General features: G+C 39.4%; 74 protein-coding genes and 5 pseudogenes. 44 read left to right on the forward strand and 35 right to left on the reverse strand.

Features of this window, described 5'->3' with window-relative positions:
* Positions 1-313: pseudogene (locus PULV_RS21865) on the forward strand (ISAs1 family transposase); the annotation flags it as partial.
* Here PULV_RS21865 and PULV_RS01235 read toward each other — a convergent pair.
* The 4 genes from PULV_RS01235 to PULV_RS01250 form a co-directional block, all read right to left on the reverse strand.
* A complete protein-coding gene (locus PULV_RS01235) occupies positions 244-438 on the reverse strand; it encodes a hypothetical protein (protein WP_193330666.1) in 195 nt (64 codons plus the stop codon). The pseudogene PULV_RS21865 and the gene PULV_RS01235 sit on opposite strands and share 70 nt — an antisense overlap.
* Positions 439-451: 13 nt before the next feature.
* A complete protein-coding gene (vapC, locus tag PULV_RS01240; protein ID WP_193330667.1) occupies positions 452-853 on the reverse strand; it encodes a type II toxin-antitoxin system tRNA(fMet)-specific endonuclease VapC in 402 nt (133 codons plus the stop codon).
* Positions 853-1,089: a type II toxin-antitoxin system VapB family antitoxin gene (gene vapB, locus PULV_RS01245; RefSeq protein ID WP_193330668.1), complete on the reverse strand. Its 237-nt coding sequence runs from the start codon at positions 1,087-1,089 to the stop codon at positions 853-855. Before vapB (PULV_RS01245) ends, vapC begins: the two co-directional genes overlap by 1 nt.
* 78 nt (positions 1,090-1,167) lie before the next feature.
* On the reverse strand, positions 1,168-1,368 hold the full coding sequence (locus tag PULV_RS01250) for a hypothetical protein (RefSeq protein ID WP_193330669.1): 201 nt from the start codon (positions 1,366-1,368) through the stop codon (positions 1,168-1,170).
* Between the two features lie 242 nt (positions 1,369-1,610).
* Between PULV_RS01250 and PULV_RS01255 the strand changes: the two genes are divergently transcribed.
* The 4 genes from PULV_RS01255 to PULV_RS01270 are packed head-to-tail and all read left to right on the forward strand — an operon-like array spanning position 1,611 to position 8,079.
* Complete coding sequence (locus tag PULV_RS01255) at positions 1,611-5,309, forward strand: ATP-binding protein (protein WP_193330670.1); 3,699 nt, start codon at positions 1,611-1,613, stop codon at positions 5,307-5,309.
* Positions 5,299-5,940 carry a condensin complex protein MksE gene (locus PULV_RS01260; protein ID WP_193330671.1) on the forward strand — a complete coding sequence of 214 codons (642 nt, stop codon included), beginning with the start codon at positions 5,299-5,301 and terminating at the stop codon, positions 5,938-5,940. The genes PULV_RS01255 and PULV_RS01260 overlap by 11 nt, the downstream gene beginning before the upstream one ends.
* A complete protein-coding gene (locus tag PULV_RS01265) occupies positions 5,937-7,238 on the forward strand; it encodes a hypothetical protein (RefSeq protein ID WP_193330672.1) in 1,302 nt (433 codons plus the stop codon). Before PULV_RS01260 ends, PULV_RS01265 begins: the two co-directional genes overlap by 4 nt.
* Positions 7,225-8,079, forward strand: coding sequence for a DUF7281 domain-containing protein (locus PULV_RS01270; RefSeq protein WP_193330673.1), 855 nt, complete (start codon positions 7,225-7,227; stop codon positions 8,077-8,079). Before PULV_RS01265 ends, PULV_RS01270 begins: the two co-directional genes overlap by 14 nt.
* Positions 8,080-8,184: 105 nt before the next feature.
* On the opposite strand, the gene PULV_RS01275 is transcribed toward PULV_RS01270, so the two are convergent.
* Positions 8,185-9,318: a DNA primase gene (locus PULV_RS01275; RefSeq protein ID WP_193330674.1), complete on the reverse strand. Its 1,134-nt coding sequence runs from the start codon at positions 9,316-9,318 to the stop codon at positions 8,185-8,187.
* Positions 9,319-10,226: 908 nt separating this feature from the next.
* Here PULV_RS01275 and PULV_RS01280 point away from each other — a divergent pair.
* Positions 10,227-11,374 (forward strand): IS3 family transposase gene (locus tag PULV_RS01280; protein ID WP_193330675.1). Its coding sequence is split into 2 segments (ribosomal slippage): positions 10,227-10,461 and positions 10,461-11,374, totalling 1,149 coding nucleotides; the frame shifts between segments, so codons are not numbered across the junction.
* Between the two features lie 74 nt (positions 11,375-11,448).
* Here PULV_RS01280 and PULV_RS22165 read toward each other — a convergent pair.
* Positions 11,449-11,659, reverse strand: a pseudogene (locus PULV_RS22165) (IS982 family transposase); the annotation flags it as partial.
* An 82-nt stretch (positions 11,660-11,741) separates the two neighbouring features.
* On the opposite strand from PULV_RS22165, the pseudogene PULV_RS01285 reads away from it, so the two are divergent.
* The 4 genes and pseudogenes from PULV_RS01285 to PULV_RS01300 all read left to right on the forward strand — a co-directional run.
* Positions 11,742-12,053 (forward strand): annotated as a pseudogene (locus tag PULV_RS01285) (IS66 family transposase); the annotation flags it as partial.
* Between the two features lie 156 nt (positions 12,054-12,209).
* Positions 12,210-12,899: a hypothetical protein gene (locus PULV_RS01290; RefSeq protein WP_193330676.1), complete on the forward strand. Its 690-nt coding sequence runs from the start codon at positions 12,210-12,212 to the stop codon at positions 12,897-12,899.
* A 211-nt stretch (positions 12,900-13,110) separates the two neighbouring features.
* Positions 13,111-13,551 (forward strand): hypothetical protein, encoded by a 441-nt coding sequence (locus PULV_RS01295; RefSeq protein ID WP_193330677.1) that lies wholly within the window; start codon positions 13,111-13,113, stop codon positions 13,549-13,551.
* A 61-nt stretch (positions 13,552-13,612) separates the two neighbouring features.
* The gene (locus PULV_RS01300) at positions 13,613-14,452 is read left to right on the forward strand and encodes a hypothetical protein (protein ID WP_193330678.1); all 840 of its coding nucleotides are present in this window, start codon (positions 13,613-13,615) and stop codon (positions 14,450-14,452) included.
* Between the two features lie 71 nt (positions 14,453-14,523).
* Here the strand turns inward: PULV_RS01300 and PULV_RS01305 are convergent, their stop codons facing one another.
* On the reverse strand, positions 14,524-15,870 hold the full coding sequence (locus PULV_RS01305) for a trypsin-like serine protease (RefSeq protein WP_193330679.1): 1,347 nt from the start codon (positions 15,868-15,870) through the stop codon (positions 14,524-14,526).
* Positions 15,871-16,115: 245 nt separating this feature from the next.
* Between PULV_RS01305 and PULV_RS01310 the strand changes: the two genes are divergently transcribed.
* The 9 genes from PULV_RS01310 (at position 16,116) to PULV_RS01350 (ending at position 20,198) form a co-directional block, all read left to right on the forward strand.
* Positions 16,116-16,457: a hypothetical protein gene (locus PULV_RS01310; RefSeq protein WP_193330680.1), complete on the forward strand. Its 342-nt coding sequence runs from the start codon at positions 16,116-16,118 to the stop codon at positions 16,455-16,457.
* Positions 16,458-16,484: 27 nt separating this feature from the next.
* Positions 16,485-17,417, forward strand: coding sequence for a site-specific tyrosine recombinase XerC (gene xerC / locus PULV_RS01315; RefSeq protein WP_193330681.1), 933 nt, complete (start codon positions 16,485-16,487; stop codon positions 17,415-17,417).
* A 166-nt stretch (positions 17,418-17,583) separates the two neighbouring features.
* Entirely contained in the window at positions 17,584-17,901 is a 318-nt protein-coding gene (locus tag PULV_RS01320; RefSeq protein WP_193330682.1) for a type II toxin-antitoxin system RelE/ParE family toxin, read from the forward strand.
* Positions 17,898-18,188, forward strand: coding sequence for a NadS family protein (gene nadS, locus PULV_RS01325; RefSeq protein ID WP_193330683.1), 291 nt, complete (start codon positions 17,898-17,900; stop codon positions 18,186-18,188). The genes PULV_RS01320 and nadS overlap by 4 nt, the downstream gene beginning before the upstream one ends.
* 320 nt (positions 18,189-18,508) lie before the next feature.
* Positions 18,509-18,739: a type II toxin-antitoxin system VapB family antitoxin gene (gene vapB / locus PULV_RS01330; RefSeq protein ID WP_193330684.1), complete on the forward strand. Its 231-nt coding sequence runs from the start codon at positions 18,509-18,511 to the stop codon at positions 18,737-18,739.
* Positions 18,736-19,155 (forward strand): type II toxin-antitoxin system VapC family toxin, encoded by a 420-nt coding sequence (locus PULV_RS01335; protein ID WP_227009329.1) that lies wholly within the window; start codon positions 18,736-18,738, stop codon positions 19,153-19,155. Before vapB (PULV_RS01330) ends, PULV_RS01335 begins: the two co-directional genes overlap by 4 nt.
* A gap of 15 nt (positions 19,156-19,170) precedes the next feature.
* A complete protein-coding gene (locus PULV_RS01340; protein WP_193330685.1) occupies positions 19,171-19,551 on the forward strand; it encodes a hypothetical protein in 381 nt (126 codons plus the stop codon).
* Between the two features lie 33 nt (positions 19,552-19,584).
* The gene (locus tag PULV_RS01345; protein WP_193330686.1) at positions 19,585-19,980 is read left to right on the forward strand and encodes a hypothetical protein; all 396 of its coding nucleotides are present in this window, start codon (positions 19,585-19,587) and stop codon (positions 19,978-19,980) included.
* Positions 19,981-19,991: 11 nt separating this feature from the next.
* Positions 19,992-20,198 (forward strand): hypothetical protein, encoded by a 207-nt coding sequence (locus PULV_RS01350; protein WP_193330687.1) that lies wholly within the window; start codon positions 19,992-19,994, stop codon positions 20,196-20,198.
* Between the two features lie 151 nt (positions 20,199-20,349).
* Here PULV_RS01350 and PULV_RS01355 read toward each other — a convergent pair whose 3' ends face one another.
* Together PULV_RS01355 and PULV_RS01360 are read right to left on the reverse strand one after the other, a co-directional pair.
* Positions 20,350-20,991: an RES family NAD+ phosphorylase gene (locus PULV_RS01355; RefSeq protein WP_227009330.1), complete on the reverse strand. Its 642-nt coding sequence runs from the start codon at positions 20,989-20,991 to the stop codon at positions 20,350-20,352.
* Positions 20,992-21,008: 17 nt separating this feature from the next.
* Positions 21,009-21,410: an MbcA/ParS/Xre antitoxin family protein gene (locus PULV_RS01360; RefSeq protein ID WP_193330689.1), complete on the reverse strand. Its 402-nt coding sequence runs from the start codon at positions 21,408-21,410 to the stop codon at positions 21,009-21,011.
* Between the two features lie 268 nt (positions 21,411-21,678).
* Here PULV_RS01360 and PULV_RS01365 point away from each other — a divergent pair, with 268 nt between their 5' ends.
* The 3 genes from PULV_RS01365 (at position 21,679) to PULV_RS01375 (ending at position 27,398) form a co-directional block, all read left to right on the forward strand.
* Entirely contained in the window at positions 21,679-24,513 is a 2,835-nt protein-coding gene (locus tag PULV_RS01365) for a hypothetical protein (protein ID WP_193330690.1), read from the forward strand.
* A 136-nt stretch (positions 24,514-24,649) separates the two neighbouring features.
* The gene (locus tag PULV_RS01370) at positions 24,650-25,765 is read left to right on the forward strand and encodes a hypothetical protein (RefSeq protein ID WP_193330691.1); all 1,116 of its coding nucleotides are present in this window, start codon (positions 24,650-24,652) and stop codon (positions 25,763-25,765) included.
* Between the two features lie 640 nt (positions 25,766-26,405).
* Positions 26,406-27,398 (forward strand): tyrosine-type recombinase/integrase, encoded by a 993-nt coding sequence (locus PULV_RS01375; protein WP_193330692.1) that lies wholly within the window; start codon positions 26,406-26,408, stop codon positions 27,396-27,398.
* A gap of 152 nt (positions 27,399-27,550) precedes the next feature.
* Here the strand turns inward: PULV_RS01375 and PULV_RS01380 are convergent, their stop codons facing one another.
* Positions 27,551-28,201: a hypothetical protein gene (locus tag PULV_RS01380; RefSeq protein ID WP_193330693.1), complete on the reverse strand. Its 651-nt coding sequence runs from the start codon at positions 28,199-28,201 to the stop codon at positions 27,551-27,553.
* Between the two features lie 85 nt (positions 28,202-28,286).
* Entirely contained in the window at positions 28,287-28,739 is a 453-nt protein-coding gene (locus PULV_RS01385; protein WP_193330694.1) for a hypothetical protein, read from the reverse strand.
* 253 nt (positions 28,740-28,992) lie between these two features.
* Here PULV_RS01385 and PULV_RS01390 point away from each other — a divergent pair, with 253 nt between their 5' ends.
* The 3 genes from PULV_RS01390 to PULV_RS01400 all read left to right on the forward strand — a co-directional run bounded on the left by PULV_RS01390 (position 28,993) and on the right by PULV_RS01400 (position 30,808).
* Positions 28,993-29,463: a hypothetical protein gene (locus PULV_RS01390; RefSeq protein ID WP_193330695.1), complete on the forward strand. Its 471-nt coding sequence runs from the start codon at positions 28,993-28,995 to the stop codon at positions 29,461-29,463.
* Between the two features lie 115 nt (positions 29,464-29,578).
* Positions 29,579-29,977, forward strand: coding sequence for a hypothetical protein (locus PULV_RS01395; RefSeq protein WP_193330696.1), 399 nt, complete (start codon positions 29,579-29,581; stop codon positions 29,975-29,977).
* 36 nt (positions 29,978-30,013) lie between these two features.
* Positions 30,014-30,808, forward strand: coding sequence for an endonuclease (locus PULV_RS01400; RefSeq protein ID WP_193330697.1), 795 nt, complete (start codon positions 30,014-30,016; stop codon positions 30,806-30,808).
* 124 nt (positions 30,809-30,932) lie between these two features.
* Here PULV_RS01400 and PULV_RS01405 read toward each other — a convergent pair whose 3' ends face one another.
* The 3 genes from PULV_RS01405 to PULV_RS01415 form a co-directional block, all read right to left on the reverse strand.
* Positions 30,933-31,517: a hypothetical protein gene (locus tag PULV_RS01405; RefSeq protein WP_193330698.1), complete on the reverse strand. Its 585-nt coding sequence runs from the start codon at positions 31,515-31,517 to the stop codon at positions 30,933-30,935.
* Positions 31,518-31,589: 72 nt separating this feature from the next.
* On the reverse strand, positions 31,590-32,135 hold the full coding sequence (locus PULV_RS01410) for a hypothetical protein (RefSeq protein WP_193330699.1): 546 nt from the start codon (positions 32,133-32,135) through the stop codon (positions 31,590-31,592).
* 493 nt (positions 32,136-32,628) lie between these two features.
* On the reverse strand, positions 32,629-33,024 hold the full coding sequence (locus PULV_RS01415) for a Tn3 family transposase (protein ID WP_319608755.1): 396 nt from the start codon (positions 33,022-33,024) through the stop codon (positions 32,629-32,631).
* Positions 33,025-33,325: 301 nt separating this feature from the next.
* Between PULV_RS01415 and PULV_RS01420 the strand changes: the two genes are divergently transcribed.
* The 5 genes from PULV_RS01420 to PULV_RS01440 all read left to right on the forward strand — a co-directional run bounded on the left by PULV_RS01420 (position 33,326) and on the right by PULV_RS01440 (position 39,729).
* Positions 33,326-35,065 (forward strand): hypothetical protein, encoded by a 1,740-nt coding sequence (locus PULV_RS01420; RefSeq protein WP_193330701.1) that lies wholly within the window; start codon positions 33,326-33,328, stop codon positions 35,063-35,065.
* A 156-nt stretch (positions 35,066-35,221) separates the two neighbouring features.
* Positions 35,222-36,433 carry an OmpH family outer membrane protein gene (locus PULV_RS01425; RefSeq protein ID WP_193330702.1) on the forward strand — a complete coding sequence of 404 codons (1,212 nt, stop codon included), beginning with the start codon at positions 35,222-35,224 and terminating at the stop codon, positions 36,431-36,433.
* Positions 36,434-36,551: 118 nt separating this feature from the next.
* Positions 36,552-38,318: a phospholipase D-like domain-containing protein gene (locus PULV_RS01430; protein WP_193330703.1), complete on the forward strand. Its 1,767-nt coding sequence runs from the start codon at positions 36,552-36,554 to the stop codon at positions 38,316-38,318.
* Positions 38,319-38,352: 34 nt separating this feature from the next.
* Positions 38,353-39,177: a helix-turn-helix transcriptional regulator gene (locus tag PULV_RS01435; protein WP_193330704.1), complete on the forward strand. Its 825-nt coding sequence runs from the start codon at positions 38,353-38,355 to the stop codon at positions 39,175-39,177.
* A 282-nt stretch (positions 39,178-39,459) separates the two neighbouring features.
* Positions 39,460-39,729: a hypothetical protein gene (locus tag PULV_RS01440; RefSeq protein WP_193330705.1), complete on the forward strand. Its 270-nt coding sequence runs from the start codon at positions 39,460-39,462 to the stop codon at positions 39,727-39,729.
* A gap of 29 nt (positions 39,730-39,758) precedes the next feature.
* Here PULV_RS01440 and PULV_RS01445 read toward each other — a convergent pair whose 3' ends face one another.
* Genes PULV_RS01445 through PULV_RS01455 form a run of 3 tightly spaced genes read right to left on the reverse strand, consistent with a single transcriptional unit; the run spans position 39,759 to position 41,749 of the window.
* Positions 39,759-40,313, reverse strand: coding sequence for a restriction endonuclease (locus tag PULV_RS01445; RefSeq protein WP_193330706.1), 555 nt, complete (start codon positions 40,311-40,313; stop codon positions 39,759-39,761).
* Positions 40,314-40,317: 4 nt separating this feature from the next.
* Positions 40,318-40,830, reverse strand: coding sequence for a hypothetical protein (locus PULV_RS01450; protein WP_193330707.1), 513 nt, complete (start codon positions 40,828-40,830; stop codon positions 40,318-40,320).
* Entirely contained in the window at positions 40,820-41,749 is a 930-nt protein-coding gene (locus PULV_RS01455) for a DNA replication terminus site-binding protein (RefSeq protein ID WP_193330708.1), read from the reverse strand. The genes PULV_RS01450 and PULV_RS01455 overlap by 11 nt, the downstream gene beginning before the upstream one ends.
* Before the next feature lie 63 nt (positions 41,750-41,812).
* Between PULV_RS01455 and PULV_RS01460 the strand changes: the two genes are divergently transcribed.
* From PULV_RS01460 to PULV_RS01490, 7 genes are all read left to right on the forward strand, one after another.
* Entirely contained in the window at positions 41,813-42,481 is a 669-nt protein-coding gene (locus PULV_RS01460; protein WP_193330709.1) for a hypothetical protein, read from the forward strand.
* A gap of 242 nt (positions 42,482-42,723) precedes the next feature.
* Positions 42,724-43,284, forward strand: a complete 561-nt coding sequence (locus PULV_RS01465; RefSeq protein ID WP_193330710.1) for a hypothetical protein — start codon at positions 42,724-42,726, stop codon at positions 43,282-43,284.
* The gene (locus tag PULV_RS01470) at positions 43,277-43,876 is read left to right on the forward strand and encodes a hypothetical protein (protein WP_193330711.1); all 600 of its coding nucleotides are present in this window, start codon (positions 43,277-43,279) and stop codon (positions 43,874-43,876) included. Before PULV_RS01465 ends, PULV_RS01470 begins: the two co-directional genes overlap by 8 nt.
* Entirely contained in the window at positions 43,876-45,366 is a 1,491-nt protein-coding gene (locus PULV_RS01475; protein WP_193330712.1) for a helicase HerA domain-containing protein, read from the forward strand. Before PULV_RS01470 ends, PULV_RS01475 begins: the two co-directional genes overlap by 1 nt.
* A gap of 1,073 nt (positions 45,367-46,439) precedes the next feature.
* On the forward strand, positions 46,440-47,075 hold the full coding sequence (locus PULV_RS01480) for a hypothetical protein (protein ID WP_193330713.1): 636 nt from the start codon (positions 46,440-46,442) through the stop codon (positions 47,073-47,075).
* A protein-coding gene (locus PULV_RS01485) for an IS3 family transposase (RefSeq protein WP_193330714.1) occupies positions 47,041-48,188 on the forward strand; the annotation gives its coding sequence in 2 pieces (ribosomal slippage) (positions 47,041-47,275 and positions 47,275-48,188; 1,149 coding nt in all). The genes PULV_RS01480 and PULV_RS01485 overlap by 35 nt, the downstream gene beginning before the upstream one ends.
* Before the next feature lie 48 nt (positions 48,189-48,236).
* Complete coding sequence (locus PULV_RS01490) at positions 48,237-53,819, forward strand: ATP-binding protein (RefSeq protein WP_227009331.1); 5,583 nt, start codon at positions 48,237-48,239, stop codon at positions 53,817-53,819.
* Positions 53,820-54,243: 424 nt separating this feature from the next.
* Here PULV_RS01490 and PULV_RS01495 read toward each other — a convergent pair whose 3' ends face one another.
* The 5 genes from PULV_RS01495 to PULV_RS01515 all read right to left on the reverse strand — a co-directional run bounded on the left by PULV_RS01495 (position 54,244) and on the right by PULV_RS01515 (position 62,604).
* Positions 54,244-55,518, reverse strand: coding sequence for a tyrosine-type recombinase/integrase (locus PULV_RS01495; protein WP_193330715.1), 1,275 nt, complete (start codon positions 55,516-55,518; stop codon positions 54,244-54,246).
* A gap of 157 nt (positions 55,519-55,675) precedes the next feature.
* Positions 55,676-56,362 carry an RES family NAD+ phosphorylase gene (locus tag PULV_RS01500; protein ID WP_227009332.1) on the reverse strand — a complete coding sequence of 229 codons (687 nt, stop codon included), beginning with the start codon at positions 56,360-56,362 and terminating at the stop codon, positions 55,676-55,678.
* The gene (locus PULV_RS01505) at positions 56,343-56,732 is read right to left on the reverse strand and encodes an MbcA/ParS/Xre antitoxin family protein (RefSeq protein WP_193330716.1); all 390 of its coding nucleotides are present in this window, start codon (positions 56,730-56,732) and stop codon (positions 56,343-56,345) included. Before PULV_RS01505 ends, PULV_RS01500 begins: the two co-directional genes overlap by 20 nt.
* Positions 56,733-57,018: 286 nt before the next feature.
* A complete protein-coding gene (locus tag PULV_RS01510; protein WP_193330717.1) occupies positions 57,019-61,281 on the reverse strand; it encodes an NACHT domain-containing protein in 4,263 nt (1,420 codons plus the stop codon).
* A gap of 175 nt (positions 61,282-61,456) precedes the next feature.
* A protein-coding gene (locus tag PULV_RS01515; protein WP_193330718.1) for an IS3 family transposase occupies positions 61,457-62,604 on the reverse strand; the annotation gives its coding sequence in 2 pieces (ribosomal slippage) (positions 61,457-62,370 and positions 62,370-62,604; 1,149 coding nt in all).
* A gap of 321 nt (positions 62,605-62,925) precedes the next feature.
* Between PULV_RS01515 and PULV_RS01520 the strand changes: the two genes are divergently transcribed.
* From PULV_RS01520 to PULV_RS01540, 5 genes and pseudogenes are all read left to right on the forward strand, one after another.
* A complete protein-coding gene (locus tag PULV_RS01520; RefSeq protein WP_193330719.1) occupies positions 62,926-64,989 on the forward strand; it encodes a prolyl oligopeptidase family serine peptidase in 2,064 nt (687 codons plus the stop codon).
* Positions 64,989-65,486: a hypothetical protein gene (locus PULV_RS01525; protein ID WP_193330720.1), complete on the forward strand. Its 498-nt coding sequence runs from the start codon at positions 64,989-64,991 to the stop codon at positions 65,484-65,486. The genes PULV_RS01520 and PULV_RS01525 overlap by 1 nt, the downstream gene beginning before the upstream one ends.
* 146 nt (positions 65,487-65,632) lie before the next feature.
* The gene (locus PULV_RS01530) at positions 65,633-66,151 is read left to right on the forward strand and encodes a 2OG-Fe(II) oxygenase family protein (RefSeq protein ID WP_193330721.1); all 519 of its coding nucleotides are present in this window, start codon (positions 65,633-65,635) and stop codon (positions 66,149-66,151) included.
* A gap of 15 nt (positions 66,152-66,166) precedes the next feature.
* Positions 66,167-66,505 (forward strand): hypothetical protein, encoded by a 339-nt coding sequence (locus PULV_RS01535; protein WP_193330722.1) that lies wholly within the window; start codon positions 66,167-66,169, stop codon positions 66,503-66,505.
* Positions 66,506-66,934: 429 nt separating this feature from the next.
* A pseudogene (locus PULV_RS01540) lies at positions 66,935-67,231 on the forward strand (transposase); the annotation flags it as partial.
* Between the two features lie 366 nt (positions 67,232-67,597).
* Here PULV_RS01540 and PULV_RS01545 read toward each other — a convergent pair.
* Entirely contained in the window at positions 67,598-67,870 is a 273-nt protein-coding gene (locus tag PULV_RS01545) for a helix-turn-helix domain-containing protein (protein ID WP_193330723.1), read from the reverse strand.
* A gap of 134 nt (positions 67,871-68,004) precedes the next feature.
* Here PULV_RS01545 and PULV_RS01550 point away from each other — a divergent pair, with 134 nt between their 5' ends.
* Positions 68,005-68,658: a hypothetical protein gene (locus PULV_RS01550; RefSeq protein WP_193330724.1), complete on the forward strand. Its 654-nt coding sequence runs from the start codon at positions 68,005-68,007 to the stop codon at positions 68,656-68,658.
* 1,698 nt (positions 68,659-70,356) lie between these two features.
* A protein-coding gene (locus tag PULV_RS01555) for an IS3 family transposase (RefSeq protein WP_193330725.1) occupies positions 70,357-71,504 on the forward strand; the annotation gives its coding sequence in 2 pieces (ribosomal slippage) (positions 70,357-70,591 and positions 70,591-71,504; 1,149 coding nt in all).
* A gap of 418 nt (positions 71,505-71,922) precedes the next feature.
* Here the strand turns inward: PULV_RS01555 and PULV_RS01560 are convergent.
* The 12 genes and pseudogenes from PULV_RS01560 to PULV_RS01615 form a co-directional block, all read right to left on the reverse strand.
* Positions 71,923-72,156, reverse strand: a pseudogene (locus tag PULV_RS01560) (DDE-type integrase/transposase/recombinase); the annotation flags it as partial.
* 19 nt (positions 72,157-72,175) lie between these two features.
* On the reverse strand, positions 72,176-73,036 hold the full coding sequence (locus PULV_RS01565) for an IS982 family transposase (RefSeq protein WP_193330726.1): 861 nt from the start codon (positions 73,034-73,036) through the stop codon (positions 72,176-72,178).
* A gap of 407 nt (positions 73,037-73,443) precedes the next feature.
* Positions 73,444-74,718: an amino acid kinase family protein gene (locus PULV_RS01570; protein ID WP_193330727.1), complete on the reverse strand. Its 1,275-nt coding sequence runs from the start codon at positions 74,716-74,718 to the stop codon at positions 73,444-73,446.
* Positions 74,719-74,751: 33 nt separating this feature from the next.
* Complete coding sequence (locus PULV_RS01575; protein ID WP_193330728.1) at positions 74,752-76,980, reverse strand: DUF5916 domain-containing protein; 2,229 nt, start codon at positions 76,978-76,980, stop codon at positions 74,752-74,754.
* The gene (dapE, locus tag PULV_RS01580) at positions 76,964-78,202 is read right to left on the reverse strand and encodes a succinyl-diaminopimelate desuccinylase (protein WP_193330729.1); all 1,239 of its coding nucleotides are present in this window, start codon (positions 78,200-78,202) and stop codon (positions 76,964-76,966) included. The genes PULV_RS01575 and dapE overlap by 17 nt, the downstream gene beginning before the upstream one ends.
* Positions 78,203-78,252: 50 nt before the next feature.
* The gene (locus PULV_RS01585; RefSeq protein WP_193330730.1) at positions 78,253-79,209 is read right to left on the reverse strand and encodes a class I SAM-dependent methyltransferase; all 957 of its coding nucleotides are present in this window, start codon (positions 79,207-79,209) and stop codon (positions 78,253-78,255) included.
* Between the two features lie 26 nt (positions 79,210-79,235).
* A complete protein-coding gene (locus tag PULV_RS01590; protein ID WP_227009333.1) occupies positions 79,236-80,069 on the reverse strand; it encodes a cupin-like domain-containing protein in 834 nt (277 codons plus the stop codon).
* A gap of 109 nt (positions 80,070-80,178) precedes the next feature.
* The gene (locus PULV_RS01595; protein WP_193330731.1) at positions 80,179-82,617 is read right to left on the reverse strand and encodes an acylase; all 2,439 of its coding nucleotides are present in this window, start codon (positions 82,615-82,617) and stop codon (positions 80,179-80,181) included.
* A 10-nt stretch (positions 82,618-82,627) separates the two neighbouring features.
* On the reverse strand, positions 82,628-83,602 hold the full coding sequence (locus PULV_RS01600; protein WP_227009334.1) for a TauD/TfdA family dioxygenase: 975 nt from the start codon (positions 83,600-83,602) through the stop codon (positions 82,628-82,630).
* A 39-nt stretch (positions 83,603-83,641) separates the two neighbouring features.
* Positions 83,642-84,385, reverse strand: coding sequence for an aspartyl/asparaginyl beta-hydroxylase domain-containing protein (locus PULV_RS01605; protein WP_193330732.1), 744 nt, complete (start codon positions 84,383-84,385; stop codon positions 83,642-83,644).
* A gap of 2 nt (positions 84,386-84,387) precedes the next feature.
* The gene (locus PULV_RS01610) at positions 84,388-86,070 is read right to left on the reverse strand and encodes a cyclic peptide export ABC transporter (protein WP_193330733.1); all 1,683 of its coding nucleotides are present in this window, start codon (positions 86,068-86,070) and stop codon (positions 84,388-84,390) included.
* Positions 86,071-86,117: 47 nt separating this feature from the next.
* A partial coding sequence (locus tag PULV_RS01615) for a non-ribosomal peptide synthetase (RefSeq protein ID WP_227009335.1) occupies positions 86,118-88,987 on the reverse strand: 2,870 nt, incomplete at its 5' end.

The raw sequence follows: 88,987 nt of genomic DNA on the forward strand, positions 1-88,987 counted from the left end.
AAACGGTTATTGAGGTCGCAAAAGGCCGTAAAGTAGGTGACAAAATGAGTTATACTTCTCATTTTTATGTCAGTTCATTGGCGGTGAAACCAGAGTTAGTGGCGAAAGCAATACGCGAACATTGGCACATAGAGAATAGACTTCACTGGGTTTTAGATGTTGAAATTAAAGATATCCGACCCTGACGGGGCGGCCCACATCGCCTTATTCAACAGAGTGTGCCTAAACATAAGGTAAAAAAGACTATTTGGCGGCAAAACGAAGAGGGGCAGCTTGGAATGGTGATTTTAGGACGGAATTATTATTTGGTTGATTAGTAAGCAAAGTAGAATCCCAATCTTCGTTATCAATCGCTATTGCTTTTGCATTTTGAATATCTGTGTACTCCATGTTCATTACATGACGTTCATAATTTTCATTAGCTTTAAACTGTGGCATTTCAATTTTCCCTTTAAACTATCCAGTTGTCTGTGCGTAACGCATCGACACGATTAAATTCTTTTAAGTTATTAGTAACTAGCACCAAACCCTCACTACGAGCATGAGCCGCTATGTGTAAATCGTTAACACCGATAACTTGACCTTTTTTTTCTAAATCAGAGCGAATAGAACCATAATGCCCTGCGGCTTTGTCGCCATAACCTAACACTTCAAGACGAGAGCAAAAGTCTTCTACTGTGCGAAGGTTACGTTCAACAAATTCACTTTTTTCAGCCCCATGAATTAGTTCAGCCAATGTAATAGAGGAAATGGCCAATCTGCCTGAATGTTCATTAAATTTACCTAAGACTTCCATAGGTTTGCGCTTAATGACATAAATACAGATATTGGTATCTAACATGTATTTCAACATTAAAACGATTCTCTTTCTTGTTGTTCTTGTGAAGCTCGTTCAGTCATAAAATCTTCTGACACACCTTCTGAGGACATAAAGAAGCTATCCCACACATTATCGACAGGAGACAATATGCGTTCGTTACCTACTACTCTAACGACAACCTTTTTAACATTTTCAGGAAAGCGTGTTTCCGCTGGGAGCCTGACCGCTTGAGTTCTGTTGTTTACAAAAACAGTGCCTTGTTGTTGCATAGATACCTCCAACATTTAACTATATACAAATAGTATATAGCAATGCGCGTATATAGCGATGCTATATAGATATTATGTTCAGCTATCAATACCGTCACTTAATGAATCTTTCTCACAGACACTGTTATCGACAGGAATATCTTTTAAAACTCCTTTTGCAGCGCCAAACTCTTTTCCAACAGGTCGCATCCGATCCCATTCTTTGAGTTCATCAGGCATAGGCTTGCCTTCATCGCATTGTGATAACAATTCATCGAGGTTTGGTGGTTCTTTTTCCATTTCAGTTTCCTTAAATATTTGCATAAAAATTTTCCGCTGTTTCTATGATTGAGCTGTCATGCCTTATTACTTTGGAGCGTAAACTATTTGTTGATAAGTCCGTTAGCTTTTGAAGCGACTGAATCAAAAGGCTACCAGTAGATCTTTTATTACTGTCCTACAGCAGTTTCAATTAGTCGATCTCTTTTAAAAGTATATGTATGATTTCACCGCTCGCTAAATCAAAAAGAAGGAAGTGCGAAATGGAATATGGATTATCAAGAATTATCTTGATTGACTCTTACTTGCCCGGTCGAATTTATGAAGTCGACGTGGCTGGCCACACAAATATTTTAGGCGAGAATAATGTTGGTAAAACATCGCTGATAAAATTAGCAGTCCTATTTTATGGGGAACGCCCCACACGGATAGGCATAAAGCAGAATGAAGCGCTTGGTCTTGATGGTTTTTCAGAGTATTACCTTCCTCATCATGCAAGTTATGTCATTTTCGAATACCTGGTTGCCGGTGAACCTCGCATGTTAGTGTTGACTGGGTATGCTGATAGAAAAGAAGCCTATCGACGCACCTTTGTTCGAGCAGGGTTTAATATTGAAGACTTTTGGTTACCTGATTCCGATATTCCGCTAGCTTCCGACGTCTGGTTGAAAAGAACCCTCACGCAAACGATTCACAAACAATGCAGTAGTTTTGAAGATCAAACTCGCACTCTGCTAGAAGGAAGAGATCCGCATTTCTCCATGGTACCTTCTCGGGTTGATTTGACGCGAATGAAAAGTCTTATGACGAGTATGTTATCGCGTAATGCAGGGCACACTGAACTAACAAAAATAATCGAAGAGTGGGTCAAAAGTGATTTAGGTTCAGAGTGTGCCAAGAACATAGGTGGGATGGCCATTCCACGAAAAGAGCTGGAAAGGTGGGTAAGTCGTTACCATAATAATCAAAAAATAGAGTTAAATTTAGATCGCTTCACATTATTAGCTGATACGTTGACAGAGTATGAATTAAGTACTGCTGAAGCTGGTGGTTTATTCACGCTTGCAAGGCGTTCGCATCAAGCTATAGGCGAGAAAATCATTAATGAGGAGCGTGTTTTCAAGGAGAGAATTGAGCAGGCGCAAGGGGCTTTTCTTGCTAAGAAGATACAATGTGATCAGGTTAGCAAGGAATCGAAGGTTTTAGGTTCTCGTCTCCAATCATTGCAAACAAATGAAGCAGCCTTAACACGAGAAAAAGAGGTATATCGTAAAAATGTACCGAGCAATTTAGCTTTTCTTGAAACACAGAATCAAACAGATACCTTGCGTATTACTCAGCTAAAAAGTGAGTTGTCGGACATAACGTCTGGTCAAAGCGAGATTAATCAGTGGCGCACAGCTCAAATTAGCGAAGCAAAGACGTTCGCAAATGAAGCTATCAGTAAAGCAGAAACAGCCAAGGCAAAGGTTGATTCAGATTATCATTCCTCACTAAGTAATCGAAATTCGATTATCGATGATACCTACGAGAAAACCGTTGATGAAGTGGATGAACAGCTGGTGGATCTCCATAGTCAGCGTGAAAATCTAATATTGACGCGAGCAGATTATCAAGGTCAGTTGAAGAGTCCTTCACTCACCAGTGATGAGTTATCATCACGTGAGCGACTTGAAACGCAATTAAGTAAAGCAGATTTAGAGCGCTCGCATGCACTTAAGCAGTTAGAGCAAATCAAGTCAGAACTTACATCCTTAAAGCGTGAACGCGACAAAGCTAATGAAGAATTTAAAGATGCGCACCGTGAACACGCAGAGAAGGAGGCGCTCTTTGATAATTATCAATCCATCTTAAGCCCCCCTTCATCAAGTTTTTTGGGGTTTTTAAAGAGCGAAGTACCAGATTGGCAAAATACCCATGGCCGGGCACTAAGTGCTGAGATGCTTCAAGCAAAAGGATTGCGTCCATCATTAGTGGGTCACTCTCAAAGTAGTATTTTTGGAATAGAAGTTGATTTATCCCAATTACCTGATGGAGAGCTCGATTATACAAACGAATCTGAGTTATTGGATCGTGTTGCTGTGCTTGGCACAGAAACTGACGTTCTACAAAGGGAGGTTGAGAAGAGGGACCAAGTATTTACACGCATTAACAAACGTATTGATGACACACAAAAGACTCTGTCTGTGCAATCATCTCAATTAAAAAATACTATTAATCAGTATGAGCAACTTAGTGCGGAATTAGCTGTTGAGAAAGACAGGTTAAAAGTATTGCTGCGAGAAAAGAGCGCGACATTAATTGCTAATGTAGAGCAGATAGATGTTCAGCTCGCTGTCGTAGATTCGCAAATAACCTCTCTAAAAGAGCAAAAGAAACAGGCTGTAAAAACAAAGCAAACACAAAAAGAACTTGTTCGCCAAGAACTACAAAGTAATCGAGAGACTTCGATTTCACAGTGCGACCAGCAAAAAGATAGAGCCAGTTTCGAGCTGGTGGAGCGGGAAGCTGAGATTGAATCAGAATATACTAAGCGCCTTTCTGAAAAGGGGGTGGATTCGCAATACTTATTCAAGCTTCAAAAGCAACTTAAAGAATTAACCGATCGCAATATTCAGTACCAAAAGTATGCAAGCAGTAAAGAGGCGTATGAATCATTTATAGCTGATGAATTTGATATAAAGATGCCGCCACTCTTAGAAGAGTTATCGATGGTCAAAGAAGAGTTTAACGCCATAAATAAATCAGTGGGCGAGCTCAATAGTGAATTGAATCAGTTGGACGAATCCAAACGTGAAGCAACTCACTCGCACGAACAGGCCATTCGAAGCATGAATCGGGCTAAGGAGCGGTTAGAAGATAAGATTTTAATGCATTCACGATTTGAGTTTTCTGGGGCGCACTTGGCAGATGAAACGCTTACTGTCGAACAGATTTGCGAACGCTTTGAAAGCCATACGAGAAAAATAACGACTGCTTCGCGTTTGATTGGTGAATTAAATGACGAATTAAGGTCTTTATTCGCAATTGCGGGTACCGGCTCTTTTGAGCACTTGTCATCAAACCCTGGTAATAGCGACGATGTTATTCAGCAGGCGCGACGAATCAATAGTTATATTCAGGATGGTTATCATAAAATAGAGTACTCCTCATTTATTCAGTCCACCCTTAATTTTGAACGCGTTTCATTATATGTGACTTATCTAGAGCAGTTTAAGAGAAAGATAACGCGCTATAATAATGAGCTTAATAAGTATATGGCTCGTGCAGCCGCGTTTAATAACATTAGCCAACTGGAAGTGGATATTGTTTTCTTGTTCTCTAACCGGCACGACTGGCAGCTTGTAAGTGACATAGCAAGACAGTACGAATACTGGAAGTCAGAGAGAAGTCATGGTCAGTTGGATTCTTCTCGGGTAGATTTACCGCACAGGGCGCTGGTGGATGCAATTCAGACCTACTTGGACATCCCAAATATAGATAGTATGGATATAGGGGAGTTATACCGTTACATCGATTTTTCGATTCGATTCATTGATAACGGTAAGTCTAAATATGCCCGCTCATTTAATGAAATTCTCTCGGATAAAGGGAATGCCTCATCCAATGGAACAAGTTACCTCATCCTTATTACGATCTTTGTTGGTATTTTAAATATGATGCGTAAAGGGCATGCCATTCATTTTACGTGGGCCTTGGATGAACTCGCAGATATTAGTCCCAATAACATTACACAGTTATTAAGCATGCTTGAAGAAAATGACATTAATTTGATTTCAGCATGTACGGTCATCAGTGAGGCAGTGTATTTGAGCTTTGCTAAAACCTACTCGATTGAAGTTGATTTTGATACCGGGCAAAAGGTTCTTACCGATGAAGTCGCTTCGGACCCAATACTAGATTTAATTTCTGGTTTAGAAGATAAGGACAATCACCCAATGGAGCGTGCGCATGCTGAATGATATCGCAATGAGGTTACTTCAAAATCAGTTCATATGTAAGTTTACTCAGGCAGATTTATTTAATGAAATTCATCACGAAAATGAAGTGACCAAAACCCAATTGGATAGATTTCTTAATGTGATTGGTCGTTCTTTGCAGTTGAGCGCTGGTGGCACGACTTACTTTGCCGTACACAATCCTGATTCCCCAGGCGCCAAAGAGGAAGCGCGAAAAGCTTTCGAGTTATTGCGTGAGAAAATTAGACCCACTTTAAGTTTTTTGCAGCTCATGGCGCAAATTACACATCAGGAAGGTGAGTCATCTGTATTTATACAAGGTGGTGAGGTGTTAAGTGTTCCTGATGTAATTGCTGGTATCGAGCAGAATCAAGCACATACAAATAGTCTTGATAGGTTGGTCTGGGTTAAGAAGAAAGACGATCCCCTGACTGTGAAGGTTCGGGCACTGTTTAAGGAGCTTGAAAGGGAAGGGTTGCTCGCGGTTCGTAACCAAAAAACAGAGCGATATGTTGTGACTGGAAAGACGGATGTGATGATGGATGCGTTAGAGTTCATCGTTGAAGCAGAGGGGATTGCTACCAAAGAGCCTTCATTGCTGGTGGAGTCTAAACAGCAAGGTTTCGATTTATGATGAAACAACATTCACAATCGAATGAGGTTGAAGCTCTCTTATCATCACTTTCCAAGCATCGTAGTATTATTGCGCGAGGTTATGCTGCAAAACGTGAGGCAGAATTTTACAGTGAAGAAGAGCCGGTCATTCAGCTTCTGCGCACGCAAGGTTTTGTAAGGCCCGTTGGTGAGGGGCAGTTCCGCTTATCAAAGCAGTTAAGAGATCTCATCAATAGAGGGGTTAACCGTCAGCATATCCGTGACATAAATGTAAACCTTGGTCAGTTTACTGATTCATTAGATTTAGCTGTTGAAGATTATCTATCTGCGCAAAATAGAAAAGATAGAGATGATATTGAATCGGCTTGTGATGAGCTTGTGTCAATCTTTTATGAGATGGGGGATTTTTTCTCAGATGCCAGCGAGGAGATTGATCAACAAGTAAAGTTGGTGATTGGAAATCATGCTTATGGCGCCGAACGTATTAGAATTATCCGTGCATATCTTGAGAAGTTAGATCGACTACAAGAAGCTTATGAAACGCTATCACAATCATTAACCGATGAAATTTATACTGAAGACTCATTTTTGTGTGATGAGAGAATTAAGTTTATTTCCCGAACTCTTAAGTATATCGACAACGTTAAGTCGACTCATAAAGAAATTAAAGCTGTATTGCATATGCGTGAAGTGCGGGAGCAAAGGACTCAGCGTCTTAGGCAGTTAGATGCATACCTTCGCGAAAACCCTGCGGCTGAATTTAATAAAGCCGCTTCATTGGCCAGTGATTGTTTATTGTTTCGTAATGCACAAAAGATTGATGTGCAAAGCTTTATTGATGTTGATTCCCATGATCAAAAGTGGATCTCCTTTTATGAGAGGCAAGTGGCGACCAGTATGCTGAAAAAGCCTGCTGTAGTTGATAAGTATGAAAGGCCATCAACCGATTCTATGGCTGCATCTCCTGTATCCAGAAAGCGTGAAAGCTCTATTGCGTTAGATATGATAGGGGAGATGGTCAAGTGTATTCTGAGAGATAAACAATCATTATCTGTGACTCGTTACTGGCAGTTTCATCCTAATCGCAATGAAGTCTCATTTTCTTATTGGTTGTATATAAGCAGAACACATCTAACTCGGCTAATTAAGTCCCCGAAAGGTTTACTTGCAAAGTACGTGAATGTGAAGCCTATTTATGCCACAGAGAGTCAGTCTTGTGGTAATCGCACGGTTGCTGATGTTGTTGTTGCGTATAGCCATTTAGTTGACCATGATAAAGCTGGGAGTGGTAGAGGGGGGAGCAGTGAAGTACTCTGAGGCATTAATTAGGCTGGTGGTTGGAATTGCAAGTAATCGGGTTCGTGATGCTTCTTCAAAAGCAGCTGCAGATTTATACCGTATGCAGTTAATTGGAACCCCCGCTGGTGGAAAGCGGTTTTCTTATCAATCATGTGATCGTTCTAGTGCAATGAAATGGTGTGAGCTCAATGGAATAAACCCTGCCACTTACGACCCATCTAAAGGAACTCGGCAGTCCATGGGTGAACAGCGTGTATTTGAGAAAAAATCAGGTGTCTCACTTTTCAGTAACTTTCTTTGTATTAAATCTCTAGGTGAGTGTTCTTACATAAATGATGTGGCTTTATCAAATCCCGGTCAGGGCCATCTCTGTATTCGTGCTTCTGATATAAAAAACATCTCTGCAGATGCGATTATGGTAGTTGAAAACTTTGAGACATTTTTAGATCAAATTGATTTTATCGATAGTCAGTTACTTCCAAGTCGTACATTGGTCATTTTTCGTGGTTCGCCTCAATTTGGGGGGAAGGCAGAGCCTATTTCTGTGAAGCTTGCTTCTGAATTTAATCTATTGCGGATCGGTTTTTATGACTATGATGTTTCCGGGTTAATAAAGCAGTATGAATTGGCTTATGACTTTTGCCTTATTCCTTCAAAGAGCGATATAGCTAAGCTCGACATTAAGCCCAATCGCTTAGATTTCGAAAAGCAGTTGAAGGAGTTCTACGTCAAATACCCTAGCCGAGTGCCACCCTTATGGATGCAAGGTCACTTAGATTTTTTTGAGGCTGCTGGTGGGAGTTTTGTGCAGGAACGATTGATAGGGGCAGGTGTTGGTTTTCAGTTGTGTAAGCTGTAGCGCTCTAGTTGATATAGGTTGAAGTACGCAAGCGCACTCATAATAAAACCCACTTGAAAGTGGGTTTTATTTGGCTGGTGGACTTATAATATGTTGTACACAGTGTTACCCACCGATTCTGTGGATAAGCTCGTTATTATCATCATTTTCAATGGTTATATTGTGTTTTCTATCTTTATATTCCCTGTCACATAAAATACTAATTAGGTTCGCCTTGGCCTTTATGTATTGATTCTTTTTTAATTCTTTTTCAAGTAATGTGTTTGTTTCTTCATTAGAAATGCCGCTTGCCAAATTCTCTTCAAAGATGATCGACAAGAATTCATGAAATGTGATTTTGTTTTTATCTACGGTGTGAAGGAATAGCCCTGGTGATGTTTTAACTAAATCATCAGGATCAACTCCTTCAGGTAGAAAGCTATAACATGTAGATGCTGGTGAAGGGTGGTGCGCAATAACTGACATTAACGCTGACCTCATAGCTTTTCTACCTGCTGTGTCTCCGTCATAGATGAAGGTGGCATTATTAGTAACTCTTGATAAATTAAATAGTTGCTTTTTCGATATGGCAATCCCCATTGTTGCAACGCAATTATTAACACCCTTGGAGGCGCAAGAGACAACATCCATGTAACCTTCAAAAACATATGCTTCATCTTTCTCTTGGATGTATGGCTTGTTCTCGTAAAGCCCATATAGAATTTCAGATTTATTGAAAGTGGCAGATTGCTGAGAGTTTAAATATTTTGGAGTTGCTTCATCATTTAAAGTTCGACCTCCAAACCCGGCAATTAATCCAATGTGGTTTTTGATAGGAAACATCAATCTGCCTCTAAATGTTTCATATACGTTATCTGGATTTCTCGCATTTATTAGGTGGTTATTTTCGAATAGCTCAAAGAGCATTTTATTTTCTTTGGCCAGAGACAGGAGGTTTTTATCATTTGATGCGTAGCTCAGGCAAAAGCGCTTTATTCTTTCTTCATTTAAGCCCCGGTGATTTATATAGCTGTAAAACTTATCACTCTTCTGTTTTAAGAATACTTGTTGGGCAGCTTGGTTCGCTTTGAAATTTTGCAAAGGGGCTTTTGATTCTAGAAGTATGAGTTTGTTAGTGTCTCCCATAACGCCACACTCAAGACAAATGAAGAAATCTTCTTGTTTGCAGATTTGCAGGTTGTCACGAAAGTGTTCGCCGCCATAACAGCAAGGGCACTTTATAAAGCTAAAATTATCCATACCTATCCTAATGATACTTTATAAGTGCAGATAATAGCATGTAGTTGCTATTTTTCATGCTGAAATCCAATCAAAAACTATTCTTTCATTCTATTTGATTACATCCGATGTTTGCTACGTTTAACTTATCTATTTGATGCCAAAAACACTACTTATCCATAACTACCGGTGCTACGTTTAACTTTTCTTTTTCTGTATTTTATCTAGCATTTTCTTGCTGAGGTGTGGCTTGATTTTGATTGTGTTTTTTTTAAAAGTGAATAAGGAAGCCTGATAAGTAATTGTTAAATATTGATGCTAATTCTGATGGATGTATCTGTTAACTGACTCCGTGAATTGTTCCTATAAACAGTTTATTTTTATTTGATGCTACACAGCCTGTTACTTTCCAGTATCCTTTAGCCCACAGACTATAAAATAAGGGGCGCTCTCCCCATTGTGGCGGGCGTTCGCCCTAGTTTGTGCAGAGTGAGTCGCAAAATGAGGGGTGCTCTCCCTAATCCTAGAGGGCGTTCGCCCTAATTTGTGTGGGGTGAGTCATATAAAGGGGCGCTCTCCCTATTGTAGGGGGTGTTCGCCCTGATTTATCTGGGGTGAGTCATATAAAGGGGCGTCCTCCCCATTACAGGGGGCGTTCTCCCTATTGTAGGGGGCGTTCGCCCTAGATTATGCAGTGTGTGAGCAGTAAAAGGGCATCAGCTGGATGCAAATAAATACCTTGTTGTGGGTGAACAACTAAGATTGAAAATTTTCTACTTCCGAAGCTCGTTTCTATCATGGCTACCAAAAGTTAATTGTGACAATAAAGATCGAAACTTAGGTTCTATCAACATGGCTATCTAAGTGGACTTCACAGACTTTGCTAGACACTTTTAACAGTTACAATGTAACTTCAAATAGAGGTGTTTATGAGCAAAGGCAAACGGTATACCGAAGAGTTTAAGATAGAAGCAGTCAAGCAAATTACTGAGCGTGGTTATTCAGTTCAGGAAGTTGCTGATCGGCTTGGTATTTCAACTAAATCCCTCTATCACTGGCGAAGCCAGTTAAGTGGCAATAAAGCCGTTCGCCAGTCATCTGATGATTCGGTTCGAATTGCTAAGTTAGAGGCAGAGTTGAAGCGGGTCACGGAGGAAAGGGACATCTTAAAAAAGGCCGCAAGGTACTTTGCAAGCCAGCCAGAGTAAAGTACGCCTTTATCCGAGATCACCAGAAGCAGTTCTCTGTGTTATCCATGTGCCGTGTATTAAAAATCAATCGCAGTGGCTTTTATGCATGGCTTAAACAGCCGTTGAGCACGAGAGCGATTGAAGATAATCGCCTGCTCAAGCGGATAAAAGAGTTCTATATTGCCAGCGGCGGAACATATGGTAGCCCTTGGATACATCGTGATCTTCGTGAAGCGGGCGAGTCTTGTAGCGTGCACCGTGTTGCTAAAATTATGCGACTGAACAACCTTAGAGCGCAGATTGGTTACAAGCGCAAATACATCAAAGGCGTTAAGCCATCACGGATTGCAGATAACGTATTGGAGCGTGATTTTGCCCCAGACTCACCTAATACTGCGTGGGTGAGTGACATCACGTATGTGCGAACGTATGAGGGTTTTCTGTACTTAGCGACAGTTATCGACTTGTTCTCACGACGCGTTGTCGGTTGGTCGATGGATAAAAACATGGATAAGCATTTGGTTATCCGGGCATTATTAATGGCCGTTTACCAACGTCGGCCAGAACAATCTGTGTTGGTACATAGCGATCAAGGCAGTCAGTATGGCAGTGCAGATTATTTAGCGTTTATGAAAGAGCATAACCTTATTCCTTCCATGAGCCGCAGAGGAAACTGTCATGATAATGCGGTTGCTGAGAGCTTTTTTGCTACGTTTAAAAAGCGCGTGATCAGAAAGAAGATATATTCGACCAGAGACGAAGCGAAGACAGAGATATTTAACTTTATAGAAATGTTTTACAATCCAAAAAAACGCCACTCGCATACAGGCGGTATATCACCTGCTAAATTCGAAGAAGCGTATTTTTTGAAACAACAGACTGTCTAGTGAGAGCTGGGAAGTCCATTATTCCCAACCAAACAGCAAAATCTTTTGCGCTTTTAAATGCTTGCCCTTTATCAAACAAATTTGGTGTAGTAGGTTTTAAAGCCGCGAAAACCAGATTGATGAAAAGCAATCAAAATAGTCATAACTTCACTGGAAGCTAGACGAGATGGTTTAATACGTTGCTTTTCACCCGATTCTATTAAGTGTTTAAGCCATTGAGGTTCAAACAATAAACAATAAACAAAAATCATCGACATCTACGTAAATTGCATCTAAGTTATTCATGCCCTTGCCTTGGTAATCTTATGTTTCTTGGTCGAAAGATCTGATCACCACAAGGGCATTTAGTTCAATTTCTTATGCGCAGCTCAGGTTGAGTAAGCAAAACGTGTTGCCAAAAACCAAGCTTTTCGAAGCCATCACCTACCTCAGTAATCAATGGCATAAGCTCGTTCGTTACTTAGACGATGGGCAACTCAATATCGACAATAACCGTGCTGAGCGGGCCATCAAACCGTTCGTGATTGGTCGTAATAACTGGTTGTTTAACGCCGGTGCTGCTTTATACAGCATCATCGAAACAGCTAAAGCCAGCAGCCTCATTCCGTTCGATTATGTAATGACATGCTTGAATGAGCTCTGTAAACCAGATCCAGAACTCGAAGCATTAGCTAGGTGGTATTGCCAGACGTCACAATTAATTATTCAAGTTACAGAGAAAATCTGGGTAATTATGTTTGCTTATAAAGCATCGAAAGCTTGTATATATGGTGGTTTTATTTTTGTTGTTGTACACTTATTTGAATATTATAACCAACAAGAGTGACGCTGTTTTATGGGTAATAAAAAAACGACAGATATTACTTTTTTCTCGGTTGCTGCGTATGGTGATAATGACACTACGACAGAACTGCAAAAGGCTAGACTAAACGCAAAATTGATAGAAACTCAGAATGGCTTCCCATTATTTTATGATAAATTTACAGCAACTCAAGCTGCATCTGAGTTACTGCCGTTAGCTTTGGGGCAAGATAAATTAGTATCGTTAGTAACCATCACCGAATCTTATGAAAGAGAGTGGCTGCCTGGTCGAAATTTCAATCAGTTTGTTGAGACACTTCTTCCGCAAGAAGTAAGTAAAAATGAATTCATAAATTTAACTCAAGTATCTTCTGAATTAAGGGATGTTATTTTATTAATCATTGAGCAAGGGCTAATAGCAAACAATAATATCGATTTAGCGAGATCATTTGCTCGTTGTGAAACAAACGATGAATACATCAAATCACTCTCTGTCTATCCATTTGTTGTTGATATTCTTAAAGCTAATGAGTTTTTTCAACACGTAAAAGCTTTCCAAGTGCCTTATAAAACCAATGAATCTGATGGTCGAAGGGTGGTTGTATATGAATTAAAAGATCCTGTAATCGACTGCTATATGGACAGTGATGTACTCGTAACACTTCCACCACAACTTCAAGTGAAATCACCAACAGACAACCTAAACACTGAACCTAAATTATAAATAGTGATAGAGTATTATTAGTTTATTGAAGGTTTATATTGCAGCGAAGGGTGAAGATTTACTCCCCACAGGAAAAAACTTCCGGAATCTAAATTAGATAAACATGTTTTGCCTATTAAAGCTTGTTTGCTTCGTTGAAAAGCCCTTCACCTTAAAGCCAAAAACACTGATATAAAAAACGCCCAATTATTAAACTCAACCCTGAGAAAGTTTGGCCTGCCATGTACTACTACAATCTTTTGCGGCTAATAGTTGTGATTTAAGCGAAACAGAAGCCCTCACTCTTCAAAGAGAGGTGCATCTTGGAGTTTTAGAATTTGAGTCTCAATACCACAACCCAAAAAGTAAGTTGAGAATCGCATTAGAAAAAAATGAGTACTCATGTAAAAAGATTATATACCCCCTTCTTTATTCAAGGTTAATGATTGCAAGTCAAACTGGTCAAATACCAAATTTAACAATCGATCAAACATATAACTATCTTTTCAACCAAGCTCCATTACCTGATTGTCTTTCAGAATTTGGTTCACCACCAGAGGTTAGTAAAACTGCATTAAGTAAAATTGATGAGAATAATGATATTTTTCACAGTGATTTCTTTGATGGTATCCTAACTGGGTTAAGCGATGTTTTGCCCAAAAACACACCCTAGAATAAACCCAAGCAAAGCATTTTAATATCGACAGACAAATAATTATGGATAGTCAAAATAGATGGAAAGTAAAGATCGGTGGCTTAAACTGCAAGAAGAATTACTAGCTGCGCAACAAAAAGTAAATTTTAAATTTCGAAATGCAGTTGATCACAAAACATTTTTAAATTTTTTAACTAACAATATAAACAATTTAAACATTATCGATGTAGAGTTTTTTGATGCTAAGATCCCACCTTATGGGAAGTTAATCAGAACGACTTTAATTATTCCTGAAGGGGAGAGGTTATATTTAGAGACCGCCTACTACCCATTGGCTAGAACCTATTTTCGAAGAAATAGAATTGCAATATCAAATAAGTTTGCTTATTCGAAGCACTTTATGGAACGTCTTATCGAAAGAAAAGGCATCGATGACATGGAAGGAATCAAAAGGGAAATAATAGAAACATTAAAAGAGCTTGAAAGATCAGCATTCACTCAAGAGCATGGCGCCCTGATGGTAGAGACAGATTTTATTATTATAAACTCACAATCAATTTATTGTTGTTTTTTAGAACACAGAGATTTTGGTGAAGTCGAAGCCATTGTTAAAACAATCATACCAAGAGCGTCACTTTCTAAGAAAAAAGATGAAGTGGCCCAATACATATTGGACTCTTTTGGTTCAGACTCATGTTCTCTTGCAACGCAAGGTCTACCAGATACCAAAATGGAAGCTGACAAAGTTATCTCTAACAACAAGAATCGTATGAGCGGAGATTTACCCAGTGTAGAAGAATTAGAATTTCGTAAAAACTTATGCAGTGGGTCATTTAAAGTCGATAAGAAATTTAACAAAGCGCTTGGAAAATACCTTGCTACTTATGATCAAACTTCAGCTAAGTGTCGGCCTGCATAGAAGATGCGGTAAGAAACCAGTCGTGCAGTACTAATAAGACCTCTCAATGAGAGGTCTTTCTTATTTTTGCATTATTCAGGTTGGGTGATGACTCTCGCTGAGATAGAAATGCCCACATTTTCATTCGTAGAAGCTTGCTTCGGGATCACCACAATTAGCTTTCTGAAGTTACTCAAGTCAGGTAAACGAATTTCACGCGTGCCATCATATCTATTACTTCTCAAATACATGCTACCGTATAGAGATATGCTATTATCAACACCTTGAGTATAAAGACTCGCCTTTTGTGAACCGACCAATGTACCTGTAGACCTTAAATCAATAACAGCTCTTTTATCTTTATTGGCTACACCGTTCTCTTCGAGATCAATGATAAATATAGTATTAGCAGTGCTAGATACATCCATGTTGCGCTCAACAAAATCGAAACCAGCAATCTCTAATAAATCTCTTGTTTGTTGTTGAGCAAATGGATCAATCGTTGCAAAAACATTTCTACTTGTTTCAGCGGTAGCCTCATCACACGTGTTCATTAATGCTCTCGTGCCAGTAGAGAGCACACCAAGGACTGTTGTGGGTCGATAACGAGTTGTTAAGCCTGAGCCACTATCTGTTCCGCACAAGGTTCTTTCAGAGTACATATATCCTAGCCCAGAGTAACCCTGAGTAGCACTATGGCGATTACTACCATTTCGAGCGCCACCTAAATTAATAGTGGCACGTCTAAATACGACCTCGTTCTCTGCATCTGCATTATTTGGTTCTCCGAATAATCGCCCCGCACCTACGGCATTTAATGTGTTACCAAATTGATTGTAACGTTCATAGCTATATCGAGACGGTAAAAAGGCGGGTGTATAGATATTGGGCGCAGCATCTTGAAGCCTCATTAAGCCTTGGTCTGAACGATCCATTTGCCGTTCAAGAGGGTTGAGTAATTGCCAGCGAGCATTTGACTGCTGGTCTACGACATCGTTGAATTCAGTTTGAATACCATTTTGACGTGTATCTACATCGCCTACAAACATAACTTGCTGTTGAGCATCTAGATCCACACAATGAGCTGCAGTTAAAATCCACTCACGCGATATTAATGTGCCCGTACAGCGCCCAATAGCATTTCCAACTTCATCTCTCTTTACAATCCCAACAGCATAACCATAATCAGTATCGTGTGAGTCCAATTCAGACCCAATGGCATTAGGGGTATAAATTGGGGTAAAGTAATCAAGAGCCGATATAGGTTCAATTTTATCAACTTCAATTAGCTTAGAGTCTCCTTCTTTTTCAATCAGAACATCAATTTTTTTAGTTAAGTACGTCTCACTTGATTGCTGTTCTGATGCATGCAATCCAGTAGCCAGTGTAAGATTACCAAGCAAAAGTGCCGTTGTGATAAGTGATGGTTTATGGGTCATAACAAGTTCCTTTAAGCAGAAAGTAGTGTTTCTAGGTACTTAGCTTAGTAATTATTACCCAGCCTTAATATGACCTATATAGGCTAAAATGATGATTTAGTTATGGTCTAGAGTGCTCATTAAAGTATCAAAAATGTAAAGGGAATTTAACACAAAGCGATCACCGCTTTACTCGTAAAGAAGTTCGAGATCACAGTGGTTGGGGTAATACGCAATTGAAAGTCCACATCAAGCGTTTGGAAGAAATGGAGTACTTGCTAATTCATCGCGGTAGCCGTGGCCAGTCGTTTATCTATGAGCTGTTGTACAGCGGTGAAGGGGAGTCAGGCCAACGCTTCCAACAAGGTTTGCTTAACCAAAACACTCTCTCTGGAAACAACTACGACAAAAAGAAGTCGGGGGTAGATGTTGAGTTATCTGGGTCAAGTCGCTCCTTGGTCGGTACTAAGTCGGTGGGTGGTCAAATCCACCAAGGCCAGATCCAACAGGACATAGAAACACTTATCATCGAAGATGAAGGAAAAGATACTATAAACGCTAATGGTTACATCGCATCGTACCCTCATTCCTTAGCCGCTTCTGTATAAGGGCTGTCATATTAGGAGATAAAGACCATGCCTAAACGTGAAAAACGCTTTATTAAAGAAGTCGGTGATCCAACTGATCCAAATGGCTTGCTAGCTTTTATGAACCATTACTTAGATGGACTGCGTATTAAGCACTATACCAAGCAAACCTTGTGGAATAATGAGCGTTATATACGAGACTTCATCGAGTGGTGTGACGGCAGAGCCTTAAGGCAACCACAGGAGATCACCAAGCCTATTCTAGAGCGCTATCAGCGTTACTTGTACCTGTATCGTAAAAAAGATGGTAAGCCGCTGAGCATCTACTCTCAACGCGCAAAACTAAGCCCCTTAAAAGGTTGGTTTAAATGGCTGACTAAACAAAATTACTTACTCTATAACCCGGCCAGTGAGCTTGATTTACCGAAGATACGTCAACGCTTACCCAAGGCTATCTTAAGTGAAAAAGAAGTTGAACAGGTCATGTCACAAGTGAATAGCTCTGAGCCGTTAGGCATACGTGATAGGGCTGTTATGGAAGTCTTATACTCAACCGGTATTAGACGAATGGAAATCGTTAACTTGAGCGTGTTCGATGTTGATGCAGAGCGCGGAACCTTGCTGGTTCGACAGGGTAAAGGTAAAAAAGCTCGCATGCTGCCACTAGGTGAGCGAGCATCGTTCTGGCTCACACGTTACTTAAATGATGTGCGTCCGAGCATGGCACTGGCTAGTGATGATGGCACGATGTTTTTAACCCGGTTAGGTGAAAAGTTCAATGAAGCTTGGCTCTCAAGAACGCTGGCTCAGTACATCGATAAAGCTAAGCTAAACAAACAAGGTAGCTGTCACTTGTTTCGTCACACGATGGCCACACTGATGTTAGAAAATGGGACGGATATCCGTTTTATCCAAGCGATGCTTGGCCATGCAGAGCTGAGTACCACTGAAATCTATACTCAAGTCAGTATAAAGCCTTAAAAGAAGTACATCAGCGTACTCATCCAGCCAAGTTAAAAGCCTGTAAAGAGGATGAAATGGCTGAGCTGCTTGATGTATTGGTCATGGAAAACATACAAGAGCAAAAAACATTAAGGGGATAAAAAACTCGCAAAACCACGTCATTGGCGTATAATGCGCTATTATTATGGTAATAATCGAAACGCCCATATTTACAAAGGTCATTACAAATTTAATGACCGATGATGAATATAAAGACTTACAGGAAGCCTTAGTCAGTCGTCCAGACAGAGGCACGATCATCAAGAACAGTGGTGGTCTAAGAAAGGTACGTTGGGCATTGGAAGGCCGTGGTAAAAGCGGTGGTGTACGCGTTATCTATTATTGGATGACAGAAGATGAACAGCTTTATATGGTGTTTGCCTTCCCAAAAAATGCACAAGAAAACCTAACCGATGCACAAACGAAACAGTTAAAACAAGTGGTAGAAAGGTGGTTAAAATGAATGACGACATGTTTAATGAACTTATGGCAAGCGTTGAGCAAGCAGATAGTATCATCCAGGGGAAAGCAAAACCTGCGCGTGTTACTGAGTTTGCCGAGCCTGAAGTAAAAGCTATCCGTGCTAAAACAGGATTAACTCAAAGCCGTTTCGCTGATGTGGTTGGTGTGAGCAAACGCACCTTGGAAAACTGGGAGCAAGGCCGTCGTCACCCGACAGGCCCTGCACGAGCATTACTGAAAATTGTTGATGCCGATCCAGAATATGCCCTTAAAGCCTTACATGGTTAAAACCATACAAATACATTTCTAATAAAAAGGCAGATAACGGCTTGTTATCTGCCTTTTTAATATCAGCTTCAGAAAATTCTACATGTAGAAACCTGTTTACTTAGTCGCTTTATTGAATGTAAAGATAAAACGTAAAGCAAAAGTGGAGTTAGCCCTGTTGTGCTGCATGCTCTAGGTGAGTTTGAGATACTCACCTAGAGCATGCAGGGGAAAATGCGTGTGTTGTCCTCAATGTACGAAAACCTTTAGTATATGCTTGACATATGCTGTTCATTTGTTAACCTAATCATATGTGCTACATATGCCGAATAGAGGGCGATATGAAAACTGTATCTATTTTTAAAAATGGTCGTAATCAGGCCGTTAGACTTCCCAAAGAAATGGAATTTGATGGCGTCAGTGAACTGGAGATCACCAAAGACGGTGACAGCATTACCCTACGCCCTGTAAGACCAGACTGGCTTTCTTTTGCAGATCAAGAGCGTGCTGACAGTGATTTTTTGTCTGACCGTGAAGATGTGATCTCAGACGATGGGCGGTTTGAACTTTGAAGAAACAAACCTATATGCTCGATACCTGTATATGTAGCTTTATTATGCGTGAGCAGCCTATCAGCGTGCTGCAAAAGTTGCAGGGAGCAATCAGTAATCAAAGCCGTATTGTGATCTCTGCGATCACTTATGCTGAAATGCGTTTTGGCAGCATTGGAAAAAAAGCCTCACCCAAACATACAGCCCTGGTTGAAGCCTTTTTGCAGCGAGTAGATGAAGTGTTGCCCTGGGATACTAAAGCGGTTGATGCTACAACAGAGGTAAAGCGAGCTTTATCAGATAAAGGTACGCCAATCGGGGCGAACGACACTGCAATTGCAGGTCATGCCATCGCGACAAACTGTATTTTAATAACAAATAATGTGCGAGAGTTCAGCCGAGTTGAAGGCTTGAATTATGAAGACTGGGCGCATTAATAGAGGGAAATTTGAATGCCTTTATCTGAACAAGAGATTTGTAAACAAATAGCTGAAATCGAAGGTCATAAAACTGTCAACTCTAGCTCTGTTGGCTTGGTTTTTATAGAAAAAATAGGTTTTTGTTCTACAGACCTTGTTGAGATTAGTGATTCTGAAAACTTTAACCCTGTAGCAAATGATGCATTGTGTTTTCAGCTAATAAAGAAACATGAAATTGTAAGAGTTTGGGAAAGTTATGGTCAGCTAGGTTGGTATTACACTGATTTACAAAACTATCTAAACACCACCGGAAATAGAGAAGTGTTTTTGGTTGATGAACATGGAGATAACAGAGCAGCATTATTAGCAATTATTGAACTTCATAAATCGCAAGGTTTAACGAAACAGGGGTAATTTACCAGTGACTGTAAATAAGTGAGTAATGTGATGAATAGATTAGACGCAAATATTGAATATCTTAAAGAAAACGGAGAGGTATCATTTCATCTGAGTTCCCCAATTAAAGAGCATTCAATATGTCAACTAATGATAGGGGTAGATTTGCATAGTAAGTGTGTTATCCGTATCGATTTGGATTTTGTTAATCATTATAAACTAGGTCATTTTGATGAACCGCAAGAATTAGAAAGCGAAGTTAGTGTGAAAGAATTAAAGGCGCTGGTAGCATTTCCTGAGTTATTAAAAATTTTAACAAATACAGAAGATGAATCTATAAAAATATCGACTGTTTTATTTTCGTTAGAAGACTGCGGGTTTAAAAAAGGTCCGAGAGTTGATGATATGTATAAGCAGCTAAAAGAAGCTTTTGATAAGCAACCATAGAGGGAAAATGAATGGAACTTCATGATTTTGATATACCTCCATGCCCTGATTGTGGAAAAGAAAAAATGTATCATTTATGTGTTTCTCATGTTCCTGGTACTGCAAGTTTTCGTAAAAATGGTTGGTATTGTAAATCATGTGGGATAGGGCCAAAGCAATTAGGTTCAGCTAGCGAAGCAGAAGCCGCTAGATTTGCCTTAGTTTTACTGAATAAATAATAGAAGTTTGCAGAGGAAATTTAATGATGTTAAAGCTTAGATAGCCTTGAGCTAATTTATCATGAAAGCAGGAGTGCTCAATTCGTCGCAAGGCCTACCTCTAATTACCAAGAAGTAGTTTGTGAATAAAGTACTGACTTAATATAATGTTTTAAGCGTCAATATGATTTACGTGACTCACATCATCGATACGCTCACCATTCCAAATCATTTCAATCAAGCTGGCTTGAGTGACATCTAACACAGCCTTGGGTGTAAATAATGCCATGCACATAGCTGATCCATTACGAACACTAGAGTAGAGCACGCCTTGGAAGCCATCCTTTTTTAGCTGACGCGCCAATGATTGTGAAGATCTGTAACTCTCTGGGTTAAGAATTTCTGTATCATTCTCACATACTTTATGGATTGGTTTTGAATTATGTCGCACGACTAAGCTTCGAAATACAATCCGATCAAACTCCAACCCTTCAATGTTTTCAAAATACACTTGTTGATGATGCTTAACTTCCAACATAGCTGTGCGCTCTGTATCTGCGATATACAATGCACCAAATAACCCATCGTTAAAGCGGCCACCATTAGGATTAACATGTGTAAATGGAGCAACAGCGTAACTACGGCCACTGGTGCACTGGTATGGGATTTCTTTAGGATCGATAAGCTCTACGTTTCCGGCCAGATCTTGGATACGTGGATTTGTTAATGACTGCAGAGCATACAAGGCTTCATAATCCTCAGCGTTTGCTACATCATCAAACAAATTTATAGCGGGGTACTTCGTGCAAACCAATCTATACCCTTTACTGTTTATCCCCATAGACCGCCTCGCAATGCGTCAACTCGCTTCGCTACTTCATACAAATCACCAAACTTACCATCTTGAATAATTTCCAATGGTGTTCGACCTGCAAAAAAATCATTGTGATTTTTCATTTGCATAAACCCTTTAACGTTCGCCGGGTTGCTGAATACAATTCGAAGCGCTTGATGGATGTTTAACAAGTAGCTAATACGCTCCAGCTGGTCATCGCTAAGTTTTACTGTATCGGGGTTAGCCTTGAATTTGTGATAAGTCGTTTTTGTAAGTTTTAGAATGTTTTGAGCTTGAGATGCCGTGCAATTCCAAGCAGACAGGATGTTGTCAGCAGCTTTGAAGCCAGCTTTGGCCATTGCATCTCTGCTATTGTTTTGCATTGTTTGTACTTGCATATTGAAACTTCCAAAGGAGACTCTTGGTTAATTATAGTTCCAATTGGGAGTTATTTCAACGAATAGGATTTAGTTTCTTATTCAGTATTAAAATATAGTTTAGATTGTTAGCACTTAGGCTCACCTCATATATTTAAAACTAAACTCGATTATAAACCGTCCCTGTTTTGTGTCATGTTTTAAATGTTCGCCTATACTTTTTTTGCTTATTTTATAGCTTGATGAATTCCATCGAGCTGCCAAAAACCAGGGTAAATGGAGTTAATTAATGAGGTTAATTAGAGAAAAGGGAGTGTTGTTAGCCGCCGCGCTCGTTACAAGCATAGGAAGTATACAGGCCGCAATTGCAGCTGTAGAGATTCCTTTATCAATAAAAACAGGAAATGGTCATTACTTTGTCGCAGAAAATGCTGGTGGAGGAGAGGTCAATGCAAATAGAACAGAAGTAGGGGACTGGGAAAGAGCGACCATGGTTGACATCAATGGCGGTCTATTAATGTCAGGCGATAAGATCCACATAAGGACATCGAACAACTACTATTGGCAAGCCGAACACGGGGGAGGAGGCAACTTAACTGCAGTTGCAACAATTGCCGGTGCATGGGAAACATTCACTATTATTAAGCAAGGCCAAGAAGGGTTATCAATAGGTTACAATGATTATTTCATGCTTCAAGCTCATAATGGCTATCTTGTTCAAGCCTATAATTCAGGTGGTTCAGGTGTGAATGTAACGAAGCCTAGTATTGATAACGCTCAATGCACAAGCTCTTTCGGTTGCTCTTGGGAGATGTTTAAATTTGATTACCCCAAACCAATGCCTTCGGATCAGACAGCGGTAGTCGGAGGAATAAAATTTAGTTGGAGCTATGACGGTCCCATTCCAAATATGAGCTGTACTCAGATCCATGAAATCGTAGATCCAGATGGTTGGGGAGATAACTATTTTTGTAGTTCAGAAAATGTAGGGATGCAGTATAGTAGTGCTGGGTCAATAGCTGGCATGCAATGTACTCAAATCCATGAAGGGGCCGACCCCTATACGTGGGATGACAACTTCTTATGTTTACCTAATAATTCAGAGTTTGTTTTCGAATGGAGCTCGATCAGAGGTCAAGGTCATAACCCTGTTCGTTTTTACGAGCCTTCAGATCCTCACACTTGGAATGATAACTATCTGAATATTTCATCATTTAAATACCGTGAGAAAACATACAACGAATACACCTGGGTTGGGGCTCATAATAGCCATTCAAGCAACGGATATGTCGCACTTTGGGCAAGAAATCAAACAGTTGATATGTATCATCAATTGCGGGATTTAAATGCAAGAGAGCTAATGATAGATATTCGTTTTGAAGATGGCCGCATAGAACTGACTCATGGCACTGATAACGCCGGTGAATTTAAAGATCGGACGATCAATGAAATCGTAAGATTTTTACATGAGCATCCTAATGAGGTCATCACAATTGATACTGAGGTGACTAACAACGTACTGACTTATCAGCAGTTAAAGGATGCCTTAGATGATATGCCCACTTTCACTGCTTTGTTATTTAACCCATGGGATACGCGATGGAATCAACACAAAGAATGGCCGACTTTATCTGAAATGGTTAATGCAGGGCAGCGTATTATTATGCTGATTGATAAAGCAGATGTGTCTAAGCGCTGGAATGAACCTGACAGGTATCCGATATTGTATCGTTCTGATGTCACAGCTGAGAATATGTGGGCACAAACCAACCTCCAAACTTGTGAACAGAGACATCAATATGGTGAGAGAAAAATCAATCTGGCAAATTCTGGATGGTCTCGTCTATTTACAATGAATCATTTTGGTCAAACTGGTGATGTGGTAGCAGCAGGAAATGATAATAATTGGGATGGTTTGTATGCGCGTATTACGCCCACTTGTACTTTAGCTGCTCAGCTAGGCTCTAAACCAAACTTCTTAGCTGCCGATTATATCAACACAGGAGATGTTCAAGAAATCACAGAAGTAATGAATGATGGTGGTGTTATTTTTTATGAAGGCAATAACGCAACACAAAATATTGTTTGCGGTATGTCATTGACCGAAAATCGCACATTTACAGGTGGGCAGCATGGGTGTGAAAATGACGAAGCCCGCTCTGCAAAGTTAGTTGGGGTGAGGGCCGGTACCGAGTTTTATGTATATGACTCGCCAAATGGAAGTCTAGAAGATGATTTCGCTCGAGTATTTGTAAAGAAAAATATAGGTACTAATGGCGCCGTGATAAATTCGTTTGAACAAAATATTGATACCGAATTTTATTCGGTTGAGTTCTTTCGTAATAATGGATTAGATGGCAAAATTTCTCGATGGGAAGTGAGCCCTCCAAAAGGGGCTGCCCTTCCTTTAAGTAAAGGCGCTATCGTATTTTATGAAGGCAATAACGCAACACAAAATATAGTGTGTTCGTTGTTATTTGATACGAATAAAGGTGTGAATTTTAAAAATGATGGGTTTGGTTGTGATAACGACGAAACACGGTCTGCAGTTTTAGCGAATGTTCCTGCAGGTACTACATTTAGTGTGTATGACAGCCCAGATGGAAGTCATGGCGACGACTACAGCACATATGAAGTTAAGCAATTTATTTCAAGGTTCACTATAAATAGCTTTCACCATAATCATGAAGATTCAAACATAAAAATTACTCACCATCATCATAATGGCCTTGACGGTAAGGTATCTCGTATAAATATGACGGTACCGACCATATTTCCATACAAGACCGGCGATGATATTCTGAAGTTAGGAGAGGGAATTAATGTAGAACAAGCGCTTGTATCACATAATGGTCTATATCGCTTGTTGGTTCAAAGTGATGGGAACGTGGTTTTATATGACACAAATGGCACTTCTCACTGGGCTACTCATACGCACAGCACTGCAGGCTCAAAGCTAGTATTGAAAGCTGATGGCCGACTAAGTGTTCAGACAAATCAAGGTCAAGAGGTTTGGGGTGTAAGTGTTTCAGGTAAACACACTTTAATTCTTCAAGATGATAGAAATCTCGTCATTTATAATGAAAATGGGATTCCTGTTTGGGCCAGTAATACGCATATTTAATAGTTCGATTTACTTAGATTATAGAGCAGCATATTTTCAATTGGGAAATATGCTGCTTACGTAATATGAATAAGTGGCGCCTATGAAGAAGTCACTGTATTGCAAATCGACTACCTCCAAATCACGGGATGGTCTTGTGAAAATAGACATAAATGATAAAAAGATTACAGATTTTAGAGAGTTAGTTAACGACAACTCTAGTTTTGTTTGTAAGAAATATAAAAATATAAATAATAAAAATCTGTGGAACCCCATATGCTCATGCATGGACTGGATAACTGTTTCTATTAGGTTTCTTCAGGATTCTCCTGAGTTAAGTGAAAATATTGATATTAGAGTTATGCAGATGTATTCATTTATATCCGCCATAGATATTGTTACTGAATCTATAACTCAGCTTCATAGGGTATTTATCGATCCAAAATCAATTCCATTCAAGAGTGAAAAAACTATATTTTTGAATAAATTGGTTGATGTTGATGATACAAATTACTTCAAAGAAATAAGAGCCTGTTTTGGTGCTCATCCTGTAAATTTAAACCCAAAGGATAAAGGCAAGAGGTTTGCTAGTTGGCCTTTTGATGGCATGAATAGTGGTTCATCTGATTTAGATGTTCTCCTCTATAGCAATATTCCCAATGAAGAAGATTTAACCCTTTCATTAAATTCTAATGAATTAATTGCCTTTCTTAAAAGTAGATATGAATATTTAGATGTAATCTCAGAAGAAATTAAAAGGCAATTCATCAGTTTCAAAGAAAAGCACAGTCAAATTACGATAAACACCTTTGGCTCACCTCTTGAAAAACTTAAAACGCTTGCTGAAGAGTCTTTAATACGCTTTGACAATGACTATTATGAAAGTGTGATTAACGACCTAATTATTATCTTTGGCACGACATTAGATGGTGAAGAATATCAAACTGAAGAAGTCGAATTTAAAGAAAGTTTATTGCCACTTATTGAAGAAATTAAAACAAATTTACAATCCGTTGAAATTAAAGATTTAGAGTATCATTCATTGATTTATATAAATTCAAGCCTCGATTCAGAATTAAGCTACGAACTTCCTAAATTTTATTCTTGGCTTTACCGTGGAGAAGATGATCCTTTATTAAATTATTATATAAAAAGACTAAATAAGGTATCAGAGAACAAATATAAATTTAATGAGACAGATGGTTGTGATAAATCGTTCTTAAAATTAAAGCTTATGCTTAGAAGGTTTTCATCCGAATTAACGGGTCGATAGGCAGGAAGACGTTCCTACCCCTAATCCATTTGAATTAATAATAACTGTTTTTCTTTCAACTTATTTGTTGTATCTGAAATGTCTAGCCCAAAGTTTTTATATGTATCTTCGAGTAGATACTTCATAGCTTCATGAATTTTCAATTTTACTTAAAGAACTATATTTTTATCAAACTATTTTATCGACAGACAAAACAAGGCTTCGATGCTTGGCGTGTTTAGCAAAATGTTCACTTATATGATTTTTTGCTATTGCGAAAAATCATATCGCGACTTTTGTTTTTGATAGTTGGACTACAATTATCAACCTAATAAGCAATTTACAAAAAAATATCCTTTTACACAGGGATTTTTGAGTCGAACCATAAAAAATTATTTTGAAATCTATAGGTGAATTGGGCAGTGAAATATAATTCAAAGGCTTTTTAACATAATGTCTAATTACATAAATGTACCTTTATATAAGCGTATTTATCATGTATACTGGCTGCATATACAGTAGGAGTTTGTTGCTATTAGAAATTCCCTAAAATGACTACGCGACATGTTCCGATGTCAAAACTCTAAGCGCTTGTATTATTAAATTGATGAATTTATGCAGTTGTTGTTATTATGAACAATAAGGGTGAACGGGTATATTAATGAGGTCAAAACTTGAGCACATCCTAGATGCTAATAAGCTACCATCTACGTATGTAAGAAAAGGTCACTTAGCGACTGAAATTTACATTAATGAGAAATGTCCGATATATACTTATATAAACTCATTAGCATCAGAATCCTCACAAAAAACTGCTAAATACGCACTCAGCGCAATAGCAAAACATAAAAATCTAACTAGTCCATATGAGATTAATTGGCTTGAAGTCGATCGAAATTGGCTCCATGAGTTACGCTCTAAATTATCAGACAAGGGACTTTCACCCAACACAACCAACCTTTACTTAACCATTATCAAGCGCATTTTGAAGGAAGCTTTTTTTCTTGGTTATATTTCCCGAATGCGATTTGAAACAGTTATGGACGTTAAGGGAATATCCCACGCAAAAACGAAGATTCATGGCGTTTTGAGTTACGTACAATTTGATGATGCACTGAAACTCTGCGATGACAACACTAATCTTGGCAAGCGGGATATGGCCATTATTGCACTTACTGTAGGTTGCGGGTTACGTCGATTTGAATCAGCAAAAATACTCATGTCAGATATAAACTTGGCAGCGAAAAAGCTTGAAGTGAAGGGAAAGGGCGGTAAATTTCGTAATTTATATATTCACGATGTCACGATGAAGCAAATAGAACCATGGTTAATAATTCGAGGACTAAACCCAGGCCCATTATTCTTGCCAATTCATAAAAGCGATCAGGTAGACTTCTCTCGTTTGGATACCGGAATCACAATAAACAGCAATACTATATATGGGTGCTGCAGAAGGAGAGGGTTAATGGATTTAGAACAAAAAATACCTCCTCATTCTTTGCGCCGTACTTATGCTACATGGCTATATCGTAAGAAGGTCTCGCTTGAAGAGATAAGAAAACTTCTTGGCCACACATTCATTGAAACAACTAAAAACTATGTTGTTACAAGTGATGAAGAACTAAGACAATCGGTGATGGATAACTTATTTTAATACCGAAGGTTAAATAGTTCTCGGGATTGTAGAGCTTTGGACATGGCCCTAAAAGGGCTTAAATACAGATATATGTGTTTAATTGAGCTTATAATTGAATTCATAAGCTCAATTAAAGTTTATTCAGTTCTGCAAAAGAAACATTTTCAATTTTATAAGATCGACTGTTTTTTATCTGGGCTTTCCATTGCGACAACCGAGGGGCAAACACCAACATCATTACTATACATTTTACCTTTTATTTGCCCCATTGTTTCGAATAGACTTTGCATATTGGCTTCTGTTATTTGAAGTGGCGAACTTGGTATGAGGCTATCAATGATCTCTCCAGTTATACCTAGAACCTCAACTATCATTGTCCCACTTATTTCACCAGAACTAGCCATTCCTCCCAAATTAAAAACCCCTGCTAGATCTAGTTCTTTTGATTTAACTGAGTACTCAATCCGCACACGATAACCAACCCCCTTAACAGCGTCTTTGTCGTTAATGCTTATTTTGTCGTACTTTAAATAATCAAAAATCTGGAGGATTATATCGCCTTTCTTAACCTTTGCGCCTGCCCCCATAAAAGACAACTCTCCAGAGCCACTATCTTTTTTATAGATGTATGAAAAGACCCTTGTATGGGGAATTTTTAAAAGGGCATCCTTTTTGGCTTCGCTCTCTGTGAAGCACTGAGTACTTTCACGCTTTTCATTATCTTTAAGAAAACTCTCTGCAGTGGGGGAAATTGGTTGAATTTCAGCGCATGTATAGATTGGATAAAACATGGCCGCACACAAGATGGCTATCTTTTTCATTTTCACATCCTTGATTCTTATGGTGGCTACAATCGCTATTTAACGCCACAGGTTTAAAGTTTAAGCTGCTTTTATCAATTAAAAATTAAATTTTCCCAATACATTCCTTATTTTTAAATGGTTCTTTTTTAGAGATTGATACCTTTAGAGCTGTGATACATTCAGGCGTAAAATTTTGTAAATATATTTTCAGCATTGAGTATTTACAAGATATGTCGCTATCTGCGCTATTACAAAGTAAATAATTATTCATCAATTTATCGTCAAAATAGGAACTTATATATACGCTTTCTGTTATGCCTGGTTCGTTGCGTTTCTCATTCATCTGGTTTAGCAATTCCGAAACTTCATTATTGTTTAAATTATCAATAACAGGATCTGAAATTATCCCAGATTCGAGTGCCTGAACATCTTCCCAAATATCATAATTAGAATTTAAACCATGCTGTGCTTTACCGGAGCAAGCAAATAAAAATGAAGTTACTATAAACAAAAACACCTTAGTGGTTAATTCGCTTCCATATAATGTACCAGCCATGATTTCACCCTTTGTTTGTACCTTCAACTTGTACGATTTTCACTCAGATTTATGAATTTTTCCATTAAAATCGTTTAAATCATCTCAGCCATTTAACTGCAATGTTATAAAAAGTAGATAAGTTAATTTAACTAAGATTAAAATATGGCACCTAATTCCAGACTTTCGGTGTATTATTAGCCTATTAAGCTGGTGGACAAATTCTAAATGTTCGCAGTGAATAAAATCACACCCACTAAATAAGGAGCTAACATTGTTGTTACCTAGAAAAGCTCATCGTTACGCAAAACGCATTTGGGATGAGTTAGGGAATCTCCTTCAGAACCAAGAAATAAAAATTTTACATATTTTTTCTGCTTTAGCCTGCTTCAAACTTAACACAGATACTAGAATCACAAATTGGGACTTAGCCGCAAGAATAATGACCATTAACGCAGATGTTGGCAGTTGGGGCTTTTCAACACACCTAAGAAGAAACACCGATAAGTACACTAATTTAATTAGGTACATAGATTTCTCATTAGGGAACCTAGGCTATCTATCTGGAGCTAGGAATGACACTTCTGCAGATGAGGTAAGTCATTATGACCCGATTGTAAAAGAGCTCATCTCATTAATGGTCGAAGCTTTGAAAGATATTCCTTGTGAAATAGAGGCAGATGTAAACGAAATCGCCTTAAATATGAAATTACAATTGAAAGAACTAGGGAAAACTGATATCTAGTACAACTATTATCTGGTCTGGTGATAATCAGATCGAAGTGTCGAGCTTTATAGGTCATGAAGACTTCTGGCATAAAAATGGTGATTTACTAATAAAGCAAGGGGACTCCGAAATAGTGCTAAAAAAAGGAGACACTCTTGTTAAAGAAAATGGCAAAATCTATCTGCCATTATCCAAGACCTTTCATCAGGGCGAGGCATGTTCATACGAGGAAGAGCTTTCAAAAGCGCTTAAAATAATCAAACAACGAATAAATGAAAGACTGTATTCTCCTTCTGGAGACAAAACAGAAGCATTGAATGCTATTTCTTTTTTAGAGTTTTGGGCAATGCCACTTCAAAACTCAGCAGAAGCTTTAGGTTTCGATGATTATCTTGGTGCTTTTATTAGAACATCATTTGATACAGAGCAATGTGAAAAATCATGGAAAATTGGTTTTTTAAAAGCTCATAAGGTCGATAGTGAAAGACATGAAATCAGCATTAAACATGCTAAAAAGTTGTTAGCCGAATAGCAGGGAAAATAAAGTTTCTGACCATGGAGTAAATAAATGAATAATCTTAAGATACTTTTCTCATTATGCATTTTCGCTGCGCAGCCTGCTCTAGCTGAACACCCCACAAGTTTTAGCGGCGCTAAAAAAATGGCGGAAAAGCAAATTTACTTCGATCATTTTAAAACATTTTATTGCGGCTGCGATTTTGAATTTGATGATGTAAACGATAGGGATGGTGATGGCAACAAACATGAAACAATGGTAAATCCAGTTCAATGCGGATATAAGCCAAGAAAAGCCGTCACGCGCTCAGGTAAAGCAAACGCACGTATCGATCGGATAGAATGGGAACACGTAGTTCCTGCATACAAGCTAGGGGGCCACCTTGAACAGTGGATGGATCCTGAAAAATTCCATGACTGTAAAAGTACAAATGGGAAAGCACTTAGTGGCAGGAGCTGTGCTTATGCCCTCTCAGCAAATTTCAAAAAAGCCCATGATGATTTACACAACCTTCAACCGGCTATCGGGGAACTCAACGCTGATAGAAGTAACTATAAGTTTACAATAATCGATGGTGAAAATCGTGAATATGGTAATTGCGACTTCGAAGTTGACTTCGAACAAGACACCGTCGAACCGCCAGAAGTTGTTATGGGCAATATAGCCAGAACATACCTTTATATGAATAAGCAATATCAAATACCGATGAATCGGTTAGAGATCGATATGATGATTCAATGGAATGAACTTGATCCTGTTGATGAATGGGAATGCAAAAGAAATAAACGTGTTAAAGAAGTTCAAGGAAATGACAATCCCTTTGTTACGGTACAGTGCATAAAATAGTGGGCAAAAAAGCGAACACCCTCTTGTTGTAGGCTTCAAGAAGATTGATCGCGCATCACATATCTGATCCCGCACATTCAGACTCAGCCTCCAATGCAAGAAACATGACCTGCTCGAGAAGTTCTTAATTTTTTAACTTTTTTTTATACTCCCGTATTTGCTCCCGATAAGTTTCTTTCACAATATATATGTTCTTGTTTTTTGGAAGGGAGTAAGCAGCGTATACATCTTTTCCACCAGCAATGTCGTCGGTACATATTGTATTTAATTTAGTATACTTTTCTTCTTCACTAAACACTTCATTCGGATGACTTTGACAAGATTCACTCCAGTATTTGGCTATTCCTTGTAAGTTTTTCGCATAGTTATTTTCATGGAAGTTATCCAGAAGTACATTCTTTGCCCACTCTTTTTCAAAATAGAATTTGAGATGTAATTTGTCCGTATCATTCATGAGCCATTTTTTGGTTTGTACTTCGATTGAAATCAATTTTGACCAGTCCGGCGTAATATTTATAAACCCATTTTCTACGTTCCCATTGAATACTTGTAGTCCCGCATTAGAGTTCAGTATATTTTTTAGGTATTCTCCAAAATTGTCGACCATACTAAGCGGGTTTGCATTTACAACAAAAATCAAGTCATTTGACCAACGGTGACACCAGGTCCCGTTCACGTTTGTACTTTCTATTTCCATTTGTTCACACATATTTCTATCCTTTTAATTTTTTCAGAGGTTGTTATAGGCTTTAAAATCACTGCCACCAACCTCTTACAGCACCTAAAAATTACATGTTAAGATCATAGGAGTAATCTCCCCCCATAATTCGAATTGATTGTTTGCATTGACTTGATATGCAATTGGTCCTGGATTCCAATGCATTAATCTGCTTCCGTCACCATCTGGCATTCTTGGGGAAAAAAGCCTGTTTTGATTCCTAAAATAAATACTTGCATGGCCAACAATTCCTGTGATGATAATATCTGAATTATTTAACTCTGCATTCACTTGATTAGCAAAGTTTTGTCTTTCAAGCGGAGTGTTTAAATCAGGAACTTGAATGTGTCTAAACCCTTCTGGAGCTTCTTCAAAGTCTTGAGCAAGAAAATTTGCAATTTCATCCCTGTCAGGTGCTGGTGCTTGGTTCAAATTCTGAAGCGGACCATAATTCCCCCTATTATCGTTCCATCGATTTTGTATTATTTGGTTTTGATCATAAATAAGTAAGTCCAAACAAACAGCTAAACACGACTGGTTATATAATTGAACGAAGTTATCCAATGCCTCATCATTATTAAGTGCATTAAGTTGAGCTATAGTAATCATAATTTCCTCTTTTAAATTGTTGTTATAGGCTCACTTTATTGCCTATAACATAGTGCTAAAAGACAATGGTCTTTATCCACACTATCACTTTATCGTTTTGTGGTCTTTTATCACCCATATTAGGTGTTAAAGAGCCACTCAGTTAAAAACAAGACATCGACAAGATTATGTTTGATATTTACATCGGTTCTAGGATCTTCAATCCACTCTAAATGCGTGATGATGCTCATTGTAACGACCTAAAAAATTGCGATGCGCAATCAGATAATAAAACCCCAGTACTCGTCAATTTAAAGTCCGATCCCGCCCTGACTCAGTTACAAGTTAGTGTTCGTTCATTAATAAAAACCCAGGCAGCAACACAGATAAGGTAAATGTATTAGAGTGGTTAAAAAAAGATATTACACATCATTACACAAACTATTCGAAGCAATCAGGATCCGCTCAATTGGTAAGCGTCGAGCAATACCCAATTCGAAAACCCAATACGGATTTACATGGGCGTGATCGGCCATATCAACATCATATCGTCCAAACCTCCTGATATGTTCTCTATATAGGATCTTAGGCAATTAAACAGTTCTTTGGTAATAACAATGCCCTCAGATGCCATTTCGTTTAAGACGCCAGTTAGATCGGATACGTTATGCAACATTATTGAATCAGCGATCAATTTTGAATATTTGGTCTGTTTTGCTTGCTCGACCGGATCAACGCTTTTGATTGTTTCACCCCCAAAAGAGATCCAATCCTGAAAATCGTCATAGGATCCTACTTTTGTTGTTCCGGCTCGAATTTGTTGTTTAGCCGTTTTATTCATAATGTTTCCTCGCGTATAAGTGATGAGGAAAATTATGCGCAACTGTTTGAAGGGATATAAGTACGTCAATTTATTAGGCAGTTACGATGGAGTGGCAGATAGTCAACCTTCTGTTATTTAACTGGAACACACCTATCAGGATGGAGATGCCGTAAAGAACACCCCTTACAAGATTGAACTGAGCTTTTGCACCACACATTTTTATGCTCTCCCGGACGGTTACGCTGTTTGTAATATTGTGTAATACCAATTTTTATTACATGTAATAAAAATTATTCTTGGATATAAGTTTTGGCGTTGAAATATAACACCACTAAAAAACTATTAAATTACTAGAGTGATTCAATGGGTTAAAAAAGGAAAAATAGTTATGAATCAAGTCGCATTAAGTACAGTAAAAACGAGCAATCCGGTAGCTCCTCTTTCAGTATATAATCAAGAATTATTTTCTGAAATATCCCTAGACCCTTCTGGGCACACATTAAAATCTGTTATCAATAATAACAGCAACCTAAAACAAGCCCTCACAATTCGAGAAACCGGTTTTATTTCTATTGATGTAAATAAAACAATGATAAACCTGATCCAGGTGAGCGATTTACTTAGGATGGCCTATGCTGGTTCAAGAGGTCTGCCATGTTCAACGCCGATCCTGGGTATGCAGAGTGACTATCAAGACTTAGTAAAAATGAGCATGGTAACGACAGGGGCATTTTTTAGAGCCAGTTTAAATGCCGTCGAGTTTCATAACACGGCTGTCATGATGCTGGATGAAGCCATGAAACCAGAGAATGAAGATTCTAAAAAAGACTTAATAGCAGGTGCAATGGAAATGCTTCAGGAGTGCAGGTCTGTCGCAACAGATATGGCTAAACATTGTGATAAGCTCATAACTAAGTGCGATGAATTGATCAAAGCTGCATCGAATTCACTTCAAACTGCTAACAACGATTCAAATGCAACGCAAGCTGAAAAGAAAAAAATTATAGATAAAATCGCGGAAATGAAAGCAAAGCAGGCTGGTCTTCAGGCTGCACAGAACGAATATAAGCTTGCGATTGAAAAATATGACAAAGAGCAAAAACGGCTCGATGACAAAGCTGAAAAAGCTATGTGGGTAGAGTTTGGTGCGACCATATTGTCTGGCTTAACTCAAGCTGCCGGAACCATCACTGCGGGACTTGTAGGCCAATCAGGAAAGACCGCGCCGCAACCAGTAACTCCCCAGAAAGACCCATCTGCCTCTGAGCAACCAGCGGCCGAAGTGACACCTGAAGAGGTTCTTAAAAACAAAGAAGAAAAAGCCAAAAATCAAGCTGATATTACCAAAAATGAGCAAGCGCTTAAAGATACTAAAAAGAAGCTAGATGATGTAAACAAAGAGATTGAATCAATTAAGGACAAAGATTCAGAAAAACTTAAAGTGGCAAAGGGGAAAAAGGAATTTTTAGAGAAAGATATTACTAATAAGAATAAGGACTTAGAAAATCTTTACAACACCAAAAAAGCGATTGATGATGCCGCTAAGTCGTTTTCCAACTCTTTGAATAAAGTTGCAGAAAGAGCTGGAACTAAGTCGGACTCATTTTCAGCCCGTGCTGAAGAAGCGGGTGAAAGAGCATACAAATTCAGACAACTCAAAGCCGAAATGGCCGGTGAGCTTGAAAAAACAGTTGTAAACCTTGCGTCACTAAACATCAGTAATAATGATGTCGAAAAAACGCTGGCCTCTTTAGAAGTTGTGCTAGCGGTGCTTGGTAAAATTAAAACGTCATTCAGTAATACAAAAGTTTTTTGGGAAGGAGTTCAAGCGCACTGTAATGCGCTATCGACTGCAGGAAAGTCTATCGAAAAGCTAGTGATAACAATCAAAGTGCCCTCCATGCAACAGAAAATAATGAGCGACATAGAAAATACAACCATAGGCTGGATGTCTTTAGCGTACATAAACTATCGCGCATATAACGCGATGAAAGAGGCTGGGGCTAAAGTGGATGAAGCCATGAGTAATATCCCAGGCGCCGAAGAGTGTACAGAGATAGTCAACAGGCTTTCGCAAAGTATTTTGTCTCAACTCAAGGCTGAACATGCCACGAACTCTGAAAAGTAGTTAAACGTACTTCTGTGGGGTAATAGATCAATAAATCCAATGTTGGTTTAACAAGTTGTAGCGTCGTGGGCAAGGCAATTAGCTCAAAAAGCCCGGAAAAAGACCTCTGGTACCCCTCATTTCTTTTTCTCATGATTAATAGGAGTAAACCACCCCATGCAAAGCGATCTAGAACTCACAGCAACAACAGATATTGCTAAAACCACCAATATCAGCTTCTCTGATTTAACAAAAATAGGAAGCGATTTAAGTGGCGAAACATTAAATCATTTTTTATCTAACAACCCAGAAATTAAAGAGCAGATTGAAAATATAGAAAATGCCACTCAACCTGTTAGTCTCTCTAAATATTGTTTGCCTTTAGATAAATGCGTCACTGAACTCAGTGACGTCAATGCCATTCCCGTCGTCATTGCAACTATATTTTCTGAAGTCGCAGATGTCGTTAAGCAGTCGATCAGTTTAATCTCGCGCACAGGGGAGGATGTTACGTTTTTTCGAGATGCTTCTTTAGAGTGTGTGACACATCATGCAAATGCACTGAGGATAGTTCAGTCAGAAACCAATAAAATTACATTGCATCTAAATGAAGCAGATGTTGAATATATTTTGCAAAGAATAGACGAATGCAAATCGATAACCTCTCAATTTGCTAGTAAATACAAGCAATTGTCAAATGATGCACAAGCCTTAATTGATGCGGTGAGAGCTGCGTTAAATAAAGCGTCCAGCAAACTTACTTACTCGACAGAACAAAGTCGAGAATTGAAACAAAACCTAGATAAGCTAGAGTCTGATATTAAAAAAATGGAAGAAAGTAACAGGCAGAATTGGCAAAATTTACGTGATATTAGAGCTAAAAAACCTGCAGATAGAAGGAACTTCTTTACCAGTATTTGGCCTGGACAAACAAGCGCAGACAGAGACTATAAGCGAGCTGTTGCGCAAAAAAAACGCCATATTGAAGAGATCACAGAAAAGATACGTTCAAAGGAGACCGATTTAGAAAAGCGAAGACAAGAAAAGAAAACACAGCAAACTAAGCTTGCTATTTCTAATAGTGTAATACACTTACTATCTGACACCTTGCTCATTACGGGGGTTCTTAAAACAGTCATATCTGATACGAATTTGTTCTGGGAAGATCTGAATGCTCAATTAGAGTTTCAAAGTAATCGTGTTCGCATGCAGGAAATCAAAATCTATACCAAAAATACAGCTATCATCCATGCCAGTGTAAGAGAAGGGGCTTTGTATTGGATAGCGATGAGCCATATTTATTTTAATTCAGAAGAAGTGGTAAAAAGTACACTCAACAAAGCCGTCGACTCACTGATTGATGCAGCTAAAAAATTATGGCCCTTTTAAGCGCCCGTGAAGGTTCTGTCGCAACTTGTTCAACGTGATATGTTCTTCACAGACATTTGGCACTCTGCGCCCTCCGTTGCAAATAAGATCCACTCAGGAATAATATAAGGAATAATAAATGTCAAAAATATCAAGCAGCCTACTGTTGGATTTATACGATAAACTTGCTCAATTTTATATTGTGTCGACAGAAAGTTTGACAAACAAAACTTTCAATATAGGTACTGCGCATGTTAACGATCCTGAAAGTTTTATCTTGTCGAACTGTATCACCGGAAAAAACATAAATCCTTTAATAAATGGACTAAGCCAAATACAGATTAAAGATGAAGATAGTTATTTTATTGATCTTATGCATCTTGGTGTGTCACCTCAACAGTCAATCTCAGAGATGTTTTGCCATTCATTCCGCGAATGGCTTGCTCCCCATGTTCGCGGTAAAAAACTTGTCGTTCGTTATTTGTTTGGTTGCCAAAGTAAAGTTACGGATATCAATAATGACAGAGGCGCTAAGCTATTAGCCAGGTTGGTCACTGAACTAGGTGGTCAATTTTATGTTGCTGTATTTAACGGATCAGTCGCCAGTCATAAACTGACCGATAAACTTAAATTTATTAACTTGGATTTACAAATATTAAGTGGTGAAGCTGACCATCCCATTGGAGGCTGGAACCACGCAAAGATGATTGCCGTTAATGATATTGCAGCTATAACAGGTGGTCACAATTTCTGGGATGATTACTTTGCTAAGGAAAATGACCCCGTCAAAGTTGCAGATACTTCATTGCTACTACATGGTGGGGGACCCACACAAGCGGCGCATAGTTTTGCCGACCACTTATGGAAATGCATCGAAACCGAACTGCCTGCTCAAAGCTCATTGCATATATTTCAAAACAATGCTTTTGTCACCACGACCGATGTTCCATTTTACAATACGCCACCAAAGCCGAATAAAAATGAGCCGAAAGCACATAACCAAGTGCAATACTTATCAGTCGGTAAACTAGGGGCTATTGATCTTTACGAGACTTTATTTTGGAAGGATTTTATATCATTAGGAAATTTAGGCGCTTCTGTCTATTGGGAAGATGTCGCTGTTCCTCAACATATAGTGGCACATCTGCTGTCTGAGGAATTGGAAAAAACAATTGAACTAGCATCTAGAAACGCCGTTTTTTCTACCTTATTACTTAATCGGTTATATAATGATTATGCAAACGATTTAAGCAATGTTGATGCGGCTGAACGCTTTATTAAATCCTGTCAAAAGATAATGAACAGGGAAAACCCAAACCCGCATGACTCAAGTATCTATGTACGAAATGCCATCACCCGACAGGCAAGAGCCTCAATAAAGGTATCCCAGCAAAAGTTGGCTTTGCCGTTTTCTGAACTGGGGCAGCACGCTGAGGTTATTTTACCTTATCTAAATGCGAAATCTGAAGACGGCCTTTGGGCAGTTGATTATTTGTTTTCTGTTGGCGATGCGTTACTCAATAATTACAACCAAGATTCAATAATTTCTGTACAAATATTACTGTCAACAAGTAAAGGGGACAGTGGTTACAAAGACAGTTTAGGAATAGCTAAAACCAAACGAGTTTTAAGAAATATTTTACGCGCATTATGTAAAGACTCAAAAATTGCCGATACATTAGTTAATCAGAATGTTGAATTTAAAGAACTAGATTTCGATAACCTTACTTTAAACCACAGTAAGTTCTGGCTGATTGACGATACCTATTGTTATCTGGGTTCAGACAATATTTATCCTGGTTTTTTACAAGAGTATGGCTATGTATTAAAAGTAAACGGTGACAATAATCGGGAAGTCAAGGCAGCGATAACTAAGTACTGGAACAGTTACTGGCTCTGTTTGTAGGAGGGCGTTCAAAAGCAATTTAAAGGGTGCAATAGTGAGAAACAAAAATAGTCATTTGCTGGTGGATTTTAATCATAAATTATCGTTAGCTGGAACATTCGAAGAAGCCATAAAATTAACGGAAGAAACCCTAAAATTTCATTTCGGGATAAAAGGCATCTTTTATGGAATTTCATTTGATCCGCAACATACATTTGAAACAGAAGAGCGTCGTAAATCCATAGCTGACGCGAATAAAAAAACGAAGTGTTCAGGCTCGGCAATTTCGCGTATAAAATTCTCTTCGACGTATTATGATGAATGGAATTTTGCTATAGAAACTAACCCAGAATTATTTGAATGTGTTTCATTTGATTGTTTGATAAATAAAAAGCGCGATGTTCTTTGGCAAGATCTCCATCATTTTTTGACAGACAAAACTGCCAAACGTGAGCGCAAATTGAACGATTGCATGGGGGGGTCACTTATGGATAATGGTATTACTTTGCAATGTAACTTTCACGAGATGCAGCCCTATCCAAGTGTCTTTGGCCTAAACGCTGGGCTACATGATAAAACAGGTTTTGCTAAGCAGTGGGCAGAGCAGCATCAAATCATCCGCCGAATAGTCAACGAGTTTGACGCGGCTGTGAGGCAAAACCATCTTGAAAATTGGTGTGGGTTATCAAAAAGCGAACTTGAAATCCTGAAGCTTGGTCGTAGCTACGATATAAGTGAAATCGCCTTACTTAGACACAGAAGCGAAAATACTATAAAAAAACAAATCAGCTCAATTAAATCGAAACTCAAAGCCAATAATCTTCAGTCTGCCTATCTACATGCCCTCACGGTCGGATTAATCAAGCCCGAGTTATATTAGCTCAACATGGTAGTGATTATTTCAAAAAGCAAGTGTTGACTACACGGGTGTAACGTATTATCTTTTTAATGTGCTCATGATAAGTCAATCTATACTCATAAGCGTCAATCCAAATAGTTGGCCCCAGAATAGAAATATTCTGGGGTTTGTTCTTATCAATTACTCAAAAATTTTATTACCCAAAATGTGCATTGCTAGTACATCCTTTTAGTTCCAACTCACTCATTCGAGCATTCTTTTTTACTAGTTTACATTTGCACAACCTGACAAAGGGATCATGTTATGTGGTTTGTCACCAATACAACAATACCACCTAAGTTTTATAGGCCAGATACAGACTTAATCTTGGTAACTACAATAGAGTGGATTACTGAACAAAATGATGAATCAGGCAATATAGTGTGGCGAGGCTCACCGACTATCAAAAATAATCAACAAGCAATTCATGCCTTGTATACGGTAGGTGTAAAAGGCTATCGTACAAAAGATGACGCAAAAAAATTCGCTAAGACAATGGGTATCAAAACATGGAAATATCTTAGCTTAAAATAAATTAAGATGGATTAAGGATATATAAGTTCTCAACCAGCTGATAAAAGCATAATCAACTTATCTCCACTAACAAGCTTGACCTGTGTGTTTTGCAATATTGATTTACTCATATCGCCCGTTTTACCGCTATGAACAAATAACCCTTTAACACCATGGCGACCACATAGCTCGATAAAAGCCGCGACATGTTTTGGATTAACGTAATTTGAATACTTTTTTGCCTGAATGAAGTAGGTTGTTCCTTTAATCATAACTTTCCCATCCACGCCACCGTCATGTGTATACCGGTTACCCCGGATAATCTTATGACCCTGACGCTGAAGGGCCGTTAAAATCATCTCTTCGAAAACATATGGGTTTACTGCGATACGCAAAAATGAGATTTTGCCTGAAAAACTATCAATTTCATTCAATCTTTTTAGTTTCTTAGAAGCAACTTTGATGTACTTCTTTTTCTTAGCTGAATAGCGATTTTTACTTGGAATTAATACGTACAAGCACAGTAAAAATAGAATAAATCCGATCGGTACAGAGTAGGACTCAAAGACATCTAAATCAATTGAATTCAGGAAGTCATTAAGCATAAGACTACTTACCTTTTATACTTATTTGATTCAATCGGGCAAGCAGGGGGAGCACATCACCAGGCGTCAACTGACCATGGAATCCGTCTCGATTCCAAAGACGGATCAATACAGATAGAGCGAACAAACTTAACTCATGCAATTCGAGTGGGTTATTTACAAATCCACTTTTCACCACAGGGGCTGCAGAATTTCCCTCAACCTTCTTTGTAGAAAACACGTTGAGATTTCGCTCTTCATTCCATTGGATCTTCAGAAGAACCCCTCCAGCTGAGGGATGGCTAAATTCCCGTTTGTAACCATGTAAAACAGAAACAAGAGACACTAAATCTGCATCCGAAACGGATACCTTTGTTTCAAGATCATTAGCGAATTTTTGATTATCTGGATCCCAACATACAAAACTGACAGATAGAGCCGGGCGTTTATTTTGCTCACCGATTGTTGTTTCCGTGAATGTTAATTTAAAGCGCTTTGGTATGATTAACCGGCGACTAAAAATTTGATTATTTTGCATGCTCTTCTACTCCAAAAATGTTCAGTTTCTCTAAAATGAGAGGTCCTGATTTAAAGCTATTTAATTTTCGGGCCTTCACCTCATTGCGTTGATAGCTTTCTAACGCTGAGACCTTAACATCGTCCTGACCAAATAAAATAATAGGGGAGGAGACACTACAAAATGACCGGGTACCGTCTTTAAAGTAGACAGATATCGCTGGTGCTACTGGTTTTTTTCGACGCATCCTAAATCGTGCATAAGTAGAGCGCCTAATTGAATCAATATCTGAAACAAATTGAGTTTGGGTTAAATCGGGATCAACCGATTTGGATAAATGCACTTTTAAGTTATCTTCAAGCAATTGAATAAGCTCTGACTTGGTGAAAACTGTATTGTTGGTATCTCGCTTCCAGTGAAAGTTTAAGGAACGCAGTGGCTGACTGAAGTATTTCAACTCTCTTTTGGCAACAAGGCTAATTAGCATTGGGAAAATACTGTGCACCCACTCAAAATGCTCTCGTTTATTTGTGAGCTTAGCTCGCGCAGCCAAAATAACCCCAAACTCTCTTTTTGCTGTATTAAGTTCATTACACAATTGAATGAGCTCTTCGTCATGCGGGATAGAGATAAAACCAGGGAATTTTGGGACTATTTTAGTTGATTGGCCATCCTGCGCATAAAAGGCTCTTGCTGAAATTGCCTCTCGGAACAAAAGAGCCGCTTCTTCACCAACGTAAGGGGTGACAGCAATAGATTCAATATCGCGGTAAAGGCTTTCTTTTACGGACAGTTTCCCTTCTTCTTCTCTCGAAATAAGCGGGATATGGTACATTTGACAGTCAAAAAAAACAGCCTTATTCATCTTCAAAGCCAGCTCATTGGTTAACTGAACCATGACGGACATGAGCTCATTTAACTGAGCTTTATAAAGCTCCATTGCGATCTCCTCACTTATGGATTACCATACTAATAATACAACATAAGTATAAAATAATAAATTATGAGATTAGGATATTCGTACACGATATCAAGTTACTTAATTGCATTGACGATACAGCGGTGCTTTCTAAGTCACTCTGCAGGGGATAACTGGCTATTACTCGCCATAGCGCTACTAATTTATTCATTGTCACTGTTAAAACCTACCTTTACTCTTGGCCTTATACCGCTAGGTTTATTTGCTAACTACACACATGAACTTATTTACATCTCAGGCATTTTAAATGCGATGGATCTACATCTTGCGACAGCATTATTTGGCGGGTTAACGCTATTTAACCATCTAAAACCGGCATTCACACACTCAACCCCAAAAATGATGCTTTCAAAAGTTAAACTGGGCATATTGCTCTGTCCGATAGTCATCATTTTCTTACTTCAACTGTATTACAGCATTCACGTAATTGCGCACATTACAGCGCAAGAACTCATGTTACGATTTATCCCACTCCTGATAATTGCGGGGATCTTAGCACTTTCCAATCGGTATACCTTAGCGTCAATGATTACCACACTCATAATCGGAGGAAGCAGCTTCATCTTGGCCCAGCTCGCTGCCATTTTCTGGTTTGAAGGCTTAAAGTTTGATGGCGTATTCTTAGTTGGTATAGCACTTTTGTGCATGTATTTTTCAGCCAGCTCATATAAAGAGGTTGCACACCTTGACTAACGCACCCACCACAAAACCAAAAGAGAGTATGGTTCAAGGGGTAGAATACATCCAACATACACATTATTCAATGACAAAATATAGGCACCCGCTTCGCTCTGCCGGTGCCTTTTTTCTTTCTTTTTTTTATTTTTTCTTTTTTTTTCTCTGTTTCGGTCGGTCAAAGCGACTGTCAGGAGATGCGCGGCTTTGCTCTTTAACTGTGAAGCTTAAGTGTAAGTTGGATGTAAAAGAGGCTTATTATGTCTAGACACGACCTTCGTGAAATTTATGTTTATGTGTTCTTCCCCCTCAAAAAGGGCGAGAAAACAATTCCACACCATGTCTATCAACTCATCACCTATGATGACTTTGAAACCATTGCCGACGCTAATCGTAAAGACAATCAACGTCCCAAAAAAGATGCTATCGATTACTTGTCATGGCTTGTGAATGAAGAGCACCCCACAATACTTGATAATTCTATCAATCCAGAAGAAACCCGACCCACGATTAAAGGGATTATTGGCTCAGCTTGCTGCTTGCATACCGATATGTTCGTTCAAATGCGCGATGCTATTAAGTGCCTGGATAATTGTCGCCGAGAATATTTAGTCATTTACTTAAACACAGAAGTAACACTGACCCACATCCGCCCAGTCGATGAATTCCTCTCAAAGTTCGAGTTTATTACGCGTAGATTCGAAACGACTATTTCTTCTAACTGCGATTACTATGCAGGTAATAAGTTCCTTCCTTGTGAAAACGCATTAATGAAGTGGGAATCAAAACTTTCTTTTCCAGGAGCGGATCAGCATGCTTGAGCGACGTAAAGACGAGTCACAAACTCACCCAGAGAAAAAACCAATTGAGCGGCTGGTGGACCTAAAGCCTTTGCTTGATGTTCACGCTATAAACCGGATTATGCAAATTTTTGATATCCCACGCCACAGCACTCAACAATGGTTCCAATGCCCAGAGTGCAGCCGAATAAAGCTAAGAACCTGCGACAAAAATCCAATTAACTTAGTTTGCCAAGGATGTTCAATTACCACTAATTTATTTTCTTTAGCCACCGGCCATCGCTCAGACAAAACGGAACTCAATAAAGAGTTTGCACTCAAAAAAATAATCTATGGGATCCAAGAGGTCGACGCATTTCAATTACTGTCTGCGAAATTTGACTTCATGCTATTCAAGCATAACCTCAACGTCAAACACACAACCGGTGGACCACTTTATTATATCGGCAATCAATATGATGAAGAAAAATTCAACGCTTTAGCGGCACTGCGTAATATTAAAATGTGCAACACCAATATGAAGCCCCCCTATATTGCCCGCATAAAGACATGCCATGCAACACGCCATCCATACATTTGGTGCACAACTAACCGATTACTCGAGATTAAATAATGAAAGCACGCTTAGGGATCCATAACAATGCGATGAAAGCTTGGAACTACAATGAAATAACGACGCCTCATATCGTAATTTCAGGTAAAACTGGCTCTGGTAAAACCCATTTATTACGACGACTCCTTAATGATATGGTAAATACGGCCCCAAATCCGGTTCGGGTTCATATCTTCGATGTCCATGACGATCTTGCCATGCCCAATGAATCGGAAGTCATGTTCTCACAATCATCTAGTTATGGAATGAATGTACTTGATATCGATCCGAATCCACACTCTGGCGGGCCAAGGCGAGCCATTTCTGAGTTGATAGCAATGATGGGAAAAACAACGACATTTAGACTGGGCGCCCGGCAAGAGCCGGTCTTCAGAAATATCTTGCTTCAGCTATATGAAAAAAATGGGTTTTACCCAGACAAGCCTTCGAGTTGGCCTGTTGATGATGGAATAACCAGACGATACCCAAAGAAAATACCGACTCTCACTGACGCATTCAACTTTTCAAACTACCAACTCAATCTGATTGAAACGGGTTGTGGCGGCGGGGCCCTTAAAGCACTTAAAGAACTGAAATCAGCTCAACTAAAACGAGTTAAACTTATTCGTTCTACCCCAAAAGATGGGCTCGTAGATATTGAGGGGGAAATAGAAGCGCTCAAAACAAAAAGCATCTCAGCATACAACGACTTCATCATGCAATCGAGTGATGGGAAAGAGCAAGAAATGCTTAAATTGTATGATGAACCAAGTGTACTTAAGGCGGTGATTGACCGGATCAGCAACCTGCATAACATGCGCGTTTTCTCTGGTGAAAGCCCACCATTTAATATGTCAGCAAATTTTTGGCGCTACCGACTCAAACACTTGACTGTTGATCAATCTAAAATGTTTGTATTGGCCGCTTTAAAACGTTTATTTATGCGAGCTGTCAGAAAAGGCGAGCAAAGCCATATCACGGATATTATCGTGGTGGATGAATTTAAGCGCTATGCTGATGACGAGCAGGGTAGTATTTTCGACATGATCAGTTTAGAAGCAAGAAAGTTTGGCTTAATGCTGGTGACCAGCTCACAATCACATAGGCATTTCCCTTCTGATCTTCTTAAATCATCTGGGCTATCAATCGTTCTACAGCAAGATCCTTTGGATTACACCTACCTAAAAAATAACTGCCTACTTGAAAAAGAGCAGCTAGAAAAAATTAAACCTCGACATTCTGCATTATTTAGAATGTCTACGTTAGCTCATTCCGGCTCGCAACATGAATTAATCACGATTTCAGATAATGACATTATTTCACACAGCCAAGGCCAAAGAACTCAAACAATCAAAAATGAGCCAGCCTCACCTAAATTAGATTCTTCACCTATGAAACATGAGAAAGTGGTCATTAAAAATAACCCTCCACCTGTACATAGTGACAACTCAAAAGAAGAAGATCTATTATTCGAAGGTAAATCAATTGAAGATATTATTTCTGATTTGTAATTTATTTTATTGTGGCTAACCCTAAATAAAAAACAATTTTAGGCTTATTTAACATAATAATGAAAACTTTGAATAACCCCGCATATGAGGTTTTAGCTCATATGCGGGGAATAGATTCAAATTGGTTTGTGGGGAACTAGTAAGTGGCCGCCATTGCGAGATTGAATGTAGGCCTCGGGACAATCAATCAAATATAAAGCGCTTATTTTGAAAACAGAGATTTATACTTTTTGGCCAAATATCTTTTAAACCTAATCAATCCCAATACATCGCGATCGGTAATAAGCGCAACGATCATTGTGAAATCAGCTATGTTGATTCCAACCTTATAAATACTCCACAAGAGCCATTCTTGCTTGTTTTGGTACACAACAATATCCAAAAACATGAACAGAAAAATTACACCGTTGAAATATAACCCGCTATAAACATAAATGATGCCTGGCGATGGTTTCGTTCTTAATATTACGTTAAAGATAATTATAATTAGCAACGTTGTGAAATCATAAATAAACCACTTAAGATAAATTTCAGCAAAGTCGAAGAGATCATGAAAATGATCACTAATAAAGTAAGAGAGGGCTACAATTAAAGAGCCGATAACCAGTAAATTATCAGTTTTTACTGATATGCACCTAAAAAATAAATTGAGTAAGAAGGCCATGAGAAATCCCCAGACCATAAATGTCCCTAGATAAAGGGATAAATTTTCTGTTAGCACTATTTACCTGACCACAATAATTTTGTTAATAAATTATAAGTCTAACTTAATTTCTTTTAAAATAGCCGGAAACTTTAAGATTCAACCTTATTGGGCATTATAGTTGTATTGATACTTTAATAAGATCCAGATGTTTGCCTTTTGCTCTAACAAGGTTTTGGCCCATCCAAAGTTAGCAACGCTACTTGAAATGAAGATCTCTCGCCTAATATTGACTAAAATAGAGTAATACGACAAAGTGACGACTGAAACTGTAGCGACTCAGTGCCTCCCGACTAATAATATTCATTAATTATTTTTTCTTAAAGTCTACAAGGAAGCGTGGCATTGTCTTTTTAAGGAACATATTAGAGTGTCGAATACTAATTCAGGGGACGGTGAACGTACTGCAATGCTGGGGTATGTACCGCAGTATGAAATAGCAGCAGGCCTAATATATGAAGCTTTGCTCAGTGGAAGTCTTGAATGGTTTCGAGTGGCTGATCCTGATGCGGGAAGTTTGGATGACATACTTATAGCTACTACTGGTAAGCTTGATGCGTATCAGGTGAAGTGGGCGGAATATGTTGGACAAATTAGTTATGCAGACTTTATAAGAGACACTCCTACAAAGCAAGGGGGTGAAAAGCTAAGCCTTTTCAGGCAGCTAACAGAAGGGTGGAATCATTTAAGTGATAATTACAAAGAAAGAACTGTAAAAGTTCACCTGCTTCATAAGCTAGTACCTAGCCCAAACCCTAAAGCCGAAATTCCTTTAGGCGATAAAGTCCCTAAACATGCTCACTTCCAATCTTTCTTAAAAGAATGTTGGTTCGATAGAAAGTGGTGTGAAACCGGTCTTGATAAAGTAGCGGTATGTTGGAAAGAGACACTGTTGGATTTACAGAATTGGACTTCACAGACTTTGCTAGACACTTTTAACAGTTACAATGTAACTTCAAATAGAGGTGTTTATGAGCAAAGGCAAACGGTATACCGAAGAGTTTAAGATAGAAGCAGTCAAGCAAATTACTGAGCGTGGTTATTCAGTTCAGGAAGTTGCTGATCGGCTTGGTATTTCAACTAAATCCCTCTATCACTGGCGAAGCCTGTTAAGTGGCAATAAAGCCGTTCGCCAGTCATCTGATGATTCGGTTCGAATTGCTAAGTTAGAGGCAGAGTTGAAGCGAGTCACGGAGGAAAGGGACATCTTAAAAAAGGCCGCAAGGTACTTTGCAAGCCAGCCAGAGTAAAGTACGCCTTTATCCGAGATCACCAGAAGCAGTTCTCTGTGTTATCCATGTGCCGTGTATTAAAAATCAATCGCAGTGGCTTTTATGCATGGCTTAAACAGCCGTTGAGCACGAGAGCGATTGAAGATAATCGCCTGCTCAAGCGGATAAAAGAGTTCTATATTGCCAGCGGCGGAACATATGGTAGCCCTTGGATACATCGTGATCTTCGTGAAGCGGGCGAGTCTTGTAGCGTGCACCGTGTTGCTAAAATTATGCGACTGAACAACCTTAGAGCGCAGATTGGTTACAAGCGCAAATACATCAAAGGCGTTAAGCCATCACGGATTGCAGATAACGTATTGGAGCGTGATTTTGCCCCAGACTCACCTAATACTGCGTGGGTGAGTGACATCACGTATGTGCGAACGTATGAGGGTTTTCTGTACTTAGCGACAGTTATCGACTTGTTCTCACGACGCGTTGTCGGTTGGTCGATGGATAAAAACATGGATAAGCATTTGGTTATCCGGGCATTATTAATGGCCGTTTACCAACGTCGGCCAGAACAATCTGTGTTGGTACATAGCGATCAAGGCAGTCAGTATGGCAGTGCAGATTATTTAGCGTTTATGAAAGAGCATAACCTTATTCCTTCCATGAGCCGCAGAGGAAACTGTCATGATAATGCGGTTGCTGAGAGCTTTTTTGCTACGTTTAAAAAGCGCGTGATCAGAAAGAAGATATATTCGACCAGAGACGAAGCGAAGACAGAGATATTTAACTTTATAGAAATGTTTTACAATCCAAAAAAACGCCACTCGCATACAGGCGGTATATCACCTGCTAAATTCGAAGAAGCGTATTTTTTGAAACAACAGACTGTCTAGTGAGAGCTGGGAAGTCCAAATCGATCAAATTTTAATGATGACCAATTTTTGAATTTTATTCGTTGTTGTGAGCTTGGATTCAATTATAAGCGACCAGCTGACATCCCTATAACCAATCAGGGACAAGCAAGAAAACAAGAAGATATTGAAAAAATATATAACCTCCTGACGAAAATGGCAGGAGGTGAACGTCGAATTATTGAGCTATCCAAAGATGATATGTTGGATAGGTTGGCGTGGAGCCATAGATTCAAACATAAGTTTGTTCACGAATTTCCTATTGATCGAACTTATCAAGAAATTGAAGAAACGGTTGTTTCTATATCTGATGTATTATCACAAACCAAGCAGGGCTATGTCGCATTGCTGGGAACTCCAGGCTCTGGAAAGTCAACAACGCTTACTCATACTTTAAGGTATAAAGCAGGATATAAGTTAGTTAGATATTACGCGTATGTTCCAGATAGCACTTATCAAGGGCGTGGTGAAGCGAGTACTTTTCTTCATGACATTACCTTGTCGCTAAAAAATCATGGCTTTCTTGGTCAAAGTTCTGGGCAACCAGGCTCAAGAGAAGAATACCTATCGTTGTTAGGAGAGCAGCTTCAGCAAGCCCATGAAAAATGGAAAAATGATGGTGTAACCACCATCATCATGGTCGATGGGTTAGACCATATTCAACGAGAGCAAAATCCTCTACAGAGTTTGTTGTCAGATTTTCCTCCCCCTAACACCGTACCTGATGGAGTGATATTTGTTCTAGGGAGTCAAACGTTGGAGTTGAACGATCTCTCTGACACGATAAAGGAGCATGTCAGGCATGAAAGTCGAACCATTGTGATATCTCCTCTAACTCGGACAAATGTCTATGCAGCCATAAAAGAATGGGCAGGTTGTTCCGAACTAACAGATGATGCCAAGAAGAGAATTTTCGAAAAGTCATTAGGACACCCACTATCTTTAGTATATTTGCTGCAATTTATTACTAGCAGTTCGGGTAAGAGTTATGATGAAACTATTGATGAGTTTCCTCCTTATCAGGGACATATTGAGCAAAGCTACTCAGTTTATTGGCGGCAAATAGAGAGCAATCAGAACCTTGTTGACTTGCTTGCGTTATTGTCAAGATTGAGAGTACCAATAAACACTCAATTGCTTGATAAATGGTCTGAATATTCAACTATTCGCGCGTTTATATCAACTGCATCTCACTATTTTAAGAAAGATAGTGATGTAAGTTGGCGTTTTTTCCATAACAGCTTCCGGCAGTTTATTTTAGATAAAACGAGCCGTAACCTATTTGGTAATTTTGATGATTCACAGGATATCAAATATCACAAGGTATTAGCTGAGCATTGTATTCAATCGTCTGATGGTAATGATCCAATGCGATGGGAGGCAGTTTACCACCTTTTTAATGCTCGGCAGATGGAAGCTGTAATTGGTATAGGGACTCAAGGTTACTTTAGAGAACAGTTCTTTAATCTTCGGAATACTTCGAGTTTGACAGATGATATTGACGCTGTTCTATTGTCGGCGAAGGAGCTAAATGACCCGCTTGCAGTAGTGAGATGCTTATTAATTGAATGCGAGCTTAGAGAGCGTAGAGATGCCCTTAATGAAATTGATGTACTTAATCTCTTATTTTCATCGGAGGGGGTAAGTTCAGCGCTTAGCTATATATTCGACGGAGAATTACTTAGAGTAAGTGATGCACAAGCGCTCAAATTTTCTAAAGTTCTTGCTGAGAACAAATTCTTTAATGAAGCTAAAAGGGTCTTTGAAACTGCTGAACCGCTAAGTTACTTGTCAGGTAGTGACGCTGTTGATCCGCATCATGGTGGAGCTGAAAATTTGAAACGATGGGTTGATGTGGCTCATTATTTCATGCCCCTAGATGACCTCATCTCAACTATACACCAAACGAAGTATGAAGATGATGTGGGAGCAAGGAGTGGAAATAATGAGGATCTGCATGCTCGCTTGTTGGTACGGTTTGTCAATGGTGTTTATGAAACAAAAGACGAAGTGAAAATAAGTGAGCTTTTTTCCTTCTTGTCAGAAAAAGAAGAGCACTTTGATAGTTTTGTAAATTTATGTATTTCCATATGCATTAGCCAATATCCAACGGCTTTGGTAGACGCTGCATTCGAGGCCGTTATTGACTGGTCTGATAATTATGACTTAGATTTTTCGGACAAGGTGTTGGTTGCTGAACTGGATTACAGAGCCAATGGAAGTGTAGAAAAAACTAAAGCATGGTTTAAAAGTTTAGAACAGCCAAAACTTTATAAGTATAGCGCTCATGGTCAATGGAAGAACTTAAGTCCATTCGATGGTCGAATTCGTCTTAATAGACTACGAGCAGCTCTGGGCCAAAGTGTTGATCCTGTTAAGGTGGTTCCAAATGAAAGCGAAGAAAAGTATACAGGAAACGTCTTATTTGAACGTGCTTTAGTCAGGTTTTCAAGCATTTGGGGACGAGGTTGGGCTGGAGAGAAACTTCTACCAAGTTTTATTGTTCAAGAAATTAAGCCATCATTTGAATTATTACGAAAGCCTTATAATCAAACAAGGGATTGGATAGGGTGGTATGAGTTCGAATCAGCCGCTGTTGATTACTTTAATTTCGCAATAAGGGCCACTGCTCAACATGGACGTGATTGTATTTTGGCTCTAGCCGATGCTTTTAGAAAAGATTGGGATAAACGGTATTGGCCGACTAGCTGGCGCAGAGAAATTGCTTTCACTTTGTATAAAGAAGGGAATGGCAGGGATGATTTTGTTGACGTGCTGGATCAAATCGAAAAAGAGATCCCCGATTTTGACGAAATCCACTCCAAAATATCTGAGTATTATGAACTTTCTATAATGTGGTCAAAGATTGGTAAACCAGATCGAGCAGCTAGCCTTTTACCTAAAATCTTCGTGGGTTCTTTTGGAATATATCATAAGAAAGACAGGCAATTTTCCCATTGGGTATCGTGGTTAGATAAGTTTACCAGTCAATATCCTGATTTAGCATACGGTGAAATATGTCGATTTTCTTTGGCGTTAGTAAATTTGGAACAGTCGGGAAATGGTCGTGGTACGCAGGAAGCAGGACTTGATCTCATCACTATTACCTCACGTTGGAATCCGGGATATGGATTAAAGCTCTTGAGGTGGTTATTCGATCATAAAGGACTTGATTATGCTCCAGGCCTAACAGGTTTACTGTCTGGATTGCTTGATGGTTCTTGTCCGGCATTGAAAGAAATATCTGTGATGGCGAAAAAGCTGCTGATCCCTTTCGAAGAGTACAACCCTTCCGAACTGCCTAAAAAGTTGGTATCTCGATACAGCCAATCTTCCGATGATAGTATGGCGGATGAGATAGAAGAGCTTATTGCATCTATCAATACACATTCATTACCTTCAAATCGTTACTCGTGGTTAGAGGGGATAGCGCTTGGCGTCAGAGATGCGGGGCTAGACAATCGTTTTTATGCATCAATGGCGTTTTCTACCCCCCAAGAAAAGCATGTTACTCATGAACCCTCTTTGACATTAAATACCGGGCAAAAACTTACAGATAAAGAAGCTCAGCTGACAGTAAATTCTTCTGAAAGCCTTTTTCAGCTTCTTCGAACTGTTGAATCCGTTGACTATTTCCGCTGGATGAAATTAATTCAACCTTTTTTAAAAGGTATGAATGTCTCTCAATTAGAGGAACTCTATAAGCTTTTAAAGCCTCCTGTTAAGCCTGATAATAATGTCGTTTCTTGTATTGCTACCGCATTATATTCACATGGCGAAGTGGATAAAGCGAAGAGTTTATTAGAAGGTTTATTCGATAACACGGATGCCAAAGATTGGGATTTGCATTGGGATGGTGGTTCTACGCAGTCGATATTTAGAGCCCTTGTTGAAATTGATCCTAAAAAGTGGCGACCTAAAGCGCTCGCTCGTTTAGTTGATGATTATATTGGTGAAAATAGGTATCCAAACAGCTTAATTTGGAACTTACAAGAAATTGTCGATATCCTCTTTGAGGATAAAGATGTCCTACCCATTTGGAAGGAAATCAAAGAACATGCATACCAGCTAGACGCTTTTGAACAAGGTACTGAGAATCCACCAGCACTGTTAAATGACTTTGGCGAGAAGAAGGATGCTAATTTACTCATTGAGTTTGCATTCGATATGCTTGATGTCGCTATTCCTGAATTAGAGGTTATGGCTCATCAGGCAATCGTTGATTTGGCTAAAATTAAAGCTAATTGGCCAGAAATTCTTAGGCAAATAGCTGATAGAATAGACAAAATTGGGTTGACGCAGGTAAAAGTAGTATCTTTGTTAAGTAGCTTGGAAAAGGATTTCAAAGGGTTTGCTCTTCAATTTGAGCAGAAAATATCTTCACTCTGTGCGTCGAAAGACTTTAGTGTAAGGATGATTGCCTTGGATTTGTCTAGTTGGATAGGGATCGAAGGTAGGCTACCTCCACATGAACGATCAAAGTTACCTTTGATATACGAATTGGAGTTACCTGAAATAAGCAATAAAAAGGAAGCTATTCCATTTTCAGCAATCCGCCCAGGGGAAACACTTCCTGATGTTGATGACCCGATTGAGTTGCTTAATCCTTTTGTGTCTGTAGCGGAGCTGGTGGCTAAATTCTCAAACGTACCGTTTGAGAATTTAGCCTACAGAGCTTGTGAGTTTATGAAAACTTTGATTCCAGAGAATGAATGGAATAAGCAGGCTGAAGAAATTTATGTAAACTGGTTGGAAGGCGTTGGACTCAAGCTGACCTACCATAGACTGAGACCAAAAGTGGCAAAACTGGCACTCTCTTATGTGGTGTGCGAGTTATTGGATGCTGGGAGAATACCTCATCAAGGAATTGATCTTCTGCGAAAGATTTTCAAACGTAGTGATGAATTGTTATTAGAACTTGAGCCCACTATTAGACCTGAGGGTATTGTTGTACCGAAAGCAAAAGATCGAGATATATCTCATAAACACGATGAATGGTTGGGGGATATTGAACAAAGTATTACAAAATTTGTTGATTGTATAGGCACTGAAAAACAAATTATTGGTGAACTTACAACCTGGAGATGGTTAGATTGGGATTTACCGACGGAGGTTCGTATGTCTACAGTTTGTCATCCTGAATGGAATGACGATGAAGAAGTTACCTCACCTTCTGCTTTCTTCCCTAGCATGATGAACAGGTCTGCAATTGATTACCCTGAAATCACTGCAACCATAGAACCATCACTGGTAATTTATGGTACAGGTTTAAACATCGATCATGGAAGCATTGAGTGGTTAGCACTAAATCCTTCTTTTGGCTTGTTTCTGGGTTGGTCTGTTTCTGATGAAGGAGTGTTCCGCTGGATCAATGAGAAAGGGGATATAATGGTTGAAAGCATCTACTGGAAAGATGGTCCTATTTCTCGACAACCACCAAAAATGGATGATATTTGTTCAAATGGATGGCTTGTGACCGCCTCTGACGAGGCAGTTAAAAAAATCAGGGAAGTCATTGGCGAAGCGATAAAAGTAAATGCAGTAATACGCAGTTATAGTCGAAATACATACGAACCTAACACTACTTTCATCCAACAGAGAATTAATTGGTAGTCACATTAAAATGGTTGTACATTATTGCAAGGGGTAGTTATTACCCCTACCAAACTACAGAGACAGAAATAATTCTGTTATATAAAACGATGAAATCTTCTGCATGCTTTTCCTAATCTGATAGAAATGCTTTTTGCTATAAAACTAACTTGCTTTTATCGAAAAGTGATCTTAGGACTTTATTGTCTCATTTGACCTCTGATACCAATTATAGAAATAAACTTCGGAAGAAAGAAAGTTAAAACTTTAATGACCTCCGACACGATCATGTCGATTTAACCGATTTTCGATTAAATCACCTTAACCGATTTTCGATTACTGAATAATTGTAAGGAAGAACTAATTCGAGTTGGTTTTTACCCACAGTTACGCCGATCTATAATACAGCTATAGACAACAGGCTAGGGTAGGTAATCCAAAGTCATCAAAATGACAATTTCTTATTTTTTGCACTCAAATACCTTTCCAAAGAACTGGTGTGTAAATATATAGAAGTCGTTTCTATTGAATCATGACCAGCATCATCTCGAACCTCAGCAAGAGATCTCTTGTTGATATTTATATCATGACTTATACCCGTGTGCCTTAGCCAATGAGGAGAGGCCCCTAAAAGTATATCCGCATCATAAACTAAACCTGCATCTCTTAACCTTGTGGCCGCAAGGTCAAATACTAACTGCATTATATCTCTTAGTTGTCGATCTCCGAGATTTTCATTTATCCTTACTATCTCATCACCCTTCTTTATATGCCGACAAAAAAGCGGCTCCATTTCACTTGGATATGGGAGGGAAGGCAACCCCAAAAACGCTCTGTAACGTATTAGTTCATTTTTCAAATCATCCGAAACAGAGACTTTACGACCTTTATTACCCTTGGAAATCGGTATAGAAAACATGAAAGCCCCTGTATTTCTGTCAGCCTCAAAATCTGACATAAGAGGAGAGTAACCAGGTCTTGCTGCTAACTCGCTTATCCTTGGGTAAACACCATACAACATTGAAACTAAGAATCTCGTCCTAGAGTGCTTGTCTGGATCGCGAAGCGCCAACTCAGAAGCCGCGTCATAAACAAATTGCCACTGTATCTCGGTGAAGTATTTAACCACATCGCCAGAAACCTGCGATTTGTGATTAAACTCATTCTTTCTTTTTAAATTTGCAGGGGGGTTCTTCTCAGCGTAATCCAAGTCTATCAAATAGTCATAAAAGCTTGAAAGGACACTCAAGCTTAATTTTATAGAAGCTGATTTCACCTTATATTGAACATCAGAAGCATGCACACCAGTTTTAGCAATTACTCCCTTTGGTATAGTTCTGATAAAAGGCCTCCAGTTCTCATTAGGCTCCCTACAACCAGTAGCCTTATTTAATCTGAACCTAGAGTTTGTTACTGTACCGATAAACTCATCATCAGGTGATTTAAGGAAATCAACATAAAGACGCATGTCTTTACGATCAATATCGCACAAAGGTTTCTTAGCAACCAACCAACACCAAACTAGATATTTCTCCAACTCAGAACGATATGCTTTAAATGTTTGCTCAGATGAAGAGTTATCTATAAGGAAATCTACTGCAAGGCCATATACATACCCGGCGTCAGAAATTTTATTCTCAGTAGAAATATGCCGAATGGAAAGATTAATAAACTCATTGGGAGCTTCGACGAATTCCAAAGTATCAAAAAAGGGCGTCATAAGAAAAACTCAATTCAATACCGACAATGATTTCTGTCGGTAGGTTATTAGTATCAATTAATTCTAACCCATACCTCTTCTAACATCATCAATTACCGATAACCCTAATTATCGGTAGCAGAGTAATAAGCTCATTTCATTCTTTTTGATAGGAGTATTATTTGATTAGGTTAACTTCGAGAATATTTTCTATCTTCTGTTTTTTACCACTCCAAATGTACTTGTAGTGCCCACCTTGAACTGGAATCGTAACCGTTTTAGGCTTAAACGCCGCAACACATTCACCACCTCTATCACGAACACTTTTATACAGTAAACCATTACTACCACCGGCACGCATTTCCTTTGCAAAATTCTGCGGAGCTAAATAATCATCAGTATATAAAAAGTCAAACTCCTCGGCCCTTACATCATGAAGTTCCAATGCCACTTTATTGATATAGCAACGCATTGTTAACTCGGTGTCTGGCTCGTTGGTAGCTGATAAGAACCTTTCACGATGGTGAATCGTTTCTGCAAATGCCGTATCTAAATCTCTTGCACCATAATATACGCCGTATTCTGTTCCATCAGTAAAGCGTGTGGGACTTCCTATATGTGTAAATGCAGCCATCACAGGTGTTGAACCAGATCCGGAAATTCTTTCTTGCATAGGAACAAGCGCCAAATCACCCACCTCATCACGAAGCCGATCATTAGTGAGTGATTCAATCGCGAAAACTATCTCAAGTTCATCAGTAGATGCAACATTCTCAAACAAATTGATCGGCGGGAAATGACTTGGTACTAATCGATGTAATTTATCCCATTCAGGTAGAACAGTATTAACCTCGTTGTGAATCAAGATATCGCCTCATATCACTCAAATTAATAATACTGCCTTTAAGCATAAACTGTATCGCCGTCTCCCCGTTGAAGGCTTTATTCGGTTTATGTGGCCATGCATCTGCTTGCTCTCGGGTGGGAAATAAAATCCCCAATGCCTTATATATCCCCATCACATAGGAGATACGCTCAAGTGTATCGATAGAGAGGCTTGAAACCTTCCCCTTCTTCCAATTGTAGAACGTTGATTCTGCTGGCTTCCCTAGCATGACAATCTGATCTTTAGCTCTTACATTCCAACTAGCCATAATATTAAAAAAGACCGAAAGGGCAACTTTAGCTGTTTTTTCAGGATCTTTAGCCAAATAGGCTTGTTCTAAGCCAGACATAATAATGCTCTCCATCTATCAAACATACTAACTATACTCCACATATGTAGTTATTTCAAAATAACTACATATACAAGTGTCGGTGGACAATAAAGATTAGAACTCGACACTAAAGTTTGAAACTGTGACATTAAAGTTCGAAACTTTTTGGGGTCTTATTTAGCTACTTCTTTTGGGTTCTAGCTGATTTTTAGACAGAAGTGAGTTGGAATTTTAGCTCCAACTCTGTCGATTCGAATAAAGAAAAGTAATTAGAATTTACTTGAGCAAAGTTAAATTCGTCTATTTATTTATCGGAGACCTCTGCTCTCTTCGCCAAATCGATTACTATCACATCTATCGCATCTACGCCTGAATATTCATGTGAAATCTTCAGCCAGTAACATTTAAGTGCAGCAGCGAGTTCATCCAATCCGACTAGACTCCCATTAATCAACCATTTTTTGGTCACGTTTTGTGAGATCAGCAGAAACACGCCACATCCAGCACTTTCTTCTCGAAGATAATCTCCCACCAACTGATTGCGTAGTCGCTCACAAAGGTCCGGTCCGCTCCACTTTTTATCTAGTAGTTTCAATTCGATAGGTACAGGTGAAAGGACATTGGTATTGTGCAGCCAGATATCCATACGTTGGCCATTTGCAAGTTCAGGCTCTTCTGCGATCGTATACTTGCTGTCACAACGCTGTCTTAACCAACCTGCGATTAACGTTCGCATCTCTGTTTCCCCCTCTGCACGCTGCCAAGTAAGCCAAGGACTATCATTACCTCGCTCTAACCAGTTCTTCAACTCATGAAGCCGATGGACAGCCAAATCAAAAAGCTGACGGTGCGTTGTCGGCTCAATACATTGCGACTTGGCGAACTCTCTTACTTGCTGCTCAGACCAAGGTTCGAGATCACCGTCTTTTTCAGCATGCTTATACGCTTGATTTGCCATCCAATGGCGATAATCTGGATTAGGGTGATCAAGGATTAACTGCTTGATTGCTGTATAACTTTCTTTACCTGGTATTTCTGATAGAAGGTTAAACAGTCTATCACGTGCATCTTGTGCGTCATCCCGTAGCTCTGGAGAGAACACTTTCCCACTAGTTCGGTCGATGTCATCTTCCACTTTAACGTAGCTATGCATCAGGGAATAAAGTGATTTCAAATGTTCTGCTGTACGGAAACAACCAATATTGGGTTTTGTATAACGCGAACTTCGCCCCCCCATCAATGCTGTTATAAAAATCTGCGCTGCACGCTTTGCTGTATCGTCATCTAGTTCTGATAGCCATTGTTCAACTTCTAAGATGCCTTTCTCTGGGCAACAATCTACACGGAGTGCATACCACCAAGATATGTCATCTGGATTGAGCGTATTAGAAAGTTGCTTGATAGCCAGAGCTGACAGATTCTCAGGTTCTATCTCTCCATTGATTAAAATTTTCAGACTGTACTCTCTGATAGATCTGCGGTGACCAGGGTTAATGTCAATCCAGTTTAGAATAACAGAAGCTATATAGGGGTGTAACCAAGGTGCATGATATGCTAAATCATGTAATACCCTAGTCGATTCTGTCTTTTCGAGTTCCCAAACCAATTCTTTAATGACCACTTCTTCGACCAATTGTGGAAAGGCTTTGTGCATCCGTTCCAACCATGTGGGGTAACCGTTTAATTCCCAAAAAATATAGCGTAATGAGTGCCGAACGTTTTCTTCGCTTAGATTCATGGGGAAATCAAAAGATTCAGCGGCATCAATTTCCAATCCAGCCATCGCAAAAATAAGAGCATATGGCGTATTGTTTCCTTCCCCCCCTGAACGCAGTGGTGGTTTGTATTGCGACCAATGTTTGATCGCAGCTTTACGATACCCCAGAGCGACAGCCTCCCCAAATTCAGGTATCAATGCCTGCCAATCAGTGTAACCCCAGCGACTAGTTCCCTGGTTAAGTTCTTGTAGTTCCACCATCAGCCAGTATTGATCACAGGAATATTCACCTGACTCAAGGTTCGGAGAATTGTAAATTCTTTCTGGGTTTGCTCGTAAGTCTGCTATCCATCTTTCTCTGTTTAGCTTCTTTCGCTCTTTTTTTTCAATAAGTTTACGCTGGCGCTCGGCTTCGTTTTTTTCGTATCTTTGCATCTCTTTTGATACAGGCGGTTCGAGCAATGTGTTCAACCGCTCTCGTAGAACAGGTTCATCAGCCACGGCATCTCTTAATAAAGCGAGAATGTTCTCTGATCTGTCAGTTTGCAAGTAGACTCGAAAGGCGGTACTAAGCGCAACCAGACTATCATCTTCCAAAGAGCGGATGTGCATGTAATTGAGAAGTCTCGGGAGACTAGTCGTATCAAAATGCCAAAAATGACCAAGCCATGAAACAGCCCAATCATCCGTTACCTTTTTGTCTGAATTTGAAATCTCAATATTTCGAGCATGTTGGATACTGTTCCAATAAAGCGAATCATTAAGCTCGGGCCAACCAGGTACAAGCGTCTTCAATTCGTCCTTATGCTCAGTGCAATCATCTCCACGCCAAAAACGTAGAGCAGGAACTTTCAACAAAATAGATTGCGATTTATTCCCGAGAGCTGCATCGTGGCGTGCTTTAATCAATCTTTCTATCGCATGCATAGCGATATCTAGCAACCATGCATACTCTTCTGAAACGTGGCATTCCCTACGTTCAACAAATGGCTGTCTTTCTAGATAAGAGTCTAAGCCCTCAACTAGTTTAGGGATCGAATCTAGGCAAATCTTCTCTACATATGAATGAAGCGCACCACGCAGAGCTCTATTTTTAAACCGTTCATAAGCCGGTAATTTACCCAGCGATATCAACAACTGCTCAATACTATGACTGTTGGTGTCAGCTTCCTCTACCAACTCTAAAAGCAATTCTCTTGGAATCTGAGCATCATTTTCATTTAGTTTTAGCCATAGATTTTGTTTTTGCTCGAATGAACCACAAGTCATCACAGCTCGTGTTGAAGCAATTCTTGCGTAGATATCTCGCGAACTATTTTCTGCAATGTGAACCAAAGAGAAAGCACAAGAAGACATTTCACCTTGCCATACCAACCTGCCAAGGAAGAAGATTACATCGTCGTTATCACTGTATCTTTCAATAAGCCGTAGTGTATTTTCCGAAAGGTCAGTGTTAGCAATCCTAGCAATAGCACTATTGTCTCGAGCTGAGTGGCCATCTTTATTCGAAGAAATCCGCTGGACAATGTCTGCTAGAATATTAGCTCTTTCCTGAAGTGGTAATCTTGATGGGTCGCCACCCTCAACGGCAATATCGGGGTTAATATTTAGCGCTTTGAATCTAATTTCTGAATCAAACAAAATAAGCCATGGCAAAATTGGACGTAGCAGCGGAGTAATAATTTTCTCACCGTATTGCTCGCGGAAAAACAAAGTTTCGATTGAATAACGACTATTACCGAGCTTCAATAGTCTATCAAACCACTCAGCCGCAAGTAGTTCACGCACATCTCTGTGTCTAAAACGTACAGCTCCGTATATAACGTCATTAAAGATCCCACGTTCCAGTAACGCACTGACTTCACTTGGATCCCAATCGAAAAGGACGGTTTCTGCATTGATACCTGGTTTGACAGGTGCTGAATCGGGAACGTTAATGCCAGCTTGGCCAGTAAGAACAACAGCGGCAGCCAATCGTTGTGCACCTTCTCTTAGCTTCTCTGCATTGATAGGCTGAAGGTGGGCACGATCAATGTTATGCTCATCACGGAGCCGTTTAATGATGTTATGGCAAAGTAGATCTAGGCGACCACCTAATTCACTTCCCTCTGCCCACTTTGCTAGAATACCGTCAAGATCAAATGGCCGTTCCGCTAGACTCCAAAGGTTGGTTCGTGCAATTTCATTGATTAAACGGTCAATATCTTTTGCTGAACGAGTCATACAAAATCGGCGAACTCTCTCTTCATCCAAGTGACGCAGAGTGTAAACTTTGAGTGAACTCTGCGCTTTGACTGCCTCATTTTCTTCGACTTCATCTACTTCCGATGAAGATGGAAGAAAGAGCCACTCATCCATTAGCCTTCGATCTTCTTTAGGTCGCCAGCTATAAGGACGACTAGAAACATATATATGCGCTCTGTGCGCACATTTCTTTATACCTTTAGCAAATTGTCGAATTGCTTTTTCGAAAGCTCTCGGGCTTGAGAGTCTTGCTTCATCGACAGAGTCTAAGAAGAACCATGCCTCGCTGGTCGAATTCAGCCATAACTGAAATTGGCTTTCCTCACCAACATCGAAGGCCTCATAAAAATCTCTATCGATATCTTCGATACGAATGAAGAAAGCTGGTTTACCTTGAGCCTGGAGTAGTCTTGCACGTTGTAGAAACTCTTCAGTCTTTCCTGCACCTGCCTCAGCTAAAATGACACAACGAAACTCACAGTCTAAATCATCCCATGAATTAGGTTTACCATACCCCCAATTAAAAGAAATTTCGCCTTTTTCCGCATCTTCATGACTTTTGGGCACAGGTGAAAACTGCCTGTTTAATGGAATGTGCTTTTCCATATGCGTTCCTATCAAAGTGAATATTTACAGAGGGGAATGGAAATTTACGTATAAAACAACTCATAAACAGCCATTCTCAGCTAAAAAATGATTAACAATCAAAAGAATACCAGAAGACCTGATTATTTGACATGGCAGAAAATAAACTGTATTCACATGGACTTCCCAGCTCTCACTAGACAGTCTGTTGTTTCAAAAAATACGCTTCTTCGAATTTAGCAGGTGATATACCGCCTGTATGCGAGTGGCGTTTTTTTGGATTGTAAAACATTTCTATAAAGTTAAATATCTCTGTCTTCGCTTCGTCTCTGGTCGAATATATCTTCTTTCTGATCACGCGCTTTTTAAACGTAGCAAAAAAGCTCTCAGCAACCGCATTATCATGACAGTTTCCTCTGCGGCTCATGGAAGGAATAAGGTTATGCTCTTTCATAAACGCTAAATAATCTGCACTGCCATACTGACTGCCTTGATCGCTATGTACCAACACAGATTGTTCTGGCCGACGTTGGTAAACGGCCATTAATAATGCCCGGATAACCAAATGCTTATCCATGTTTTTATCCATCGACCAACCGACAACGCGTCGTGAGAACAAGTCGATAACTGTCGCTAAGTACAGAAAACCCTCATACGTTCGCACATACGTGATGTCACTCACCCACGCAGTATTAGGTGAGTCTGGGGCAAAATCACGCTCCAATACGTTATCTGCAATCCGTGATGGCTTAACGCCTTTGGTGTATTTGCGCTTGTAACCAATCTGCGCTCTAAGGTTGTTCTGTCGCATAATTTTAGCAACACGGTGCACGCTACAAGACTCACCCGCTTCACGAAGATCACGATGTATCCAAGGGCTACCATATGTTCCGCCGCTGGCAATATAGAACTCTTTTATCCGCTTGAGCAGGCGATTATCTTCAATCGCTCTCGTGCTCAACGGCTGTTTAAGCCATGCATAAAAGCCACTGCGATTGATTTTTAATACACGGCACATGGATAACACAGAGAACTGCTTCTGGTGATCTCGGATAAAGGCGTACTTTACTCTGGCTGGCTTGCAAAGTACCTTGCGGCCTTTTTTAAGATGTCCCTTTCCTCCGTGACCCGCTTCAACTCTGCCTCTAACTTAGCAATTCGAACCGAATCATCAGATGACTGGCGAACGGCTTTATTGCCACTTAACTGGCTTCGCCAGTGATAGAGGGATTTAGTTGAAATACCAAGCCGATCAGCAACTTCCTGAACTGAATAACCACGCTCAGTAATTTGCTTGACTGCTTCTATCTTAAACTCTTCGGTATACCGTTTGCCTTTGCTCATAAACACCTCTATTTGAAGTTACATTGTAACTGTTAAAAGTGTCTAGCAAAGTCTGTGAAGTCCACATCCGCTAAATTAGGTGGATAAAATCACTATACCACTACACTGTTTATCAACGTCAACCTAAAGTTGAGGTGGTTGTTTATTGCTTGACGGTTGTTATTTCAGTAAAATATTATCAATGGTTTGTTTACATGAGATTTCGTGAAAATCTTGTGACCCTTGGTTTAAAGTGAATTAATGAAGGTAAAAATGTTTTCGTATATGAAGTTCACCGTAAGTGCTTTATTCCTTTTTAGTTGTTTATGGGTAAACGGTTTAATGGCTATAACTCAACAGTTAGTCTCTGAAGGGGGGACGTATAGTGCAACTATTAATTCTTACCATGGAATTGATTATCAAGATGAATTTGGTTGGTTAAGAGATCAAAGTTACCCCAATGTAACTGACCCTAAAATCCTACAATATTTGTCTAGAGAAAATGAACTGAGTAAAGCATTTTTCGCACAAGACAAGCAATTGTTAACTCAAGTTTTCGAAGAGATAAAGAGTCGCTCTCCTTTAACAGGAAGAGTTCAAACTTGGCAAGATGAGCATTACCTATTCGAGAAGCGATACAAGCATAATGCGAAATACCCGACTTATTTTTATACACGTAAAGCCTCAGATAGAAAGAAGGTACTTTTCGACGCTGAGTTGAGAGCTCGAGACATTGAAAATTATTACCTAGAATCGATAGAAATATCTCCAGATTACTCCCAATTAGCATGGGTTGAAGATACTCGAGGTGATAAAATCGGCACGCTAAGCGTAAAGTCCTTAGAGAATAACAAAGGTAAGGAACTGATTATTGAGGGGGTTTCAGCAAGCTTTGCTTGGGCTCCTGACTCTAAAGGATTATATTATATTAACAAAAATAGGGAAGGTAAAGCGTACCAAATTAACTACGTAAAAGTTTCTACAGGTCAAATAACCACGCTTTATACGGAAATTGACCAGAATTTTTGGGTAGATGTTTACACTTCCGTTTCCAAAGACAAGATTTTTATCAATACAAGAAACTGGAATGTTTCAGAGACGATAGAAGTTAACTGGCAAGACAAGAATGGCACGCTAAAAGTACTAATACCTAGGAGTGCCAATACGTCTCATACGGTTCAGCATACAGCATTAGGTTACGTTATTAAGACGAACCTTCACAATAATAATTTTGATGTTTTTGTCACTGAAAATGCTACTGCGCCGAATACCTGGCGCAATTTGTTAGAAAATCGAGAAAGTGGACTGATAAAAAACGTGCTTGTCTTCAGTGAATACGTGGCTACTCGAGAGCGTTCTGAAGGTGTAGACCGCCTTAGAATCGTTAATTTAAAAAACGGCGAATATTGGTTTGTTAATTTTAGTGAAGATATATTTGGCCTGACATTTTATGGAATAATACAAGATAAAGGGACGGCAACAATTAAGTTGCGATACCAATCGCTTATAACTCCACGAACCATTTATAGTTATAATATGAAGACCCGTGAATTAACAGCAATTGATGGGATATTCCCCCCTGGATTTGATAAATCTTCCTATGAAACCAAGCGACTCTATGCTACTGGCCATGATGGGGTGAAAATACCAATTTCGCTTATCCGACATAAGCAATTCAGAAAACTTAAGAAAAGGCCCTTGCTTTTATACGTATACGGAGCATACGGTGATGGAATACCACCAGAGTTTCCGCGGTTTGGGTTTAGCGCCATTGACCGAGGAATGACTTACGCTGTTGCCCACGTGAGAGGAGGGGATGAGCTTGGTAAACATTGGCATGATCAAGGTAAGTTGCTAAATCGAAAAAATACGTTCGAAGATTTCTTGTCTGTAGCGGATTATTTAGTCGAAAATGGTTACACGACGAAGGGGAATATTTCTGCTACAGGAGAGTCAAGTGGAGGAACTGTTCTTGGAGTTGCCATCAACAATCGTCCAGAATTATTTAAGTCAATCAGTGTCTTAGTGCCATTCGTCGATGTAGTGAACACGTTGATGGATAGTAGTCTTGAATACTCCATTTATGACTGGACTGAGTTTGGAAATCCTACCAAAAGTAAAGAAGTCTTCGATTATATGATGAGTTATTCCCCATATGAAAATGTTAGGACTACTAACTACCCTGATGTCTATGCAACCGCTGCAAAGCATGATCCAGCTGTGGGTTATTGGGAAGTCGCAAAATGGATCGCTAAACTCAAAAAATATAATCAGTCTGATAGTTCAATTTTTTTAGGGGTACGAAATGGTGGTCATGTTAGCGCCGAGCTTTTTGAAAATGAATTTGAATTCTCCAAATTAATCACATTCATACTTCGTTCTAATCAGCTTAGAGAAAAATTATAATGCAACAGTATCATTTCTTATCAGAATACATTGTTAAGGTAGCGTCTGCACTTCCCTTGAAACTTATAGATTCTTTGAAAGAGTCGTTAAATGCATTAGGTGACATCGCTGAAAATATAAAAGAGGCAGACATAATACAGCTTGTCGAAATTCAGCGTGCGAATTATGAGTACTACTCAGAAAATGTGTTTCCCAACGTGCAAATTAATGACGAAAGTAATCAGTATTCGCTGGAACTAGATTCACTTACATTTGGTTCAGAAAGTAGGCTTATAGACCTAGGTGGTAAAGGGAAAACTCAACGATTTGCTGCTTTTATGTTTATTATTGATTGTGAAAAGGAGAGTAGGATTAACTTTCCTGCACAGTCCACCTCAAATGTTTGTAATATTGGAGATCTCTATATATTACCACCTTATTTCACACATAGGTTTCATGTGGAAATATCGGAAAAGCAATGTCTAAGGTCCGTTAATCTTTATTGTTGCATGAGTTAATTTCTGGATAGGTATGAGTGAAATGTAGAATCTAAAGTACTTTACCTAAATAACTACTCCGTAAAGGCAAATTATCAAGTGTTTAAAATAAAGGTGTGCAGGCTATGATACACATAGGTAGAGATGTCACGATTAAAGAAAACTCAATGAATACTAAACAATGTCAGGCATTTATAGACTTATTTAATGAAGATAAAAGTCAAGTTGAAATTAATAACAAAGCTGCGGGCAACTACAGTGGTGAAACACAATATAGGGATTATTTACTTAATTTAAGTGGAGCGCCCGAATTGGAGCAATTTATCAAAGAGATGATGCTAAATGCTATGGAGGAATATAAGCAGTTACTCGACCTGCCTTTTTCATTGGGAGAGGTATATGAGCCATTCGAAATAATGAAGTTCAAACGAAGTATCGACAAGTTTGAAGTTCATTTTGATTCAAATGGAAAGGCTCACCCTCGTTCCTTGGCAATCATTTGGTATTTAAATGATGTCGAAGAAGGAGGTGTGCTGCATATGCCCTCAAAACTACAACCTTTGACTGTTAAGCCAAAGAAAGGGCGAATGGTGATAATGCCTACTGACTGGACTCATTATCACTATGTTACACCAGCAACAAGCGGTGATCGATATAGTCTTATTACATTTATAAATCACACCTAACCGATTGGAGAATCAATGTTTATTGAAAAAATAATAAAGACAAAGAAGACAGTAATTGCAGGAGTTGTTGTATGTTCTGTTACTTCTGTAAATGCCAGCGAACACATGTATTCAGCTCCTAGGCTAAATGAAATCAAAGAGCAAGTAGATGCTCTTATTGTCGAATCTGACGATTTGTTATTGAATGAAATTAAAGTAGGGCAATCACTTGAACTAGCTCAAAAAACTAAAAAACGTCATGATAAAAAGCGTAGCTCGAAAAAGCGTAGAGATAAGGACAGTCAATTCAAGATTAATGAATTATGGGATAAGATCATGACAAATGGGAAAGGGAAAGATCAGAGAAACGCTTAATAGCGAGGTTTTTCTGAATTAGAAAAGGGACTAAAAGCTCTTTTAACTATTTAGTTCAATGCCTTTAGAGTAACCGTGCGAATAATCCTACCTGGCATCGATGCTCTAATTGAGGGAGAGGCAAAAATCTGTGTCATTTCGGTAATATTAAGAAAACAGGAATGACACATATCCAACACATTTAATTTTGAGACTGTATTAAAAGCATTGCCGTCAAGTAAGCCTCTTAATGGCAAAGACCGGGTTCTTACGCCATTAATCAAGCAGCTAACAGAGGTGGCACTTAAGGCTAATTAACCTGAGATCGGGTTAAGTAACCTGAACTTCGGATAAGAAATTTAGAAAACGAAGGAACTAAAAGCTCGTTCCCTGAGGTAGTGTTTAGAAATCTGTGTCATTTCAGTAATATTAAGAAAACAGGAATGACACATGACTCAAGAATTCGATTTCAACAAATCATTAGAACAACTTCAATCCGGTAAAGGCTTAACTGGTGAAGATGGTGTGCTTACCCCCCTCATCAAACAACTCACAGAAGCTGCGCTTAAAGTTGAACTAGAGCAGCATTTAGAATCAGCAACAGAGCCAAACCGAAAGAACGGCCACACTAAGAAAACGGTTAAGTCCTCGGTCGGTGAGTTCGAACTTGAAACCCCGAGAGACCGTGCTGGTACTTTTGAGCCTCAAACGGTTAAGAAAAATCAAACCAAGCTCTCCGACGATATCTATAATTATGAACGGCCTCATGATTCACTTGGAGATATGACACCAATGAGGCAGCATAAAATTCTACGAAAGAGCTGTACTAAATTGGGTGGAGTTACAAAAGTGATTTAATCTTTAATGAAATTGGTATCATTATATTTATGTGATATTAGTAAGTTAGACAGAGCGACTGATTTGCTAGGGACTTATAATAATGAACGCCCTTACATGGGCTTAGGTGGTATAACACCAACAAAAAATCTGGGGAAATTAAACAACGGAAATTCTACAGCAAGCCTCTATTAAAAATGATGGTATTACAGCCATAATAAGCAATGAGTAAGAGGATACTAAGGTCCACATTTTGTAGCAGACTCTACGAAAAAGTTATTTTTCGACGACTCCTATTGTAGCCAACTCTTGTATCGCATTACTAATATATTTTAACAGTTTTTTCCGCGAATCACGATCTTCTTTAGAAGTAGTTGTAACCATCATGAACTTTTCAAATTCATAAAGATCCATTTTACATTCTTTGGTCTCGTAATTTACAACGGTACCTTCTGACCAATCCATAAGCAAAGCCAACTCTTCCCGACTTAGCCCTGCATTTTCTCGCATTTTTCTAAAAATTTCAGGTTTCAGCTTTTTTCTGAACATGTTGCTTAACTCCATAAAGGGATCATGCTAACATTACTTAGCTCCATAAAGGGATCATGCTAACGTTAATGTATTTAGTATGGGAGTATTACTAAATTTTTATTAATTTTCAATTATTTTTGTGTTTCACTCTCATGAATCAAACCTATTTATTTATTCCTTCGGGCAAAACAGAAGACAAGTTACGCTTGTTATTTCCGAAACATACACGTTTTATCGTACCTAATGCCGGAGAATGTGAAATTCTGTCCTATAAGAAAGACGCAAAATACAACATACTCAATTGGACAGTTGAAAAAAAATGGCCTGTGGATCATGCCAATGAATTCCTTGAATATGAATTATTCAACACGCCACTGATAGGTTTTATAAAATTACATAGCCAATACCAGAGTTCCTCATTTATTTATTGTGACGTAACTAACCTTGCTAACGCCCAAAACGCTGGTGCATTAAATGACGCCCTTAAAGTGCTATTAAAATATTGTAAAAATAAAACAATGATTTTGCTAGATGGCCTTTTACAAGATAACCATAGTATATATGAAGAAATTGTTAGATGGGCAACTGACTGCATTTTAATAACCGAGTTAGAGTCTCAGAAATTCAGAACTGTTTTAGTCAATTATCCCTTAAAAAACATGCCTCTTTTAACTTCTGGTAAAACAGCTGCGGAGTCACAAAGAATAAAGCGGAAAGCTGAGCGCTGGAGTAGGAATTTCAGCGAGTTACCAAAACCTGAGCAAGACAGAATTATGATCGACTTGCTTACTCAATACTGTAATTAACTGAAGAGAATACATATTCAATGAGTTTAAAAAAACTTCTTCTCTATTGTACACTGATATTTGTATTTTATTTTTTGAATCTAGAAACCGAGACAGAAAGGCTAGTATTTTTTATTTTTCTTGGTTTGATATATTTTGATGCGCAAGATGAAAATATTCGAAGTCTTGTATTAATCATTACATTCGTGGAATTTGTATTTTACGAACTTGACTACATATTTTATGTAATTGGAAAGTATTATTGGAATACAGGTACAATTGCTGGGAACATTATTCTCGACATAATTATTCTTCTAAGCATCATGTCCTCAATGCTATCAGTCTATTACCGAAACGAACTCACCAATGCCATACATCGATTATTCGGCTGGCCAAAATTAGACTATTTACCAACAAGAGCTGACTTAGCTGTCATAAATACCTTACGGATAATAGGTATATATCATGTCATTATGCTTAGTATAAATGCATATATCGTTAATCAATACAAAATTGCGGTGGAATCTACAGACTCGATAGTTATATTCGAACTCAAGGAACAACTTTTAAATTTTAATCTATTATATGTCGACTGGGGGTTCAAATTTACTATCTTAAAATATGCAGTGTTATTACTTTCACTGCACTCATGGTTGCACAAAACCCTAAATAGCAAACGCCCTCAACTTGGGCTACTTAGAGGGTAATATGCATATGGCGATTTATAACTTAGTTACTGCGTTTGAAATGTGGAGAGGTCTACTCCCGAGACGGGTTCAGATTGCGTTTTATGTATTCTTAGTTACTACACCAATAATTAGTATTATCTATTTATCAAATGAGCAAGCAGGCGCTCCTAAAACACTTTCTGATTATAGCATAGGAGCACTCTTTCGAATGAGTATTCTTGCATTCATATTTTTTATTGCTGACTACTTTCGCTATTTTTATTCTATTTTTAGACTAAAAGCTAAAGAGGTCAAATTTGACAGGTAAGGACTTAACAGTTTTGGCTGTTGAACCACGTCTGCGGTTTGGCTCTTCACAGTTTTCCAGATGCTGATCTAATAAATCTGAGTTCGATTTTAGAATATTATAATCCAATGGAACTAAAAGCCTGTTCCGCAATCAGATCTTTTGACTAAAAAACAAATGAAAGGCTAGGTGCAGGGTCATGTTAAAAAAGCGATTCATTATTGAGACATATATGGACTGTAGTGGTACAGACACTACCCACTTTACAAGCATGAGCTGTTTTTATCTTGTAAAAAATACAAAATAAATAGTGTGTTCTTTTTGTTCGTTAACATATGTTCATGTAGTTTTCTGATTAATAGATATTAAAAATATCAGCACTGACATATATACTGGCTCTGTTCTTTCCTCTGATTATCAAGAAAAGAGTGGCGGGAGTTGACTCCCGCTGGCCTCTGATGAATTCCGTACTTGAAATACCTAAACAGCCACACGGATTATAAATCCTTGTCTCAACCAGGTTGTTTTCAAGCGGAAAAACCGTTTACTCATCAACATGTGTTATATGTTGAGGTTGGTACATCACATCTTTTTGCAACAAGTGCCAAACAATTCGTGAAAGTTTATGAGCAATGGCAACCACCGCTTTATTAAAACCACGTCGATGTGGATCGCTTCACTGGACTTCACAGACTTTGCTAGACACTTTTAACAGTTACAATGTAACTTCAAATAGAGGTGTTTATGAGCAAAGGCAAACGGTATACCGAAGAGTTTAAGATAGAAGCAGTCAAGCAAATTACTGAGCGTGGTTATTCAGTTCAGGAAGTTGCTGATCGGCTTGGTATTTCAACTAAATCCCTCTATCACTGGCGAAGCCAGTTAAGTGGCAATAAAGCCGTTCGCCAGTCATCTGATGATTCGGTTCGAATTGCTAAGTTAGAGGCAGAGTTGAAGCGGGTCACGGAGGAAAGGGACATCTTAAAAAAGGCCGCAAGGTACTTTGCAAGCCAGCCAGAGTAAAGTACGCCTTTATCCGAGATCACCAGAAGCAGTTCTCTGTGTTATCCATGTGCCGTGTATTAAAAATCAATCGCAGTGGCTTTTATGCATGGCTTAAACAGCCGTTGAGCACGAGAGCGATTGAAGATAATCGCCTGCTCAAGCGGATAAAAGAGTTCTATATTGCCAGCGGCGGAACATATGGTAGCCCTTGGATACATCGTGATCTTCGTGAAGCGGGCGAGTCTTGTAGCGTGCACCGTGTTGCTAAAATTATGCGACTGAACAACCTTAGAGCGCAGATTGGTTACAAGCGCAAATACATCAAAGGCGTTAAGCCATCACGGATTGCAGATAACGTATTGGAGCGTGATTTTGCCCCAGACTCACCTAATACTGCGTGGGTGAGTGACATCACGTATGTGCGAACGTATGAGGGTTTTCTGTACTTAGCGACAGTTATCGACTTGTTCTCACGACGCGTTGTCGGTTGGTCGATGGATAAAAACATGGATAAGCATTTGGTTATCCGGGCATTATTAATGGCCGTTTACCAACGTCGGCCAGAACAATCTGTGTTGGTACATAGCGATCAAGGCAGTCAGTATGGCAGTGCAGATTATTTAGCGTTTATGAAAGAGCATAATCTTATTCCTTCCATGAGCCGCAGAGGAAACTGTCATGATAATGCGGTTGCTGAGAGCTTTTTTGCTACGTTTAAAAAGCGCGTGATCAGAAAGAAGATATATTCGACCAGAGTCGAAGCGAAGACAGAGATATTTAACTTTATAGAAATGTTTTACAATCCAAAAAAACGCCACTCGCATACAGGCGGTATATCACCTGCTAAATTCGAAGAAGCGTATTTTTTGAAACAACAGACTGTCTAGTGAGAGCTGGGAAGTCCACACTGCAAAACTTTTGATTTTGCAAAATAGAATGTAGAGAAAAATAACAGCATTAATAATACATCTACATTTCTATTTTAGAGCCGGAATTAGCGGCCAATCATTTTCTGAGACACCACAAAATCAATAAATAACCTTATACATTCCCGATTGTTCTATCAGCTGTAAATACAGATACATCAATACTCCCCATCATATAGATATTGCCATCGAGACTTCGATGGAAGGCTAAATAATGATTAATTAAATACATGACAAGAACTATGAACTTGTACTATTATGACTATTGAGTAAGTGATGAGATATGGCATCGAATGTCTTCGAACTAGTGACCAAAGTGGTGACTTCATCATTTTAGACCGAATTAAATAATTGGAAAATTTAGAACTTTTTCTCCCTTGCGTGTTGAGTAAATCTTCCTTTTAATTATCCGCTTTTTAATCGTTGCAAAAAAGCTTTCAGCAACTGCATTATCGTGACAATTCCCAGCTCGACTCATTGAGGGTACAAGGTTATGTTCTTTCATAAAGGCTAAATAATCAGCGCTACCATACTGGCTTCCTTGATCACTATGTACCATTACGTCAGCTTTGGGTTGGCGCTGATAAACTGCCATGAGCAATGCTTTAATTAACCTCAGATCTGCATAAGAATTAAAGCCGAGTCACTTTTATACTCGGCTTTTTAGTCTGAAAGGTATAGGCAATTAATCCAGCCATTAAATTAACCATAAATGAGATGAAGCTGCGGTGCCTTGTATGGTCTATTTGAGCCATATTTTTCAGTTGGTCGAAAACTGTTTCAATGATGAAACGCTTTGATAGCATCGCTCTATCCCAAGATGATATTGGCTGACGTTTCATATTACTTCGTTGACCTGTAATAAAATCAATGCCTTGCTCAGTAAGTTCCGCTTTTAGATTTGCAGATACATAACCTTTATCAGCGTATAAACTCCCTGTAACATTATCGACCATATCTAACACAGGCTGTCTATCATCAACATTCCCAGCTGTCACTTTTACTGCTAATAAATCACCTTCATCATTCATGATGAGGTGAAGTTTAAAGCCATAAAACCAGCCCATTGTTCCTTTCCCCCGCTTGGCTTCTCCCGCGAAAACTTGGTGGCGAGGAATACGCATGTTGTGACACACCTTGAGAGAAGTAGAGTCGATAAATGCAATGCCTGTTGGTTTATCAAAGCGCTGCTTCAGATAGCTACACAGAGCAGGTAACGTGGCCTGAAGTAACTTCAACATACGTGTATAACTGACTAAATCAGGAAAATAATGTCGCCAATACTGACAAACAAATTTGGTGTAGTAAGTTTTAAAGTCGCGATAACCTGATTGATGAAAGGCAATTAATATAGTCATCACTTCGCTAGAGGATAGTCGAGACGGCTTAATGCGTTGCTTCTCACCTGATTCTATTAGGTGTTTAAGCCATTGAGGTTCAAACAATAAACAAAAATCATCGACATCTACGTAAATTACATCTAAGTTATTCATGCCCTTGCCTCGGTAATCTTATGTTTCTTGGTCGAAAGATCTGATCACCGCAAGGGCATTTAGTTCCATTTCTTTTGTGCAGCTCAGGTTAATTACTAAGTGCTTGTCCATGTTTTTATCCACGACCAGGTATCTACACACATGATGATTCTGCTAAAAAGGTGGTCTACTTAGCGATTGAGCATGCATAAAAAAATGGACGATGCCAATTAGAAATTGGAAATCGGCCTAGAATCGATTTATGATCGAATTCGAAGACCGATTAAAAGGTGTTATTTAACACTGGCAGTTACACAAAGTGCCTTACAGGGTCAGGCAGCCCCCCGAAATTTGCGCTTCGCTATTCAAACAGGTTTAGTTATAAAGCCCTGTCATGTAAACTATACTGTAAATATATTTAATGTTCCTCACTCCAAGATACACAAACTTTTATCAATACTGTTTACGCCACCCATAAGCTTTCGAGACACAAGGGACGCATGAATTTTAACACTTTTTGATTCAGATATTGCTTCATCCAGAATGTACAATACACAACTCCTCGCCAGCTCGATGCGTTGTTTATAGCCACCAATCAGTTGCTCCACCTGAATAACTTCCTCTGTATTTGTATATCCAATCAATGCAATACTAACGGTTTGCACTCCCAAGTGAGTTAATTTTCGTTTGTATTCAGGGAAAATAAGAATCTGGTTATTTCCTAAAACATCTTTACCAAATGCAATATGCCTAGTTTCGAAAACTGAGCCGCTAATATTTTCCACCAAGCCATAATCGGCTGCGAATGAAGCAAATGCCCTAGTATGCCCTGACGTTTTAGTTATTTTAGTACCCGATTGTTCAGGTTGTAGGCTGCTTCTCACAATAACTTGGCAATCATCTAATTTGAGAGGTGAAAGCGTCTCCGGATGTAAAATTTTACTGCCAGCACGCGCCATAGCATCAGCTTGATACCAATCAATGGATTCAAACCAAATGGCATTTTTAACTACCCTAGGATCTGAACTGAATACTCCTTTAACATCTGTCCAAATTTCTAGACGCTGTGCACTAATTAAACTGGCAAATAAACTTGCACTAAAGTCACTACCATTACGGCCTAGGGTGGTCACTTTGCCATTTGCATCGGATGCAATAAAGCCAGTAACTACTTTGATACCTGATTCGTATAACAACCCAGATTGCTCTAATCTGCTATAGCTATGCTTTAGATCAACACAACGCTCCCCTAAACTTAAAATATCAGTCGCATTAACGAAGCAAGCTGACTTTCCAAGAGATTTCACCAACTGTGTCATCAACTTGGCAGACCAGATTTCACCATAGCATACATATTCACACTCGCTGTGCCTAGCCTGCTTTTGCGTTGTAATTTTATCGTCCAGTATCAGTTGATCTTGCTCTAATTGGTGAATCAAGTTATCAGGCGTATCCAGCACTGATGCCAACAAACTTCGCTGATATTCTATGAGTTCAGCGAGTTCTGTTGTAGCAAGTTGTTCATCTATCAACGACAACTGGTAAATCGTCGTTAGCTTGTCAGTTGTTTTGCCTGATGCAGATACAACTATCCAATCATTGTTACCCAAATGAGTACCTATTATTTTAGCCACACGAGCATAACAATTGGTGTTAGCTAAGCTTGACCCGCCAAACTTATTAACGACAAGTTCATTGTTCATAATTTTTTCCTTAATATCGCTATAAGCGGTTAGCTAGTAAGCCATAACCCACTTTAATGTCACCACATCGGTATGTTTATCCGATAATGATTTATCAAATTGCTTGTCGAAACCGACTAATTCATCATTGTAGGCTGTCATACTGCCTTGACGTGTATAGGCCAATGTTAAGCTGGATAACGGGTCAATTTGATATTTGTACTTCAGTTGCAGAGATAAATCACTTTCAGAAAAGTCTTCCAGCAGATCGTCAGATACAAGCATCTGCCTATCTTGGATGGTAAACCTGTCGAGCGCATTTGCTTTGATGCCATTCCATTGAATTCGCAGTGTCATTTCGTGCCGTTCTTTAAGTAGATAAAGAAGAGAAACATCCATTTCAAGAAATTCTCGCTCATAGCGCTCTAACCCGCCATCTCCATCACCAATCAGCCAATCATTACTCGATAAGTAAAAAAATGAAGTTGTCAGCGATACCTTGTCAATCCAAGATAATAAAAATGTAGACTCCAATGCGTTTGCCCAACCTTTTAAACCTTCTTGATAAATATTCCAACTCACAATCCATTTATCACCGTCATCGAACAATTGCTGATATAAAAGAAATACATCTTTTTGACTCGGAATTTCAACAGGATCAAAGCCAAAAGAGATAAGGTCGTCGATTCCTTTCAATTTTTCTTCATACGCAATTTCATACTGTGATGCGTCTTCCATGAAAAACAACATGCTCATTCCGTACTCAGGCGCAAGTGACAAACCATCGAAGTTTTCTGATAGAGTTAGCTCAAAATCGCTGTAAACTTCTCTAACGTTTGGCGAAAAATCGTAAAATGAGTAGTCCAGAGATAACTCGAATTGCTTTAAATTACCGCGCTCTAAATAACCAAGATCGTCTAATTCTAACTTATCATCGAGCCACATGAATTGTGCATTGATGTTAAAATCTCTATCTGCAAAATAGCTAAAATCAACAAAACCACCATAACCATTTATGCTTTGATCAGCCATATTGATATGGGAATACAGTAAGTTACCTTTCGTTAACCAATTGTCGGAGGAATTTACAAAATCTATCCCGTGGACATTCGCTTGTCGGTCAAACTCTTGAGCATCAACATATGTAGTCAAGTAGCCAATAGTACCTAGTTCTGTATGGAAATTAGCTCTACCAACAAAAAATTGAGGTCCTTCGACAGTTTTCACATCTTTGTCTATTGCAGCCATGAAGCCAGTATCTAAAGTATCCCCAACATTAATGTACTTGGTTGCAAATGCCAGTCCTCCTTTGCCATTGTCTTTGGTGACACCTATTCGCCGAGTATAAACAAGCATAAAGGCTTCATCGTCATCCTTAACGTCAAATAAGCTGTGGTTTTCGGTAAAGAACTGGCGGTTTTCCTGAAATAAGTTTTCAATGGGAGAAAAATTCGAAACTAAATCATCACTGTCTACTGCACCGTAATCAGGGTTAATAGTAGCCATCACTAATTGATTACTATTGGGCTTATACATGATGTCCACACCAACTGTACTTTTTAGGTCATCAGTAATTGTATTGTAATTACTTGTAAATTGAGGGATGAGTGTTAATAGCCCTTCATCTTTCTCAATGTTGTAGGCCACTTTGTCGAGCTCACCAATAAAGTTGTTTCTGCTCCAATGAGTAAAAGGATATGAGAATTCCACAGCATCTTGTGCGTATATTCGACCAAATGAAATGCCTATTTCCTGGACTTTCTCTTTGTTCGGGGCCGTATAAAGAGCAATAGACCACGGTAGGAATATTTCACTGTACCAATTTTCATCATCTTCGCTCACGGCAAATGACCAAGCGCCATTCCATTCGCTTGAGAACTCATTCCCGTTAATATAAATCCCTTCACCATATCCCTTTCCAAGAGTTACGGTAAATTCGTAGGCTGTTTTACCATCACCCTCAAAGTCAACGACTAGTCGATTGAAATCTGCTCGACTACTTTTGTCTCTTGGTGAATAGATTTTAATACGGCTTTCAGGAGGCTGCTTATTAATAAAAGCCACATACAAGCCTTCTTCTTTGATAAGCAACTTGGCTTCAGTACTATAAGTCGCTGGCACACCAGTATCCGGATCAGTCATTACAAAATGGGCATACGATTTCGCTTGTTGCCATTCTGCTTCTGTCAACGCACCATCAACCTTCATTTCAGCGCAAAGATAAAATGGCAGCATACATCCCCAAAAAAGAATTAGCTTAATCAAGTTAAACGCATACTTCATGCTGGTTCTCCTTGGATGTGTTCATTCGTTCCCTTGATAGTAGTTTGTTGAAAATAGAGAAGTACAGGTAACTTAATCGTTCTAGTTGAGCTACAGCCACAGACTCGTTTACCTGATGGATGGTTTTGTTAGGTAGCCCAACTTCAATTATTTGCGAGCAAATTTCTTTGAAAAAACGTCCATCTGATGTTCCGCCTGACGTAGAAAATGTACAGTCGATATCGAAGTCTTCCTTGATGGCTTTCCTTACAATGTCTTTTAATGAATCAGCGCTAGATGATTCTTCACAGAAATAAGGAACACAACTACGATAGGACTTTATGACATATTCTTCTGTCACTGTGGATACCGCTTTTTCAACCATCTCTTTTATTCTAGGTTCGGTGTATTTATACGAATACCGAATATTTAAACTAATGGAGGCCTTTGAAGGAATCACATTATCCGTCCAATCACCAGAGTCAAAGTGTGTTACTTGTAAACTAGTCCCTGGACAATCTTCATTGCCTTTATCCCAATGGTATTCATTTAAATTACCTATCACTTGGCTCATCAAGTGAATAGCATTAATGCCGTGCGAAGGATAAGCAACATGCGCAGCTTTTCCAGTAATATCAATATCAAAACTGATGGCTCCACGACGCCCTATTTTGACTACGTCACCAATGGTCTGTTTTGCCGTAGGTTCACCCACAATACAATAGTCTAAAACTACTCCTTGGGCTTTTAAGTAATCGACAATAGCCCGAGAGCCATGTTCCGCCTCACCCTCTTCGTCACTTGTGATAAACAACCAGAGTTTACCCTCAAATGTTCTATCGTTGACGAGCAACTCTGCGGCAGCGATAAAGGCTGCAATTCCTCCCTTCATGTCCGCAATTCCTCGACCATACATCACACCATTTTCAATATGTGCCGAATATGGCAGAAATGTCCACTTACTCAAATCGCCAGCCGGCACCACGTCGGTATGCCCACAAAACGCAACATTTGGTCCTTCTCCTTTATCGATAACAGCAATAAAGTTGCTGACATCCTGAGTTTTAAATCGTGTTACTGTTGCCCCCAAGGCTTTAACTTTTTTCTCAAGCCAAGACTGGCAACCGGCATCCGCTGGCGTCACTGATTCGCGCTGGACCAATTCCCTTGCATAATCAACCACGTTGTTATTTAACTTTTCCGCTTTTACAAGCGAAAGTGTTTTAAAAATTTCACTACTCATTTAACTGCTCAATATGAAACACAATAAGCTTTACAAAATTGTGTATCTCTCTAAAAATTATTAAATATGATGACATCATAATGATGGCCTACGGCCGGCTGAAACCGCTGTTTCTCCTTCAGCCAATCCCGACTTGCTAGGTGCAAACTCAGCTCATTGTCTTCTATCAACACAAATTGAACCTTTTTCCCAAAACAATGAACATTACGATAAACTTGGTCGACAAAAGTGCTGAAAATAACGAGTTCAAATGGGTTATATAAAAAAAACACGGTATCTTCCGGTGCAAACTCACATACAAGTATGTTGGCACACTGTATTTCAACGATTTCAGCTTTCACGTCTGACTCGATTATCGACATGTTTTGCTGTGCTATAGCCGCTAAATCGGGCGATAACTCTATGCCAATACAACGTTTAAAAGGCTCTAATGCGGCCAGCGCAATCACTCTTCCTTTACCGCAACCAACATCAATAAAGGTAAATTGGGTTTTATCCAATGCTAATGATGACAATACCTGAGTTACTACTGATGCAGGAGTGGGCACATAGCGAGTATATGAGCTTTGATGGACGTCAGTTTCAGCAATACCCGATGTATCGGTCCCATGCTTATCATCAAATCCCTCAAGCTGGTCAATCTCTACACAGGCCTTTTCAAATGTAGTTCCACAAAACAAAAAGATTACATTCTCAAGCGCATCACCTTTTATGATTGTGATTTTAGCTGCGCCGACAAGGTTATTAATCTCCTCAGCAGAAATAAACTGACCTTTGCTTCGGTTAATCACAAGTTCAGGGGCAAGCTCTATAATATTGTCTACGCTATGTTCTGGGACTCCTTCTGAAAACATTACACAGGTGTCTTCAACGTCAAATGCCCATTGCTTGATGCCAGAAACTATCAAAGTCGATACATTTTTCTCAGGCCAAATCATGAGTGGCATCTTTGTAACTTCTTCTTTAATTTGGGTAAACGCAGCCGCTAATCGTAATTCATTACACATATATGATCTCAAACTCGCATTTATTACTATGCAGTCAAAATTTCCGGTAACAACTCAGTAATGAATTGTGCTTGATCCTCACTGATATCTTCGTCTTCATTCAACGCAGTACGAACATGCGACAAATTTGTATGATTGATAAAGTTTTCAGTAATTGATATACCCGCTTCCACATTTTTGACTTGATGCCAATGGGTACAAGGAGTGAAAATTACATCTCCTGCCTCTTGTTCTGCGTAATAACCTATAGCTTGCTCAAACAAGGGATGTTTTTCTAAATCCGGTTCAAAGCTGTCCACGGCGCCATCGTACAAATAAGCGGATTGGTCTGGACCATAAAATGTCCATTCTTTTTTTCCAGAAATAACGGCGTTCCATGCATGCGTTCCGCATACGTCCAAATGTAGTAATGAACCACTGTTTTTGGGTCCTATGTACATCCAGCGAAGTAGCAGCATCTTTGCATCACCGTGAAGTAATTCATCAGGCAACCGCTCTCGTATCATGCAATCGAAATAACTTGGTACGTCATAATCCTCTACCAGCTCTCGATAATCATGAGAGAACTCCCATGAAGATGCATAAAAAGGGTCTGTTTCGTCAGCACTTTTCATATAATCGATAAATTCACCGAATGGCATCATCTGCGCATTATGTTTATCTGAGGTACGATGGATACGTAGTGGGTGATGACCATAATGCGCTTTGAGAAACTCATCATTCCATTTATTGAGAGCAACCCAGTTTTTTGCACATTTTTTTATGAGAAACGGCTCACATTTCTCCATATATTCAAATACTTGCTCTTTTGATGGTTCTACTAATATGTCAACTTTTTTATAACGTTCTAAGTGGCTCATCTTATTCCTTTGTCACTTAACTATATTTATTCATACTGTGCAGGGCGGTACTATTGATCTTGTTTTATGCCGCCCTGCTTCTATTCAATATTGTCTTTTTATTAGTTGCTTATTTACTAATAGACACTGTGCTAATTTGATTTGCTTTTATTTCAGTATCAGTGAAATACAGCGGTAACAGCGTATTTTTTTCCGCATAAAACTGCGTTTGATCAGCGTAGTGCTGCGACTCCTTTTGTGTTGACTGGGAGTAAGTAAGCAACCCTCTAGCAACAGGGCCTGACTTGTTTAATTCAACAGCCATCATAAAACTTGAGCCATACCGAATGTGGTAACCTTGATCCGTTAAACCAGAATCAAAATACTCTTCACTGAGCGTATCAAGGAGGTAGTTATGATGGTGGTTTTTAAAATAGGTATTGTCCCAACTCCAAACAGAAACCAAGTTAAAACCACCTTCTGCTTCAAGCGCACCAGGCCAGCTAATTTTGTTTCCTGAGCCATTACCGTCAGGATTAGTGCGCTCAACAAACTGCACTTCACGGAGCTCTTTGCCAAGTTCAAAACCAACGTTTTGTAAGTTAAACACTGTGTAGCCAAATGCTCTTAGAACGTTTTCGTCCGTTTTTAAATTACTTGGCGTTATAGCAGGTTGTGCCGGGTCGAATGCCGTTGCAAACATAGTGTCTTTTTCCAGTATGAACGCGAACTCCCTCATAATTAGGCTAGCTTTGCTATCAGGTGTGTAGCGCCCATCCCACGATGCCATCAACTGACATGCTTCTTTGAGATCTACCGAAATAGCGTCATTTAGTTGGACAGGGCCATTCAAATGACCACACATACTGTTGATAGATGACAAGGCAATTTCTGGGAGCAATGCACGATCGGTTGTCATTGCTTGTTCTATCTCAGCCAATGTAAGCTTGTCCCCATCAGATGTCATTTCATCAATTAGCTTTAAACCCATTCTTGTTCGTAAACTTAACGGCTCACGCTCTGTACCATAAAGTGGTGAGAAATTTTCCAGCAAGGTATTTGGGTTGGTCGCCCAATGCGAGTTGTTAGAGTTCTGGACAAATGATGTTGTTTTCAGTTGAGGTGCTGACTCATAAGGCACCGCATTTGAAAATATTAAATCCGAAATATGACCAGGTAAAACTGTCACGCCGTATTCTTTACGAATAGCACTCAACTCTTCGTTATTTTTCAACAATTCGATAGCCATGTCAGATAAGTTTGGCACGGTAGAATCATCGATATATAGTGCTTGGCCGTTAGCATCGCTCAACAGCGTATTATTGAACACAACGCCGTTATACTGTTTGAATGCCGCTTCAGCTTCTTCGATACTGTCTGCACGATTCAAAGCCAACCAGTGATCAAGCAAGTCTAAATTAGTGTCATTGACATCTTTTACAACAAAAAAGCTATCGTCAGTCCAAGGCAAATCTTCATTAACAAGCACAGGTCCTACTTCTGTAAAATATGCATTGCGTTCATATTTAATTGTGCCGTCGTCAGTTTTGACTTCGATCGTGATCGGTTTAACGGTAATAGGTTTAGCTTCACCATCGACTTCGTAGTGCATTTTATCGCCATCTACGGTCGTCATGCGATATAACACCATGTGTTCCGCTTCTGAATAGGTATGTGTCCACGCTAAATTCTGGTTGAACCCAATATTGATCACGCCCGGAAAACCTATCAACGACGCTCCCATTACATCGATTTGATCAGCCACTTTGGCATGAGACTGCCAAAACCTTAACTCGCCAGTGTATGGAAAATGAGGGTTAGCCAATACCATCCCGCCGCCATGTTGACTTAAATCTTTACCGATAGCCCAACCGTTAGAACCAAGTGCAGTACTCACTGAGGCTACTTTTTCAAGACCTGCATAATAAGCACCAGAATGTTTGATTTTGCTATTCAGTTCAGCGTTAGGCTGTGCCGAGTGAAAATCTTCAAGCATGGCTCCTGCACCAGGGAATACCGCAACGCCAAATAGATAGGCTAATACATCGTACTTTTCGATAGGTTTTACCCATTCTTTTTCGGCACACATTTCTGGCAACTGAAATTTGCCTGCATTAACATAATCTAAATACAAGTTATATCCAGACACAAATCCTTCAATAAGCGCTTGACTATCATGACTTAATTTAGACCAACTGCTTTTGGCTTTCTCATGAAGACCTAATACGCGATAGCCAAAATCCTCGATGACACTAACCCCATCGCCCTCTACTTTTTTATCTGGTCCAAAGTATTTGGCTCGCTCACCGCGAACACGAATGTAATTGTCTGCCATCAAACAAATGTTATCTTGTGCTTGAGCGTACGCATTACCGAACCCGAGTCCTCGAAGATCGTTCGCTTTGATATGTGCGACACCATATTTGGTTCGTGTAATCTGCGCATTAAATCCCACTTTTGAGTTTACTATTGCACTGTCTTTGTCTTGTGAGTCACTCTCAGCTAGATTGCCACAAGCCGCCAAAGAAAAGCCGATAAATACGGCCATTGATAATTGATTTAACTTCATGTCCATTCCTTTAAGAAACTTTTAGAAAAGAGTCAAAGTGCTCTCTCGCTTTAAACTGGGATTCAAGTAGAAGTGCCCTAAGCAACCATCTGTCGGTGCCATCGTAGCGAGGCTCATATTCACTGCGCGCATGAATCGTGCGGCGGTTATCAAAAATAAGCAGGTCACCACATCGTAAAGTAATACTTTGTTTATTTTCAGATACGAAGTAGTGCAATTCTCTAAATGCTGCCTTTGCCTCATCGGTTAAACAACGCATGTAAGCGGGATCGTAGACAATCTCAGGATCATCATGCTCACTTAACACTGCAACCTTTTGTTCGCTAGCGCCGTTAGATTTGAAGGTTTTATCAACTTCAATCATGTACTCTGGACGCTTGAGTGCTGCCATGTATTTGCTATCTAAATCAATATCTTTAGCGTGAAACAAATATGTTTGTGCCATCGGATCAGAGCGCAAGCAGAATAAGGAAACCCAGTCAGCTTTGGCGTCATGAAATCCATCTTCTACATGCCATTCTAGAAATTCTTTATTCGTTCCCAGCTGTTCATGCTTATCTTTTTCAACTGGGAATACATCATCGATAAAGTCGAAATTAGACTTTTGCGTAAAGCCGTATATCAGCCCGATTTGAGAGAGCAACACCGACATCAACTTTCTAGCCGTCAATGCCGATTTTTGATGTTGTCCACTGCGTTTCAGAGGCGTATCACCTAAGTCAAAAGAAACAGGCAAGTTTCTCAGCAATAAGTGATTCACTTGTAGCTTTTTTAAATCAAAAATGCGCTTATGAATTGCCGCGGGGAGCATTTGCGATGCGCGCACGCAATGCCAAAAAAACTCTTCAAAGTGGTCGACGCAATATTCAGCACTAACGTTATTTAGCACATCCAAAATGCATTCCAATTCCGACGGCGACAACGCGTAGATTTCGTTACTTGTAACCGCTTTTTCAAGCGGTCGCATTTCAACTAATTCAGTCATTTTTATTATCCTTTTGAACATCCATTTTAAAAATGGAAGCTACTCTCCCATCAGCTGTCGAACAGCTCGAACAAGAAATGTCAAAGCCTCACGCTCTGCCATGCTGAGATCTGGATGCCAGATATCCATCAATAAGCAGATACGTTTCTTATCTGAATGGTTATATGCAGAATGTTCGTAGGAGTAATCAAACAAGAGACAGCGGCCTTCATCCCAGTTTCTTGGTTCGTTTGCGACCACCAATTCACAGTTATCCGGTATTTCGACCGCCAAATGTAAGTTGATTGTGAAATTCCACAAATCACAATGAGGCTTAATAATCGCGCCACCTTTAAGTACAGAAAAATGCACTTCCAAAAGTGGGCAATGCCAGTCTCTTAACTCGTTTTGAAAAATATCCCAAGTAACTGGCACCTGATATTGTGCCTGCTCTACTTGCGCTCCTTTTTGGAACAAGTACAGTGCGTCCCAGTTACTTTGCTGACCAAGATAATGTTTGTATTGACCAATCAACTCGGATTGGCCGTTTATTGCATCATTTACTTCTCGCTTGATATTAGCTGCTTCTTTTTCTAGCCTTGATACCAGCGGATGAATAGCTGGATAATCCTTAATATCGAGCCACGGTGTGGTTGATAACCCGGGTACGATGAATTTTGCCCCCGCTTGTAACGGTTCTCTTTTAGCAAGTAGAGGGTTTAGCATGGCTTCCACACGCTCTAATGAGTCAGCACCATTAATTGATTTTAGCTCTGCGAACTTTTTGTTGATTTCTGGCGTCATGATTAACACTCTCCTTCCAATACAGCTTCACCAATATGTGCATTCGGCATGAATTGTTGCTCTGAAAGCTTTGCGAATTCGATTTTTTCAGCGGTGCCTTCGTCAAATTTGTAAATGTAATCAGCAATGTGGAAGTATCTATCATCATGGCTCACAACTATGATAGTTTTTCCTTCTGCCTTCATTTCTGGTAGTAGCTCGTTGTAAAAGAGTGATCTAAAGAATGGGTCTTGGTCCGCCGCCCACTCGTCGAATAGATAAATAGGTGCATCTTCAACGTATGCCATCAATAGCGCCAATCGCTTACGTTGTCCATGCGACAACTTGCGGGTAGAGAATACGCCGTCCGATACCGTCACTTTATCCTTTAGATCCAGCTTTTCCAGATACTTATTTATCTTTTGATCATCCGCCAGACTACCTTTGCGATTCAATGCAGTATCAAACAAGTAGAAATCTGAATAGATAACGCTATACAGGTTTTTGTAACTTAGCCAAAGCTGTTCTGTAATCACTGTATCGTCAACACGGATTTCACCACTGTGCTTTTCAAATAGTCCTGTCATAACACGGCCAAAAGTTGATTTTCCGCTACCGTTACCACCACAGATGAATACTATATCGCCGCGATTAATCGACAAATCGATCGGCCCTATGGCAAAGTTTCTGTCATTATTAGGGTCGTTATATTCGAATTTAACTTGATTAAAACTAACAGTAGACCAGTTACCCAACATTTCACTGCTTTCCAAGTCAGGTAGTCTTTGAGATTTATTAAGATCTAATTTATCTATTTTTCTTAGGCCGATAAGCCCGCGCGAAATATACTCATAGCTCGATAATGTGAACCCTATTGGCCCAAGTAAGAATGTAATAACAAATACGAATGTAAGAATATCTTGGCTGGTTCCCAATGAAAAATGAGCATGAGAAAAGAGCACTGCACCTAAACAGATAAATAGCAACACCTGTCCCCAGTTTTCACTTAGGTTCCAATAAATCTCAGCTTTAAAGTCCGACTTTCTAATGGTGTCTAGCGTTTTAGCAACACGGTTCTTATAAAAAAACACTTTACGATGTTCATTGTTGTTTAACTCTTTACTACCATCCACCAACGTCTTGAACTGCTCATGCACGCTATCATGATCTTCACGTAGCACTTCGGAATACTTATCAGCTTTGTCGATAAACAATTTCGAGACACCTAGTCCCACAGGAAGCGAGATAATTAGCGCTACAAACAACTCCCAAGAAGTAAAACCCAAGTAGCCTAAACAAATGAGAATAGTCAGCATGTTATAGGTCAACTGCGGCATAATCGACAGACCATTTGAGATATCTTCAACGTCCGTCGTTAGCGTAGCGTGTACACGGTGTCCGCCAATATTATCTAGTGTGACATACGGCGTATTCAGAATACGTTTGACTAGCGCACTCCTTACTTCATACACCACCTTAGTGTTAAGTTTACTTGTCAGGATATTTGCAACAGTACCAATGCCAAACAGTGCAATTATCCCCACTACAAACTTCGCTAGCCATACCCAAATGTCTACGTTATTACTGAGTATCGACTCATCGGTTATGAGTGAGATTAGCCAAATACTCGCAAATGCACTCATTGCTCCCACTGTGGTGTTCAGCGCAATGCGGTATTTGTTCCGTTTTATTATTCCAATTACCATTTTTATTGTTCCTAATAATTCCGATATTAAATTTGTAAAAAGCTGGATTAAAGTTGTTTGTTTCTGAGACAGTATTGCGTCAATAACTTCAAGAGATTGACTACATCTCCCTCATCCAGAATTGAGAAATGAGAACCTTCAATGAACTCAACATTTATTTGGCCATTAGCCCAGTTTGAGATTGCTTGGTGGTGTGCCTTTTTCAATTTTCGACTTGCAAAACTTGTCTCTGCATTGATACAGAGTACGTCGCAATCAACCGCCCTTTCCGGTACATAGTGACGCATTAAATTCATGTGACTCTTAAAGACGCGCTCAATACCTTCGATATCATCACTAGCTAAAGTAGGCATGCTTTCAAGTAGATACTCGAACTCTTTCTCGACATCTATAACTTCATCGCTGTACAGCGTAAACGCAGAGTCAATTAGTACGAGATCTACGCTGTGACCTAAGCTACGCAAGCGATTTGCCAATTCAAAAGCAACACATCCACCAAAAGAAAACCCAGCCAAAAAGAAGTGACCTTCTGCTTGTTCAGCGAGTAATGCTTCAAGGTAGGTATCTACCATGTCCTGCAAACTTTCGAACTGAGTGTCATTAGCAAAACCCGGATCTTCAAACACCTTCAACGAAAGTGACTCTGTTAGGCCACTGGCGAGTCGCCCGAAAGACACTGCTGACATGCCAGCACCTGGTATCAGATACAATGAAGGCAATTGTTTACTTGAATCTCCCACAATGATGTTCGAAGTAGCCGTTTCGGCTCCAAGCAATTGGTCTAAAATATCGCGAATACTGCTGTTATATACAAACCAGCCCAATTGGATAGAGGCATCAAATAAGCGATTAATTTTTGCAACCACTTGAATGGCTAGCAGTGAATTTCCACCAATATCAAAGAAATTTTGGTGCACATCAATCGCTGCTTCAGGCTTGCCAAGCACTTCAGAAAAACACTTACGAATACTCGCTTCTGTGTCATTGGATACACCTACAACTACGGTATTAGTTTGCGTTGCTACTTCCGTAGATAAGCATTTTCTATCTATCTTGCCGTTTGTAGTGACAGCAAACTGATCGACGATCAATATTTCCGACGGTACCATGTATTTTGGCAATGCAGTTTTGATACTTTCGCTTATGTTTTCTTTACACTGACGCTGTTCATTTTCAGCTGACAGCACAGGCTTGATATGGGCGATTAACTGTTTGTTTCCTAGCGTATCGCTTCCAACTACAACCACAGCCATGTCTACCAGTGGCAATTTGTTAATAGCATGCTCAACTTCAAGTGGCTCAACTCTAAAACCGCGTATCTTTACTTGACTATCTGCACGGCTGACAAAGTGAAGATTGCCATCTTCTGACAATTTAACTAGATCTCCCGTTCGATAAAGGCGTTCAAAACCAGGTGTTTTAAATGGGTTTTCGATAAAACATTTGGCCGTTTGCTCCGGCTGATTAATGTAACCACGCGCAACCCCTAAACCAGCAGTATAAAGTTCACCAACAGCGCCTAGCGGTGCGATGTTAAGTTGGCTATCCAATACAAAGTTACGTGTTCCTACAATCGACTTGCCAAGCGGCACAGCCCGCCCTTGCTCGTGTTGTCTTGGAATTTGATAACAAGTCGTAAACGTTGAGTTTTCTGTCGGACCATAACCGTTAAACAATTTAACCTTAGGAGTTGCTCTGTATACGCGCTGAACAGAGGAGGGGTTAACGACATCTCCGCCCGCCATTACCGTGTGCAGGGGCAATGAACTAATATCGCTATGACTCCATAAATCAAATAACGCAGACGTTAGCCAAACAGTATTTACTTGATGCTTGGCGATTTGCGCGTTGATTCCCTCAATGTCAACTGGCTGTGCAGGGTATACAACCACCGTACCGCCATTGAGTAAGGCGCCCCATATCTCTATCACTGATGCGTCAAATGCGGTCGGTGAAACATGCAAAAATACCGTATCAGAATTGAGTTCATAAGCCTGTTTAGCTTTGACTAGTCTTACAACACCTTGATGAGGGATCATCACACCTTTTGGTGTGCCTGTAGATCCCGACGTAAAGTTAATATATGCCAATGACTGGCAGTCTTGATTTACAATGACCGACAGAGGATGATTTGACTGCTTTTCAATCGACTCTTGAACCGCGCACTGCGCCATATTGATGATAGTGACATCCGCTGCATCGCTTAGCGTAATTTCAGAATCTGACAGCAATATGCTGATTTCGCTTTGCTTGACAAGCATACCGATATGTTCAGAAGGGTAAGTGGGATCAATTGGTACATAAGCACCACCTGCCTTCAATGTCGCGAGCAATGCAATGATTTGCATTTCACTGCGAGTCATGCATATGCCAACAAGTTGGTCTGGTTGACAGACCCCTTCATTTCTTAGCGTGTGAGCAAGCTGATTCGACTTTGATTCAAGTTCACGATAGCTATAGCTCTTATGTTCAGTAACCAATGCTATTTGATCTTGGTTTAGGCTTGCTTGATATTCAAAGTGTTGATGAATGAGATTTTTATCAGCAAAACACTCGTCCCCATTATGTAATGAGATAATGGCCTGCTCTTCGCTAGGTGTCATTAGTTTTACTTGTTCCAAACTTTGCTTAGGCTGCGACACGATTTGTTCAGCAACGTAGCAAAAACAACGCGCAAGCTGTTGAAGGCTTTCTTCTTTGAAGAGTGCAGTGTCGTACGTTAAAGCAACTTCACCTTGTTTGTCAGACAATTGTATATCTACACTTAGATCAAATTTTACTTCCTTGGTGTTATTAATAATTGGTGATGCATCAATACCACTATTTTCCAATTCACTTGCGCCATCTACATCAACAGTCAGCATGATTTGAAACAAAGGTGTGAGTGCTATCGTGCGAGGCACATTCAACAGCTCAA

It is taken from the genome of Pseudoalteromonas ulvae UL12, assembly GCF_014925405.1.
Classification (GTDB): Bacteria; Pseudomonadota; Gammaproteobacteria; order Enterobacterales; family Alteromonadaceae; genus Pseudoalteromonas; species Pseudoalteromonas ulvae.

Bases quoted from the DNA above. Each gene is read 5' to 3' on its own strand.
- PULV_RS01235 (WP_193330666.1), bottom strand. From the start codon at position 438: ATGCCACAGTTTAAAGCTAATGAAAATTATGAACGTCATGTAATGAAC.
- vapC (WP_193330667.1), bottom strand. From the start codon at position 853: ATGTTGAAATACATGTTAGATACCAATATCTGTATTTATGTCATTAAG.
- vapB (WP_193330668.1), bottom strand. From the start codon at position 1,089: ATGCAACAACAAGGCACTGTTTTTGTAAACAACAGAACTCAAGCGGTC.
- PULV_RS01250 (WP_193330669.1), bottom strand. From the start codon at position 1,368: ATGGAAAAAGAACCACCAAACCTCGATGAATTGTTATCACAATGCGAT.
- PULV_RS01255 (WP_193330670.1), top strand. From the start codon at position 1,611: ATGGAATATGGATTATCAAGAATTATCTTGATTGACTCTTACTTGCCC.
- PULV_RS01260 (WP_193330671.1), top strand. From the start codon at position 5,299: ATGCTGAATGATATCGCAATGAGGTTACTTCAAAATCAGTTCATATGT.
- PULV_RS01265 (WP_193330672.1), top strand. From the start codon at position 5,937: ATGATGAAACAACATTCACAATCGAATGAGGTTGAAGCTCTCTTATCA.
- PULV_RS01275 (WP_193330674.1), bottom strand. From the start codon at position 9,318: ATGGATAATTTTAGCTTTATAAAGTGCCCTTGCTGTTATGGCGGCGAA.
- PULV_RS01290 (WP_193330676.1), top strand. From the start codon at position 12,210: ATGGGTAATAAAAAAACGACAGATATTACTTTTTTCTCGGTTGCTGCG.
- PULV_RS01300 (WP_193330678.1), top strand. From the start codon at position 13,613: ATGGAAAGTAAAGATCGGTGGCTTAAACTGCAAGAAGAATTACTAGCT.
- PULV_RS01305 (WP_193330679.1), bottom strand. From the start codon at position 15,870: ATGACCCATAAACCATCACTTATCACAACGGCACTTTTGCTTGGTAAT.
- PULV_RS01310 (WP_193330680.1), top strand. From the start codon at position 16,116: ATGGAGTACTTGCTAATTCATCGCGGTAGCCGTGGCCAGTCGTTTATC.
- xerC (WP_193330681.1), top strand. From the start codon at position 16,485: ATGCCTAAACGTGAAAAACGCTTTATTAAAGAAGTCGGTGATCCAACT.
- PULV_RS01320 (WP_193330682.1), top strand. From the start codon at position 17,584: ATGGTAATAATCGAAACGCCCATATTTACAAAGGTCATTACAAATTTA.
- nadS (WP_193330683.1), top strand. From the start codon at position 17,898: ATGAATGACGACATGTTTAATGAACTTATGGCAAGCGTTGAGCAAGCA.
- vapB (WP_193330684.1), top strand. From the start codon at position 18,509: ATGAAAACTGTATCTATTTTTAAAAATGGTCGTAATCAGGCCGTTAGA.
- PULV_RS01340 (WP_193330685.1), top strand. From the start codon at position 19,171: ATGCCTTTATCTGAACAAGAGATTTGTAAACAAATAGCTGAAATCGAA.
- PULV_RS01345 (WP_193330686.1), top strand. From the start codon at position 19,585: ATGAATAGATTAGACGCAAATATTGAATATCTTAAAGAAAACGGAGAG.
- PULV_RS01350 (WP_193330687.1), top strand. From the start codon at position 19,992: ATGGAACTTCATGATTTTGATATACCTCCATGCCCTGATTGTGGAAAA.
- PULV_RS01360 (WP_193330689.1), bottom strand. From the start codon at position 21,410: ATGCAAGTACAAACAATGCAAAACAATAGCAGAGATGCAATGGCCAAA.
- PULV_RS01365 (WP_193330690.1), top strand. From the start codon at position 21,679: ATGAGGTTAATTAGAGAAAAGGGAGTGTTGTTAGCCGCCGCGCTCGTT.
- PULV_RS01375 (WP_193330692.1), top strand. From the start codon at position 26,406: ATGAGGTCAAAACTTGAGCACATCCTAGATGCTAATAAGCTACCATCT.
- PULV_RS01380 (WP_193330693.1), bottom strand. From the start codon at position 28,201: ATGAAAAAGATAGCCATCTTGTGTGCGGCCATGTTTTATCCAATCTAT.
- PULV_RS01385 (WP_193330694.1), bottom strand. From the start codon at position 28,739: ATGGCTGGTACATTATATGGAAGCGAATTAACCACTAAGGTGTTTTTG.
- PULV_RS01400 (WP_193330697.1), top strand. From the start codon at position 30,014: ATGAATAATCTTAAGATACTTTTCTCATTATGCATTTTCGCTGCGCAG.
- PULV_RS01405 (WP_193330698.1), bottom strand. From the start codon at position 31,517: ATGTGTGAACAAATGGAAATAGAAAGTACAAACGTGAACGGGACCTGG.
- PULV_RS01410 (WP_193330699.1), bottom strand. From the start codon at position 32,135: ATGATTACTATAGCTCAACTTAATGCACTTAATAATGATGAGGCATTG.
- PULV_RS01420 (WP_193330701.1), top strand. From the start codon at position 33,326: ATGAATCAAGTCGCATTAAGTACAGTAAAAACGAGCAATCCGGTAGCT.
- PULV_RS01425 (WP_193330702.1), top strand. From the start codon at position 35,222: ATGCAAAGCGATCTAGAACTCACAGCAACAACAGATATTGCTAAAACC.
- PULV_RS01430 (WP_193330703.1), top strand. From the start codon at position 36,552: ATGTCAAAAATATCAAGCAGCCTACTGTTGGATTTATACGATAAACTT.
- PULV_RS01440 (WP_193330705.1), top strand. From the start codon at position 39,460: ATGTGGTTTGTCACCAATACAACAATACCACCTAAGTTTTATAGGCCA.
- PULV_RS01445 (WP_193330706.1), bottom strand. From the start codon at position 40,313: ATGCTTAATGACTTCCTGAATTCAATTGATTTAGATGTCTTTGAGTCC.
- PULV_RS01450 (WP_193330707.1), bottom strand. From the start codon at position 40,830: ATGCAAAATAATCAAATTTTTAGTCGCCGGTTAATCATACCAAAGCGC.
- PULV_RS01455 (WP_193330708.1), bottom strand. From the start codon at position 41,749: ATGGAGCTTTATAAAGCTCAGTTAAATGAGCTCATGTCCGTCATGGTT.
- PULV_RS01460 (WP_193330709.1), top strand. From the start codon at position 41,813: ATGAGATTAGGATATTCGTACACGATATCAAGTTACTTAATTGCATTG.
- PULV_RS01465 (WP_193330710.1), top strand. From the start codon at position 42,724: ATGTCTAGACACGACCTTCGTGAAATTTATGTTTATGTGTTCTTCCCC.
- PULV_RS01470 (WP_193330711.1), top strand. From the start codon at position 43,277: ATGCTTGAGCGACGTAAAGACGAGTCACAAACTCACCCAGAGAAAAAA.
- PULV_RS01475 (WP_193330712.1), top strand. From the start codon at position 43,876: ATGAAAGCACGCTTAGGGATCCATAACAATGCGATGAAAGCTTGGAAC.
- PULV_RS01495 (WP_193330715.1), bottom strand. From the start codon at position 55,518: ATGACGCCCTTTTTTGATACTTTGGAATTCGTCGAAGCTCCCAATGAG.
- PULV_RS01505 (WP_193330716.1), bottom strand. From the start codon at position 56,732: ATGTCTGGCTTAGAACAAGCCTATTTGGCTAAAGATCCTGAAAAAACA.
- PULV_RS01510 (WP_193330717.1), bottom strand. From the start codon at position 61,281: ATGGAAAAGCACATTCCATTAAACAGGCAGTTTTCACCTGTGCCCAAA.
- PULV_RS01520 (WP_193330719.1), top strand. From the start codon at position 62,926: ATGGCTATAACTCAACAGTTAGTCTCTGAAGGGGGGACGTATAGTGCA.
- PULV_RS01525 (WP_193330720.1), top strand. From the start codon at position 64,989: ATGCAACAGTATCATTTCTTATCAGAATACATTGTTAAGGTAGCGTCT.
- PULV_RS01530 (WP_193330721.1), top strand. From the start codon at position 65,633: ATGAATACTAAACAATGTCAGGCATTTATAGACTTATTTAATGAAGAT.
- PULV_RS01535 (WP_193330722.1), top strand. From the start codon at position 66,167: ATGTTTATTGAAAAAATAATAAAGACAAAGAAGACAGTAATTGCAGGA.
- PULV_RS01545 (WP_193330723.1), bottom strand. From the start codon at position 67,870: ATGTTCAGAAAAAAGCTGAAACCTGAAATTTTTAGAAAAATGCGAGAA.
- PULV_RS01550 (WP_193330724.1), top strand. From the start codon at position 68,005: ATGAATCAAACCTATTTATTTATTCCTTCGGGCAAAACAGAAGACAAG.
- PULV_RS01565 (WP_193330726.1), bottom strand. From the start codon at position 73,036: ATGAATAACTTAGATGTAATTTACGTAGATGTCGATGATTTTTGTTTA.
- PULV_RS01570 (WP_193330727.1), bottom strand. From the start codon at position 74,718: ATGAACAATGAACTTGTCGTTAATAAGTTTGGCGGGTCAAGCTTAGCT.
- PULV_RS01575 (WP_193330728.1), bottom strand. From the start codon at position 76,980: ATGAAGTATGCGTTTAACTTGATTAAGCTAATTCTTTTTTGGGGATGT.
- dapE (WP_193330729.1), bottom strand. From the start codon at position 78,202: ATGAGTAGTGAAATTTTTAAAACACTTTCGCTTGTAAAAGCGGAAAAG.
- PULV_RS01585 (WP_193330730.1), bottom strand. From the start codon at position 79,209: ATGTGTAATGAATTACGATTAGCGGCTGCGTTTACCCAAATTAAAGAA.
- PULV_RS01590 (WP_227009333.1), bottom strand. From the start codon at position 80,069: ATGAGCCACTTAGAACGTTATAAAAAAGTTGACATATTAGTAGAACCA.
- PULV_RS01595 (WP_193330731.1), bottom strand. From the start codon at position 82,617: ATGAAGTTAAATCAATTATCAATGGCCGTATTTATCGGCTTTTCTTTG.
- PULV_RS01600 (WP_227009334.1), bottom strand. From the start codon at position 83,602: ATGACTGAATTAGTTGAAATGCGACCGCTTGAAAAAGCGGTTACAAGT.
- PULV_RS01605 (WP_193330732.1), bottom strand. From the start codon at position 84,385: ATGACGCCAGAAATCAACAAAAAGTTCGCAGAGCTAAAATCAATTAAT.
- PULV_RS01610 (WP_193330733.1), bottom strand. From the start codon at position 86,070: ATGGTAATTGGAATAATAAAACGGAACAAATACCGCATTGCGCTGAAC.